Here is a 107,992-nt window from a genome sequence, read left to right on the forward strand (position 1 = left end):
CTTGTCGGCCTTCAGGCGGACAATCAGGGTCTCGATCTGGGCCGGCAGCTGGTTGGCGTAGCGGACCGGCCGCCTGGAGCGGTCGCTCAGCGCTTCGAGGCCATGCTCTTTGTAGCGGTCGAAAATCTTGTAGCCGGTCTTGCGGGAGATGCCGAACTCCCGGCACACATCCGTCATGGCCTCCCCATCCAGCAGGCGGGCGACAAAGCGCAGGCGTTCTTCCATCACCGAACTCGCTCTCCACGGCATCCACACCTCCCGCCCCAAAAAAGCGAAAAGTGTAACCCATGTGTCCGGTACGACCTGTCACCTATGTCTCGGGCCGCTCAAGCGCCAGTTTCATTCCGATCCGAAGATCAATGGCGAACCACGACGCAACTGCCTCGTCGGTTCCGTTCCTTCATCCGGAGGAAGGCCGCAACTAGAATTTTACTCCAAGAATCATCGCAGGAAGCGCCTAAAATAGAAAAACATACTGACTTGAAACCTAGCGCATTGTTCGCTCGTTTCGTTTATTGCGTTTAACCGCGAGCAGGATTACATCCCCACCTTAGGGGAGTAGGCACGATGAGCACGCAGATTTTAGAGAGGTCAACCACGCTTCCTTCAAAGGAAGATTCCGCGCTTGCGCAGGAAGCTTCGCGAGCCATTGCGACGAAACAGCCGACGGAACTCAAAGTGAGGCTGGATGATGGTCAGGAATTGGTTTTGCCAAAGTCGGCAACGCGACTGATTGCCCATCTCCTCACCGAGATGGCTCAGGGCAATGCGGTCACGATCATTCCTATCCACGCGATCCTTTCTACTCAGGAGGCCGCCGACTACCTGAACGTTTCCAGACCGCATCTCGTCGGTCTTCTGGAAGATGAGAAGATACCCTTCCATAAGGTCGGGACACATCGACGTATCCGATTCCAGGATTTGGCTGACTACAAGGCTTCATCTGAGAAACGGCGACGCGAGATCATGGAAGAGCTAGCGGCCCAGGCCGAAGAAGAGGATATGGGCTATTAGCCATCACTCTCGCTACACCGTCATTCTCGATGCCTGCACACTATACCCAGCCCCCTTGCGCGATCTTCTATTAGAGACCGCATCCATGGGGCTTTTTCGTGCCAAGTGGACAGACAAAATCCACGATGAGTGGATTTCAAATCTGCTCCAAAATCGCCCTGATCTTGACCCGGAAAAGCTTGCGCTAACGCGATCCCTTATGGACAGCGCTGTTCCTGACTGCTTGGTGTCCGGATACGAAGCCATTATTGCGGCGGTCGATCTCCCCGACGAGGGAGATCGTCACGTTCTGGCAGCCGGGATTCATTGCAACGCCGACGCAATCATAACCTTCAATCTGAAAGACTTCCCGGCCGAAAAGCTCGCGGCGCATCACATAGAGCCGCAGCATCCCGATGACTTTGTGGTGCACCAATTTGGTCTCAACGAAGCCGCCGTTCTGAACGCAGCGCGCCGCTGTAGGCTGAGGCTCAAGAAAAACCCCAGAACCGCCGACCAGTATCTCTTGGCTCTTGAGAGATGCGGACTGCCGCAGGCGGTGGCCCACCTTCGAGATTACGCAGAGATCATCTAAGCCCTTCGGATCGGCGCTTTGGGCTTTTCTTCTTGCGGTGCGCGGCGGTCTATGCGGCTTCGGCTTCCTCCTGAGCATGCGCTTCGAGACAACGCGGCGCGCACACGCTCCGTGGGACCAAAGTTCGCGGCGAAGACGGTGTCACCCACTAAGACCGAAAAGCTGCGGCGCCAAACGCTACTGGACCGAACAACGCATCAGCCAGTTGCACCGGCACGGAATCTATTGGTGATGTCGCAAAACGAAACGCGCCCCCGGGAGTCATCCGGGGGCGCGTTTCGTTTCAAGAGAGGCAGGCAGCATTACTGCTGCGAAACGGTCTGTACCACGCTCGATAGCGGTCGCGCGCTCACCGCCGGGACCTTCATGTCCTTGACCATGAGGGCGTCGTATTCGGGCAGGGTTTCCAGCGGCTCCTTGGCCTTCATCTGGACCACCTTGTAGCCGCCGGCCTTGAGGCGACGCAGCAGCGTCGGCAGGGCCTGCGCGGTGTGCTTCTGCAGGTCGTGCATCAGGATGATGCCCTTGCCCTGCTTGTCCAGCTTGGTCATGACGGTCTGGATCACCTGGTCAGGCGAGCTGGACTTGAAGTCCAGGGAGTCGATGTCGACGGAGAACCTCGCAATGTTCCGGCTCTCCAGATGGGCGAGGGTCGCCTGGGTGTGGGCGAGCGCCGGGAAGCGGAAGAACGGCGAGGGTGCGGTGCCGAGCGCCATCTTCACGGCGCTGAATCCCTTCTCGATCTCGTCCTTGGCCTGCTGCTCCGTCAGCTTCTTGCTGTCGAGATGCGCGTGCGACCAGGTGTGGGCGCCGATCGTGTGGCCGGCGGCGGCGACCTGCTTCAGGATCTCGGGATGATAGGTGGTGTGCAGGCCGATCGGGAAGAACACCGCTTTGGTGCATTCGTCGGCCAGCGCCTTCAGCACCGCCGGCGTGGTCGGCCACGGACCGTCGTCGAAGGTCAGCACGACCTCCTTGTCGGTCAGGAAGTCGAACTGCTTGTACTGCAGGAAGCCGAAGCCCGGTCCGCCCGTGGTGTCGATGACGACGGTGCGGCTGACGCCGAGCGCATCGGGATTGGCACAGGTCGATTTCGCCTGCATCGGTGCGGGAGCAGGCGCCAGCGCCGGAGCGGCAGCCACCGGCTGCGACACCGCGGCGGTGGTCTCCACATCGTCCTTTGCGGCCGATTTCGCGGCGGCCGGCGGCAGAGAGTCCGCTGACCGGGCGGCGATGGTTTGCGGCGGGGCAGCATCGGCCCGCGGCGCAGCAGTCCAGAACCACACTCCGGCGATCACGACCGCCGCAACAACAACGGCCAGCATCAGGCCTATCGGATTACGCATCGCTACTCTCTTGGGAAACTCGGGGCTCGCTCGTAACGAGCCATTAGTGCCAACGAGGTCTTAACGCGATCCCAACGCGCGTCACTTTGACGAAGAAAATTAAGCCCTTGTTCTGCGTGATGGCCATCACAGTCGGTCCGCCCGCCCATGCGGATGATCGGAACATCAACGCGCCCGCCGTCGCGGCGCCAATGGGAGCCGACAATGACCGTTTCGATCACCAATGCCGTTCGCAAGGTCAGTTTGGTGCTGGCCCTTGCCGTCTCGATCTCCGCCCTGTCCTCCTCGGCAAGTCTTGCCTTCAGCTCCGAGGCGCAGCAGATGTGCACGGGCGATGCCTTCCGCCTGTGCAGCGCGGAAATCCCTGATGTCCCGAAGATCACCGCCTGCATGTACAGGCACCGCTCCGAGCTCTCCGGCGGTTGCCGTGCGGTGATGGATCGCGATCTTGCCAAGGGCGGCGGGAAGGTCGCTGTGCAGTAATTCGCACACGCGAGCCAGCTCGCGAGATGCTTGCGGCGGTGCAGCGCAGACGTTTCCGTTCGCTGCGACGTTAGGCCGGAACCGAGCTGTGGGTGCCGTCGTTTGAACCTTCTTCAGTGTGCGGTAACAATTATAGAACGCCGTTGTCCCCCCGCCTGTTGCCAATACGAAGGCTTTGAGAAATGACCAGATTGCTGTTCGTCATTCCGCTGCTTGTGGCGGCGTCCGCGGCGTCGGCGCAGCAACAGGGGCGGGAAGCGTGTACGCGCGACGCGTCGCGGTTCTGCCGGAAATATCTCGACCAGGGCGATCAGGCGGTGCTGGCCTGCCTGAAGGAGCACCGCGGCCGGCTCACCAGGACGTGCCAGCAGACGCTGACCACGCACGGGCAGTAGCAGAGCCGAAAGTTCGTAGCCCGGGTGGAGCGGAACGCGTAACCCGGGACAGGCGTATCAACGTCCGCCTGCGGGTCCCGGGTTACGCTTCCGCTTCACCCGGGCTACGACGGACCAGGGGACGGACTCAGGTGCTGCTCCCGGCCGCCGTCGCGACGACGGGCAATACTTCGGTGGCTCCGGGGTCGGGCGTCTCGTCCTTCCAGCGCACCGAGCCGAACGGGCGCTCCAGCATGCGGCGCACGCGGATCGGTTCGGGGCCGAGATGGAAGGCGATCGCCTTCAGATGCAGTTCGCGCTCGGATTGGGTGGCGCGGTTGCGCTGGCGCAGGTAATCGAGCCAGGTCGGGCAGTGATAGCGCTCGGTCCACAATTCGGGATCGGCGATGTCGCGCGCGATCGACCAGCCATAGGCGCCGTTGCGCTGCCGGCTGAGCTGCACGTCCTGCATCACATTGTGGAAGGCGCGCGCGTTGTCCTGCGCGACGCGGTATTCGATCTCGACCACCAGCGGCCCGCTGCGCGGAGTGAGCGACAGGCGAACCTCGGGATCGGCAAGCGCCTCGGTGGCGTCCTCGTTGCGGGCGCCGACCGGGGGCATCCTCAGCCATAGTCCGAGCAATGGAGATAGCAGCATCAGGGCGGCGGAGACCAGCAGCGCGACTTCGACGCCGGCGCTATCGGTGAGGCGGCCCCAGCCCCAGCTTCCGATCGCGATCCCACCCGCGATCGCGGCCTGGAACGCTGCCAGCGAGCGGCCGGCGACCCAGCGCGGCGCCGAGAGCTGTACGCCGATATTGAACAGCGCGATCGCCAGCATCCAGACCGCGCCGGCCAGCACCAGCGCTGCCGCCGTCACCACCGGCTGCTTGCTGATCGCGACCGCGGCGATTGCGCCCGCCATCGAGATCGCGCAGACGCGCACCGCGGCCTCGCCGCTCATCCGCTTGCGTACCTCGCCGATATTGAGGGCGCCGAGCACCGCGCCCATGCCGAAGGCGCCGAGCATGATGCCGTAGGTCTGCGCGCCGCCATGCAGGAGGTCGCGCGCCACCAGCGGCATCAGCGCGGAGACCGAGCCGCCGATGATGCCGGTGACCAGCGTCCGCGTCAGCACGATCTTGATCGACGGCGAATGGTTGATGTAGCGCACGCCCGAGACGATGGCGCGGTTGAGCCGCTCGCGCGGCAGCCGCGACGGCTCACTGACGCGGTCCCAGAGGAACAGCACGATCAGCAGCGGCAGATAGAACAGGGCATTGAGCGCGAAGGCGGCCACCGCGCCCGCGATCGCGACCACGATGCCGCCGATCGCCGGCCCGAAGCTGCGGGCGATGTTGTAGCTGATGCCGTTGAGCGCCACCGCGGCCGGCAGCGTTTCGGGCGGCACCTGCTCGCTGACCGAGGACTGCCAGGCCGGGCCGAACAGCGCCATGCCGCTGCCAACGACAAAACAGAGCGCAAGCAGAATATTGGGTGTCACCAGGTCGAACCACGCCAGCGCGGTCAGGACGGTGGCGCCGACCAGCGCGATCAGAAGCGACACCATGGCCACGACCCGGCGGTCGTGCATGTCGGCAATGGCGCCGGCCGGCATCGAGATCAGCATCACCGGCAGCATCAGGGCAGTCTGCACCAGCGCCACCTTGTCGGCCGCAGATGTCATCTGCGTCATCGCCCAGGCGGCACCGACCCCCTGGATCAGGATCCCGAGGTTGGAGAGCAGGCTCGCCAGCCAGATTCGCCGGAACACCGGATGCCTCAGCGGCGCCAAGATGCCGTCGGCGGCAGGGCTCGAGCGTCGCGGCGATGTTGTCATGGTGGTTCCGTGGTCCTCTGCCTGATTCCGGTAGCGGAGTGATGCCCGTCAAACGCCTGCATTGTCCAGCCGTCATGCTGTCATTTCCGTTCCGCAAAAACACGGTTTGGGAGCTTGAGGAGCGGGGCGGGGTAACAAATGCGCGCGTTCGGACGAACCTCTTCCAAACGGCGCTTTTTCGCCTTCATCACCCCCGGATGGAAAGCGTAGACTGGCCGGATCGAGACTGGAGCAAGCACCATGAGCATAGCCGAAGTCTACGACCTGCCGGTGGCTCGGAAGCGGCTGGTTCCGCCATGTCCGCCGCGCGCGCCCGACGACCTGTCCGCCTTCAGGCGCATGACGCTGATCAGCCGCAGTCCGATCGCAAGCTGGAGCCAGCGCGCCTATGAGGAGGAGATCGTCCGCGGCCGCTTTTTCGGCCGCAGCAGCTTCATCCTCAACACGCCCGATGCCATCAGGCATGTGCTGGTCGACAATTACGAGAATTATACGCGCACGCCGGCCGCCTTCCGGGTGTTGCGCCCAATGCTCGGCGAAGGCCTTCTGATCGCCGAGGGCCGTGCCTGGAAACATCAGCGCCGCACGCTCGCGCCGGCCTTCACGCCGCGTGCGATCACGACATTGGTGCCGCACATGATCGCGGTGACCGACGAGACCATTGGAAAGCTCAAGGCCGCGAGCCATGGTCCGGTGGACCTTCGCGAGACGATGCAGCGGATGACGCTCGAGATCGCCGGCCGCACCATGTTCTCGTTCGGCATGGATCGCCATGGCGGCACCTTGCGCGATTTCGTCATGGAATATGGCGCGCGGCTGGCGCGGCCGCGCTTCCTCGACATGCTGCTGCCGTTGAGCTGGCCGAGCCCGCAGGATCTGGCACGCGCCCGCTTCCGCAAGCGCTGGACCGCGTTCGTCAACATGCTGATGGCGGAGCGCCGCGCCGCCGGCAAGACGAGCGATGCGCCGCCGCGCGATCTGTTCGACCTCATGGTCGCGGCGCGCGACCCCGAGACCGGGCAGGCCTTCACCGACGCTCAGCTCGGCGACGAGATCGCGACCATGATCCTTGCCGGCCATGAGACGACGGCGACCGCGCTGTTCTGGGCGCTCTATCTGCTTTCGCTCGATCCGGCGACGCAGGAAGATCTCGCCGCCGAGGTGAAGGCGGTGGCCGCTGGTGGCAGGCTCGAGATAGAGCGGCTGAAATTCACCCGCGCCGTCATCGACGAGACGATGCGGCTCTATCCGCCCGCTTTCCTGATCGCGCGCGCCGCGGCGGGGGCGGATACGATCGCTGATATGCCCGTGAAGAAGCATGACGTGGTGATGATCGCGCCATGGCTGCTGCACCGGCATGAGAAGCTCTGGCACGATCCGGCGGCGTTCGTGCCGTCGCGGTTCATGACCGGCACGCCGCCCGATCCCTTTGCCTATCTCCCGTTCGGCGTCGGCGCGCGGGTCTGCATCGGCGCGCATTTCGCGCTGGTCGAGGCGACGCTGGCGCTGGCGAAACTGATCGGCGCCTTCCGCGTCTCGCTGGTCGACAAGCGGCCGGTCATGCCGGTCGGGGTGGTGACAACCCAGCCCGACCACTCGCCGATGTTCAGGATCACGCCGCGGTAGTCCGGCCTTGCGTTTCGGCGCGGGTCATCTCATTTAAGGTTCCGCCATGAGCGATTCCCAGGCCCAGTTTGCAGTGTTGAAACAAACGGCCGATCCGGCCGTCGTCGACGAAATCGCGCGGCTGATTGCCGATGGCCAAGATCGCGATCTCAACCGTATCAATCCGCTGGACTTCGCCAGGCGTACCGGGCTCGACGAGGAAAGGACCATTTCCGGTTTTCTGCACGCGTCACGGCTCGGCCTGTTCGACATGAGCTGGAACGTGCTGTGTCCTGGCTGTGGCGGGGTGCTCGATGCGCACTCGACGCTGAAATCGTTGCGTCACGACGACTATAATTGTGCGCTTTGCGCTGCCGGCTATGAGGCTTCGGTCGACGAAATGGTCGAAGTCGCCTTCACCGTCAGCCCGCGAGTCCGCCGCATCGGCGCGCATGATCCCAACACGCTGCCGATCTGGGAATATGTGCGGCAGATGTTCTGGAGCTCCGGCGTCGACCTCAACGACGAATCGTTTTCACGGCTGATCAATGAAGCCACGCTGGAAGCGCTCGAAATGCCTCCTGGCGAGAAGGCGATCCTGTCGCTGAACTTGCCTAACCAGTACATCATCGTGTTCGAGCCGGTGACGCATTCGGCCCACTTCCTTGACATTCAAGGCGAGCCGACCACCGAGCGCCAGCAGCTTTCAATCGTCTACAACAAGCTGCAGGCGCCGACCGGCACGACGGTGCTGCGGCCAGGGCCATTGCGACTTTCGCTGGAAAATCAGGCCGGCGTCCGCGTACTGCCATCGGTCTGGATCGCCGGCGACGCTCTGCACGAGATGCTGGGCAGGCGCAAGCCGATCCTCACTGCGAAGCGGATGCTGAGCAACCAGACCTTCCGTGACGTCTTCAAGGCCGACAATCTCAATGTCGACCAGCGGCTGAAGATCACCTCGCTGACCTTCCTGTTCACTGATCTCAAGGGTTCGACCGCGCTCTATGAGCGGGTCGGTGATCTCGCCGCCTTCGATCTTGTGCGTGCGCATTTCCATGCGCTGCTCGAGATCATCGCTTCCGAGCACGGCGCGGTCGTGAAGACTATCGGCGATGCTGTCATGGCGACCTTCATCAAGCCTGAACATGCGCTTGCTGCCGGCCTGCGCATGCGCGCGGCGATGAAGAAGCTCAACGACGAACGCGGCAGGGAGGACCTGATCGTCAAGATCGGGATTCACGAGGGCCCGTGCCTCGCGGTGATGCTCAACGAGCGCCAGGATTATTTCGGCCAGACTGTCAATATCGCCGCGCGTGTGCAGAGCCTGTCGACCCAGCAGGAAATTCACATCACTGCGCCGGTGATCGATTCGCCGGAAGTGCTTTCCATTCTAAGGAACGCGGAGATCCGGCCGATCCAGAAGGAAGCGGCGCTGCGCGGCATCGCCGACAAGATGGTGGTGTACGAGATACCTTGAGCGGCTGGTTTAAGCGTCATTTGCGAGCGAAATCGGCCTTACCGGCGCCCAGATTGCCTAAACGTAATGCAGGCGGCAGAACCGGCGCGATTGCGCGGGTTGGGTTTACGCGCCATATACCTCCCGTACACTGTCAATCGATAGAGGCGTTGATGCTTGACGGACTTCGCCAGTTCATTGCCGATATTGTGTCGACCGACGCGCAAGCGGATCGCGCGTTCGACGACAATGATTATCGTCTTGCTGCCACCGCGCTGCTGGTCCACGTCGTCTCGATCGACGGCGAGCCGAGCGCGAACGAGACGCGCAAATTGCACAGCCTGATCGAAAGCCGCTTTGGACTCGATCGCGGCACCGCCGACAAATTGATCGCTTCCGCAACGCGGATCGAAGGCGAGGCGGTGGATCTCTATCATTTCACCAGCGTCATCATGCGGCAGGTGAACGAGGAAGGGCGTCTGCGCATCGTCGAGATGATGTGGGAACTGGTCTATGCCGATGGCCAGGTCAGCGAGTTCGAGGACAACGTGGTGTGGCGCGCGGCGGACCTGCTTGGTGTCTCCTCGCGCGATCGCATCGATCTCAAGCGCCGCGTGGCCGAGAAACAGGCGAGCCTGCCCCGCGGTCCCTGGGGCGTTGCGGACGCGGCAATCTGACGCGCGGCGTTCGCGGGCTGTTCGCTATGCCGTGCAGATGACGAAACTTTAATGTATATCGCACAACCGGCCCGGTCTGTGCGATAAGCCTCAAAATGAAGCATTCCCGTCGCGACCAAGACCGGCGCTGCATGCGGATATTCCCGCGTGTGGCTTGCGCCGGACCATAAGCCTATGCTCTCGTCCGGCCGTTCGTAACGGGCCCTGTGATTGATTAAGAGCATTCGATCGTGACCGAGTGTGTGACGCTGATTACCGGTGCATCAGCGGGTATAGGCACCGAGCTGGCGCGCGTTTTCGCATCCAACGGTCACCGCGTGGCGTTGGTGGCGCGCCGCGCCGATCGCCTCACGGCGCTCGCCAGTGAAATCACCGCCAAGGGCGGCGCGGCGCCGATCGTGATTCCCTGCGACCTCGAACAGTCAGATGCCGGCGACAAGATCGCTGCCGCGCTGGCCGAGGCCGGTGTCGAGGTCGAATATATGGTGAACAATGCCGGCTTCGGCGTGTTCGGCTATGCGAACAAGCGCGACCGCGTCGACCAGCTCAACATCATCAACGTCAACATCCGCGCGCTGACCGACCTGTCGCTGCGATTTACCGATTCGGTGATCCGAAATCGTGGCGGCATCCTCAATGTCGGCTCGATCGCCGGCTTCCTGCCGGGGCCGGGCATGGCGGTCTATTACGCCTCCAAGGCCTATGTGCTGTCGTTCACGGAGGCGCTGCGTAAGGAGCTCGAGCCGCACGGCGTCCGTGTCACCCTGCTCTGTCCGGGGCCGGTGCTGACGGAATTCCAGGCCCGCGCCGGGTTCGCGCCGGGATTTGATTCCGCCATCCTCAACGTTTCGGCGGCAGAGGTCGCGCGGCAGGCCTATCGCGGCTTGATGGCGAACAAGCGCGCGGTGCTGCCCGGCTTGATCAAGGCGGTGCCGCTCCTGCTCAGGTTCTTCCCGCGCTCGTTCATCCTGACGGCGGTCGGCGGCTTCCAGCTGCGTCGGCGCTGACGCGGATCGAGGGCGCTGGATTCTCGTCTTGACGCGTTTTCTTCATGCGAACCGGTGTCCACCCTCGGATCAAGTCCGAGGGCATGCTTCGCTCGAAAGCGCTCTCATCTGGCCCGCGATTTGCTTACAAATTTTCGATGAGTTGGCGTGAGCTCACCCGAAATTAAGAACCACTTAGGCATGCTGCCCGTTTGCTGCATGCCGCCTGAGGTCGATGTCGTCACGGTCTGAAAAAACCAATGTCGTGCTGCCTTTCCGCGGCGGCGGGCGCGCGGACGTCACCCCAACCGGGCCTGCCTCCCTGCTGCCGGTCCTGATCGTCCTGCACCAGGAGACGTCCAAGCCTGGCCGTGTCGGCAACGCCTTGCGTGCGCTGGGCCATCCCCTGGATATCCGCCGCCCGCGGTTTGGCGATGCGCTTCCCGAGACATTGGACGAACATGCCGGCGCCATCGTCTTCGGCGGCCCGATGAGCGCCAATGATGGCGATGATTTTGTGCGGCGGGAGATCGACTGGATCGAGATTCCGCTGCGCGAGCAACGGCCGTTTCTCGGCATCTGCTTAGGGGCCCAGATGCTCGCCAAGCAACTCGGCGCAACGGTCGCGCCGCACCCGGAAGGTCGCGCCGAGATCGGCTATTATCCGATCCGCCCGACCGAAGCAGGCCGCGCGCTTTGCCCCTATTGGCCGCGGCAAGTGTATCACTGGCACGGCGAGGGATTCGAACTGCCTGACGGCGCCGAGCTTCTGGCCGAGGGCGACGATTTTCCGGTGCAGGCGTTCAGATACGGACACGCCTTCGGTCTGCAGTTCCACCCTGACGTCACCTACGCGATGATGCATTGCTGGACCACGCGCGGCTGCGACCGCCTGGATTCGCCCGGCGCACGCCCACGCCATCAGCATTTTGCCGACCGCGCCGTCTACGACGCGATCGAGCGGGCGTGGCTGAAGCATTTCATGGATGACTGGCTCGCGCGCGTGCCGATGGCGGTGATGTCGGAGGCGGCGGAGTAGGGGGGTGGTTCGCGCGAATGCTGCACCGCTAGGCGATATGATTTGTGGAGATTAGCCCGTCGTCGCCCTTCGGGCTATGCCGGGCACCACGCTTCGCCCCTCGGGCTCTGCGCGGCTGCGCCACGCGTAGCCCGAAGGGCGAAGCGTGGTGGAGCCAGGCGGGATCGAACCGCCGACCTCATCATTGCGAACGATGCGCTCTCCCAGCTGAGCTATGGCCCCGTCCAGACCGGTCCGTGCTGAGCAGTTCGGCCGGCAATCGGCGCCATTTACCGTCCCGTCCGAGCCCAAGTCAAGAACAGTAAACGCGGGGTTTTTGGCGCGATCGGCCCGGAAGTTCCCTTGTTTGTGCAGGGGCGAACCGATATTTAGCTCGTTGTCCCACCCGCGAGCCCCCTCCACATGCGCGCCGTCCTCGACATCGTTATCATTGTTCTTGACCTCTATGTCTGGCTCCTGATCGCCGCTGCCATCCTGTCGTGGCTGGTCGCGTTCAACGTCGTCAACACGCGCAACCAGTTCGTGTCAGCGGTGGCTGAGTTCCTGTACCGGATCACGGAACCGGTGCTGGCGCCGATCCGGAACATCATGCCGAACCTGGGCGGGCTCGATATCTCGCCGATCATCGTGATCCTGCTGATCATGTTCATCGAGCGGGTGATCATGTACTACGTCTACCCGAACGTGATCTGAGCGCCCTTCGGCCAGTGACCGATCCTTGACACAGCTTCCCTGGCGCTATTCCACCGCTGGCATCAGCGTCGCACTGCGCGTGACGCCCCGGGGCGGCCGCGACGACATCGATGGCATCGAGACGCTGTCAGACGGCCGCAGCGTGGTGAAGGTCCGGGTCCGCGCCATCGCCGACGGCGGCGAGGCCAATCGGGCGGTGACGGAACTGCTTGCCAAGGCGCTGGGCGTGCCGAAGGGGCGCGTGAAGATCCTCTCGGGCGCCACGTCGCGGCTCAAACAGGTGGCGATCGATGGTGATCCGCGACAGCTCGGCGACACCTTGCGCCAGCTGACCGCGACCAAAGCGAAGGATTGAGATGACGGCTCACATCATCGACGGAAAAGCCATTGCAGCCGACCTCCGCGCCCGCGTGGCGGGAGAAGTTGCCCGCGTCAAGCGCGAGCACGGGCTCGTGCCGGGGCTGGCAGTGGTCCTGGTCGGCAATGATCCCGCAAGCGAAGTCTATGTTCGCAGCAAGCACACGCAGACGCAGGCCGCCGGCATGGCCTCGTTCGAGCACAAGCTGCCGGCCGATGTCGCAGAGGCCGATCTGCTGGCGCTGATCGGCAAGCTCAACCGCGACCCGGCGGTGCACGGCATCCTGGTGCAACTGCCGCTGCCGAAATCCATTCACACCGAAACCATCATCAATGCCATCGATCCGGCCAAGGATGTCGATGGCCTGCATCCGAACAATGCCGGGCGGCTCGCCGGCGGCTTTGCCGCACTGGCGCCCTGCACGCCGCTCGGCTGCATCATCCTGACCAAGAGCGTGCATGCCTCGCTCGAAGGCATGAATGCGCTGGTGATCGGACGGTCCAATCTGGTCGGCCGTCCGCTGGTGCAGTTGCTGTTGAACGAGAACGCGACGGTGACGATCGCGCATTCGCGCTCGCGCGACCTGCCGAAGCTCGCCGCCGGCGCCGACCTGCTCTATGCGGCGGTCGGCAGGCCGGAGATGGTGCGCGGCGACTGGATCAAGCCGGGCGCGACCGTGATCGATGTCGGCATCAACCGCATTCCGGTAGAAGGCGGCAAGCCGCGGCTGGTCGGCGACGTCGCCTATCAGGAGGCGCTCAACGTCGCCGGCGCGATCACGCCGGTGCCTGGTGGCGTCGGGCAGATGACGGTGGCCTGCCTCCTGGTGAACACGCTGCGCGCCGCCTGCGCGATCGCCGGCCTGCCTGCGCCGGGGGTTTGAGGCCGTAGCCCGGGTGGAGCGCCAGCGTAACCCGGGGGCCGATCCCAACGTTGATACAGATGTCCCGGGTTGCGCTACGCTTCACCCGGGCTACGGGGGTTTCGCGTCACCCCGCGCTGTTCTCGATGAACCGCCGATAGAATCGGATCATGTCGGCATAGCCCTCGATGCTGAGGCGTTCGTTGGTGCCATGGAAGCGCTTCAGGTCCTCGCTGTTGGCGCGCACCGGGGAGAAGCGGAAGATGTTGTCGGTGATCCCGGCATAGTGCCGCGAGTCGGTCGCGGCGATCATCAGGCCGGGCGCGACGATGACGTCCGGATAGATCTCGCGGATGGTGCGGTTCAGCGTCTGGTAGGACGCGCCGGCCGTGGCAGTCGCCAGCGGCGGATCGGTATTGCCGGGAAACGGCTTGATCGAGATGCGATCATTGCCGACGGTGGTGCGGACATGATCGGTCACGCTCGCCTTGGTGTCGCCGGGAAGCAGGCGGAAATTGACGGTCGCCTCGGCGCGGCCGGGCAGCACATTGTCCTTGTCACCGGCGTTGAAGATGGTGAGCGCGGTGGTGGTACGGACCATCGCTTCCGTCGGTCCGGTCTTCGCGAATTCGCGCAAGAGCAGCGGCTTGAACAGCCAGATATTCGACAGGATCACGCGGTTGACGCCGCTCATCTCGGGCGCCAGCGTGTCGAACATCTCCGACACCGTGGCGCGGATCTGCATCGGCAGGCGGTGATCCTCGAGCCTTGTGAGCGCCGCGCTCATCATGCCGATCGCGGTCTCGCGCGGCGGCATCGAGGAGTGACCGGGCGTCGCCTGCGCCGATAGCACCAGCGTGGCATAGCCTTTTTCTGCGACGCCGATCAGGGCAGCCGGCTTGGCAAGCCCCTTCATGATGCCGTCGGTGATCAACAGGCCTTCGTCGAGCACGAAGTCGAGCTTGATCCCGCGCGAGCCGAGTGTCGCGGCGATCGCCTTGGCGCCGCGCGTGCCCGCGACCTCCTCATCATGGCCGAAGGCCAAATAGATCGTCCGCTTCGGGTGAAAACCAGCTTTCGCCAGCGCCTCCGCGGCCTCCAGCATCGAATAGAGGTTGCCCTTGTCGTCCCAGGAGCCGCGACCCCAGATGAATCCGTCGGCAATCACGCCGTCATAGGGCGGTTGCTGCCAGTCCTTGTCGGTGCCTGGCGCGACCGGCACCACGTCCTGATGCGCGAGCAGGGCGATCGGCCGTGCCCGCGGATCGCTGCCTTCCCAGGTGTAGAGCAGGCTCAGGCCGGCGATGACCTCGCGCTTAGCCGCGGCATGAAACGCCGGGAAGCTCTTCTCGATATGCGCCTGCATGCCGCGCAGCGCCACGGCATGCTGCTCTGGCTTTTCGAAGCTCGAGATCGTCTTGAAGCGGATCGCCTCGGCCAGTCGGGCGGCGGCGGCTTCCGCATCAACGGCCGCGCGCGGGATGGCCGCGACCTGGAGCTGCCGCGAGCCGCGGCTGAAGACGTTGAAGGCGACCACACCGGCAATGACGACTGCCGCTGCAAGCAGGAGCAGCAGGGCCTTGCCGATGATCTTGATCAGCCTGCGCAATCGTTCCCCCTTGACACTCCCGTGTCCCGGAGGCGCCGCACTGCGCGTTCGGGACGCGCTAGAGCCTATTTGGTCCTGATTGAATCAGAACCGAAGCTCTAGATTCTTGTTCTTGACGCGTTTTCTGCGCAGATAAGTCTACGCAATCTGCGTAAACTTGATTGCTGTGCGAACCGGTATCCGCTTCGCTCGAAAACGCTCCAGCTATTTCTTCGCGCGTGCGATCGCTTCGGTGATCAGCCTGCGCGCTTCATCGGCATCGCCCCAGCGCAGCACTTTCACCCATTTGTTCTTCTCGAGATCCTTGTAGTGCTCGAAGAAGTGCTGGATCTGGTCCAGCGTGATCTGGGGAAGGTCGCTATAGGTCTTCACCTTGTCGTAGCGCTGGGTGAGCTTCGACGAGGGCACTGCGAGGATCTTCTCGTCGCCGCCCGCCTCGTCCTCCATCAGCAGCACGCCGACCGGGCGCACGCTCATCACCGCACCTGGCACGATGGCGCGGGTGTTGACGATCAGGACGTCGCAGGGGTCGCCGTCGTCGGACAGCGTGTGCGGGATGAAGCCGTAATTGCCGGGATAGCGCATCGGCGTATAGAGGAAGCGGTCGACCACCAGTGTGCCGGCTTCCTTGTCCATTTCATATTTGATCGGCTCGCCGCCGACCGGCACTTCGATGATGACGTTGACGTCATGCGGCGGATTCACTCCGATCGATACCGCATCAATACGCATAGAGAACTCCGTGATTGCCAGCGCAGGTGCGCCGGGCAGGGACCGTGATTGCTGCTGTCATACGCGGGCCGGGCCCGCCCATCCATCTAACTTTCGAGGAGGAATGATGGATTTTTGGGCTATTGGTTGACGCACGCACGCCATGCCGACCTAGGGCCGCCCCCAGCCTCAGTTGGTCCAGGCAAAAGCGACCTTGTCGAGCGATTTCGGCCCGAACCTTTCCGAAGAGCGCGCCACCATGCGGCCGCCGAGCGCACGATAAAACTCCGTGGCCGGGTCGTTATCGGACAGCGCCCAGACCACCATGCTCTTCAGCCCGCTCTGCACGAGATCGCGGCGGGCGGCATTGAACAGGCGGCGGCCGAAGCCGAGGCCCTGGAATTCCGGCCGGAGATAGAGTTCGTAAATCTCGCCTTCGAAGTGCAGGCTGCGGGCGCGGTTACGGCCGTAATTGGCGTAGCCGGCGATCTTGTCGCCGAACACCAGCACGCTGACGCGGCTGCCCTTGCGGATTGCACTATCCCACCAGTGCGGGCCGCGCCGGTTGATCAGCTTTTCCAGTTCGGCGCCGGGAATGATGCCCTGATAGGCTGAACGCCAGGCTTCGTCATGCGTAGCCGCTACCGCGGCTGCATCCGCAACCTTGGCCGGCCGGACCTCTATCAGGGTTGTGCTCATGGTCCAATCAAAGCAAGTCGGCGCGCCGCCTTCAAGCTCTATCGTTAATTATCGGTTAACCTGTGGACTTTCTGCATCAGTTTTCGAACGACTTGTACCGAAAGAGGACAGCGCGAGCTTCAATCGGCCGGTTCGTGATGCTGGAAGCGGGCTGGCGTCACGCTGATGACATATGGTCAGCAAGTGTGTCGTGAAATAGCTGCTCCGGGGGCTGATTCGCGAGACAGTCTTTCGGCGAATTCTGTTTCGCCCAGCATGATCGCGTCAGGCCGAGGATGCATTCACTAAAGTGATTCTCGCTCTGCTTGTTGTCGCGGCGCTCGGCTCTGGGCCAGTCCTGGCGCAATCCGTCCTGGGGGCGCAGGACGAGGAGGGCGAGCCGAACCGGCGGCGGCAATGGCTGGTGCCGTCGCCTGACCCCGCGCGGCCGGCGCGCGCCTTGCTGTTTCGCCCGCCGGGCGCCGGGCCGCGGCGGCTTGCCGATGCCTTTCGCGAGGCCGGCGGGTGGGCGGACTTTCATGTCTTGCCAGCCTATGGCGGCGAGGGCCACGGCTGCCGGAAAGCCAGAATGGCATTAATCTCGCCATAGCAGAACTCGATCGCGCGCTGAGAGCGCCGCGTCCTGCCGGGGCTAAACCATGACGCTCGCTCGCTTCACCGCCGCGAAAGAATGCGTGGAAACAGAATGACACCTTGGCCCGACGATGACGTGATCCTCTACGACGGCGTCTGCATCTTCTGCTCGCGCTGGGTCCGCTTCGTCGTCGCGCGCGACACGGATCGCCGCTTCCGCTTCACGCCGGTCCAATCGGGCTACGGCACGCGGCTGGCGCGGGCATTCGGCATCGATCCCACCGATCCCGACACTAACGCCGTCGTGCACGGTGGCGTGGCATATTTCAAATCCGACGCTGCGCTGACAGTGCTGAGCCACTTGCCCGGCTGGCGCTGGACCAAAGCACTGTTCGCAGTGCCAAAGTCGCTCCGGGATGCCGTCTACAATCTCGTCGCCCGCAACCGCTATCGCATCTTCGGCAAATACGAGACCTGCTTTGTGCCGGATGCGGAGATGCGGACGCGGGTGATGGAGTGATCATGGGTCGGAGCCGTAGGAAGGGTAGAGCGAAGCGAAACCCATCAGCTCACCTAGCAAGCCGTGCGAAATGATGGGTTTCGCTGCGCTCTACCCATCCTACGACTCCGTCCTCCCCGCGAAAGCCTCGTAGCCCGGGTGGAGCGCCAGCGTAACCCGGGGCCGCTCGCAAGGCGGATACAGACGTCCCGGGTTGCGCTTCGCTCCACCCGGGCTACGGTGCTCGCGATGATGGGGAAGCGGTTAGCGCTTCGGCTTTGACGCCAGCACTTCCCTCGCCGCGCGCTCGCCTGAGTCCCGCGCGCCATGTGCGGTGGAGAAGAAGTTCGGCGAGGTCGCTTCACCCGCAAAGAACAGCCGTCCGTCGACGGGCGCGGCGAGCACGGCGCGTTTGCCCGCATGGCCGGGGAGTGCGTGCGAATAGGCGCCGCGGGCGAATGGATCGTGCGCCCAGCGGGATTCCCTCAGCGGCGTCAGCTTGCGGCGGATGTCGTTGCCGAGGAAGCCCGCGATTTCGTTGATGCTGTGCGCGGCAAAGGCGCCGTCGCCGGCATCTTCCAGCTCTCTTGCAAAGCGGCCGCCGAAAAAGCCTTCGATGCAGGGTTGGCCGAACGGGCGGATATGATAGGTGCCCATTTCGGTGCGCATGGTGGCGCCGCGCAGATTGCCTTCCTTCGGAAAGCGTTCCGCGTCCGCGAGTGCCAGCACCACCTTGTCGTCGACACCAAGCGGCAGTCCCCGCGCGGCATCGACCTTTGCCGGCAGCGCCGGCGAAAAGCGGATCGCTTCATCCGCGATCAGATTGGTCGGCACGGTCACGATCACGTGGTCGGCCGCAAGCGTGCCCAGCGACGTTTCGAGACGCAGGCGTTTTCCGGAATGGTCGATCAGCGTGACATTGCAATCGAGCGCGACGGGACATGAAGCGGCATACGCGGCGATCAGCGCGCCATAGCCACGCCGGACGCGCCAATTGATGTTGGTGTCCTCGTAAGCCTCCATGTCCAGGATCGAGACCCGGTCGAGCTCGCAGCCGTTCACATAGGTGGAGATCGCATCGATCATCGGATTCCAGCGATTGCCCGGCTCGAGATAGCGGCTGGCGGGCGCGTCCTCGCCGGTTTGCGCGGCTTCCCAGGCGCGTTCATAGAATTCGTCGAGCGAGCGGATGAAATCGTCGCGATCGGCCTGCGGGAATGCCTTGCCGTACGCGCGCTCGCGCCAGGGCGGCAACGCCTTGTCGATTTCGAAACTCAGGTCTCTGGCGATGGCGACGAAACTGTTCTTGTCCGCCGAATGCAACCAGCCGCAGCCGACGTCGAACACCACATCCGGCGCGGCCTGCACCGTATGCGCCCTCCCGCCGACGCGGTCGCGTGCTTCCAGCACGATCGTGGAAAGGCCGGACTCCTTCAGTGCATTGGCTGCGCCAAGGCCGGCTGCGCCTGCACCGATGATGGCGACGTCGACAGAGGAGGGAAGGGACATTTAGTCAGCGAATAGTGAGTGGCGAATGGCGAATAGGGTATAGGAAACGTTGCCAGAGGCCAAACGTCGCTATTCGCTACTCCCCATTCGCTATTCGCGTGATTACGCCACCGCTTCCTTGGCCTTTTCGGCGCGCTTGCGATCGTTCGGATCGAGGTGCTTCTTGCGCAGCCGGATCGACTTCGGCGTCACTTCGACGAGCTCGTCGTCCTCGATATAGGCGAGCGCCTTTTCAAGGGTCATGCGGATCGGCGGCGTCAGGCGCACCGCTTCATCCTTTGCGGTGGTGCGGATGTTGGTGAGCTGCTTGCCCTTCAGCACGTTGATCTCGAGATCGTTGTCGCGGGTGTGCTCGCCGACGATCATGCCCTTGTAGACCTTCCAGCCCGGCTCGATCATCATCGGGCCGCGGTCTTCAAGCTTGAACATGGCATAGGCGACGGCTTCGCCCTGGTCGTTGGAGATCAGGACGCCATTGCGGCGGCCCTGGATCTCGCCCTTGTAGGGTGCATAGCCGTGGAACAGGCGGTTCATGATCGCGGTGCCGCGGGTATCGGTCAGCAGTTCGCCCTGATAGCCAATGAGCCCGCGGGTCGGCGCATAGAACACCAGCCGCAACCGGTTGCCGCCGGACGGGCGCATCTCGATCATCTCGGCCTTGCGCTCGCTCATCTTCTGCACGACGACGCCGGAATGCTCCTCGTCGACATCGATCACGACTTCCTCGATCGGTTCCAGGGCCTGGCCGGTGGCCTCGTCCTTCTTGAACACGACACGGGGACGCGACACCGAGAGCTCAAAACCTTCGCGGCGCATGGTCTCGATCAGGATCGCGAGCTGCAACTCGCCGCGACCGGAGACCTCCATGGAATCCTTGTCGGCGGCTTCGGTGACGCGCAGCGCCACGTTGCCCTCGGCCTCGCGCATCAGGCGATCGCGGATCATGCGGCTCGTCACCTTGTCGCCCTCGGTGCCCGCGAGCGGGGAGTTGTTGACGATGAAGGACATCGATACCGTCGGCGGATCGATCGGCTGCGCCGGCAGCGGCGTCTCGACGGTGGGATCGCAGAAGGTATCGGCGACGGTACCCTTGGTGAGGCCGGCAATGGCGACGATATCGCCGGCTTCGGCCTCATCGAGCGGCACGCGCTCGAGTCCGCGGAACGCCAATATCTTTGTCACGCGTCCCTGTTCGACCAGCTTGCCTTCCGCGTTCAACACCTTCACGGCCTGGTTCGGCTTGAGGATGCCGGAAGAGATGCGGCCGGTGATGATACGGCCGAGATAGGGATTGGCCTCGAGGATGGTGCCGATCATCCGGAACGGGCCCTCTTCGACCTGGGGCGGCGCGACATGCCGCACGATCAGGTCGAACAGCGGCTGCATGCCGGCTTCCTTCGGGCCCTCGGGGCTCTCGGCCATCCAGCCCTGCTTGGCTGAACCGTAAAGGATCGGGAAATCGAGCTGCTCCTCGCTGGCGTCAAGCGCCGCGAACAGATCGAACACCTCGTTGATGACTTCGGTTGGCCGTGCGTCGGGGCGGTCGACCTTGTTGATAACGACGATCGGCTTCAAGCCGACCTTGAGCGCCTTGGAGACCACGAACTTGGTCTGCGGCAGCGGGCCTTCGGCAGCGTCCACCAGCACCAGCGCGCCGTCCACCATGTTGAGGATGCGCTCGACCTCGCCGCCGAAATCGGCGTGGCCGGGCGTATCGACGATGTTGATGCGCATGTCCTTCCACTGCACCGAGGCGGCCTTGGCGAGGATGGTGATGCCGCGCTCGCGCTCGAGGTCGTTGGAGTCCATGGCGCGTTCGGCGACCTTCTGGTTCTCGCGGAACGTGCCGGATTGTTGCAGCAGGCGGTCCACCAGGGTGGTCTTGCCGTGGTCGACGTGGGCGATGATGGCGACGTTACGAAGATTCATGGCTCTGCTTTTCAGTCGTGCACAGGTCTTGAGCGATCTCGCCGGGAAGCCGGGATCGATCTTTGGAACTACGGCCCCTCCGGGTCCGGATCACACTCAAGCCTTTGAAATCTCGCGGGGCGCGGTTCGCCTCAAAAAGCAAGCCCGGCCAAAAGGGACCGGGCAAAGCTTGCGCGTTTGCGGCGCAATATAGTCAGAAACCGCCAAAAAACAATGCGTTGTTTGCCGGTTGCGGGCCGTTTTTCGGACCCCGCCGGACCCTCCTTTCACCTCTCCCGCTTGCGGGGGAGGTCGGCGCGCAAGCGCCGGGTGGGGTTCTCTCCACATATTCGGACAGCGCGAATCGCGGAAACACCCCCACCCCAGCCCTCCCCCGCAAGCGGGAGAGGGGGCGCACCGTCGCCGGGGATGCATTCAGCCTGATTCATGATCTCGCTATCCGGCTTCCTCTTCCTCGCTCGGATAGACCCCGCGGAGCACCTCCTCAAAGTGGTCCTTGACCGCCTCGTTGCACAGGCAGGAGCGGAGGCGCAGGCCGTCGAGGTTGCGCACCAGGATTGACCCGCGGCGCGTCTCCAGCACGCCTTCGGCCTTGAAGGACTGGATCACGCGGCTGGCATAGCTGCGGCCTACCCCCAGCAAAGTGGAGAGCTGCTCGTGCGTGAGTGGCACGGCGCCGTCGCCATTGGTGCGTTCCATCGCCGAAATGATCCATTTGGCCGTGCGCTGCTCGATCGAGTGGATCGCGTTACAGGCCGTTGACTGGAACACCTGCGCCAGCATGCAATCGGCATAGCGTGCGAAGATGTTGCGGATCGAGGACGATTTCAGCTTGGCCGCTTCCAGCTTGCTGACCGGCATCCGCACGAACGGTCCGCCGAACTTGACGATGATGCGGGTATAGGCGGGAAGGAATCCCTGGCTGACGATGCCGCCTACAGCACCCTCGCGGCCGACCAGGATGGTCTCGACGTCGCGGCCGTCCTCGTTGGTGACAAGGTAGGAGGCGAGGGTGGCCCCGCAGGGAAAATACACCGTCTCGACGTCGTCGCCAGGGCTGTAGAGCAGGTCGTTGGCGTTGGCCTCGGCGCGCGCGAGGTGCGGTGCGATCAGCACATAGTCGGCGTCGCTCAGATGACGCAACAGATTGTTAAAGGGCCGCTCGGGCCTGGCCGGTTGGTTGCGTTGTTGAAGCATCGGGTCTCCCCCTTACCAACCGCAACGATAGTCAACCCGTTCCTCTTGTTGTGTTCACAAGTGAACAGACGCCGGAACCCCGGTATGGTCGTTTCGACGTGGGAACCGGCGGCGTGCTCGGGCGAGGCGCCGGCAGCGTGCCGAAGGCCGGCTCATCACCAGCAATCAGATCAATCCTTCAAGGCAGGACGCGGCATGCACATGAAACCCGCCCTCTTCGACAGCATGCCCTCCGACGTGTTGATCGTCGAGGATGACCCGATCATCGCCATCGATTTCGAGGACACCATCCTCGGCTTCGGAGTCAAGACAGTGCGGACAGCAACCAGCGTGGCGAGAGCACTTCAGATCATCGCCTATCGCCGGCCCGATTTCGCATTGCTCGATGTCGTGCTGGCCCGCGAGAACACGTTTGCGCTCGCGGAGAAGCTGGACGCGCTGCAGATCCCCTATGTCTTCGTCACCGGCTACGGTGCTGATGTCCAGCTTCCCGCCGCGCTGGCCGACAAGCCGCGCCTGGTCAAGCCGTGCTCAAGCGAGACGCTGGAAGGGGCGCTGCGGCGCCGGGTATTAGATCCGTAGCCTGGATTTCGCGGCGCTCCATCCGGGCCACGGTCGTTCGGCTCGGCGCCCGCGGCTACACCGGCTTCGGGTCGAGCGTGGTGGACCACAGCGCGACGTCGGCGCGGTCGCGCAAGGTCACCGTCATCTGTCCGGTCGCGCCGTCGATCTTGACGTGGCCGAAGAACTGCATGCCCGCGGAGGGCGGCAGGTTCTGCTTGTCGGCGCCCGGCGCCTTGATGAACTTCACCTCGGGTCCAAACGTGTTGTCGAGCTCGTTGGGGCCGAAAGTGCCGGCATGCAACGGGCCCGAGACGAATTCCCAGAACGGGTCGAAGTCCTGGAACTGCGCCTTGTTCGGATTGTAGTAGTGCGCGGCGGCGTAATGCACATCCGCTGTGAGCCACACAGTGTTGACGATCCCGGCGGTCTTGATGAAGCGCAGGATCTCGGCGATCTCGAGCTCGCGGCCGCGCGCCGGGCCGTCGCCTTGCGCGAACGCTTCGGAGCCTTTGCTGTTGGCCGCATCGTCATAGACGATGAGGCTGAGCGGCATGTCGGAGGCGATCACCTTCCAGGTGGCACGCGAATTGAGCAGTCCGCGCTTCAGCCAGGCGAGCTGGTCCGGGCCGAGGAAATAGGCATCAGGGCCGTAGCTGGTCTGCTGGTTCGGACCGTTGGGTCCGCGATAGCTGCGCTCATCCAGCATGAATACGTCCAGATGCGGCCCGTAGCTGAGCGTGCGATAGACGCGTCCCGGCTCGACGATGCTTTCGCGCATCGGATACATCTCGTGGAAGGCGCGCGCCGCGCGCGCCGCCAGCACGTTGATGTCGCGCTCCTTGTAGGCGGCGGGAAGCTGCTTCGACAGCGACCAGTTGTTGGTGACCTCGTGGTCGTCCCACTGCACGAAGATCGGCACTTCCGCATTGAAGCCGCGCACATGCTCGTCGAGCAGGTTGTACTTGTGCGCCGCGCGGTACTCGTCGAGCGTCTCGGCGACCTTGGCCTTCTCCGGGATGGTGAGGTTCTTCCACAGCTTGCCGTCGGCGAGCTTCACCTCGGAGGGAATGACACCGTCGGCATAGATGGTGTCGCCCGAGTGCAGGAAGAAATCCGGCTTGTATTTGGCCATCGTGGCGAAGGTGAACATGCCGCCATCGTCGGGATTGATGCCCCAGCCCTGGCCGGCGACGTCGCCGCCCCAGACAAAAGTGACATCGCGCCGGTCGGCGGGCGCGGTGCGGAAGCGGCCGACCACGGGCTCGCCGATGACGTTGACATGGGCGAGGTCGCGGAAGCGGACGCGGTAGAAGATATCCTGGCCCGAGGGCAGGTTTTCCAAGAGCATCTTGGCGGTGAAATCGCTTTCCGGCAGTGCCGCGATCGGCGGCAGCGAGCGCGCGTCCTTGAACGATTCGGCGGTCGCGACCTCGACCATCATCTGCGACGGCCGATCGGCGCGCGCCCAGACCACCCCGCCGTCAACCCCGACGTCGCCGGATTGCACGCCATGCGTGACGGCCGGCCGATCCGCGGCGCGGGAGAGATAGGGCATCGCGATGACGCCGGCGCCAGCCGCGGCTGAAGAGAGGAATTTTCGGCGGGAAATCCTGAACGTCATTGCATGCCTCCGTCGGTTCGGCACCGGATGCGCCGAAATGTCGCAACAGACCTAGAAGGATTCTATGACGAAGCGATTACGGCTTTGGCCGCGACGTTGGGTATCCCGCCTCGGCTACGCAGTGCCGGCGGCGCGGAATTGCGCGCCGGCGCGCTGCAGGTTTTGCGGCATACTGATCAACAGCAGCTTACGGTCGGTGACCGCGTTGTGGAATTGCTCGAGCGCGATGTTGAAGGCGGTCAGCGTGCCGTGCTCGATCGCGCCGTGCTCGAAACAGGTCAGCGCCTCGCGCAGAATGCTGTCGGCTTCCGCCTGCATCTGGTCGAGCTCTTCCATCGAATCGCTGTGGCGCGCGGCGGCGAGCATGTCGAGCAGCCGATCGCGCTGCGAGGTGTTGACGCTGCGTTCGTCCTTCTTCAGGTAACCGGCAAACCAGGCGCCGGCCGAACCCATCGCGGACACCAGCATCAGCCCCCACCAGATGTAATCGCTGTAGCGGTCGAGGAAGGTCTTCTCGTCGCCATCGACGAAAGCCGCAGCGCCAGGATGCGCGGGAATCGTGGCGTCCTTGTCGGTGTCCGGCGTCTCGATCCTTGCAGCCAGCGGGAAATCGTTTTTCAGCGACTGCCGGATCGAGAATAGCTGCCGGGTGAAGAGAGCGATGGTGGATTCGGAAGTACCCTTGCGTGCCACGATGTGGTGCGAGAAGCTGATGGTCTTGACCTCGTCCTCCGGACGGTCGGCGCCGCCGAGCGAGCCGGCGGGGATTTGCGAGGCCTCATAGGCGGGATGGTTCTGCGCGATCGCTTCCGCCGCGTCGATGGCGAGGAAGGTCGGCGCGCCGCCGTCGCGGGTCGAGGCCGCAATCGCATCGATCGTGATCTTGCTGCTGATGGGACCGGCGGCGAGATAGGCGTCCGCCTTCTGGCCCTTGATTGCCTCGGCGGTCTCGTTGGCAGGAAACTGGACGATCTCGACCTTGGCGGGGTCGACGCCATATTGCTGCAGGATCACTTTCAGCAGGTTGACGTTGGCGGGCGTGCGACCGACGACACCGACGCGATGGCCGGCGAGCTGCGCGATCTTGGTGATTTTTGGCGCGGCCTTCTTGCCCCTGCCTTTACCCTGCAAGGGCACCCAGATGGCCACGACATTCTTGCGCAGTGTCGCCACCGCCTGCGCATTCTTAGGGACATCCAGATCGCCGCGGATAATGGCGAGGTCGGCCTTGCCGTCGGCCAATGCCTCGGCGCTGGCGACCGCGCCATCGGTCTGCATCAGACGCAGGCGAATCTGGCCGTTGCTCTGGTTGAAGGCTTGGGCCAGCGCCTGGACCACCTTGAGATCGTCGCTGTTGGCCGGGCCGGCCGCGATCCTGAGGTTCACCGGCCGCATGGCGAAGTAATAGCCGGCGACCAGTGCGCCGATGATGGCAAGCACACCGGCGATCATCACGAAACCCAGCCGTCGCCGCGCCGAACGCGGCGGGGGCGAAGCTGGAGCGGCGACGAAGTCGGGCTCGGTCATCGATCGCGCAAACAGCCGTTTGAGGTTCTGGGTCATCCTGCCGACGCGTTTACCCTTTGGATTGTAACAAAATTCCGGCGGCGGCGAGGTTACAATCCCGTCATGGTTACCAGCGGCGATAGGACGCGCCTTCCGGCCGTATTGCCAACCTGGATCCCGTTGGTGGCCGCCCGTGTTAGGATATGGGCCTACAGCGTTTTCGAGCGAAGTGGACACCGGTTCGCGTGAAGAAAACGCGTCAAGAACAAGAATTTATAGCTTCGGTTCTGATTGAATCAGAACCGAAGCTATAGTGAGACGGAGGTTTGCCATGGCAGGACGGTTGTCGGCGGAGGCGCGTAAATCGGCGCTGAAGGAACTATCCGGCTGGTCCGAGGTGCCGGGGCGCGAGGCGATCGCCAAGACCTTCACGTTCAGGGACTTCAACGAGGCCTTCGGCTTCATGACGCGCGTCGCGCTGGTCGCGGAGAAGCGCGACCATCACCCGGAATGGAGGAACGTCTACAAGACGGTCGATGTGGTGCTTGCAACCCATGATGCCGGCGGCGTCACGGCGCGCGACATCGAATTGGCCAAGGCGATGGAGGCGATCGCCAAGCAGGCTGGCTGAGCGCGTCTTGGACGATCTTGCAGGCCGGGATTCGGGTCCCCAACTCTTGCACAAAGGGATCGCGGGCCGCTCAGCGGCCGCGGTCTGACGGAGCTTCTTGCGATGGCATCATTCGAACACACTGTCGGTTTCGAGCCGGCCGACCGGCTGGCGCAGGACCGCGAAAGCGTGCGACGGCGCTTCTGGACCAAGCTGAAGCGGGTGATGGCGAAACTGCCTTTCGCCGAAGACCTGCTGGCGGCTTACTATTGCGCGTTCGACAAGGAGACGCCGCGCCATGTGCAGGCGTCGCTGCTCGGCGCCATCGCCTATTTCATCCTGCCGTTCGACTTCATGCCGGACGTGATGCCGATTCTCGGCTTCACCGATGATGCCGCGATCCTGGCGACTGCTATCCGCATGGTCGCAAGCCACATCACGCCAGAGCACCGCGAAGCCGCCCGCGCCGCGCTGAAGCGCGGCATCGAGCCGGCTGAAGAGGTGCAGAGCTAGAGCGTGATGCGTTTTGGTTGAACCGGCCCGTCCACGCGTTCACCTCTCCCGCTTGCTTGCGGGAGAGGCGTAGGCCGCCTATGGCGGCCGTTCTTAAGAACGCCGAAGCGAAGCTTCGGCTATGGCGTAAGCGCCGGGTGAGGGCTCTCTCCCCACGCTCGAACAGCGTGAATCGCGGAGAGATCCCCACCCCAGCCCTCCCCGCAAGCGGGAGAGGGAGCCCAGCAGCGATCGCGGATGCAGTTCAACCTGATCTCATCGCGCTCTCTAGCGCTTTTCGCCCGTGCGTACCTGCGCGCGGGCGTTGTTCTCCGCTTCCCAGGCCTGGAACTGCTTGAACAGCGCTTCCTTGTCGGAGTCCGACTGCAGCTTGGCTGCGGCCGGCGATTGCTTCAGGAACTCATCGAAGCGGCTGCGTGTCACGGCTTCCACGCTGTGCTTCTCGAGCCATAGCTTGGCCGAGGGCAGCCGGTTCCAGTCGGGCAGCGGCGCAGCCAGCGAGACCTCCTTCCACTTCGGATGGAACGGCGGATTCTGGAAGGTCGGGAATTTCGTGAAGAAGGCGTCCACGAACAGCGCCAGCTTGCGCGAGCGTTCCGTGTTCGGCGCCCAGTTATAGGCGGCGAGCACGGCAGGAACGGCGATGGTGTCGACACGCTCCTGGTCCGAAATCAGGTTCGGATAATCTTTCGAGGTGAGCGTCGCCGGCAGATAGTCGTTCTGCAGCGGCTTGGCATAGTCGACATTGACGAGGTGGAAACGGCCGTCATTGCTGAATGTGCTGACCGATTTGTAGGGCTTGCCGCCTGTCACGATGACGGCGTCGATTTCGCCGGCCTTCAATTTCTCCATCGCGATGCGCTGCTCGATATAGACGAACTTCGCCTTCATCCCGAGCCGCTCGAACACCGTCAGTGCGGTGACGAAGGTGCCGCCATTGGGCAGGTCGACGCTGATGATCCTGCCGTCGAGATCCTTCAGGCTCTTGATCGTCTTCGGCGCGACGACATGCATCTCTTCGTTGTACAGCTTGGTCACATAGCTGAACTGCCTCTTGATGTCCTTCGCAAAACCCTTCCGCTCGAGATAGTCGAGCGTATCGGCGCGAACGATGCCGAGATCGACGCCGTTCAGGAACAGGATGTCGGCGACACTCTGCACCGAACCGCGCCCGACGATCGGCAGTACGCGCAACTTGTTGCCGTCGTCGAGCACGGAAGCAAGGTCGGCGCCGAACTGGACGTAGGTGCCGCCGATCGTGCCCGTGATCAGCGTCACCGTGTTGGCGTTCAGGCTCTGCTTGGTGGCGACCGAGCCGAACTGGAAAATGGCCCTCAGGCTGTCGCTGACCTTGGCCGGGTCATATTCTGTTTCCTCGGCCCGTACCGTCGGGCCGCAAATCATCGTCAGGGCGAATAACGCCACTCCAAACAAGCGTCGCATGAGCTACCCCAAAAAGGTTCAGTCTTGCATTTGTGTGAGACGTTGCTGGGCGTGCTGTGAGCCAAGCTCCGCCGCCCGGCGGTACCAGATCCGCGCCTGCGCCGGATCGGGCGTGATCGCGCGCGCATCCTTCGTTCCCAGCACCAGGGGATCGTAGGTCCGCGCGAGCAGCAGCGCCGCATCGGCTTCCTGCGCATCGGCGGCGCGCTCGAGCAGCAGCCGTGCGGCGGCGATGTCGCCGATCGCAAGCAGACCGTTGGCCCGCTTCATCAGCCCACCGAGCTCGTCGGGACTGAGCCGTCTTGCCTGCGGCGCAGCGGGTGGTGGTGCCGCTGGTGGTGCTGCGGCTGACGGCGCGGGTGGGGCGGCAGATGGTGCTGGTGCAGCGGCAGCTGGTGCTGGTGGAGCAGTGGTAGATGGCGCTGTTGCCGACCGGATCACAGCCAGGCCGCCCTTGATCGCCTCCTGATAGGCCGCCGTGATTTGCTCGCGCGATGGCGGCCCCGACTTGGCCGGCGGCGGCGCAGGCTCGCTCGCGGGTTGCGGGAGGCCCGCCATGACTGTTCGAGCCTGCACTTGCGACGTGCCGAACAGCCACGTCCTGCCAGTGGCCACGATGTCGCGGGTGACATCAAGGGAAACCAGCAGGACAGCCACCGCTGCCGCGGCAGCGATGAGAAGACCGCTCGTAAGCAGGGAGCGGCCGAGGGAACGTTCAAGGGAACTTCGTCGGTATTTCGCACCGCTGTCCTCGTCGAGAGGATAGGAAAGGAACAGCGGGGCGGGTTCGTCTCTGTCGATGTCGGTATCTGCTCGATATGACCGCTGGTAGCGATACTCTGCTAGTTCAGGATCATCGAAATCTTCGTCATGCGCCTGCCTCGGCGTGACCCGCGCTGAAATATCCACCATGATTGACGCTTCCCGTTACACAATACGCAACGCTTGGGCATCTCTGGTTGTCTGTTGTCTTCTGTTCCCCGAGTGCCCGCTATCGGGAACTTACGCACTGTGATTGAGCCTAAAAAACGGCCCTGAGCGGCACGAATTGGGACTTATTTTGGTTCGATTAAGGCAAAAATGCCCAATTCACTGAATTAAAATTGTCAATTTTGGGAATAAGTTCCGCACCCGGAACTGACTCGATTAACTGATTCACATAGGTAAGCGAATTCGAGTCACCTATGTAAGCGCGGATGAATCCTTAGGCAAACGTGGTGCCTGCGCGATGCCACAATTCAAGCGTGTGCCGTCTTTTTTGCGGTACGTGCCTATTTTTACGGGTGCAGGATCACCTTGCCCATCGCTTTGCGGCCGGCGAGCACCTTCAGCGCTTCCGCCGTTTGCGACAGTGGGAAGGTGCGGTCGACATGCGAGGAGATCTTTCCCTCTGCGGTCCATTGCACGAGCTTCTGCAGGTTCCTGCGGTTCTTGTCGGGATTAAGCCGCGTCCATGCGCCCCAGAACACGCCGCGGATGTCGCAGCCTTTGAGCAGCGCGAGGTTGAGCGGCATCTTCGGAATATCGCCGGCGGCAAAGCCAATCACCAGGAACCGTCCTTCCCACGCGATGGCGCGGAGCGCGGCTTCCGCATAGGTGCCACCGACGGGATCGAAGATGATGTCGACACCCTTGCCGCCCGTCAGCGCCTTGAGGCCGTCTTTCAGATCCTCCTTGGCGTAATTGAGCGTCAGCTCTGCGCCGTGCTGCTTGGCGAATTCAAGCTTCTCGTCCGATGAAGCACAGGCGATCACCTTCAGGCCCATCAGCTTGCCGAGCTCGCAGGCCGCAAGCCCTGTGCCGCCGGCGGCGCCGAGCACGGCCAGCGTCTCGCCCGGCTTCGGGCTCGCACGATCTTCCAGCGCGTGCAGCGCGGTGCCGTAGATGATGATGATCCCGGCGGCGCGATCGAAATCGAGATTGTCGGGAATCTTCACGATCGAATTCGCCGGCAGCGCGATCTTCTCGCGTGCGCCGTTGTGGCCGCAGGAGGCGACCACGCGATCGCCGACCTTGAGGTCGGTCACGCCTGCGCCGACGCTCTCGATCACGCCGGCGACTTCCGCAGCCGGCGAGAACGGGAACGGCGGCTTGATCTGGTACTTGCCCTGGATCATCAGGATGTCGAAGAAATTCAAAGCCGCGGCCTTGATCGCGATCACCGCTTCGCCGGGTCCGGCCACGGGATCGGGCACATCCGCGAGCACGAGATCTTCGGGCTGGCAATATTCCGTGCAGAGAATGGCTTTCATGGACACACCTGATTTTCGGACACAGAAGGATTGCTCGCTTCATGCCGGATTTGAAGCCGGGCGACAATACAATGCGGAGGGATCAAACAATGTTTGAAAAAGGCCTGCTGGCACACAAGCGCATCCTCGTCACCGGCGGCGGCTCCGGGCTTGGCGCAGCGATGGGACGGCGCTTTGCCGAGCTCGGCGCCGAACTTGTGATCTGTGGCCGCAGGACGGAATTACTGGAGCAGACCGCAACGAGCTTGCGCAACGATCTCGGCGCCAAGGTCACTACAATCACATGCGACCTCCGCGACGGCGCGGCGGTGGATGCGATGATGGACACGATCTGGCGCGAGGCGCCGATCGACGTGCTCGTCAACAACGCGGCGGCGACCTTCATCGCACAGACCGAGCATCTCTCATTCCGTGCCGCGGACGCGATTCTGGCGCCGACGCTGCATGGCACGATGTATTGCACGCTCGCCGCCGGCAAGCGCTGGATCGAGGGCAGGCACCAAGGCGTCATCCTTTCGATCCTCTCGACCTCGACCATCACCGGGCGCGCCTTCACCGTGCCATCGGCGATGGCAAAGTCGGCGGTGCTCGCGATGACCAAGAGCCTGGCGGTAGAATGGGGGCCAAAGGGCATCCGCACCGTCGCGATCGCGCCGGGGCCATTCCCGACTCCGGGCGCAACCGGCCAGCTCCGTCCCGAGGGGCGAGAGGAGAATTGGGCGCATCGTAACCCGATGGGCCGTCCGGGCGAGCACGGCGAGCTTGCCAACCTCGCGAGTTTCCTGATCTCCGACCAGGCCGGTTACATCAATGGCGAGATGGTGGTGCAGGACGGCGGCGGGCATTTGCGCAGTTCCGGGGCCGAGGACCTGCTGCAGTGGACGGACGCCCAGTGGGACCAGCAGCGCGCCTCGCGTACCAAAAGTTAATGCGGCGGAACCGCGCGCCGCTCCCCTAACTGCCTTCCCAAAAAGGCTTTTTCCGGCTATTTCATCGCGCCGGGGCGACGCCGGTCGGGCCATCTTCCAGTCACAATGATAGGGGAACCAGTTGTCCGTGCGGCAAATACTGACGTTTCTGGTTGCAAGCGCCCTGCTTTGCGGGACGACCTCCCTTGCCTTCGCGCAGGGTGGTTCCCCCAAGACCACCAAGGGCGCGGCGAAGCCGGCGGCGCCGGGCAAGTCGGAGGCCGCTGCTGCAGCGGCTGCCGGCGGCGGCGCCGAACCGACGCTAATCGGCCAGTTTGGCACCTGGGGCGCCTACACGGCGAGCCCTAACGGCAAGAAGGTGTGTTTCGCGCTGGCCAAACCGTCGTCGTCGAAGACCAATCCGCCGAATCGTCCGCGCGATCCGGCCTATGCCTTCGTCTCGACCCGTCCGGCGGAAAAGGTCGTCAACGAGGTCTCGATCATGATCGGCTACACGCTGAAGCCGGGCTCTGAATCGACGCTTCAGGTCGGCGGCGCGTCGTTTGCGATGTACACCCAGGGCGACGGGCTCTGGATCAAGAATGCCGCCGAAGAAGAGCGAATGGTCGAGGCCATGCGCAAGGCCGCGGACCTGACCGTGAAAGGCGTTTCCGCCAAAGGCACCGAGACCACGGACACGTTTTCGCTCAAGGGATTGTCGCAGGCGCTCGACCGGCTGTCGCAGGACTGCAGGCGCTAGAGCATTTTTGGTTCTGATGGAATCAGAACCGAAGCTCCAAATTCTTGTTTTGACGCGTTTTCTGCGCAGATAAGTCTACGCAATCTGCGTAAACTCGATTGCTATGCGAACCGGCGTCCACTTCGCTCGAAAACGCTCGAGTTCAACTTGAAATCCGAGCATTTCCCGCCTTTCCAGCGCGTGCTGGAAGGCCTATTTGATGTTCCATGACTGACATCCTCCCCAGCCCGAGCGATCGCGCCAGCACCGCGCTCGTGGAGCAAGTTCCGCTCGAAACCTACGTGCCGCCGGCCAGGCCGTCGCTGATCGGGCTGTCGCGCACCGAGATCGCCGAGCGGCTCGGCGAGATCGGCGTCCCCACCTCGCAGCGCAAGATGCGCACCCAGCAGCTCTGGCACTGGATCTATTTCCGCGGCGCCAAGAGCTTTGCCGAGATGACCAATGTCTCGAAGGAGATGCGCAGCGAGCTCGAGAAGCATTTTACCGTCGACCGGCCCGAAGTCGTCGCCGAGCAGATTTCCAGCGACGGTACCCGCAAATGGCTATTGCGGCTGCCGAGCGGCGATCGGCTCGAGAAGCCGCATGAGGTCGAATGCGTCTATATCCCCGAGACCGATCGCGGCACGCTCTGCGTCTCCTCGCAGGTCGGCTGCACGCTGAATTGCGCCTTCTGCCACACCGGCACGCAGCGCTTGGTGCGTAACCTCACTGCCGGCGAGATCGTCGGTCAGGTGATGGTCGCGCGCGATCGCCTGAACGACTGGGCCGACCGCGAGAACGGCAGCCGCCTCGTCACCAACGTCGTGATGATGGGCATGGGCGAGCCGCTCTACAATTTCGACGCGGTGCGCGATGCACTGCTCATCGTTGCAGATAATGAAGGCATCGGCATCTCCCGCCGCCGCATCACGCTGTCGACCTCGGGCGTGGTGCCGAACATCATCCGCACCGGTGAAGAGATCGGCGTGATGCTGGCGATCTCGTTGCATGCGGTGCGCGACGACTTGCGCAACGAATTGGTGCCGCTCAACCGCAAATATCCGATCGCCGAATTGCTGCAGGCCTGCCGCGACTATCCCGGCGCTTCCAACGCGCGGCGCATCACCTTCGAATATGTGATGCTCAAGGGCGTCAACGATTCGCTCGATGACGCCAAGTTGCTCGTGAAGCTGCTCAAGGGCATTCCGGCGAAGATCAACCTGATCCCGTTCAATCCCTGGCCGGGGACGCGTTACGAGTGCTCCGACTGGGACCAGATCGAGAAATTCTCCGAATACATCTTCAACGCCGGCTATTCCTCGCCGGTGCGGACCCCGCGCGGCCGCGACATTCTTGCTGCCTGCGGCCAGTTGAAATCGGAGACGGAAAAGCTCTCCGCCCGCGAGCGCCAGACGCTGCGCGCGATGGCGATGACGGATTGATGACTTTGTGGGCATGTAGTCCGTCATTGCGAGCGAAGCGACTTGTCCGCCGAAGCTCAAGGAGCGAAGGCGGAAGCAATCCATTTCTCCGCTTGCCGAGACATGGATTGCTTCGTCGCTTCGCTCCTCGCAATGACGGTGCAATAGCATGGCGCTGATCGGCCGCGTCTTTCTGATCCTGTTCGCGTTCCTCGCTTCCTGCCTGGTGGCGGGAATGATCATCATCGTGGCAGTGCTTTATCCGGAGCTCAGCGATATCGGCACCGGTCAGATCGACCAGAACGCGATCAACATCGTGCTCGGCTTCGGCTTCATCTTCATTTCGGGATTCGCGCTGCTGCCGGCGCTGATCGTGGTGCTGATCACGGAAGCTTTCAATGTCCGGAGCGCGCTCACCTATGCGATCGGCGGCGCGATCGTCGGCGCCGCCTGCTATCTCGGCCTGGTGCCGTTCGACCCCGATACGTTCCAGTTCCAGGGCATCGTGCATCGGCATCTCGAGATCATGACCGGCGCCGGCATCGTCGCGGGTCTCGTCTACTGGCTGATCGCCGGCCGCACCGCCGGTGCCTGGCGCGAGCCGCCGCGCAAATTGCCGCCGCCCCCGCCGCTGCCGTCACAATCCCGGCCGCAGCCGTGAGAACTTCCAATGCGCCGCCGGCTCGGCTAAACCGCGCGCCATGAACCGGACCGGACTATTCATCGCGCTGGGGCTTGCGGTCGTGATCGGGCTGTTGTTCGGGCTGTTTCCCGAGCTCGACCTGAAGCTCGGCGCACTGTTCTACGACGCTGCGCAAAAAACCTTTCCGCTGAAGCTGAACGCCATCGCGTCGTTCGCGCGCGACGCGGCGATGTGGATCGCATGGGGATTTGCGTTGCCCGCGATCGCTGCGTTCGTCGTCAAAATGATCCGCCCCGACCGGCCGATGCTGATTTCGGGCCGCGCCGCGACATTTCTGCTGGTGACGCTGCTGCTGTCCGCGGGCATCCTCACCAACTTCACCTTCAAGACCTATTGGGGCCGGCCGCGACCGGTGGCGGTGACCGAGTTCGCCGGCGGCCAGCAGTTCGTGCCGTGGTGGGATCCGCGCGGCACCTGCGGCCGCAACTGCTCGTTTTTCTCCGGCGAGGGTGCGACCGCATTCTGGACTTACGCGCCTGCGGCGCTGGCGCCGCCGCAGTGGCGCGCCGTGGCATTGGGGGCGGCGACCGTGTTCGGCATCGCCACCAGCGCCCTGCGGATGGCCTTTGGCGGCCACTTCTTCACCGACGTCGCGATTGCCGGCATCGTGACCTACCTGGTGATCTGGCTCGCCTACGCCCTGATCTACCGCTGGCCGTCGACGCGGCTGACGGATGCCCAGGTCGACGCCGCACTGACCCGGTTCGCCCAGCCCGGCTACCGGCTCATGCAGCGCTGGCGTCAGTCGGGATAATCCAATCCCCGCCGGCTGCCAGCTTTGCACGGGAACGGCAGTCCGCCATTAAACGCGTGCCCATCCGCACGAAATTTGATATTCGCGCAACTTGACAGCAAACGACGTTACGACCGATTGGACGCTCCATGAGTACGATCTTGAAAAGCCTGCCCAAGGGGGAAAAAGTCGGCATCGCGTTCTCGGGCGGTCTCGACACCAGCGCGGCGCTGCTGTGGATGAAGCAGAAAGGCGCCCGGGTCTTTGCCTACACCGCGAACCTGGGCCAGCCCGACGAGGCCGACTACAACGAGATTCCGCGCAAGGCCCTGGAGTTCGGCGCAGAGAAAGCCCGGCTCGTGGATTGCCGCACGCAATTGGTCCACGAAGGCATCGCCGCCATCCAATCCGGCGCCTTCCACATCTCCACCGGCGGAACCACCTATTTTAACACCACGCCGCTCGGTCGCGCCGTGACCGGCACCATGCTGGTCTCGGCCATGAAGGAGGACGGCGTCAACATCTGGGGTGATGGCTCCACCTTCAAGGGCAACGATATCGAGCGGTTCTATCGTTACGGCCTGCTGACCAATTCGAACCTGAAGATCTACAAGCCCTGGCTCGACCAGCAGTTCATCGACGAGCTCGGCGGCCGCGCGGAAATGTCGGCGTTCATGACCGCGCAAGGGTTCGCCTACAAGATGAGCGCTGAAAAGGCGTATTCGACCGACAGCAATCTCCTCGGTGCCACCCACGAGGCCAAGGATCTCGAGAGCCTGCAAAGCGGCATCAAGATCGTCAATCCGATCATGGGCGTGCCGTTCTGGCGTGACGACTGTGTTGTCAGGTCCGAAGAAGTCACCGTGCGTTTTGAGGAGGGTCAGCCCGTCGCGCTGAACGGCCAGACCTTCGCCGATGCGGTCGCGCTGTTCCTCGAGGCCAACGCCATCGGCGGCAGGCACGGTCTTGGCATGAGCGACCAGATCGAGAACCGGATCATCGAGGCAAAGAGCCGCGGCATCTATGAGGGTCCCGGCATGGCGCTGCTGCACATCGCCTACGAGCGCCTGATGACCGGCATCCACAACGAAGACACCATCGAGCAATACCGGATCAACGGCCTGCGCCTTGGCCGGTTGCTCTATCAGGGGCGGTGGTTCGATTCCCAAGCCCTGATGCTGCGGGAAACCGCTCAGCGTTGGGTGGCTCGCGCGATCACCGGGGAAGTGACGCTCGAGCTGCGCCGTGGCAATGACTACTCGATCCTGAATACCGAGAGCCCCAACCTGACCTATCAGCCGGAACGGCTGAGCATGGAAAAGGTGGAGGATGCGGCGTTCACGCCGGCGGACCGTATCGGTCAACTGACGATGCGCAACCTCGACATCACCGATACCCGCACCAAGCTGGATATCTACGCAGAGACAGGCTTGCTGTCGCTCGGCGAAGGCTCCAACATCCTCAGGCTCGATAGCGACAAGAGCTGAGGCGCTGCGGACTGCGGCGATCCATCGCTGGCATTCAGGCTCGACGTGTAACGGAGGCGTCATTCTGCGCGGCTAGGCTTGTTGCCCACGCGCCCGGGTCCTCGGAAATTGCAGCCGTCCGGCGGGTGCGAACAATCGTGGGGCGCAGATCATGATCAAGCCATTTGCCGGTGCCGCTCTCCTCGTCCTGCTGTCCGGATCGCCGACGCTCGCGCAGACGATCTATCCGATCGACCGCGCCGACATCCTCGCCGGCGCCCATTTCGACTTCAAGGTCGAGTTTCCCGATCGCGTCGATCCAGCGAACGTGAAAGTCACGGTGAACGGCGCGGATTATTCCGCGGCGTTCGGTCAGGTGGGCACCTTCGTGGAGCGCGAAGACGGCAAGGAGCAGTCGGCCCTGATCGTTCGCGACGTCTCGCTGACCAAGCCTGGAAGCGTGAAGGTGGACGTCAGCGACGGCGCGCGCAGCCGCAGTGTGGTGTGGTCGGTTTACGATACCGGGCCGCGCAAGGCCAAGAACGTGATCCTGTTCATCGGCGACGGAATGTCGCCGGCGCACCGGGTTGCGGCGCGGATGCTCTCCAAGGGAATTGCGGAAGGCAAAAGCCTCGGCAAGCTTGCCATCGACGACATGCCGCATATGGCGCTGGTGGCGACCGCAGGCTCGGATTCGATCATCACCGATTCGGCGAACGCGGCCAGCGCCTACGCCACGGGTCACAAGACCGCCGTCAACGCGATGGGCGTCTACGCCGATCGCACCGCAAGCCCGTTCGATGATCCGAAGGTCGAAACCATCACCAGCCTCGCAAAGCGGCGGCTTGGCCTGGGCATCGGGATCGTCACCAATACCGAGATCGAGGATGCCACGCCGGCGGCAATGGTCGCGCACACCCGCCGCCGCACCGCCTATGATGAGATCGTCGCGCAGTTCTTCGCCGCCAAGCCCGACATCCTGATGGGAGGTGGCAGCGCGAATTTCCTGCCGCAAGCAGCGACCGGGAAGCGCAAGGACGACATCGACTACATCGCGCGGTTTCGTGATGCCGGCTATGGGGTGGTCGCGACAAAGTCCGAGCTCGAAGCGGCAGCGGCGAAACCCGACACGGGCAAGCTGCTGGGACTGTTTGCCTCCGGCAACATGGACGGTGTCCTGGACCGCAAGTTCCTCAAAGGCGGGAGCGTGAGCAAGTTTCCCGAACAGCCCGACCTGACCGAGCAGGTCCAGGCCGCTCTGAAAGTGCTCTCGAAGAACGATGCCGGCTTCTTCCTGATGGTGGAATCCGGGCTGATCGACAAATACGCGCACCTCCTGGACATGGAACGCGCGGTCTACGACACGATCATGCTCGACAATGCCGTTCGCCTGGCGCGCGACTGGGCGCGGGCCCGCGGCGATGACACTTTGATTTTAGTGCTCGCGGACCACAATCATCCCAACAGTCTTGTCGGCACCATCAATGACGACATGACCAAGACGCCCAACGTCCCGTTCCGCGAACGCGTCGGCGTTTACGACAAAGCCGGATTCCCCAACTATCCGGCTGCGGATGCCGAAGGCTATCCCTCGCGGGTTGATGTCAGCCGGCGGCTCGCGATTTTCTCGGCCAGCCTGCCGGACCATTACGAAACCTTCCGCCCCAAGCTCGACAACCCGAATGATCCGACGGTGAAGGGCGATGAGCCAGGGACTTTCAAAGCCAACGACAAATACAAGGATGTTCCGGGCGCCGTGCTGCGTCCTGGAAATCTGCCGGCGATGATCGGCGCCAGCGTGCATTCGGGAGAGGATGTCATCCTGACCGCAACCGGTCCGGGCAGCGAACGGGTTCATGGTTCGATGGACAACACGGAGGTCTTCCGTGTGATCGCCGATGCGCTGGGTCTTGCGGCACCAGCGCCGTAGCGTCGCGAGCTCTTGGAGGGCGGGCAAAGCGCAGGCTGCCCACCGTCAACACTCCGCTCGGAATGGTGGGCACGCTGCGTTTTGCCGGCCCTGCCATTCTGCGCTCACGCTTCTGTGCACACGAGGCGTCCTGGGAGTCGCGACAATATGAGGCACCAACCCTACCCGACCAAAGCTAGCATTGGCCGACCCACCGGTGACAGCCCATTTGATCACGGAGGCATTAATGGCCAAGTATCGACACGACCTGCCGCAGCGGCGGGGCGGCGTCTTCCTGACTGACGGCGGCATGGAAACGACGCTGATCTTCCACCACGGCGTCGAGCTGCCGCACTTTGCCGCTTTCGTTGTGCTCGACAGCGAAGAAGGCCGTGAGCATCTCAAGCGCTATTACGAATCCTATCTTGCGGTCGCGCGCGAGAATGGCACCGGTTTCGTGCTCGATAGCCCGACCTGGCGCGCCAATCCGGATTGGGGCGCCAAGCTCGGCTACGACGCGGCCGCGCTGAAATCGATCAACGTCCGTTCGATTGAGTTTCTGGACCAATTGCGGAGCAGTTGGGAGCGGCCAAACATGCCCTGCGTCATCGATGGCGCGATCGGTCCGCGCGGTGACGGATACAAGGCCGGCAACATGGATGCATCAGAGGCGGAAGCCTATCATGCGCCACAGATCGCCGCCTTCGCGGAAGCCGGCGCCGACATGGTGACGGCGTTCACTCTGAACGGGATCAATGAAGCGATCGGCATCGTTCGCGCCGCCAAGGCGCAGAAAATTCCCGTGGCGATCTCCTTCACCGTCGAAACCGACGGCCGTCTGGTGAAGGGCGAAACCCTGCGGCAGGCGATCGAGACCGTCGATCGCGCCACGCAAAATGGGTCGGAATATTTCCTGATCAACTGCGCCCATCCGACCCATTTCGAGAGCGCATTGAATGCGGGCGAGACATGGGTCGGGCGCATCCATGGCGTCAGGGCCAATGCATCGGCCAAGAGCCATCAGGAGCTCGACGAATCCGAGACCCTCGATGCCGGCGATCCCACCGATCTCAGCCGCCGTTATGTCGACCTCCGCCGCTCGTTTCCCGCCATGCGGATTCTCGGCGGCTGCTGCGGCACCGACCATCGCCACGTCGCCGCGATCTGCGAAGCCTGCATCTAGCTGAATGCTGGGCGATCACCGAACCTGTCGTTGCGAGGAGCGAAGCGACGAAGCAATCCATCCTCCGCAAGCGGTGAGATGGATTGCGTCGCTTCGCTCGCAATGACGATCAGTTGTTAACCGACCTCAGCGCGGTGTGGTGGGCGGTGGCAGCGAGGCGGTGCCGCCGTTGAGCAGCGGGGTGATGCGGCGGATGGTGACGCGCCGGTTGATGCGGCTCGGCCCGTCCGTCTGCTCCTTCAGGTTCTGCTCGCCGTAACCTTGCGAGGTCAGGTTTTCGGCGGGGACGTGGAATTGCTGCGTTAGCAGCTCCGCCGTCGATTCGGCGCGGCGGTCGGAGAGCGAGAGATTGTCCACCTCGTTGCCAACAGCGTCGGTGTGGCCCTCGATCAGGAACACCTCCTGCGGATTGCGCTGGAGCGCGCGGCTCAAGCCATCGGCGATCACCTGCAGCTTCGCCGCTTGATCCGGAGAAATCTCCCACGATCCCGTGTCGAAGTTGATGGTGTTGACGTCGATGCTCGGCATCAGCATGCGTACGTTCGGGCTGTAGCGGATCTCATCCAGCGAATAGCGGCGATCGATCCGGTCGACCGGCGGCGCCACCATGGTGTCGTAAATCACATCCGGCGACGCATCTTCGGCGTCGACGATGTAGCGGTCATAGGGGATGCGGACCACCGGCGGCGGTATGTCGACATAGAAGCCGCCGACCGCGCGCGGGTCGCGATAGCTGTTGTCGATGATGACCATCTCGCGGCCGCCCTGGTCACGCCTGATCCGGCGCAGCAACTGGCCATCGCGTCCCACGACCGTGACGATCTGCGAGCCGTCCGGACGGACTACGACCGTGCGGGTCTCGGCGCCGATCGTCTGAGTCTGGACGTCGCGGGCGCCGTAGCGGAAGCGATCGATCTCGCTATGGCGGACATAGGCCTGCCCGCTCGGGTCGCGGATGATCATCCGGCCCGGCTCGGTGATGACGGTGCGGCCGCCCTGCTGGACCTCGCGCCGCTCGGCGCGGAAGTCCTCGATGCGGCGCGGCCCAATCGCCACGCCCTCGCGAGAAAACTTGGTGCCGAAGTCGGCCGGAGGCGGCGGCAATGGCGCGGTGACGGTCGGTGCGCGTCGGAACGCGGGAGCAACCGTCGGGGGTGCATTCTGCGCGCGGCCGGCCGGCGGCGCGGCATTCGGCGTACCGGGAACGGCAGCGGGGGCCGCGGGCGCGGCGTTGGGCGCCGCGGCGCCGGGCGTGCCGGGCGCAACACCGGGACGTGCCTGCGGCGCTGCGGGCGCTGCAGGTTGCGTGCCTGCCGCGGCAGGTGGGCTCGCCGGTGCGCCGGCAGCGGGAGGCGTCGTGGTCGCTGCCCCAGGCCGTGCCGGCGAAGGAGTCGGAGATGGGCTTCCCGCGGCCGGCGGCGTTGCCGGTGCCGGTGTCGGCGCTGCCGCGGGCGCACGCTGATTCTGCGTCGGTGCGGCGTTGGGTGCAGCCGCGGGCTGCTTGGCGCCGGCGGGCGGCACTTCCTTTCGCGCGCCGGGTGGCGGCGTCGGAGTGGCCGGTGTGGCAGGAGTCGTTGGCGCAGCGGGTGGCGTCGCCCCGGATGGAGCCGCGGGTGGCTGCGTACGTGCCGGCGGCGCTGCGGTTGGTGGCGTCGGCGCGCGCGGCGCTGCTGCTGGAGGCGGCGTTGGACGCGCTGGAGCAGCGGGTGGCGGTGTTGGCCGTTCCGGCGCAGCGGCCGGAGGCGGTGTCGGCCGTGTCGGAGCGGCAGGCGGCGGTGTCGGCCGCTCCGGCGCGGCAGCCGGAGGCTGCGGTGTTGGCCGTGCCGGTGCAGCGGCCGGAGGCGTCGGCGTTGGTGTCGGTCGCGCCGGAGCGGCGGCCGGTGGCGGCGCGGAGGGATGTGCAGGCGGAGCGGCACCAGGCGCTGGCGCTCCCGGGTGCTGAGGCGGTGTAGGCTGTTTCGGCGCACCGGCCGGCGGTGCCGCCTTCGGTGGCTGCTTCGGCTTTCCGTCGGGGCCGAGTTCTTCCTTCGGCGCCGCTTGTGCCACGACGAGCGGCGAGGTTTGCGCATGCGATGCGGAGCTCATTAGCTGCGTCACCGTCAATGCGGTCGTGGCAAGCAGCACGAGGCGAAGGTTTGTCATGATAGCAGGTCCCGGGAAAGTTCTCGGCAAGGGAGAGGATGGGCGGGGGCCGAATAGCTCGGCGGTCGGAATCAACGGCTATTCGTTAGGCCGCAATGTGGCGGGCGACAAAGAGGAAGGGCTTTTTATTTCAGCGTTGCAATGACTTGCAAGCAAACTTGTTCATTGCTCATTCAGATGACACTTGCAAATCACGACCTCACCATTGTTCCTTGCGCGGTTCCGCGGCATCGATCGGATTCGGCGGATGCGGTCCGTCGGGTCCGCGAATCGGCAATTCGTCCGGCAGCTTGCCGGGCAGTTCGTCAGGCACTGGCGGTTCGCCGGGCTCACGCGCTGGCGGCGGCACCTCCGGGCGCGGACTGCCAGGAGGGATCCCGGGCGGTGGTTCGCTCGGCGTGCCGGGCGTCGTCGGCGGAATCTCGGGCGGTTCGATCGGCATCTAGCGCGAAACCGTGCCGTTGTTTCCGATCGCAGCGCGCGCATCACTACGCGACATGGTTGGCTCCGTTCCCGTTGCAGAACAATGATAACGGGACGCGCGTCGCGATGTTCCGGTGGTCAGAATTTGGAATTCATTCCGGCGCGTGGCAGACAGCTTCGATGTTGTGGCCGTCGGGATCGAGCACGAACGCACCGTAGTAGTTGGGATGGTAGTGCGCGCGGATGCCGGGCGTACCGTTGTCGCGTCCGCCTGCTTCGAGCGCGGCCTTGTAGAAGGCATCCACGGTTGCGCGATCCTTTGCCACGATCGCGACATGCAGCGGCTTCTCGAGCCCGCCTTCGCCGCCGATCCAGAAATCCGGCTTGCCATTGGCGCCGAAGCCGGCCGCCGCATCACTGCCGTTCTCCTGCGTGACTTCCATGATCAGCGCGTAGTCGAGGGGCGCGAGCGCCCGCTGATAGAACGCCAGGGAACGCTGATAGTCGGAAACCGGAAAACCGATGTGATCGATCATCAAGAAACTCCTTCGGCCTATCTGCCGTGATCAAACACCAGAAATCCGGCGCGCGGGAAGTGCACCACCACCTCGCCGGCGCGGGGGTCGTGCCTGCGGATCGCGATATGCTGCGAGGACAGCGAAACGATCTCGCCGCTCACTTTGATCCTGCCGTAGTCATCGGGCATCACCTCGACTTGGTCGCCCGGCTTGCGGCGGTTGGGATCATAAGGGTCGGGCAGCACGGCGGTGCGCGGCGTTGCGCTCGCGGCGATTTCGAGCGCGGCGGTGGGCGAGATTTCCTTGCATGGCTTGTGCTCCATGGCGCGAATGCGCGCCTCCCATGATCGCGTGGCGGGGAATTCGAAGAGCATCTTGTCGAGATCGGGAAGGTTAGTGCGCACGTACCAGATATTCATGTAGGCGTTGACGTCGCACAGGCTGGCGTGGTCGCCGCACATCCAGCTATGGCCGTTGCGAAGCTGGGCCTCGATCCATTGCAGGTGGGCACGGAACTGGTCGCGCATCTGCGGGATCGCCTCCCGCATGGCGGCAACGTCGAACTTGGCGCCGCGCAGTTTTTCCCGGTCGTCGATGAACTCCTGCGGCACATTGTCGGCCACCGAGCCGAAGATCAGATTGACGGTGTTCTGGAAGAACGGCCGATCGGTCCACATCGCCGTCGCGGCGGCAAGCCCGTAATACCCGCTCGGGAACAGCGTCGGTTGCGGATAGCGCCGCTCCAGTTCGCGGACGATGCATTGGGTGTCGCAGTAGATGTCGGCGCCGATCTGCAGCACCGGGGTGCGCCGGTAGCCTCCGGTCAGCGGCATCAGGTCAGGGCGGGGCATGATCCGGGAAATCAGGACCGAGGTCCACGTCACGTTCTTCAGCGCCAGGATCAGCCGTATCTTCTCCGAGAACGGCGATTGAGGAAAATGATGGAGGATGACGGGATACTCCGGACTCATCGTTCCCTCCCGGATCGTGATCCGGCCGGCCGGATCACGGTCTATCTTTTTGTTTGAACAGGATCTTTCGGAAGACCGCTCTCGGCTTTTCCGGATCATGCTTCAGATTGACGCCTCCGGGAAGCTAACCCCGGCCCGGGCCGGTTACAATGGATCGGCGCGCGTCAGGACGACGCCGCCGTCGGCGTTCGAGTTGTCTTCGGCCGGGAGACTTTGTGCAGCACGTGCGAGAGCTGCTCGATCGAATAGGGCTTTTGCAGGAAGTCGAACCCGTAGCTGCCCCGCTGCGCCAGCACCTGGCTGTAGCCGCTGGTCAGCACCACCGGCAGGTCGGGGTAGCGGCGGCGGATTTCCTGGGCGAGCTCGACGCCGCTCATGCCGGGCATCGCGACGTCGGTGAACACCACGTCGAAGCTGATGTCGCCAGCGAGCGCGTCCAGCGCGCGCGTGGCGTTCTCGACAAGGGTCGCGGCGTAGCCGAGTTCGGCGAGCGCGTCGGCCGTAAACCTGCCGACCTCGATATTGTCCTCGACCACCAGCACCGACATGCCGCTGCCGTCGACCGGCGGCGCATCCGCGGCCGCGAATTGCAATGTCGGACCTGTGGCTACGGTGCGAGGCAGATAGAGCGTGAAGGTAGAGCCCCTGCCGACCTCGCTGACGACAACGATCTCGCCGCCGGACTGCTTGGCGAATCCGAATACCTGCGACAGCCCGAGCCCGGTGCCGTGACCGACCTGCTTGGTGGTGAAGAACGGCTCGAAGATGCGCCCGAGCTGATCCTGCGGAATGCCGATGCCGGTGTCCCCAACGGCTACCGCGACATAGCCTTGCGGCGCCGGTGGATGGCTGTCGACAACGGGCAGCTCGGCGGCGCGACGCACCGCGATCGTCAGCCGGCCGGCGCCGTCCATGGCGTCGCGCGCATTGACGGCCATGTTGATGATCGCCGTCTCGAACTGGCCCGCGTCGGCGTTGATGAAGCAGGCTTCATCCGGAAGCCTGGTGACGATCTCGATCCGTGGCCCGACCAGCGTTCCGATCATCTCGCTCAGCACCTGCACGCTCTGGCCGACGTCGAACAGCTCGGGCTTCAGCGTCTGCCGTCGCGCAAAGGCGAGCAGTTGGCCGGTCAGTTTCGAGGCCCGGTTGACCGTCTCTGAAATCGCATCGATGTAGCGCAGCCGCCGCTGCTCCGGCAGGTTCGGCCGCCGCAGCATGTCGATGGAGGCGCGGATCACGGTGAGCAAGTTGTTGAAGTCGTGCGCGACGCCGCCGGTGAGCTGGCCCAGCGCCTCTAGACGCTGCCCATGCTTCAGCGCTTCCTCGGCCTCCCGCCGTCTTTCGGCCTCCTCTTGCAGGCGTCGCGTCCGCCGCAGCGCCAGAGCGAGCAGGAGGAACAACAGCGCGGTGGCCGGCACGCCGAAGATCAGGTGCTGGCCCATGGTCGCGAGCCAGCGCGCGCGGATCGCCGAAGTCTCGAGCCCCGCACTGACATAGATCGGATATTCGGCAAGCTGCCGATAGCCGAGCCGGCGTTCGATGCCATCGGCCGGTGATGTGACGGTGATCAGACCGCCATCGGAAATCGCGGCAAGCTTCTGTGCGACCGGACCATCAGGGTCGAGGCGGAATTCGCGGTCGGCCTTCGGATAGCCGGCCAGCATCGCGCCGTCGGTGCGGCCGAGCGCGAAGAAGCTGCCGGGCTCGCGGCCGATCCGCGCGTAGAAATTCTCGAAATACTCGGGCAGAACCGATGCCTGGATCACGCCGGCAAAGTCGCCTTCCTCGGTCGTCCGACGGCGGCTGACGCCGAAGAATGGTGCTCCCCGATAGGGCGGCCGCGGCGTCAGCACTTCGCCGATATAGGTGCCGACGTCGCCGGCGGCATGTGCCTTGAAGTACGATCGGTCGGAGAAATCGATGTCGGGTGCCGGGGCCACCAGGCTGTTGACCAGAGCGTGGCCCCTGGTGTCGAAGACCCAGGCCGATTTCACCTGAGGCAGCGATGCCGTGAGCTGTTTCAGCCGCTGGTGCAGGTTGTCTTCGCGCGAACGGATATCGTCATCGGGAAGGCTGCGGATGATTTCGGCGATCTCCGACAGGCTGCGGTCGATGGTCTCGAATACTTTCAGCGCGTGCTCATGCGCGACATCGAGCGTGCGCTCGATTTCGCGGTCGGCAGCCTGGTTGATTGAATTCCAGGAGATCACCGAAGCAAAAACGAAGAGCGCCAGCGGAAGGGCCAGGGAAGCGGCCATCATCCATTGCAGCAACTTCAGCGAATGGCGTTGTGCGGTCTGCACGGGCACTCCGGTTCGGTCGCAACTTTAACGCAAAATTCGGCTCGGGAGAAAGGGGAGCGCGCCCCGGTTTCCGGGCCGCCGTCGCCGGCCAGTTCCGCCCCTCGCACCGTAAGGTATCGTGCATTATGGAAAGCGGCAGCGTGCTTCGGAAAGATAAGGATCAGCCGGCCGGGCACACTGGCGTGCGACGCGCCGGACCCGGGCCGAGCTAGAAATGGAGATCGTACATGGCTGAGAGCCGTCCCCCCTTTCCACCTTTCACCCATGAGACCGCCGTGCAGAAAGTGCGAGGCGCGGAAGACGGCTGGAATTCCTGTAATCCGGAAAAGGTGTCACTCGCCTACAGCCCGGACAGCTACTGGCGAAACCGGTCTGAATTCATCAACGGCCGCGCCGAGATCGTCGCCTTTCTCACGCGGAAATGGGTAAAGGAGCTGGACTACCGCCTGATCAAGGAGCTTTGGGCGTTCACCGACAATCGGATCGCCGTACGCTTCGCCTATGAGTGGCACGACGATTCCGGAAACTGGTTTCGCTCCTACGGCAACGAGAACTGGGAATTTGCCCCGAACGGGCTGATGCAAAAACGGTTCGCCTGCATCAACGATCTTCCCATCAAGGAATCCGAACGGAAATACCATTGGGACCGTTCAGGACCTCGTCCCGCCGATCACAAGGGGCTTTCCGACCTCGGGCTTTGACGGTCCCTGTTCGGAGAGGAACTGCGGTCAAGTGGCGGCTTTCACCCTGGAGAAGCGATCACGATCATGGACGACGTGACGACCAAGGATGGTGTCGAGATATCTTCTACACGGACCGGGAGTGGCAACACACGATCCATGGCGCGCGTCGATGATCTGTCGGCGCGCCAGAGTGCCTATTGGTTAGGCATTGCAAGAGCGGATCCTCGGGAGTTTGTCCGTGGTTCGTTACGGCCGTCGGTCGGTTGCTTACAACCGCAACTGTTCTCCCGAACGATTGAAATCACGCTGTAGCAAGCCGAGCCGATTCTGGCCGCTCCATATCGGAAGGAGGTCAGCCGATGACACCAATGGCAATCCAAGCTCGGGAGTGCAATCATGCGTGAGATAATCGGAGCAGTGATCCTGGCGGCTTTGTTCGCTGGTCGCGCGGCCACGGCCGAAACGGTGGGAATGGCGAAACCATCGTCCGCCGCCGTCTCGTCGGGCTTGTCCGATACCTCATCACGGACAGGTCTGCCGTGGCCTGCGCCGGTCGGCCATCGTCAGCCCCACGCGAAGGACCTGCCGTCGCAGAATACGAACGAGCTCGAGCAGATCAGCGAAGAGGATCGTGCTGTCGACCGCAGGCTCACGATCTGCCACGGCTGTTGAGTTTCGTGTATCGCATTCGTGGTCCCGTGCGTCGTGGCCGGCGTGACGCACGGGACAACGTTTCGAATGTAACTCATCTCCGATTCGCTGAAACGATCCTGTAGCTCTGCAACGTCATTGAAGCTGGCAACCACAACAATCCCATCCCGCCACAATGTCCTTCCGTCTGCCCGCAGATCGCGGATAAATCATATGACATGCGTCATTTCGGCTCGGCCGACGCGACAAGATCCGAATTTGGTGTGATTAAGAGGCGCGCCGAATGGATCTCAACTCCCTTCAAACCTTTGTCTCTGTGGTTCGGGCTGGCGGATTTGCCGCAGCAGCACGTCAGACCAATACACCGCGCTCGTCCGTCAGTCTGCGCATCCGAACCTTGGAGAGGACGCTCGGCGTCCGTCTCTTCAAGCGCTCGACCCGCGCTTTTTCGCTCACCACAGAAGGCGCCGAACTGTACGGCCGCTCGGCGGACGCACTGGCCTCCCTCACCGGCGCGCTCGCCGGCCTGGGCAAGGCAGGCACCTCCTATGTCGGTGGAATCCGTCTGACGGCGCCGGCGGACTTTCCGCCCGGTAATCATCGCCGGCGCTGTTTCCGAATTCCGCGAAGCGCACCCCGGTGTGCGGTTCGAGGTGCTGCTCACGAACGACGTGCTCGACCTCATCTCGGAAAACATCGATGTTGCCCTTCGCATTGGCGCTTCCAACCCGCAGGAAGCACTTGTCAGGGGTGTTCTCGACATGGAGTTCGGCCTCTATGCCAGCGCCGAATATCTGCGCAGGAACGGCGAGCCAGCCAGCATACACGCGGTGAGCACGCTGATCGGGCCCGATCGGCCCGAGCTTCGCCGCCTGCTGTGCCGCGCTCTCAAGAACGGGATTGAGTTCCCACAGTTTCAGGTCGCGGTGGACAGCTTCGCGTTGGCGCGCGAATTCGTCTTGCTGCACCAGGGCGTCGGGCTGTTGCCGCAATCGCTGTGCCGAGCTGAACTTGCGTCGCAAGCCGTCGTGCCCGTGCTGCCGAACCTGTTCTCGGGATCGATCCGGCTGCACCTCACCTTTCCCTCGCGCGCCGACCTCAATCCCAAGGTCAACGCGTTTGCGCAAATACTGGCGCGCCATCTGGAGGCTGCGGCGGCCGGACAGTGACGCGCTCGATCGGCCAGTATCCTGGCCGCTCTGTCCGGATAGGTGAGGCTACTTAAGGAGAAACGCGGCCGCCATATGCATTTTCGTAGACAGCAACCTTACTCTGGAGCGAACATGCAAGCCGACATCACCACAGAATTCGAAACGACCGAATTTGCCGGGATCCGCGCCAGGATCATCAATCCCTATCCGAGCCCCTTCACGATCCTCGACATGACGATCAAGCCCGGCGCAGGCGCGCCCGCGCACATCTCCGCCACCGAAGACAAGCTCTTCATCGTGATCGAGGGTCAATTGAAGTACCTCATCGGCGACCGCACCGCCGTGGCGGGCCCGGGCGCGCGGGTCCAGGTCCCGAGGGGGACGGTGCACGGCTTCACCAATGTCGGAGATGCCGACGCTCGACATATCCTGGTGTCCACGCCGCGCCGCCATGAAGAGTTCTTCCGCGACCTGCAAGACATTCCCGATCCCCGGGAGGAGCATATGGACCGCTTGCCCGGCATTGCTGCGCGTCACGACCAGGCGATCGTCGGGCCTCTTCCTTAAGTTCTGTACAGCTGGCGTGCGCCCGATGCCGCGGGTGCACGCCGGCGACGACTGAAGGTGAACCGCTTCACAGGAATGTCGGGCGGAGGATGGTATTCATTGGGGGTTGCAGGACAATGAACGTCAGCGACGCTTACGCGTCGTTGCGATCGTTGCGGCTGCGACGCCGCTAGATCACGATCCGATTGGATAGAATCGGATCACGATCTCATTTCGTCGTTTGAGCATGATCTTCCTGCGCAAACGCTGCACGTTTGTCGCGAGGGAAAACCGGTTTCCACTTTTCCGGATCATGCTCCAGCAGATTTCCAGTGCCCGTCTCGTGTTGCCGTGTCGTACGGCGGTTTTTTGAAGGAGCACGCCATGAAATCTTCCTCGGTCATTTCCCAAATGCTGTTGGCAACTGCCATGATTGCAGGCCTCGCCGAAGCGGCGCGAGCCGATGTGATCATGGACTGGAATGCAAAGGCTGATGCGATCGCGGTGGAAAAGCAAATCCTGCCGGCCGGTCAAAGCCGCGCGCTGTCGATGATGCATGTCGCGATGTTCGAGGCGGTGAACGCCATTGACCACAGATATGCGCCGTACAAATTCACGCTCAGCGCCGATCGCTCGACTTCGAAGGAAGCTGCCGCCGCGACAGCCGCGCATGATGTACTGGTCTCGATTTATGTCGATCGGAAATCCGATCTCGATTCCGCATTGTCGGCGTCGCTCTCGGCTGTTGCCGATACCGATGCGAAGTCGGCGGGCATCGATCTCGGGAGGAAGGCGGCCGCCGCCATCATTGCGCTCCGTGCAAATGATGGAAGCGCGGCACAGGAGAGCTATCGCCCCTATACCAGGCCCGGTGTCTACGTTCCGACTTCGGTGCCTGTGTTCAGCACCACGGGCGCGACCACCCCGTGGGTCATGACGACGGGCTCGCAATTCCGGCCCGATCCGCCGCCCGCGCTCGATTCCGAGACCTGGACGCGGGATCTCAATGAAATTCGCGAAGTCGGCGCACGCAACAGCACCACGCGCACGGCAGAGCAAACGACGATGGGCCGCTTCTGGTTCGTGGTTGGCGCTCGTACCTACAATCCCATCGTCAAGCAGGCCGCGATCGCGAAGGGCATGGACATTGTCGACTGCGCCCGGCTCTTCGCGCTTACTTCGATGGCGGGCAATGACGCGATCGTCGCGGTCTTCGATGCCAAGTATCGCTACAATTTTTGGCGGCCTGTCACGGCGATACGCAACGCCGACATCACCGGAAATTCGGCAACGCCACGCGATGCGTCATGGTTGCCGTTGGGCGAAACCCCGATGCATCCGGAATATCCGTGTGCGCACTGCATTACGTCCGCTGCGGTCGGGGCCGTTCTGCAAAGCGTCGTCGGAGACGAGTTTGGGGAGTTCTCGCTCACCAGCCCGACCGCCCCCGGCGTGACGCGCAAATGGACGCGGATCCAGGATTACAGTGACGAGGTGGCCAACGCACGCATCTACGCCGGTTTTCACTATCGATTTTCTACCGAAGTTGGAAAACAGATGGGCAGGAAGATCGGCGAGTTGACCATGGCGACCCAGCTTCGCGGTGTGGAAGCCAGGGCAGATCCAAAGCCTTGACGCCTTGGCGTTCGGCGGCGGCCGGCTCTCACGGTCGACCGCCGAATGCTTACACCATTTCCGGTGATGCTAGTCCGGCTTGCCATCGCAAAGTTATACAACTAAGGTACTAACATACGGGGCAGCAGAGAGGCGCCGCTGTATTTAAGCATTTGACGGAGGCTTCGCTATGGGCGGTATCTTCCGAGACTCTAATCTTCAAGACAAAGTTGCTGATTTTTCATACCAGAACGACGCTCTCGCGGAGATGATCGTCGAAGCGTGGATCGACCCTACTTTCGAAACGCAAGTGACAACGAGACTGGCAAACGGTACCTCGCCGAATGCCAAGGCTGAGCTTGAGGCGCGCGGCTTTTATTTTTCAAATCCCGTCGTGGTCACGGAAACCGAATACAATGATGGTTTTCACTTGACGGATCCCCAAACCGGAATCGTTTTTGTGATCCCGGACCGATCACGTATTGGGACGCCTCCGAAGCACCAGTCCCTCTTGGACACGGCCCGCTTGCTGATGGCCATTACGCCGAACGGAATCTAGCGCGGTCGAGACTGGGCCTGAGTTGTGTTTTTAGCGGGGTTCGCGCGGATCGTGCGAGGTGCGATCGCGTGCGGCCGCTCGGATATGGAGGTGTGGAATGGCGCCCCTGGTCACGGAGTGGGTCAACGTTAACGACAAGACTTCGATCATCGCCCGCGAGTCGGGAGAGGTGTGGTTTCATTCCCCGCGCGGCGCAAAGGAATACACAGATCCATTTGCGATTCCGATGACGGGCGTAGGTGCCAGGGGCAGCACGATCGGGCTGCTCGACGGCGCCATCAATCTCGGATTTGCCAGAATTGAGGGGCGCCTCGCCAGCCCGGCGCCGACGCTCGTCGGCTACATCGTCGCCATCGTGGGCGCCTACCACACATCTGTCCATACGCCGCGGAATCTCCAGCGCGCCGCAAGGCGATTCAACGAATTGGGGAGGCCGGAAGTTGCGGCTTATCTTGAAGAGCGCGCGCGCGAGGAGACCGGTCACGACCGGCTTGCGCTCAAGGATCTTCACGCGCTGGGCCTGCCTGCCGAGCGATTGGTCGCCAACTTCATCCCCGAGGGCATCAAGCCGCTCTGCGAGCGCTTCGATGAGCTTTGCGTCCAGGATTACCCGATCGGCTGCATCGGCTATTCCTATTGTCTGGAGCGCATCGCCGCGCTCAAGCAGAAGGCCGATATCGAGAGGGTGCAGGCACTATGCCCTGATGGCGTCGATGCGACTCGCTTTCTCCGAAGTCACAGTTGCCTTGGGAGCGAGGTCGCTCATGTGGAAGAGACGATCGAGTTTGTCGCCTCGCTTCCCCCGAGCGACCGCATCAGCGTCGTCCAGGAGACGTATGAATCGGCTTTGATCATGGCCGAGGGATATAATCACGAGCTGCTAAAATCCGAGGCGGAGATGCTCGACGAGCTGCAGCAGGCGGTCGGAGAGGCACTTCCGTATCGTCTCAGTTAGGGCCTTCGTAAAGTATGAGGCGCGTTGCTCGGCCCTCGGCGTGATCGGAACGGCGTGACAGTCGTCGCAGTCTGGCGCGCGTCGAGGTACAAGGAACGAGGGCCTCTGCAATGGCGAGGACAAGCACCGAGCTGACCGACTGGCTGTGTGGACACGGCCTGGGTCAGTACGCCCAGGCCTTCGCCGACAACAACATCGAATACTCGGTCCTTCCTGATTTGACGGACAATGATCTCAGGAAGCTTGGCATCAATTCCCTGGGTCACCGCAAGAAGCTGCTGAAGGCCATCGAAGCCTTGACGGCAGCGAAGTTCGGCGTGGCGTCCGCCTCGGTCCTGCCGCAGCGCGAAGCGGAATTCCGCCAGATCACGGTGATGTTCAGCGATCTGGTCGGCTCTACGCAGCTTTCAGAGGCGCTGGACCCGGAGGATCTGCAGAAACTCATTGACGCGTATCGGGGGGAATGCAGCACCGCGATCCGGCGCTACGGAGGCGAGGTCGCGCGCTACTTCGGCGATGGCGCGATGGCGTTCTTCGGTTGGCCCTATGCGCATGAGGACGACGCCGTTCGTGCCACTCATGCGGCACTGGAGATCGTTTCCAGAGTTGCGAAGATTCCAGGGCCGGTCACCCTGACGTGCCGGGTGGGCGTCTGCTCCGGTCCCGTCGTGGTCGGCGAAACCGGGGACAGCGGCACGTGGTCGATGGACGCGGTAGGGGAGACGCCGAACATCGCCGCGCGTCTGCAGACACTTGCCGCCGCCAACACGGTGGTCGTTTCGGAATCGACCAGGCGACTCGTATCGGCGGCCTTCGATTTTCAGGACCTCGGTCTCCAGGAGCTCAAAGGTGTAAGCGAATCCGTTCACGTCTATCGCGTGCTCTCGGCAAAGCACACCGCCAACCGCTTCGAGGCGGCGCATACGGGCTCCCTTACGCCGCTGATCGGGCGCTCCAGCGAGCTTTCGCTGCTGCTCGACCGATGGCAGAAGGCCAAGGAGGGCGACGGCCAGGTCGTATTCCTTTCGGGCATTCCCGGAGTCGGAAAATCGAGGCTTCTCCACGAACTGAAATCGCGTGTCGAGGATGAGCCGCACGTCCTGCTTCACCATCAGTGCTCGCCCTATCACAGTCAGAGCGCGTTCTTCCCTGTCATTGAGCAGATCGAGCAGGCGGCACAACTGACGGCGCGCGAGCCCGATGCGGATAAGCTTGCGAAGCTCAAGGCCTATCTTCCGCACCCGATCGATGGCGCGATGGAGCCGGTCGCGTTGATCGCGAAGCTGCTGTCGATCCCCTCGGAAAACGACGAACTGTCAGGGCTTACGCCGAGGCAAGTGAAGAACAGGACGATCTCTACCCTGGTCGACATCCTGTTGGCATTTTCCGCTCAACGCCCGACGCTCTGCATCTTCGAGGATGCGCATTGGCTCGATGCGTCGACCCTCGAGCTGCTCGAACTGGTCACCAGCCGCATCGATCGCGCCCGCGTGCTGCTGATCGTATCCTGCCGGCCTGAATTTCGTCCCGGGTGGATCACTCACGCGAACACCACCTTGCACTCGCTCACCCGGCTGTCGCACAGCGAAGTGAGGGCGATGATCCGGGAGCTCTCGAGCGGCGCGAGCATGCCCCAGCCGTTGCTCGAGCAGATCATCGAAAAGGCCGACGGCGTCCCGCTATTCATCGAGGAGCTGACAAACAGCACGTTGAGCGCGCCCTTGCGGGGTCGAGGCGCTGTCGAGCGCAAGATGCAAACGGCATTGCTCAGGGTTCCGGACACGCTAAGCGACGCCTTGATGGAGCGGCTCGACCGGGTCGCGCCGAGCCGCAGACTTGCACAGATCGCGGCCGTGATCGGACGGGAGTTCTCCTATGATCTCCTGTCGGCTGCATCGCAGGTTGCCGAGGGGGATATGCTGTCGGCGCTTACACTGCTCGAACGCGCCGATATCATTTACCGGGTCGATGTTTCGCCGTTCGTGCGTTACGCCTTCAAGCACGTGCTGCTGCGCGATGCGATCTACGACTCCCTGCTCAAGAGCAAGCGGCTGCAGTTCCACGCCGATATCGCCACCATCCTTGAGCATGACTTTCCGGAGCTTGCCGAAAATCAGCCCGAGGTTCTCGCCTATCACTATCAGGAGGCCGGCAATCATCCACTTGCGATTCGCTGCTGGTTCAAGTCCGGGCAACGCGCGCTTGCGAATTCCGCCAACGTCGAGGCCATCGGCAATTTTCGAAAGGCGCTTCAGCTTCTGAACGCCATGCCGGACACGCTCGAGCGGACCAGGCAGGAGATCGACATTCAGTTGGCGTTGGGCATACCCCTCATTGCTGTGCAGGGCTATGCCTCTGCGGAAACGCGCGAAGCCTTTTCGCAGGCGCGTGCGCTCTGCCTGCGGCTCGGCAACATTCCCGAATATCTCCAGGCGCTGTTCGGGCTGTGGGGGAATTTGTGGATGTCGGGCAAGAATGATGAAGCGCTCGGCATGGCCGAAGAATTCCTCTCGCGGGCTCAGGCATTGTCCGACGCCGTGCCGCCAATGGTCGCTCATAGAATGATGGGCAGCTCGTTATTGACGATCGGTGACTTTCGATCCTCGGCTGACCATTTCGAGCAGTCGATCAAGCTTTCGATGAACAAGGAAAGGCCGCCGCTATACCATCTCTATATGGTCGAGCCGCAGGCGGCGTCGCTGCTGCTCCTGTCCTGGGATTTGTGGTTCCTCGGCTATCCCGACCAAGCGCTCGCGCGGGTCTCGGAAGCGCTTGCCTTGGCGCGAGATCTTCGCCACCCCTATACCGTAGCTTTCGCGCATTACATGACCTCGGTCGTGCACCTCCTGCGCGGCGAGGCCGATCTCGCCTTCGAGAACGCCGAAAAGAGCCTCGGAGTGTCGCGAGAGCAGCGGTTCTCGCTCTACGCGATCCTGTCGCGAATTTCGCGCGGCCGGGCACTCGGCGACCTCGGCCGGATCGAAGAGGCCCGCGCCGAGATCGCTCGCGGGCTCGACGAGGCCCGGCAGAACAACGTCGGTTTCATGCTGCCGATGATGGAGAGCTGGCTCGCGGAGATGCACGCCAGGGCAGGAGAAAATGAGTACGCGCTATGGATCGTCGGGCAGACCCTGACAAATCTCGATGACGTGACAGGCAGGTCATGGGAATCGGAATTGCATCGGCAAAGAGCGCAGCTTGTACTGGCGCCCGATCCATCGAACGTTTCGGAAGCCGAATCCTGCCTGAAGAAGTCCATCGAAGTGGCACGTGGCAAAAGCGCCAAATCCCTGGAGTTGCGCGCCTCGATAGACCTTGCCGAACTCTGGCGCGGGCAAGGAAGGCTTGACGCGGCCCGCGCGCTATTGGAGCCAATCTGCGGCTGGTTCGACGAGGGGGCCGAGACGGGCGACCTCAGGCGAGCGCGCGCGGCTCAGGCCGCGGCGCTCTGATCCTCGTCGCCGGCGGTCCACGGCTCCGCCGGCGCGAGGTCCGCGTGCTGCCTGCCGCTTCGACACCAACTGAAACTTATGAAATCACTACATGGACCTTATATCAGCGGCCCAAAACCTTATGCTGTCTTGATATCGGCCCTGCTAGCGTTGGCTGACGCTGCTATTTGGAACCGATTCGAGAGGAATGTGGCGCTCAGCCGCGCGCCAGGACGGCCATGGAGGCATTCCTACCCAACATCCTGCTGATCGACCCGGATCGCGCCATGCATACGTTGCTGCGCCGCGACCTGTGTGGCCACGGATATAGCCTGATGACGGCAAGCAACACGCGGCAGGCGCTCGCGTTGCTGCGCATGGAGCCCAATCTCGCCCTTCTCGAGCTCGAGCTGCCTGATACGAGCGGTCTTGAACTGCTGAGCCGTCTTCGGGAAAAAGGAGAGGACCTTCCAATCATCGCCTTCTCGGAAAACGGCGATATCCGCACCAAGATCCAGGCGCTCGACCTTGGCGCCTGCGACTTCCTCCAAAAACCCTTTGACGTCGAGGAGCTTGCGGCGCGAATACGGGTCGCTCTCAGGGGGCGCTTTGCGTACCGCGTCGAGCAACCCGTTTATCGTCTCGCCCAGCTTGAGGTGGACCTGCGTCGTCGCATGGTCAGGCTCGCAGAGGAGGAGATCCATCTATCACCGAAAGAATATGATCTCTTGCGCCTTTTCGTCGTGCACGCCGGCAAGGTGCTCACCCACCAATTCCTCATGAGCGAACTATGGGAGGAAAAGGTGGATACGCAGTTCTTGCGGGTCTATGTGCGCCAGCTCAGAAGCAAGATCGAGGAAGATCCGACGCATCCCAGATATCTGCTCACCCAAATGGGCGTTGGCTACCGCCTCTGCCCTCCCGACGCGGCGAGCAATCCCCACTAAAGCGTTTTCTTCACGCGAACCGCTCGAAAACGCTCTGGCATCTTTATGCCATCCTTACGCGTGGGCATAAAAACTCAGCACCAATCTTGCATGCGACGCACTAAATGCGTGCCGGCAATCCGAGCAAAAAAAGGAGCCGGCACGCATGTCGTGCAATCACCCATCACCTGGATCAAAGCCGCAACCAACGCGGCTTGTCGCCGACGCGCACACCCCGATCATTTCGCCGCGGTCCCCGACTTCCCCAGATCTCGAGCGAGGTCAGCAATGTCCGCTGCCTTAATGACCTGGCTGGCCGGCGTCTGTGCCATCGGCCTTTTCGTCTACCTGTTCTATGCCCTCGTGAAGCCAGAGCGCTTCTGAGAGCAGGGCAGGGATCGCAACAACAAACCTGGCAGCAACTATGGGCGACCTCATATTCGTGGCGGTGACGCTCCTCTTCTTCGTACTCTCGGCAGGGTTCATCGTGGCCCTGGACCGGATTTGAGGGCGTTCACATGGTCCAAGACATCACTCAATTCGTTCTCATCCTTGCGATCATGACCGGCCTGGTCGTGGTCGTCGGCAAATGGATGACGCATTTATTCACCAGTCCCGCCGACAACATGATCGAGCGTGGCACGTACCGGATTCTCGGCATCAATCCTTCGGAAAAAATGTCCTGGAACCGCTACGGCATGGTGCTGCTGCTCAGCAACGCCGCAATGATGCTGCTCGGCTATCTGATCCTGCGCTTGCAAGAATATCTGCCCGGCGATTCGCTTGCGCGCGCGTCCCAGACGCCGGATCTGGCCTTCAACACCGCCGCGTCGTTCATCACCAACACCAACTGGCAGTCCTATTCGGGCGAATCGAGCCTGTCGAATTTCTCGCAGATGGCTGTCATCACGTTTCTCATGACGGTGAGCGCCGCGACCGGCGTTGCGGCGGCAGGAGCCTTCATCCGGGGGCTCAGCCGGAAGAGCGCGGCAGACATCGGCAACTATTGGGTCGACTTCACCCGCGTCACGTACCGCCTGCTTCTGCCAATCTGCTTCGTCATGGCGCTCGTCTACGTCTGGCAGGGCATGCCGCAGACACTGAGTGCCGATGCAATGGCGACCACGCTCGAAGGCGCCAAGCAGCAGCTCATTGTCGGGCCGGTTGCAAGCCTGGAGTCGATCAAGCACATCGGCACCAATGGCGGTGGCTTCTTTGCCATGAACGCCGCGCACCCGTTCGAGAATCCGACCCCTTTCACCAACACGCTGCATATCCTCAGCATGCTGCTGATTCCGTCGGCGCTGACCTATGTCTTCGGCTCCATGATCTTGCGCCGCCGACAGGGCTGGGCGTTCTTCGCCGCCTTCCTTGTGATGTTCCTCGGTTTCCTTGCGCTGGTCTACGGTTCCGAGCAGTCAGGCAATCCGCTGCTGTCTCCGATGGGCGTCGACCAGGCGCAGACGGCGCTGCAGGCCGGAGGCAATATGGAAGGCAAGGAGCTGCGCTTCGGTATCGCCCAGACCAGCCTGTTCGTAACGACCACAACGGCGGCAACGACCGGCTCGGTCGACTCCATGCACTCGTCGCTTACGCCGCTCGGCGGTCTGGTGCCGATCGCACAGATGATGCTGAACAACGTGTTTGGCGGCGACGGCGTGGGCCTCATCAATCTCGTCACCTATGCGATCCTGACGGTGTTCCTGGTCGGCATGATGATCGGGCGGACGCCTGAGTTTCTTGGCAAGAAGGTCGAGGCGCGTGAGATGAAATACGTGATGCTCGCGGTGCTGGCCCATCCGTTCAGCATCCTGGGCTTCACCGCACTCGCGTGTCTGATGCCTTCCACGCTGGCAAGCCTTGCCAACCAGGGACCGCACGGCTTCAGCGAGGTGCTCTACGCCTACACCTCGGGCACCGCCAACAATGGCTCGGCCTTTGCCGGCCTCAACGCCAACACGCCGTTCTTCAACACGACGATCGGCCTGGCGATGCTGGTCGGGCGCTATCTGACCCTGCTGCCAATGTTGGCGGTCGCGGGCGCGCTCGCGGCCAAGAAGACCATCCCGGAAGGTCCGGGAACGTTGTCGGCAGCGACGCCTCTGTTCACCGGACTGCTTGTCTTCGTGATCCTCGTCGTCGGCGGCCTGACGTTCCTGCCGGCTCTGGCTCTCGGCCCGATTGTCGAGCACCTGATGATGCTCGCCGGCACGACATTCTGAGGAAAGATCCTATGCGTAACGAACGAACCATCATCCCTGCTTCCGCGTCGGTCTCGCAGTCGTCCTTCAAGGGCGTCGCCCGGCCGGTTCTGGTCTCCGCCGTGTTCTTCATGGTGGTGACCGGAATAGCCTATCCGCTGCTGACCACCGGCGTCGCCAACATCCTCTTCCCTGATCAGGCCCAAGGAAGCCTGATCGTGGCGAATGGCCAGGCCGTCGGCTCCCGGGTCATCGGGCAGTATTTCACCAAGCCGAGATACTTCCACGGCCGGCCGAGCGCGACCTCGGGTACGGATCCGGAAGATTCGTCCAAGACCGTCGACCAGCCTTACAATGCTGCGGCCAGTGGCGCGAGCAACCAGGGCGTCATCAGCAAGAAGCTGCTCGACGCGGTCGCCGAACGGACCAAGGCTTACCGCGAAGAGAATGGGCTTGCTGCGGATGCCCTCGTCCCAGTCGACGCCGTCACCGCGTCCGGCTCGGGCCTCGATCCGCACATCTCTGTCGCGAATGCCACGCTGCAAGCGGCGCGGATCGCGAGCGCGCGCGGATTGCCGGCGGAGAAAGTGCTGGAATTCGTGGATCGGAGCACGAGCGGTCCCCAACTCGGTGTCCTCGGCGATAGCAGGGTCAACGTCCTCGAACTCAATCTCGCACTGGATGCGGCCACTCTGGCTCATCGTGCCGCGGGGAAAGAAAGCGGATTATCATGGCACAAGTAGATACAACGGTCGCATACGGCGCAGCCGTCGGCGGCAGCCGCAAGCCCGTTGATTGGTCCTCGGTCATCAGCGAGGCCTTCAAGAAGCTGTCGCCGCGGGTTCAGGTGAAGAACCCCGTGATGTTCGTCGTTTATCTCGGCAGCATCATCGCCACGCTTCTCTGGCTCCAGGCGCTTCGAGGGAATGGCGAAGCTCCGGCGGGCTTCATCTTCGCGGTCGCTGCGTGGCTTTGGTTCACGGTTCTCTTCGCCAATGCCGCGGAAGCATTGGCTGAGGGGCGGGGCAAAGCGCAGGCCGATGCGCTCCGCGCGACGCGCCAGCGGGTGATCGCGCGCGTCCTCAAGGAGCCGAACCGCGTGAGCGAGTCCTGGCCGATGCCAAGCGACGAACTCTCCATTGGAACCTACATCCTGGTCGAGGCCGGCGGAATCATCCCTGCGGATGGCGAAGTGATTCAGGGCGCGGCTTCGGTCGACGAATCCGCGATCACCGGTGAATCGGCGCCGGTGATCCGCGAAGCCGGCGGAGACTTCTGCTCCGTCACGGGCGGCACCCGCGTCCTGTCCGACTGGATCATCGCACGCGTCACGGCCAATCCCGGCGAGGCCTTCCTCGACCGCATGATCGCCATGGTGGAAGGGGCCAAGCGCGGCAAGACGCCGAACGAGATCGCCCTGACGATCCTGCTCGTCGCACTCACGCTGATCTTCCTCCTGGTCTGCGTGACGCTCCAGCCGTTCTCGAGCTTTGGTACGACCGTCAACGGCTCAGGTTCGGTGGTGACGATCACGGTGCTGATCGCGCTGCTCGTCTGCCTGATCCCGACAACCATCGGCGCATTGCTCTCGGCGGTTGGCATCGCGGGCATGAGCCGGATGATGCGGGCCAACGTGCTCGCGACATCGGGGCGCGCCATCGAGGCGGCCGGCGACGTCGATGTCCTGCTTCTCGACAAGACCGGAACGATCACGCTCGGCAATCGCGAGGCCACCAAGTTCCACCCGGCCCCCCGCGTCGACGAGCGCACGCTCGCCGACGCGGCCCAGCTTGCGTCGCTTGCCGACGAGACGCCGGAGGGCCGCTCGATCGTGGTGCTTGCCAAGAACTCGTTCAACATCCGCGGCCGCGAGCTTCACAGCGCGGAAGCGATCGCCTTCAGCGCCCACACGCGTATGAGCGGCATCAACATCGACGGCCGGCAGATCCGCAAGGGTGCGGCAAGCGCAATCCGCGCCCATGTCGAGGCGATTGGAGGGATATTCCCGCAGGAAGTGAGCCAGATCGTTAGTGATGTCTCCCGGCGCGGCAGCACGCCGCTGGTCGTCAGCGACGACGTCAACATCCTCGGCGTCATCGAGCTGAAGGACATCATCAAGGGCGGAATCAAGGAACGCTTTGCCGAGCTGCGCGGCATGGGCATCAAGACCGTGATGATCACGGGCGACAACAAGCTCACCGCCGCTGCGATTGCGGCCGAAGCCGGCGTCGACGACTATCTCGCGGAGGCTACTCCCGAGGACAAGCTGCGGCTCATCCGCGAATATCAGGCGGAGGGACGGCTTGTCGCCATGACCGGCGACGGAACCAACGACGCTCCTGCGCTGGCGCAGGCCGATGTCGCTGTCGCGATGAACAGCGGCACGCAGGCCGCCAAGGAGGCCGGCAACATGGTCGACCTCGACAGCAATCCGACGAAGCTGCTGCGCGTTGTCGAGGTCGGCAAGCAGATGATCATGACGCGCGGCGCGCTCACGACCTTCAGCGTCGCCAACGACTTGGCGAAATACTTCGCCATCATCCCGGCCGCGTTCGTCGCAACCTATCCGCCGCTCGCAACCCTCAACATCATGCATCTCCACAGCCCGGCGTCGGCGATTCTGTCCGCGGTGATCTTCAATGCGCTGATCATTGTGATCCTGATCCCGCTCGCCCTGCGCGGGGTCAAATATCGGGCCGAGCCGGCGGCGCGCCTGCTGAGCCGGAACCTGCTGATCTACGGGGTGGGTGGGATCATCGTACCATTTGTTGGTATAAAGGCGATCGACATCCTGCTGGCGCCGTTCTTCTGAGGTGCTTCTCGCGGAGGCAGAAGGCGGGATCGAGGTTAGACAGTACACGATGACGGATCCGCGACCTGATCCTGACGATCTTCTCGAGGTCGTAAAGGATGAAGACCATCGCTCAAAGCGCGGGCAACTGAAGATATTCTTCGGCGCCTGCGCGGGCGTGGGGAAGACCTTCGCGATGCTTCAGGCGGCGCGCCAGCGCCAGGCCGAGGGTGTCGCAGTCGGGATCGGGATCGTCGAAACCCATGGGCGCAAGGATACCCAAGAGCTGATGGAGGGGCTTTCCGTACTGCCGCGCAAGATGATGAGCGGCAACGGAAGGCCTACTGCCGAGTTTGATCTCGATGGCGCGCTTGCGTCGGGATGCAGGCTCCTGGTTGTCGACGAGTTGGCGCACACCAACGTCGCCGGCAGCCGCCACGCCAAACGCTGGCAGGATGTCGAGGAATTGCTCGGTGCGGGCATCGACGTCTATTCAGCGCTGAACGTCCAGCATCTCGACAGCCTCAACGATATCGTCGGCGGCATCATCGGGGTCCGGGTCAGGGAAACCGTTCCGGATCGCATCTTCGACGCCGCAACCGATGTCATCCTCGTTGATCTGCCGCCCGATGACCTGCTGGCGCGCATGAACGCGGGCAAGGTCTATCTGCCGGTTTCGATCGAGCGCGCGCGGCAGAACTTTTTTCGCCGCGGCAATCTGATCGCCCTGCGCGAGCTGGCGCTTCGGCGCGTCGCCGACCGGGTCAATTCCGATGTGCGGACTTATCGCGTTTCCCATGCCATCAAGACGGTCTGGCCGACCCGGGAACTGCTCATGGTCTGCGTCAGCGCCGACCGCTCGCAGGAGAAACTGGTCCGCGAAGGCGCGCGGCTTGCTCAGCGGCTGCACGCCAAGTGGATCGTGGTTCATGTCGACCAGCCGTACCATGGCGACGATACGAGGGCCCGAGAAACGCTGCTTAGTATTGCTGCTTCCGCCCAGGCTGCGGGGGCGGAGTTTGCCAATGTCCCCGGACAGGACGTGGCCGAAACCCTTCTGGACTACGCCCGCAAGCGCAACGTCACCAAGCTCATCGTCGGTAATCCGGCCGGTCGGAGCTTCATGCCTTTCAGGCTGCGGCTTCAAGAGCGTATCGCGCGCGCCGCGCCGGAGATGGGCGTGATCTTGCTCAGCGTGAATGACGCCGGGCTCGCGATCAAGCGCAGGGTCGCGGATGAACCTCAGGGCTATGCCCGGGCTCTCGTGATCGCGACGCTTGCCTGCGGCGCGACGACCGCGGCTGCCGCCTGGCTGCTCCGCGTCTTCGATCTCTCCAACGTTGTCATGCTGTTCCTGATGACGGTGGTCTTCGTCGCCATGCGTCTCGGCCGGGTCGCCGGCGCCTGGGCGGCTTTGTTGTCTGTCGCCTGTTTCGACTTCTTCTTCGTCGAGCCGCGGCTGTCGTTCGCCGTCACCGACACACAGTATATTTTCACCTTTGCACTGATGCTGGTCGTGGCGCTCGTCATCAGTCAGCTCGCCGCTCGCATGCGCTCCGAGGCTCGGGTCGCTCGCGCCGGCGAACGTCGCGCGTCCGCGCTTGCCCGCATTGCGCGCGATCTGTCGAGCGCCATAAAAGTCGAACAGGTCATCTCGGTCTGTCGCGACGCGATCACGCCCTTGTTCGGCGCAAGGGTGATTCTCCTCGTTCCTGACAAGAAAGAGCGCCTCGTTTCGACAGAGGATGCTGGTCTCGTCGATCTGTCGGTGGCCCAGTGGACCTTGGACCATGCCCAGGAAGCCGGTCTCGGTACGCAAACATTGAACGCGGCCGACGCCCTGTATCTTCCGCTGAAGGCGTCGATGGCCACGAGGGGCGTGCTTGCCATCCTGCCGACTGATGCCTCTCTGTCAAACGATCCGGACGATCGACGGCTGCTGGATGCCTGCTGCTCATCGATCGGGCTTGCCCTCGAACGCATCCACTTTGTCGAGGTTGCTCAGGACACGCTGGTCCGCATGGAAGGCGAGAAGCTGCGCAATGCGCTCTTGTCGGCGGTATCTCACGATCTTAAGACGCCGCTCACCGCGATACGCGGCCTCGCCGAAACCCTCGAGCACACAAGGGAGCTTCCCGAGGACGACCGGAGCGACCTCGCACGTTCCATCCGCGTCCAGGCCGACGAGCTCAAGCGGCTCGTGAGCAATCTCCTCGACCTCGCACGGATGCAGAGTGAAGGTGTGCGTCTCAACAAGGAATGGCATTCACTTAGCGAGATCGTCGGCAGCGCACTGGCGCAATCGGCCGCGCTTCTCAAGCCAAGGACAATTCGAACCAACCTGCCGGCCGATCTGCCTCTCGTGGAGGTAGACGCGCCGCTGATCGAACGCGTGCTGATCAACCTGTTCGACAACGCCGCAAAATACACGCCGCCGACGAGCACCATCACGGTGCGGGGCGGCGCTTCGGGCGATTCCATGTATCTCGTCGTCGAGGATGACGGGCCCGGCTTGCCGACGACCGATCCCGACGCGCTGTTCGAGCCTTTCACCAGGGGCCAGAAGGAGTCGTCGATCACTGGTGTCGGCCTCGGTCTGGCCCTGTGTCGCAGTATCGTCGCGGCCCATGGAGGGAACATCCGGGCGGAAGCGCGCAAGCCGCATGGTGCGGCCTTTGAAATTCGGCTGCCGCTCGGCGCCCCTCCCGAAATCGAAAGTGAGGCTGTAAATGATCAAGCCACGCATTCTGATCGTTGAAGATGAAGCCGACATTCGCCGCTTTGTCCGCATGGCGCTCGAAAAGGAGGGCATGAGCGTTTTCGAGACCGCCACGAGCGAGGAAGCGCGTCTCAATGCGGGCACCCGGAAGCCGGATCTGATGATCATTGATCTTGGCCTGCCGGACGGGGACGGCAAGGCGCTGATCCGGGAAGTCAGGAACTGGGTTTCGGCACCCATCGTCGTGCTTTCGGCCCGCGAGCAGGAGACCGAAAAGGTCGAGGCGCTGGATGCCGGCGCTGACGACTATCTCGTGAAGCCTTTCGGCGTGCCCGAGCTGCTCGCGCGTGTGCGCGCACAACTGCGCCGCGCAAGCGCGGTGTCAAGCGGTGCGACAGCCTCGCCGGTGGTGAGATTTGGAGAGGTGACGATCAATCTGGCGACCCACGAAATCACGCGGGCAGGCGTATCCGTGCATCTGACGCCGAATGAATTCCGCCTGCTGGCCGCGCTCATCCGCGGTCACGGCAAGGTGCTCACGCATCGGCAATTGCTGCTGGACATCTGGGGGCCAGGCTATGCCGAGCGTGCCCACTACATCCGCATCTACATGGCCCAGCTTCGCCAGAAGCTCGAGGACGATCCCTCGCAACCGGTCCATCTAATCACGGAGTTGCAGGTCGGCTATCGCCTGTCCGGGCTGGAGATCCGAGAGGACGGCTAAAGCATGATCCGGAAAAGTGGAAGCCGGTTTTCCCTCGCGACAAACGCGAAGCGTTTGCGCGGAGATCATGCTCAAACAAAGAACTAAACCGGGATGACGACCCGAAGAGAAGTCGTCACGCTCTAGTGAAAATCGCCGCGCTCGATCCAGACAGTCATACCCGGCTCGAGGCCTGCCACCTCTCCCTGCGGGTCAAGGCGCAAGCGCAGCGTATTACGGTCATGATCGCCAATCACGCGCTCGGCCTGCCAGGTTGCAAAGACGCCGAGCGGCCGCAGTTCGGTGATGGCGCTTTTGATCGCGCCATCGGCGCCGCTCCGCATCACGTTCGCCGTTTCGCCCATCGCGAGACGACTGAGATGGTCTTCGCGCACATTGAATGAGAACCATTGCTTGCCTGCCGCCTCGACCATCAGGATCGGTTGGCCCGCGCGAACGTTCTCGCCCACTTCTGCGGCGATGACGCTGACCACACCGTCGGCCGGAGCACGCAAGACCATCTTGTCGAGGCGGCGCTCGAGCACCGCGACGGCGGCCGCTGCGGCCTGCACCTGCGCGTCGGCGATCGCGCGTTCCTCCCGGGTCGGACCCGCCACGGCGGCTTCGTAGTTCGCCTGGGCCTCGGCGACGTCGGCGCGTGCGCTCGCAGCGTCGTTTTCGGCCTGGTCAAGCGCCTGCTGGGACTCGAAGTTCTGGCGTGCCAGCGTGCTGGTCCTCGTGAGCTGGGCCTGCACATAGTCGAGGCGGGCGCTTGCCTTGGCGATTGCGGCTTTCAAAGAGTCGACCTGTTCACGACGAACTCCGGCGTCGACGTTGTTGCGATTCGCGGTTGCCGAGGCGAGGGCGGCACGCGCCTGGTCCAGCTGTGCCGTCAACTCCACCGCGGAGAGTTGCGCCAGGATGTCGCCGGCGCGCACGTGTGCGCCCTTCTTGACCGCAATCGACGTGAGTTGGCCGTTGACCTCCGGTTCCACCCTGACTTCGGTCGCCCGCACGACGCCAACGATTGCGGACGGCGATCCGGAACGACGGACGGAATAGATCAGAACGCCCGCGACGAGAACGAGCGCGATCGCAGCGATGGCGACAAGCCTAGCTTTGCGCATGTCCATGGCCTCTCTTGACGGCAAGCGCCGAGATCACGGCGAGCAGGAAATAGGCCAGCGCCAGGCACCACAGTCCGAGCCAGTCATGCGCGACTTCCCAGATGCCAGCACCGAGCTGGTTGATGCGCACGAGGCCGTCAATCGCTGAGTCGGCGGGGAACAGTCGACCCAGCGCGATGGCCGCCTCAGGGAGTGCCTCGCGCGGCCACGCGAAGCCGGCGGTGAAAAATTGAGGCAGGCTGGTTGCAAGGAGCAGGATGGTTGCGTTTTCCGGCCGCGTGAACCAGGCGCCGACGGCCTGTCCCATGAAGCTCGTCGCAAGCAAGAACACGGCAGCAAGCGCGAGGAGTTGTGGAAGATGCCCGAGCGTCGAAAAGCCGTAGATGCGCGGCAGCACAACGAGATAAAGCGCGAGCGCCGGAAGGTAAATCGTCAGATGGGCGACGCCGCGGCCGAGCACGCCCGCGAATACTCCGCCGCCGGTCGCCAGCGCAGTACGGGTCAACATCGCCGCACCAATCAGGAGCGTCTGCTGCAGGATCAGCACAAATGCGGCCGGGACGATGTAGCTCGCATAGCCGCCCACGGGGTTGAAGATCGGCTGCAGCAGAACGTCGGCTGGACTCGAGCTCGCCAGCTTCGCCTTGACAAGGCTTCCGTCCGAGCGTGCGCCTCGCGAAACGAGCTCGGATGTCAATGTTCCGACGGCCGTGGCGACCCCGCTTGCGGTCGATCTGAATATGAACAGGTAGGTGGCATCCGCGTAGATCGGAATGTGAGCGGTGATGCCCTTGAGCACGTCGCGCTCGGTGTCTGGCGGGATTTCGACGGCGGCAAAAGCCTTCCCGCGATCGATCGCGGTGCGCGCCTCGGCGAGTGTGTGGGCGCGAACCACGACGCTCAATGCCCCGCTCGCATCCAGCGTCTCGACGATCTGGCGGCTGAGATCGCTCAGATCGTTGTCGACGACCGCGATAGGAAGCTTGCGCAGGATCTGGTTCAGATAGGGTTGCGGATAATAAATGCCGTAAACCAGGGGAGCCAGGAACAGCAAGCTGAAGGCACTCCGTGTTCCGAGCACGCGCCGCCATTCCGCCATGAAGGCGCCGCCGACGCCTCGCGGCGGGCGGTCGATCTCTGATTGCTCGGCAGGTCGCGCCGCCTCAAACCAGCCCTTGCGCTTGAGGCTCGCCATGCGCAGCAATGCGAGGCCGGCAAAAAGTATTGTCAGGCCCGCGAGCGCCGCGAAGGGAAGCGCGGAGTCCGAGACCGGCAATCCCCGTGCCGCTTGCCCCAGCAACACGGCCATGTACCAGCGCAGCGGCAGGATCGCGCTCCAGGTTTGCGCAAACGCATTCATGCCGACCGTGGGGAAGCCGACGCCGGCGTAGCCGAATGCAGGTGAGGCAACGAGGCCCGCAAGTCCGAGCCCCGTCGCCAAGTCGCGGGCCAGGAGCTGCAGCAGGGCGCCCAGCGACAAATAGGCCACAATCAGGAGGCAGCCGGCGGCGATCATCAGCGGCAGGTCTCCCCTGAAGGGGATTTGCAGCACGCCCTCCAGGAAGAGCGGCACGGCCAGCATGATGATGAGGAAGATGCCGAAGAGGGGCGCGAGCTTGCCGACCAGCGCGACAACCGGATCGCCTCCGGCACTTTCGAGCCAGGCCCGCGCGTCGCGACGGCGGAATTCGGAGCCGACGGAATAGCCCGCGGCGAGCGTGATCACCACGTGGATGATCGTCGGCAGCAGCGCCCGCAGCAGGAACTGCGCATAGTTCTTTTGCGGATTGACAAGCGCGATGGTCTCCCCGGCCATCGTTCCGATCGACGCGGGCGCGGGCGCGGCGCGCTTGGCAGGGGCGGCCACCGCTGCCGCGGCTGAAAGCGCGTCGTTGAGGCCCGAGGACGCAATGCCAGCCGCCGTCAGGAACTGCTGGTTATAGAACCCGACAACCTGCGGGCGGCGTTGGGCCTTCAAGTCGCGCTCGAAATCCGGCGGGATATAGATCGCCGAGATCGCCTTGCCGGACCGTATGTCCTGCACGGCCGTGGACAAGGTGCCGGAGCGGTCGACGATATTGAGACTCGGAGATGCCGCGACATATTCCACCAGCGCACGCGAAGCGTCCGACTTGTCCTCGTCGACGACAGTCACTCCGAGGCCCCGGATGACCGGATGGCTGAAGACGGTCGTGAGGACCACGAACGCAAAGAGCGGCACGCCAAAGATCAAAAGCAGCGCCACACGATCATGAAACAGCCAGCTGCACTCGCGCTGTGCAACCAGCAGAAATCCCGGTCTCGCCGCCAGCCTCATTGCCGTGACTGCCAGTCAAGATAGGCGCTCATTCCCGGCCGCAGCTCGGGCACCGGCTGGACCGGATAGGCGCGGATCGAGAACGTCCGCAAGTCGAAATCGCCGGAAGCACGCGTGGCCCGCCAGCTCGCATATTCGCCCTTGGTTGCAACCAGCTTGACCTCGACGGTGACGCGGCGGTCAGCGAGAGCCGGAATACGGACATCAAATCGATCGCCGACCTTCAAGCCCTTGACGAGATCCTCGCGAAGATCGAAGTGCACCCAGACGTCCGCCAAATCGATCAAGGTCACGAGCGGCACGCCCGGCGATACATATTCGCCAGGCTCGATATTGCGCTGATAGACCTGCGAGGCGACGGGAGCATAGACCACGAGCTGATCGATGATCGATTGAACGCTCTGGATATCGGCATTGGCCTTTTCGACGTTGGCCCTGGAGATCGCCCGCTCCTCCTTTGTGTAGCCATTGACAGCCTGGTCGTAGCCCGATTTGGCCTGATCGACCGCGCGTTCGCTTTCGTGCAGCGCGTCGGTCACCTGGTCGAGACGGGCTTGCGGCGCATTGCCTTGCTGGGTCAATGTGTAAGTACGGTCAAAGGTCTTCTGGGCAAGCACCTGAGCAGCCTGCGCCCGTTCCATTTCCGCCTTCCGCGCCGCTATGGTCTCCACACGCGTTCCGACGAGGACGTTGGCGAGCTGGGCCTCCGCAACAGCCTTTGCCGTCCTCATTTGCTCGTGCTTGGCGAGTGTTTCGGGGTTGTCGATCCGTACGAGCACTGCGCCGGCCGGAACGTTCTGGCCACGTTCGACGGGTATTTCCTTGACCCGCCCGTCGACACGCGCGGCGATGTCAAGCCGTGTCGCATCGACCTCGCCCTGCACGAGAAGTGGCTCCGGTCGCAAGAGGTAGAACACGGAAAGCGCGACGATGACAGCTGCGACCACAGCGACGATGATGGAAGGAGTGCGTGTCGCGCTGCGTGCATTCTTCTCCGGTTGGGCACTTGCCGCCTCGGACGGACCTTGAGTTTCGTTACCAGAGGTCGGCGCGTCCATGGCTCACTCCACTCGGCTCATGACCAGGATACCACTTACCATGTCTTGATTGTTAAGCCATGTCCAATCGCGATGCGCTAGGGGCTGCGGTACGCAACATCACGCGAGGCGGTGGTTTCACCGACATCATGCAGGCATCAATGGACGCGAAGTAGGTGCGCAGTCGACGCTCGTATCCTGTCAGGCGGGGCGAGCACCGAGCAGTGTCTTCGGCTCCAAGTAAGCGTCTAGCCCGAAGGCGCCGTTCTCGCGGCCGAGGCCCGACTGTTTCATCCCGCCGAATGGCGCCAGCGGTTCGTGAGCGGCGCCGTTGATCACGACTCGACCGCTTTCGAGACGGGCGGCGATCCGCTCCGCACGGACCTGATCGCCGAAGACATAGGCCGAGAGGCCGTAGGTGGTGTCGTTGGCGATCGCTACGGCGTCGTCCTCGTCGCGATAGGCAAGGATCGCAAGCACCGGACCGAAGATCTCCTCGCGCGCGATCCGCATGTCGTTCCGGACATCCGTGAAGACCGTCGGGCGCACGAAATAGCCGCCAAGACCCTCAGGCTGGCCTTCGCTGCCCGTCAGCAGGCGCGCGCCTTCTTCGAGACCCAAGCGGATGTAGCGCTGGACCCGCTCCCATTGTGGCCGGCTCACCATGGGCCCGATGGTGGTCGAGGGATCGCGCGGATCGCCCACCTTCACCCGCGTCTCGATTGCCGCCTTGAGCCGCGCCTCGAACCCCGCGCGGCGGGTCTCGGACACGAGCACACGCGTCCCGGCGACGCAGGCCTGGCCCGAGTTCATGAAACCAGCCTCGATGATCCCCGGGATCACCGCGTCCGGATCGGCGTCGTCCAGGATGATGGTCGGCGACTTGCCGCCGAGCTCGAGCGTCACCCGTTTCAGGCTCTCCGCGCTGGCACGCACGATCGCCTTGCCCACGGCCGTCGAGCCGGTGAAGGAGATCTTGGCGACGTCCGTGTGGACGGTAATCGCGGCGCCGACGTCGGCGCCGCGCCCGTTGACCACGTTGTAGACGCCGGCGGGCAAGCCGGCTTCATGCAGGGCGCGCAGCACCACCTCGGTCTGGGTCGCGCTCATCTCGCTGGGCTTGATCACCGCCGTGCAGCCCGCGGCTATGGCATAAGCGAGCTTGTTGCAGATGAAGCCGGCGTTGGAGTTCCAGGGCGTGATCAACCCCACGACCCCGACCGGCTCCATCACGACGCGGGCCGTGCCGATCTCGCGCTCGAGCGGATAGTCGGTCAGCGTGCGCGCTGCAGCCAGGAAGGCATCGGCAGCGTAGTCCGCCATCCAGGTCGATCGTGAGACGGGCGCGCCGTATTCCTCGAGCACGGCCTCGCGCAGTTCTTCGACATGTGCACGCATCGCCCCGTGCAAGGCCTGCAGCATCTCGAGCCGTTCGTGCTTGCTGGTGCGCGCCATCCTGGGCAGCGCGCGCTTCGCCGCCGCGACCGCGGCGTTGACGTCTTCGACGTCGCCGAGCCGCACCTGGCCGATCACTTCGCCCGTTGCCGGATTGTGCAGGTCGAACAGTTCGCGGCCGTGAGGAGCGACGAGCCGGCCGTCGATATAGATGTGCTCGATGATGCGCATGTGATCTCTCCGCGTCTGATGCGGCTGAGATGGGTCTGGCGATTAATCGGGATTAGTGGCATTAAGCCGGATGAATTGATCCGGAAATCGGGACAATGAGCCGCGGACGACTGATCGAGCTGGAGGCGGCGGTAGCGGTCGCACGGCGCCGGAGTTTTCGCGCCGCAGCCACCGAACTCGGGCTTTCCACCACAGCCTTGAGCCAGGCGATCGCCGAACTCGAAACGCGGCTCGGCGTGCGCCTGTTCAACCGAACCACTCGCAGCGTCTCGCCGACGCCGGCCGGCGAACAGTTCGTGGCCGAGGTCGCGCCGGCGCTGACCGCGATCCGCGACGCGTCCGAAGCCGTCAACCAGCACCGCGCGACGCCGACTGGTGTGCTGCGGCTCAACACCTCGAGGGGCGCGGCGCGACGAATTCTGCGGCCGATCGTCTTCGAATATCTCAACCGCTATCCCGAGATGTCGGTCGACATCGTCACCGAGGGCAAGCTGATCGACATTGTGCGCGAGGGCTTTGACGCAGGCTTTCGCCTCGCCGAACAGGTGCCCGCCGATATGATCTCGGTGCCGCTCGGGCGGAGCGAGCGTCTCGTCATCGTAGGCTCACCAGCGTATCTCGCAGAACGCACACGGCCGCGCGTGCCGACCGATCTCGCCGGGCACAATTGTATCCGCATGCGCCTGCCTGCGGGCGCGGTCTACCGATGGGAGTTCGAGAAGGGCGGTGAGCGGCTGTTGGTGGATGTTTCCGGTCGGCTCACGCTCGACGATTCTAACTTGATCCGCCAGGCGGTGCTTGCGGGATACGGACTCGCCTACATGTCCGAGTGGGACGTTGCCGACGATTTGCACGAAGGGCGTTTGGTTCAGCTCCTTGCGAATTGGACTCCGCCGTTTCCGGGGGTTTGCCTCTACTACCCTGGCCGCCGCCACGTGCCGGCAGGCCTACGCGCCTTCATCGACCTTATAAAGGAGCGGCGTCGGCGCGCCGGCGGCTGAATGTCAGCCTCGGACCCGCACCGGCTTTGGTGATGTTTTTCAATATGCCGAATTTTCCCGGAGCGGTGTGGAACTTTTCGCTTGTGCGCACTTTGTAGCTTATTGGCCAGTGTCCGCGGGCGGTTGACGTAGATGCTATGCCCTTCGTTGGTCGGACACCAGACTGGGGTATGAGGCAGGCAGGCATCGATACTCCTTTTGAAGACGAAGCGATCATTCGGAGGATGCTTGTCCAAATGGCTTTCATGTTGAAGCTCAGCTCGAAGTTCACCGCATGCGCTGTCGTGCTGGCTTGCGCGATGGTTCTGTCGGTCGCGGCATATGCCCGAGGCGGCGGTGGCCATGGTGGGGGCGGCGGCCATGGTGGAGGTGGTGGCCATGGTGGCGGCGGCTTTCACGGCGGCGGTGGCTTTCACGGCGGCGGCTTCCATGGGGGAGGCTTTCGTGGTGGCGGCCCCCACTTCGGCGGAAGACACTTCGGTGGCGGCCGTGCAATCGCCGCGAGACCTCATTTTGGCCCGCGGATGGGCCGTTCGTTTGCGCGGCCGAGCTTCCATGGCGGCCGTTCGTTCAGCCAGCGATCGTTCGCGCCACACAACAGAGCCGCGGCGGTCGGCGCCTCCGCGCTTGCGGCGAGGCACGTCAACGTGGCGCGGAACGCCAACGCCGTGCGGCGCTCACTGAACGCACGCCCGATCAGCCGGGCGCTGAACAACACCGGAGCGCTGCGCGATCCGCGCACCCGCGCGTTCATCGCCGCGAGCGTGGCCACGGCGGCGTGGCATGGTGGCAACTGGTCGTGGTGGCGCCATAGCAATGGCGGCTTTGGGTGGGTCGGCCCCCTGTTCTGGCCGTTCGCTTCCTATGACATTTATGACTACACCTTCTGGGGCTATCCCTATGATGACGCGTTCTGGGGTTACGGCTACCCGGACCTCTACGCCGGCATCTTCGGCCTTTATGGCTATGACGACCTGATGGGCTATGCGGGCTACCTGCCGGGCTATGCCGGTAGGGGCGGAGGCAACCGCGACTCCTATGCCTATGCGCCGTCGAACGGCCGGACCAATCTCGCACAAATGTGTGGTGACGATAGCCGCGCGATCGCTGGGCTGCCGATCGAGGCATTCCAGAATGCTATCCAGCCGAACGAGACACAGCGCGCAGCGCTCGAAGAACTCGCCAACGCTTCGGAAAAGGCAGCTGCAGCCCTCAAGGCCTCCTGCCCCACCGACGTTGCGCTCACGGCGCCGGGCCGGCTTGCAGCGATGCAGCAGCGCATCGAAGCGATGATCGTCGCGGTGCAGACGGTGCAAGCGCCGCTCGAGAAATTCTACGGCCTCCTGAGCGATGAGCAGAAGGCGCAGATCAATGCACTTTCCACCACGCGCCGGCGTCCGGGCCGGACCGCGGCGAGAGCCGGCCCGGCCGGCCCAGCCTGCGATGTGACGCAACCGGCGCTGAGCGAGTGGCCGACCGCCACAATCGAGCAATCGGTCAGGCCGACCGACCAGCAGCGCCGATATCTTGACGCGCTTCAGGGCGCCGCTGCCCAGGCCGCGGACACGCTGAAGGCATCATGTCAGACCCGGCCGGAGGACGCGCTGACGCCGCCAGCCCGCCTTGCAGCCGTCGGCCAGCGGCTCGACACGATGCTGCAGGCGGTGAAGACCGTGCGCAGGGCCATGGATGACTTCTATGGATCGCTGACCGACGAGCAGAAAGCGGCCTTCGACGCGATCGGTCCGCAGCAGGCTGGCGGCCGTCGATACACCCGCGGGCGCGCGTGATCTGGCGGATAATGTTGTCCGCGTAGTGAACGCAGAGTGGGTAAAAAATGCGGTTCATCACGCCGAAAGCTTCCGGCGCCTTCACGCAGGCGGGAGCTAAGATCTCGTGGCTGAGGCCGCTGGGAGCGCGTTTTCGAGCGCGCCAGCGGCTTACATCTGCCGCTCGACCAGCTTCAGCTTGAGCTCGGCGATTGCTTCCGACGGGTTGAGGCCCTTGGGGCAGGCCTTGGCGCAGTTCATGATGGTGTGGCAGCGATAGAGACGGAACGGGTCCTCGAGATTGTCGAGCCGTTCGCCGGTGGCTTCATCGCGGCTGTCGCTGACCCAGCGCGTAGCCTGCAGCAGCGCGGCGGGGCCGAGGAAGCGGTCGCTGTTCCACCAGTAGCTCGGGCATGAGGTCGAGCAGCAGGCGCAGAGGATGCATTCATAGAGGCCGTCGAGCTTCTCGCGGTCCTCGTGGCTCTGCTTCCATTCCTTCTGCGGCGTCGGCGTCGTGGTCTTCAGCCACGGCTCGATGGAAGCGTACTGTGCATAGAAATTGGTGAGGTCGGGGACGAGATCTTTCACCACAGGCTGGTGCGGCAGCGGGTTGACCTTCACCGCGCCGTCCTTCACGTCATGCATCGACTTGGTGCAGGCCAGCGTGTTCTGGCCGTCGATGTTCATCGCGCAGGAGCCGCACACGCCTTCGCGGCAGGAGCGGCGGAAGGTCAGCGTCGGGTCGATGTGGTTCTTGATCCAGATCAGGCCGTCCAGTACCATCGGCCCGCAATCGTGGACGTCGACATAATAGGTGTCGACGCTCGGATTCTTGCCGTCGTCCGGATTCCAGCGATAGATCTTGAACTCGCGCGTCTCGGTCGCGCCGGCCGGCTTCGGCCAGGTCTTGCCGCCTGAGATCTTGGAGTTCTTCGGAAGCGCGAATTCAACCATGCTTGCAAGCCTTCGCTGTCGTCATCAATACCCGCGCGATCAATACACCCGCGCCTTGGGCGGGATGTACTGCACGTCGTTGGTCATCGTGTAATTGTGCACCGGGCGGAACTCGATCGTGGTGTCGCCCTTCTGATCGAGCCAGGCCAGCGTGTGCTTCATCCAGTTCTTGTCGTCGCGGTCAGGGAAATCCTCGCGCGCATGCGCGCCGCGGCTCTCGGTGCGGTTGGCCGCCGAATCCATGGTGACGACGGCCTGCACGATCAGATTGTCGAATTCCAGCGTCTCGATCAGGTCGGAATTCCACACCAGCGAACGGTCGGAGACAGAGATGTCGCCGATGCCGCCGTGCACCTTGTGGATCAGGTTCTTGCCTTCCTGCAGCACTTCGCCGGTGCGGAACACCGCGCAATTGTTCTGCATCACATGCTGCATGCTGTCGCGCAGCTTGGCGGTCGGCGTGCCGCCGGAGGCATTGCGGAAATGGTCGAGCCGGCCGAGCGCCTTGTCGGCGGAATCCTTCGGCAGTTCCGGCTGCTTGCCGTTCGCGGTCAGTTTCTCGGCCAGGCGCAGCGCAGCGGCACGGCCGAACACCACGAGGTCGATCAGCGAGTTGGAGCCGAGACGGTTGGCGCCGTGCACGGAGACGCAGGCCGCTTCCCCGATCGCCATCAGGCCGGGGACCACCGAATTGTCGTCGCCGTCCCGCTTCGTCAGGACTTCGGCGTGGAAGTTGGTGGGGATGCCGCCCATGTTGTAGTGCACCGTCGGCACGATCGGGATCGGCTCGCGGGTGACGTCGACATTGGCGAAGATGCGCGCCGACTCGGAAATGCCAGGCAGCCGCTCCTGCAGCACCTTCGGATCGAGATGATCGAGGTGCAGGTAGATGTGGTCCTTCTTCTTGCCGACGCCGCGGCCCTCGCGGATCTCGATGGTCATCGCGCGCGAGACCACGTCGCGCGAGGCGAGGTCCTTGGCGGAGGGCGCATAGCGCTCCATGAAGCGCTCGCCTTCGGAATTGACGAGATAACCGCCTTCGCCGCGCGCGCCCTCGGTGACGAGGCAGCCGGCGCCGTAGATGCCGGTCGGGTGGAATTGCACGAATTCCATGTCCTGCAGCGGCAGGCCGGCGCGCAGCACCATGCCGCCGCCGTCGCCGGTGCAGGTGTGCGCCGAGGTGCAGGAGGCGTAGGCGCGGCCATAGCCGCCGGTCGCCAGGATGGTGGTCTGGGCGCGGAAGCGGTGCAGCGTGCCGTCGTCGAGCTTGATCGCGATCACGCCGCGGCAGACGCCCTGGTCGTCCATGATCAGGTCGATGGCGAAGAACTCGATGAAGAACTCGGCGGCGTGCCGCAGCGACTGGCCGTACATCGTGTGCAGCATCGCGTGGCCGGTGCGGTCGGCGGCGGCGCAGGTGCGTTGCGCCTGACCCTTGCCGTAGTCGATCGTCATGCCGCCGAACGGGCGCTGGTAGATCTTGCCGTCCTCGGTGCGCGAGAACGGCACGCCCCAATGCTCGAGCTCGTAGACTGCCTCCGGCGCATTGCGCACCATGTATTCGATCGCGTCCTGGTCGCCGAGCCAGTCCGACCCCTTGACGGTGTCGTACATGTGCCATCGCCAGTCGTCCGGATGCATGTTGCCGAGCGAAGCCGAGATGCCGCCCTGTGCTGCGACCGTGTGCGAGCGGGTCGGAAACACCTTGGTGATGCAGGCGGTGCGCAGGCCCGCTTCCGAGCAGCCGACCACGGCGCGCAGGCCAGCGCCGCCGGCGCCGACCACGACGACGTCGTAGGTGTGGTCTTCGATCGGATAGGCCTTGCCGTTCGTCGCCGGGCCACTGCCATTGGTGGCCTTGCCGTTACCTTCAGCGGCCATGGTCATACTCCAGAAGACAATTTGAGCAGCGCGTAGATCGAGGCCAGCGCCACCACGAAACAGAAGAAATTGTTGGCCATGATGCTGGCGAGCTTCAGCTTCTCGTTATGCACATAGTCCTCGATCACGACCTGCATGCCGATCTTCATGTGCCAGGCGCTGGCGACGATGAAGAGCAGAAGAATGATCGCGATCGGCAGCGAGCCGAGGATCTGTGCGGCGCCAGCGTGGTTGCGGCCCACCAGAGTCAGGATCACGAACAGCACCGGGACGATCAGCAGCGTCATCGCCATTGCGGTGAGGCGCTGGCGCCAGAAATCGGTGGTGCCGGAATGCGAGGCGCCGAGATTGCGGACGCGGCCGAGCGGCGTGCGCATCGAGGAACGAAAGCCGCTCATCGTCCGCCTCCGATCGCGTAAGCGATGATCCAGATCAGCACGGTGAGCACGATGCCGCCGATCAGCGCGGCCCAGGTCAGGGCTTCCCGTTCATTGGCCTTGAAGCCATAGCCGAGGTCCCAGACGAAGTGCCGGATGCCGCTGAGCAGATGGTGCATCAGCGCCCACGTGTAGCCGAACACGATCAGCTTACCGATGAAGCTGCCGGTGAAAGCCTGCAGACTGGCGTAGGCGCTGGGGCCGGAGGCCGCCGCGATCAGCCACCAGGCGAGCAGCAGCGTGCCGAGATAAAGCGCTATTCCCGTGGCGCGATGGACGATGGAAAGCGCCATCGTCAGGGTCCAGCGATAGGTTTGTATATGGGGCGAGAGCGGTCGTTCGATCCTGGCGGTCATCAGCGGCTTTGAAGTTGGTGGGACCGCGGCCGGTCCATCGGGGGAACGCGGTAGATGAATTCTATTTACGGAGTCGAACCTAACAGCGCAACGGCCAATTGCCTGCAAAACGAACGGGTATTCATTGCTACATCATTGATGAAGCAAGCCGATCAGAGGCTTGGTATACCAGAGCGGCCAATCGAGCCCAAGAAGCGAATTAAGATTCCACTACGATGCTACGGCGGGATCCGCGCGGAACGGATCGGTGGCTCGCCATCGTTCAACCAGATAATCGACAAATGCCCGCGTCTTTGGCGACGCAAGCCGCGATGGCTGAAACACCAGGTGCAGTGGCGTTGGCGCTGGCTCATAGGCGACGAGGATGCGCTGCAAGTTGCCGGCCCTGATATCGGCGTCGATCTGCCATGACGGCACGCGCACAGTGCCTGCGCCGCCCTTCGCTGCAGTGGCTAGCGCGTCGAGGCTATTCATCCAGAGCCGACCGGATATGCGGATTTTGCGGTCCGCCTTCGCGCTCTCCGCGAAGCGCCATTCGGCGCTGCCGGGCGCATCGGAAAATACCAGACAGTCGTGACCGGCGAGATCGCGCGGCGTCTGCGGTACGCCGCGGCGCGCGAGATACGCAGGTGAGGCGCATACGATCATCCTGAGGTCGGCGAGCTTGCGTGCGACCAGCTGCGAGTCCCGCAAGCGGCCGACGCGGATCGCCAGATGGATGTCCTCCTCGACCATGTCGACGGCGCGGTCGACGAGCAGCAGATCCACTGACAGCAACGGATAGCGGCGCAGGAATTCGCCGAGCAGCGGCGCGATCACGAGCCGCCCCATCAGGCTGGGACAACTGACGCGAATCCGGCCCGAGGGCTGGTGACGGTCACGCGACAATGCGGCTTCGATTTCCCTGACCTCGCCGAGGATCGATTTCGCGCGCTCATAGAAAATCCGGCCATCATCGGTCAGCGCGAGCTGCCGCGTGGTGCGGAGCAGCAGCCGGGTACCGAAATGCTTCTCCAGCGCGGAGATCTGGCGGCTGACCGAGGTCAGCGAGCTCGGGAGCGAGCGCGCCGCCGCCGAGAGGCTGCCCGTCTCGACCGCGCGGACAAAGGTCGCCATAGCCGAAAGCTGGTCCATCCGATCCTTCCGAAATTCGGAAAGGTACCCACCGAGCAGGCTAGATACTCCCGCGTTCGACAAGGGTCTAGCCTTCCGAGGCGGCAGGCATTAAACGCCGCTCTGCAGAGACATCATGGCTGGCCTCGATCTCACCGAACTCGTTGAACTCGCATTGCTGCTGATCGCGGTTGGCGCCTTGTCCGGCTTTCTCGCCGGCCTGTTTGGCATCGGCGGTGGCGCGATCCTGGTGCCGGTGTTCTACGAATGCTTCCGCCTGGCCGGCGTGCCGGTGGAGGTACGGATGCCGCTCTGCATCGGCACCTCGCTCGCCGTCATCATCCCGACCTCGATCAGCTCGTTTCGCGCCCATTACCGGCGCGGCGCTGTCGACATGGAGGTGTTGAGGCGCTGGTGGATTCCGATCGTGCTCGGTGTCCTCGCCGGCAGCGTCATCGCGCGCTTTGCGCCGGAGCGGCTGTTCAAGATCGTGTTCGTGATGGTGGCCTGGTCAGCGGCGGCGCGGCTGCTATTGGCGCGCGAGGGCTGGAAGTTCGGCGACGAATTGCCCAAGGGCTTCCTGATGCGCGTCTACGGCTTCTTTGTCGGCCTGCTCTCGACCTTGATGGGCATCGGCGGGGGCCTGTTCGCCAATCTGCTGATGACCTTCTACGGCCGGCCGATCCACCAGGCGGTTGCGACCTCGTCGGCGCTGGCGGTGCTGATCTCGATCCCCGGCGCGCTCGGCTATGTCTATGCCGGCTGGCCGGCCGCGGCGCGCTTTCCCGACATTCTCGCGCTGCAGATACCGTTCGCGCTCGGCTATGTCTCCCTGATCGGCGCCGTCCTGGTGATGCCGACGACGCTGGTCACGGCCCCGCTCGGCGTGAAGGTCGCGCATGCGCTGTCGAAGCGCGCGCTGGAGATGGCGTTCGGCGCGTATCTCTTCATCGTCGGTGGCCGGTTTGTGATCAGCCTGCTGAGCGGGAAGTAGCTGCACCCAGCCTCGTAGCCCGGGTGGAGCGCAGCGCAACCCGGGACGGCTGTATCCATCCCGCCGAACGGTCCCGGGTTACGCTGGCGCTCCACCCGGGCTACGGCCCACCTTCAACTCGACTTCTTCCTGACCTCGCTATGACGCCATCTGCGCAGATCGCCTTGGCTCTCGAGGTGCCCGGCGTCGACCAGGGCTTGAATACGGGCCGCAAACATTTCGTCGGTAACCCCGAGAGCGAGCTCTTCGCTTCGCTTCACGGCGACCCAGATGACGGCGGCCATTTTCTGCCATTGCGGGGTTATGACGGAGAGAATGACGTCGTCGACTTGGGATTCGGATGCAGACGGCGGAAGTCTGACCTGGTCCCACCGGAGCGAGCTGTTGATCTCGGGAAACTCGTTAAACGTGAGCAAGTCAGGAAATCGATCGAAAATCGCCTGCAGCAGCTCGGAGTTGAGCTTTATGGCGAGCGCCCTGATAAAGGCGGCATCCTCACTTTGATCTTCGAAAACAGCAGCGGCGGCTTTCGCCTCGTCGAGCTCGTACGCGGCCGCAAGTAAGTAATCAAGAATGTCTTCCGCCTGCTCTCGGTCCATGACCTCTGTCCTCCGGAGGGGACTGCAGACTCCTACTTCTTGGTATAGATATCCTTATACGTATCCCGCAAAATGTTCTTCTGCACCTTGCCCATGGTGTTGCGCGGCAATTCGTCGACGATAAACACCCGCTTCGGCATCTTGAACTTTGCCAATCGTCCCTCGAGGCCGTTCAGCACCGCGGCTTCATCGATCGCGCCGCCGGGCTGGCGCACCACGACGGCGGTGACGCCTTCGCCGAAGTCGGCATGAGCTACGCCGATCACGGCGGATTCGACCACGCCCGGCATGGCGTCGATCTCGCTCTCGATTTCCTTCGGATAGACGTTGAAGCCGCCCGAGATCACCAGATCCTTGCCGCGACCGAGGATGTGCACATAGCCCTTGGCGTCGATCTTGCCGAGATCGCCGGTGATGAAGAAGCCGTCGTCGCGGAATTCGGTCTTGGTCTTTTCCGGCATCCGCCAATAGCCCTTGAACACGTTCGGCCCCTTGACCTCGATCACGCCGATGGTCTCTGGCGGCAGCACCTTGCCCGTTTCAGGGTCGGTGACGCGTGCGGAGACGCCGGGCAAGGGAAAGCCGACCGCTCCGGGCACCCGTTCGCCTTCATAGGGGTTGGACGTGTTCATGTTGGTCTCGGTCATGCCGTAGCGCTCGAGCACGGCGTGGCCGGTGCGGGCGGACCATTCGCGATGGGTGTCGGCGAGCAGCGGCGCCGAGCCCGAAACGAACAGCCGCATGTGCCTGGTCGTCTCTCTGTTCAGCGCGCGGTTCTGCAGGAGACGCGTATAGAAGGTCGGCACGCCCATCAGCACGGTGGCGCGCGCCATCAGCTTGATGATGAGATCCGGATCGAACTTCGGCAGGAAGATCATCGAGGCACGCGCGAACAGCGTGACGTTGCTGGCCACGAACAGGCCGTGGGTGTGATAGATCGGCAGCGCGTGGATCAGCACGTCGTCCTTGGTGAAGCGCCAGTAGTCGACCAGCGACAGCGAGTTCGAGGCGAGATTGTCGTGGCTCAGCATCGCTCCCTTGGAGCGGCCGGTGGTGCCTGACGTGTAGAGGATAGCGGCGAGATCATCATTGCCGCGGGCCACCGTCTTGAACTCCGGGCTTGCCTTGTCGGCCGCGTCCGTCAGCGAACCCTTGCCGTCGGGGCCGAGCGTCTCGACCCTGGCGCCGACTTTCGCGGCGATCGCGCCGACGCCTTCAGCCTTGGAGGGATCGCACACCACCAGCGACGGCTCGGCGTCGGTGATGAAGTAGTCGAGCTCGTTCAGCGTATAGGCGGTGTTGAGCGGCAAATAGATCGCGCCGGCGCGCACGGTCGCAAGATAAAGCACGAGGCCCTGCACCGATTTTTCGGTCTGTGCTGCAACGCGATCGCCGACCTTGACGCCGCGCGAAACCAGCACGTTCGCCATCTGCCCGGTGCGCGCGATCAGGTCTGCATAGCTGATCTTGGTGCCGTCAAGCTGCTCGATCGCAATCCTGCCCGGATCGTCGAGACCATCGAACAGGCGGGAAAACAGGTTGGCGTTGGCGGCGGTGTTCATGCAACATCCCCTGAAGGGCAAGAAGGCCCGGGTGGCTTAGCAAAAACGCCCTTTGGAAAGCAACGGAGACAGTTTGCATGACAAATAATGGGAAACGCGTGGCCTGGGTGACGGGCGGCGGCACCGGCATCGGCGAGTCCGGGGCGGAATTCCTGGCGGCAGACGGCTGGACGGTGGTGGTCTCGGGCCGCCGCAAGGAGGAGCTGGACCGGGTGGTCGCCAACATCGCCAAGAAGGGCGGCAAGCCCGAGGCCATCCCGCTCGACGTCAGCAACAAGGAGAGCGTCAACAAGGCCGCCGAGCAGATATTGGCGAAGCACGGCCGCATCGATCTGCTGGTCAACAGCGCCGGCATCAACGTGCCGAAGCGGAGCTGGGCCCAGATGGAGCTCGAGGGCTGGGACAGGCTGGTCGAGATCAACCTCAACGGTGTGCTCTATTGCATGCATGCGGTGCTGCCGGCGATGCGCAAGCAGCAGGACGGCTGCATCATCAATGTCGCCTCGTGGGCGGGACGCCATGTCTCGAAGATGCCGGGGCCGGCCTACACCACGACCAAGCACGCGGTGCTCGCGCTGACCCATTCCTTCAACATGGACGAATGCGTCAACGGCCTGCGCGCCTGCTGCCTGTCGCCCGGCGAGGTCGCGACGCCGATCCTGAAACTGCGACCGGTGGTGCCAAGCGAAGCCGAGCAGGCCAGGATGCTGCAGCCCGAGGACGTCGGCCGCACCATCGCCTTCGTCGCCAGCATGCCGCCGCGGGTCTGCATGAACGAGATCCTGATCAGCCCGACCCACAACCGCGGCTTCATCCAGACGCCGGCAAGCCGGGATTAATCTTCGGTCCGTGTAGCCCGGATGGAGCGAAGCGTAATCCGGGATAGGTGCATCCGCCGATCCAGTCGCCCCGGATTGCGCTGCGCTCCATCCGGGCTACGGGCGCCAGTTTCGTAGGGTGGGCAAAGCGCAGCGTGCCCACCACCACGAGCGGAGTAGTTGATGGCGGGCACGCTGCGCTTTGCACACCCTACGGCCCCTATGGCCGCGCACCCCACGGCCACGCCCGCAGATAGTTTCAGCCATCACGATAAATTATCCCGCGAAACCGCGTCCCAAACCCTCCCGTAGCTGCGGCCAACGACGGCGCAATCGCATAGCCGCACCGTCGTTGCCTTTCATCCCCGGCGGCAGCTCCGCCGGTCATTGTTAGCCAAACGGGAGATTGTCCATGTTGAAACGTACAGCACTTCTCGCCGCCGCAGCATTCAGCGCGCTGGCGCTCACTGCGACCGTGATGGCGCCCGTCCGCGCCGAGGAAAAGACCGTGATGGTCGGCGGCGCCGCGATGTTCCCATCCAGGAACATCATCCAGAACGCGGTCAATTCCAAGGACCACACCACACTCGTCGCCGCGGTGAAGGCCGCCGGCCTCGTAGGCACTCTGGAAGGCAAGGGCCCGTTCACGGTGTTCGCGCCGACCAACGTGGCCTTCGGCAAATTGCCGGCCGGCACCGTCGAAACCCTGGTCAAGCCGGAGAACAAGGCGACTCTGACCAAGATCCTGACCTATCACGTCGTGCCCGGGAAGTATGAGGCGTCCAGCCTTGCCGACGGCAAGAAGCTCAGGACCGTCGAAGGCGAGGAACTGACCGTGAAGAAGCAGGATGGGAAGGTCTGGATCGGCGACGCCAAGGGCAATTGGTCGACGGTGACGATCTCCAACGTCAACCAGTCGAACGGCGTGATCCATGTGATCGACACCGTGTTGATGCCCGCCTCGTAGACTCTTGTTTTGACGCGTTTTCTTCACGCGAACCGGTGTCCACTTCGCTCGAAAACGCGCTTTACACCACACGCGCCTGTTTCATCCCCAGACAGGAAGCGTAAAGACCAGCGAGCCGGGGAAATCCGGCTCGCTTTTTTGTGACCGCGAGGCGCCGTTCGTCTCGCATTGGTACCAGGTGTCGCGGTAACAAGGCCCCGATCCGGGCGTATAAATACGTAACGAATTCCGAGCAGGAACAGCCATGTCGAGCCTTGCAGTCAGCGACGAGCACGCAGCCCCGGCCAGCAGCACGACCAGGGTGATCCAGCCGGCCTGGGTGCGGATCGTGCACTGGGTCAACGCGGTGGCGATGATCCTGATGATCATGTCGGGCTGGCAGATCTACAACGCCTCGCCGCTGTTCAACTTCACGTTCTCCCGCAGCATCACACTTGGCGGCTGGCTCGGCGGCGCGCTGCTCTGGCACTTTGCCGCGATGTGGCTGTTGATGGTCAATGGCCTGGTCTATCTCGTGCTTGGCTTCGTCACCGGCCGCTTCCGCAGGAAGCTGCTGCCGATCACGCCGGCGGGCGTGATCTCGGACACCAAGGCGGCGCTCACCTTCAAGCTCTCGCACAAGGATCTCGCCAAGTACAATTACGTGCAGAAGCTGCTGTATGCCGGCATCATCGTCGTCGGTGTGCTCATCGTGCTGTCGGGCCTGTCGATCTGGAAGCCGGTGCAGTTGCAGTGGCTGACCGCGCTGTTCGGCGGCTATGACGTCGCACGCTACGTCCACTTCATCTGCATGGCGCTGATCGTCGCCTTCCTCGTCGTTCACGTCGCGCTCGCGATCCTGGTGCCGAGAAGCCTGCGCGCCATGATCATCGGCCGCTAGGCATGATCCCGAAAAGTGGAAACCGGTTTTCGGAAAAGATCATGCCGAAAAAGAGTAGTTCAGGGAGAGAGACATGGGCCGTATGCGCAAGCTCCTGATCCCCGGTGTCGACAAGAAGCTCCTGGTCAAGGACGCTGTGAAGCTGATGCCCGACCTGACACGCCGGCGTTTCATCACCGGCGGCGCCAGCCTGGGGGCGCTGGCGCTGCTCACCGGCTGCGATGTTGTCGACAGCTCCTCGGCGGAAACGATGCTGGCGGAGGTCTCGAAGTTCAACGATGCGGTGCAGGCCTGGATGTTCAATCCGAACGCGCTGGCGCCGACCTTTCCGGAAAGCGCCGTTACAAAGCCGTTTCCGTTCAACGCCTATTACGATTTTGACGACGCGCCCGAGATCAACGGCAACGACTGGAAGCTGGAGGTGCGCGGCCTGGTCGAGAACAAGAAGCCATGGACGCTTGAGGAGCTCTACAAGCTGCCGCAGGTCAAGCAGGTCACGCGCCACATCTGCGTCGAGGGTTGGAGCGCGATCGGCAGCTGGACCGGCACGCCCTTACGCGATTTCCTGAAGCTCGTCGGCGCCGACACGCGCGCGAAGTATGTCTGGTTTCAGTGTGCCGACAAGGACGGCTACAACTCGCCGCTGGACATGCCGACCGCGCTGCATCCGCAGACCCAGATGACCTTCAAATTCGCCGACGAGATCCTGCCGCGCGCCTACGGCTATCCGATGAAGATCCGGGTGCCGACTAAGCTCGGCTTCAAGAACCCGAAATACGTGATCTCGATGGAAGTCACCAACGAGTACAAAGGCGGCTACTGGGAAGACCAGGGCTACAATTCGTTCAGTGGGAGCTGAACTCTCTCCCTCCGTCATTGCGAGCGGAGCGAAGCACTCCACCCACGGGCAAATCAGAATCGTAGGATGGGTGGAGCGCAGCGAAACCCATCATTCGCGCGGCTTGCTCTGAGGCTGATGGGTTTCGCTGCGCTCTACCCATCCTACGGGCTTGCGGCTCCTACGCTTTCACCGGGAGCCTCCGCTGGAACGCCGAGAGGATTGCGCCGACCGCCAGCATCGCGGCCGATATGTTCAGCGCGAACGACAGGCTGCCGACCGCATCGGTGATCGCGCCGACGACAATCGGTCCGATGGTCTGGCCGATCCCGAACGAGATCGTGAGCGCGGCGATTGCGGTCGGCCAGCACGATGGCGGATAGTTGAAGCGCACGAAGGCGGTGGTCGATCCCACCACCGCGAAGAAGGCCACGCCGAACACCAGGGCTGAGACCGCAAGCAACAGCGGCGAGTGTCCGAAGATCGGCAGTCCGGCACCGATCGCGTTGACGCCGAGGATGATCGTCGTGGCGAGCCCGCCGCGGTTGAGCCCAAGCACGCCTCGCCACACCCACGGCGTCACGAAAGCGCTCAGCCCGATCAGGCTCCAGAATGCGCTTTGCGCCAGCGCACCGCCGCCGGCGTCGCGCACATAGGCGATCATGAAGGTCATGTAGGCGATATAGCCGGCGCCGAACAGGAAATAGCCGCCGAGATAGATCACAACCGGCGCAATCGCGAACTTCGCCGAGGCTTCCTGCTTGGTCATGGCGTCGGCAGGGAAGGATGCGAGCCACAGCGGAATGGTCATGATGGCCGCAAGCAGCGTCATCGCCCACCATACGATCCACCACGAGCCCGGGCCGAACCATTGCAGCACGAACGGCGCCACCAGCCCCGACAACAGGATGCCGCTGCCGGGTCCGGCGTAGAACAGGCTGAGCAGGAAATTGGCACGTTCGGGCCGCGTCTGCGCGATCATCGCCGCGAGCGCGCCGCCGCCGACGAAGCCGGCCGCGGCGCCGAGGCCGGCGAGCAGCCGCGCAAAGCTCAGCACCACGAAGTTCCCGGTGACGGCGCAAAGCGCGAGCGAGACCACGCAAGCCAGCGTTCCCCAGCGCACCGACGCCACCAGCCCTAAGCGCCGGATCAGCCGCGCGGCGAGCAACGCGCCGATCAGGTATCCGGCAGCGTTGATGGTGTTCATGAAGCCCGCCGCCGAATAGGACCACACAAGCTGCTCGCGCATATCAGGCAGCACCAGCGAATAGGCGAAGCGGCCGATGCCGAGCCCGGCCGTCGGCGCCAGCGACAGGATCAGAATCAGCCGCGCGGGGTGCGCGGAAGACGAGGGAAGGTTGGGGGCTTTCACTGAGAACTCCGGCAGTGCCACATTTTGGCAGGCCTGGCCGTGCTTGCACAGGCCGCGCGCCGGGAATGGTGTCTTGCCAACCGCGCAACAGCGCTTTAGCACTCCGCGCGGATTTCCTTAGATCTCAAGGCAAAACACCCATGGCGACCCACAAGCTCCTGCTCCTGCCCGGCGACGGGATCGGCCCCGAAGTGATGGCGGAGGTGAAGCGCCTGATCGGTTGGCTCAAGGCGGAAGGAATCGCTGTTTTCGAGACTGAAGAAGGGCTGGTCGGTGGCGCCGCCTATGACGCGCACAAGGTCTCGATCTCGGAAGCGGACATGGCCAAGGCGAAAGCCGCCGATGCCGTGATCTTCGGCGCGGTCGGCGGGCCGAAATGGGACAGCGTTCCCTATGAGGCGCGGCCCGAAGCCGGCCTGTTGCGGCTGCGCAAGGATCTCGCCCTGTTCGCCAATCTGCGGCCAGCGGTGTGCTATCCAGCGCTCGCCGATGCCTCCAGCCTGAAGCGCGAGGCGGTCGAAGGGCTGGACATCATGATCGTGCGCGAGCTCACCGGTGGCGTCTATTTCGGCGAGCCGAAGACCATCACCGATCTCGGCAACGGCCAGAAGCGCGCCATCGATACCCAGGTCTACGACACCTACGAGATCGAGCGCATCGCCCGCGTCGCCTTCGACCTTGCGAAGAAGCGCCGCAACAAGGTGACCTCGATGGAAAAGCGCAACGTCATGAAGTCGGGCGTGCTCTGGAACGAGGTCGTCACCCAGGTGCACAAGCGCGAATATCCTGACGTGACGCTGGAGCATCAGCTCGCCGATTCCGGCGGCATGATGCTGGTGAAATGGCCGAAGCAGTTCGACGTCATCGTCACCGACAATCTGTTCGGCGACATGCTGTCCGATATCGCAGCGATGCTCACCGGCTCGCTCGGCATGCTGCCGTCGGCGTCGCTCGGCGAGACCGATGCCAAGAGCGGCAAGCGCAAGGCGCTGTACGAGCCGGTGCACGGCTCGGCGCCGGATATTGCCGGGAAAGGCCTTGCCAACCCGATCGCGATGATCGCCTCGTTCGGGATGGCGCTGCGCTATTCCTTCGACATGGGCGCGCTCGCCGACAAGCTCGATGCCGCGATCGCTGCCGTGCTCGCAAGCGGCCTGCGCACCGCTGATATCAAGTCGGAGGGGACGACGTCAGCCTCGACGACGCAGATGGGCGAAGCAATCCTGAAGGAATTGCAGAAGTTGCACGCCTAACACTCCGGCCGCAGCACCGGTGTCGTCCCGGCCTTGAGCCGGCATAATCGTTGGTGGAAAAGTTCGTAGCCCGGATGAAGCGCAGCGCAATCCGGGGCTGCTTTATCCGCGGAGAGACTTGTCCCGGATTGCGCTGCGCTCCATCCGGGCTACAGGCTCAGTACAGCGGGAACCGGGTCGGCTCGCCGCCCAAATCCGACGGCGGGTTGAGTGGCTGGCGGTCGATCGGCCGATTGAGGTTTTCCCGCGCGAAGTCCGGGTAGCCGAACGGCGACGGAAACGCGTAATCCTGGAACTTGCGGTCGCCCGGCAGCACCTCGGTGCCTGCATCGAGCCAGGAACGGGTGGTCACGAAGACCCGGGTGCGCGGCCCCTGCTGATAGGAACGGTTGGGGCCTTGGGCGCCGTAAGTGACCCGGCCGTCGCGGTCATACTGCAGCCGCTGCTGCTCGCGCTTGGTCTGGGCATCAGCCGGGCTGGTGAGGAGACCGACCACCGCCGCGGCGGTAGCAAGAAATACCGCGAGCCTGGTCGCAGCAAAGAATTTGGCAGTCATTTCATCCTCGTCACTGTGCCCCGAGCGGGACCGGCAGATCGCCCCCTCTGATTTGGTCACATTGTAGCCTTGGCGCAACGGCCGCCACTAGGTCAAAAGCGCCACACCCGCGTGCAATAATGCCGCGGCAAGCGCAAAAGTTTCATGAAAACCAGTGCCTTGCCGCGATGTCGCCATCATCGAAGGGGCACCGCAGCCGGTAGCGCGCGGCGCCAGCGTGATTACATCATGTCACCTGAACAGGCGGCCGGACCGGCAGTGCGCTACGACTAACGTTGTCTTAACGGCGTTTCTCGCATAGAAGCGCTGCGCTTCCCGATCCGCCGGATGCGGCAGGCGAGCATTTTTCCTCGGAGAGTGAACGATGGGTTACAAAGTCGCGGTGGTGGGTGCGACCGGTAATGTCGGGCGCGAAATGCTCGGCATTCTGGACGAGCGCAAATTCCCGGCTGACGAGGTGGTGGCGCTGGCCTCGCGCCGCAGCGTTGGCATCGACGTCTCCTATGGCGACCGGACCTTGAAGGTCAAGGCGCTCGAGCATTACGACTTCTCCGACGTCGACATCTGCCTGATGTCGGCGGGTGGCGCGGTGTCGAAGGAATGGTCGCCGAAGATCGGCGCAGCCGGTGCCGTCGTGATCGACAATTCGTCGGCCTGGCGCATGGACCCGGACGTGCCGCTGATTGTGCCGGAGGTGAATGCGGACGCGGCTGCGGGCTTCACCAAGAAGAACATCATCGCCAACCCGAACTGCTCGACCGCGCAGCTCGTGGTCGCGCTGAAGCCCTTGCACGACAAGGCGACGATCAAGCGCGTCGTGGTCTCGACCTATCAGTCGGTCTCAGGCGCCGGCAAGGATGCGATGGACGAACTGTTCTCGCAGACCAAGGCCGTCTACACCAATGACGAGCTGATCAATAAGAAATTCCCGAAGCGCATCGCCTTCAACGTCATCCCCCACATCGACGTCTTCATGGAGGACGGCTACACCAAGGAAGAGTGGAAGATGATGGCGGAGACCAAGAAGATTCTTGATCCCAAGATCAAGCTTTCCGCGACCTGCGTGCGCGTGCCGGTCTTCGTCGGCCATTCGGAAGCGGTCAATATCGAGTTCGAGAACCCGATCACGGCGGACGAGGCGCGCAACATCCTGCGCAATGCGCCAGGCTGTCTCGTGATCGACAAGCAGGAGCCCGGCGGCTACGTCACGCCCTATGAGGCCGCGGGCGAGGACGCCACCTATATCAGCCGCATCCGCGAGGACGCGACGGTGGAGAACGGGCTCGTGCTGTGGTGCGTGTCGGACAATCTGCGCAAGGGCGCCGCGCTGAATGCGGTGCAGATCGCCGAATGCCTGATCAACCGCAAGCTGCTCACCGCCAAGAAGAAGGCGGCTTGAGGGACGCGCCGATTGGTGAATGACTGGGGAGCCGGAATCGATGACCGACGAGCCGGCGACCTATCGGCCTGATCCCAGGCTGAAACGCATCGAGACCGTCTTCGAAAGCCTGATCTTCAACAGCCGCTGGCTGATGGCGCCGTTCTACTTCGGCCTCGTCGTCAGCCTCGCCGTGCTGCTCTACAAGTTCGTCGCGCTGTTGTGGGAGTTCATCCTGCACGTGCCGTATGCCAAGGAATCCGACATCATCCTCGGCGTGCTCAGCCTCATCGATGTGTCGCTGACCGGCAATCTGATCCTGATCGTGGTGTTCTCGGGCTATGAGAACTTCGTCTCCAAGATCGATCCCGCCGGCCATCCGGACTGGCCGGATTGGATGACCAAGGTCGATTTCGGCGGCCTGAAACAGAAGCTGCTTGCCTCGATCGTGGCGATCTCGGCGATCCAGGTGCTGAAAGCCTTCATGAATATCGACGTGATCTTCGACGCGCAGAAGATGGGATGGCTGGTCGGCGTCCACCTGGTGTTCGTGATCTCGACCCTGATCCTGGCCCTGTCGGACCGCTGGGGCGCTGGTCACGGGGCGGATTGATTGGCGAATACGGAGTAGCGAATAGCGAGTGGAGTTACCCTATTCGCTACTCGCCATTCGCGCACTTACGAATTCCTTCGTCGTCCTGTCGAGCACGAATAGCGAGCCTTCGGCGACGCCGAAATAGGCGCCATGCAGGTTCGTCTCGCCGTTCTGCACCCGCTCGCGCACGAACGGGAATGTCATCAGGTTCTCGATCGAGCGGAACACCGCGGCTTTCTCGATCCGGATGGTGAAATCCTGCATCGTCTCGTGCTCGCGCTGCTCGACCACCTCGCCGGGCTTGATGAACATCTGCATCCATTTGCCGATGAAGTCGCCGGGCGACAGCGGCTGGATTTTATCGATAAAGGCGCGGATGCCGCCGCATTGGGCGTGGCCGAGCACTACGATGTGCTTCACCTTGAGAACGTTGACGGCATATTCCAGCGCTGCCGAGACGCCGTGGGCGCCGCTGTCGGGCTGGTAGACCGGAACCAGGTTGGCGACGTTGCGCACCACGAACAGTTCGCCCGGCCCGGCATCGAAGATCACTTCCGGCGAGACGCGGGAATCGCAGCAGCCGATCACCATCACCTCCGGCGACTGGCCGCGCTCGGACAAATCGCGGTAGCGCGATTGTTCCGTGGGCAGCCGTTGCGTGGCGAAAGCCCGGTAGCCGTCGAGCAGATGTCTCGGAAAGCGCTCCATGCCCTTGCCTAACCACAAGCCGATGACCGGAACAAGGCTTTCGGACCGAGGGCCGAAATGATAGGCGGGATGGAAACGATCGAAAGGAAACGACCATGACCCGCCCGCGCCGCAGCCTGTTGTTCATGCCCGGATCCAACGCGCGGGCGCTGGAGAAAGGGCGCAACCTGCCGGCCGACGGCATCATCCTCGACCTCGAGGATTCGGTGGCGCCGGATGCCAAGGGCCTGGCGCGGGACCAGATCGCGGCTGCCGTGGCGGCCAAGGGTTTTGGCAAGCGCGAGGTGCTGATCCGGATCAACGGCCTCGATACGCCATGGTGGGTCGACGACGTCGGCATGGCCGGCAAGGCACAGCCCGACGGCATCCTGGTTCCCAAGGTCTCTACCGTTGACGACCTCAACGCGATCGCCGACCGCCTGAGCGACATCAACGCCCCTGCCTCGATCCGGGTCTGGGCCATGATCGAGACCGCGCGTGCGGTGCTGCATGCAGAGGAACTCGCTGCGGCCTCGAAGGATTCCGAAACCCGCCTTGCCGGTTTCGTGTTCGGCCCGAACGACATTTCGCGAGAAACGCGGATCAAGATGCAGCCCGGCCGTGCAACCATGATCCCGATGATCACCCATTGCATCCTGGCGACTCGTGCGCACGGCCTGGAGATCCTCGACGGCCCCTATAGTGACTTCGCCAATGTCGATGGCTTTGCCGCCGAATGCGCACAAGCGCGTGATCTCGGCTTCGACGGCAAGACACTGATCCATCCGGGCCAGATCGAAGCCTGCAACGCGATCTTCACCCCGCCGGCGGAAGAAGTCGCGGAAGCGCGCAAGATCATCGCCGCATTCGAGAAGCCGGAGAATGCCTCGCGCGGCGCGATCCAGATCGACGGCCGCATGGTGGAGCGGCTCCACGCCGAGATGGCGCGGCGCACGATCGCGATTGCGGATGCGATCGCAGCGATGAGGCATTGACACGATCCGCTGTCGTCCCGGCTTTCGCCGGGACGACAGATCAGCCAAATCTCTCGGCGGCCCAGGCGTAGAGACTGCCGGGGATCGGCGCTTCACCGCCGCGTCCCTTCGGCGAGATGTGCAGGCCGATGACGTCGGGGTTGCCCAGCAATTTCGAGACGTCGCGCGGCTCGAAGAACAATTTCGGTTCCGCATGCACGGCATAGAACGACTGCTTCGGCAGGGCGTATTGCAACTCCCCCGCGCGGCGGGCGAGTGCGGTGAGTGCCGGCGGGCCATAGAGCGAGATCCGGATGTCGGAGAGGCGCTGGGAAACGCCGCGCAGACGCCGCAACGCGAAGACGATGCGGTGGCGAAGCGCGAGCCATTCCGGCGTCAGCTCCTCCTGCTTCATCAACCCTTCGAAGGCGCGCACGATCGGATCGTCCGGCGGCAGATAAAGCACGGAGTTGCCGAGCTGGCGCGGCCGCTCCCAGGCGAAATAAGGCTTATCTGGATCGATCTCGATGGGCTTCAACAGCAGCACGTCGGCATCGAGCCAAAGGCCGGTACGCTCGGCCATCAGACGCATGCGGAAAAAATCGCTGAACTGCAGGATGGTCCAGCCGCGCCAGCTCCCGTCTGGCTCCGGCGGGCGCAGTTTCTCGGAGAACGCATGCGGCAGCATCGCTTCGGCCTCAGCGTTGCCGACGCCGTCGGGTAAGCCGGGCAGCGGATCGAAACTGTAGACAGTGACCTTGTGGCCGGCGGCGACCTGCGAACGCAGGCAGGTCTGCCGCAGCCGGTCGAGCGGACCATGCCAGAAGGTGACGACGTCCGGGCGCATGCGTCGTCCCTCTAGAGCATGATCCGGAAAAGTGGAAGATCAGGCCCAGGCGCGCTCGCGGCTGGCCTTGGTCTCGTAGTCGTCGATCGACGACTTCTTCTCCATCGTCAGCCCGATATCGTCGAGGCCGTTGATCAGGCAGTGCTTGCGGAACGGGTCGATCTCGAACTTCACGACGCCGCCGTCGGGTCCGCGGATTTCCTGGTTCGCCAGATCGATCGTCAGCGTGGCATTGGCGCCGCGCTCGGCGTCGTCGAACAGCTTGTCGAGGTCTTCCTGGGCAACGCGGATCGGCAGAATGCCGTTCTTGAAGCAGTTATTGTAGAAGATGTCGCCGAACGAGGTCGAGATCACGCAGCGGATGCCGAAGTCGAGCAGCGCCCAGGGCGCGTGCTCGCGGCTCGAGCCGCAGCCGAAATTGTCGCCGGCGACCAGGACCTTGGCGTTGCGATAGGCAGGCTTGTTGAGCACGAAATCGGGATTTTCGCTGCCGTCGTCCTTGTAGCGCTGCTCCGAGAAAAGCCCCTTGCCAAGGCCGGTGCGCTTGATGGTCTTCAGATACTGCTTGGGGATGATCATGTCGGTGTCGACATTGATGATCTTCAGCGGCGCCGCGACGCCCTCCAGCTTCGTGAATTTTTCCATCGATCGCACTTCCCGGTTCAAGGTGGGACGAGGTTATCTATCCCGAAAAACCCCCTGTAAAAAGGTTAATTTGCGCATGGGGCCTTTGTCTGACGCGTTTTCTTCACGTGAACCGGGGCCACTTCGCGCGAAAACGCTTTAGCCTGCGGCGGCCTCGATCGCCTCCATATCGGCGTCCGAAAGGCCGAAATGGTGGCCGATTTCGTGGACCAGGACGTGGCGGACGATATGGCCGAGCGTCTCCTCGTGCTCGGCCCAATAATCGAGGATCGGCCGCCGGTAGAGCCAGATCATGTTGGGCAGGCGCGGGATGTCGCTGTGGCCCTGGTGCGGGAGGCCTACGCCCTGGAACAGGCCGAGCAGGTCGAACTCGCTTTCGCAGCCCATCTCGTCCATGACCTCGTCGGTCGGAAAATCGTCGACGCGGATGATCACGCCTTCGCAAAGACTGCGAAAACGTTCGGGCAGGCGCTCGAAAACGTCGTGCGCCATGGCCTCCATTTCGGCGAGCGATGGCGCTTTGGCTGTGGTCCACATGGCGCCTGTTTAGCGCGAGTTTCGCACAGGGCGCCAGCGCTGTTGACCTTGTCGCGGCAATCGGAGACCGTACGCCGCGCGAACTGGATTTTGGGTGGGCGTGATGCGACGGATCGTGATGGGAGCGTCACTGGCAGCTTTGGCGGGAGCCTCGTTGCCGGTTGCTGGCGCGCAGGCGCAAACGGCGCCATCGACCGGGGCTGCCGTGCAGGCGGCTGCGCCCACCATCTCCGAGGCCTCCGCGCAACGTCGGCGGCCGCTGCGGCGCATTCCGATCTACCGCCAAGATCACTGGGAACCGGACGTCATCCCGCGCTACAACCCGGGCCCCAATGCCGTGCGCGATTGCACCGCCACCTATGTGCAGGAATATCGGCCAAGCGGAACCGTGATCACGCCGCGCATGCACTGCTTCTGGCGCCCCGGCTAGCTTCCCGCTACGAGCATCGCCACTCTGCAGACAGGCAAGGAACTGAAACGCGCAGTTTCGCGTTCACTTTCGCGGCGCAGGTTTATTCCCTCCACATTCACGTCGTCCGCTTCTGCCTGCGATCTGCGTCGCGGCAGCCTGACCTGATTCGATTCGAATCGATGGCTGCGGACGTGACATCCGAGGACGTTCGGGAGAACAAAAAAATGAAAGTGACAAAACTTCTGGGGCTGGTTGCCGCCGGCTCACTGCTTGCTCTTGCCGTGCCGGGCGAGCGCGCTCATGCGGTCTCGCTGAACAGCCCCGGCGCAGCTGCGGCGGTTCAGGATGCTCCGAAGCAGATGTCGGGGACGACCGAGGTGCGCTGGCACCCCCGCCGCTATCACCGTTGGCACCGCTGGCATCGCCGGGGCTGGCGCCGCTGACAGGCGCGTTGCATTCTGAGCGCACAGGCCCGTGAATAGCGGGCCTGTTTTCATTTTCAGCCGGGAAAGTTTCCATTTCAGCCAAGAAACAGGCATGATCGCTCCCGTTATCGCCCGCTCGATTGCTGGAGGAGTCTTCTCATGAAGGGTTGGATCGGCGCCGCGCTGGTCGCAGGTGGCATGGTATTGGCAGCGCCGGCGTCAGTGACGTCAGCCGCGGCAGCGCCGCAGCGAATCGTCACGCCAAAGGCTAATGCAGGAGCCACTGATCTCAGTGCGCGCCGCTATCACCGGCGCTATGACCGCCACTACGGTTACGGGTCATACGCCGGGTTCTACTATCGGCCCTATTCCTCCTACTACGGGTACCGCGGGCGGCCTGCCTATTACGAGCCATATCCATACTACGCGCCATACGCTTACGGCTTTCGATTCGGTCCGTTGGTGTGGTGAGGCGCTAAGCGCCTCCACACAAACGCTTGATTGCCGATCCTCCGTTCGCGCGCGTCGCATTCACGGCATGTTCAGTGCGCTGTCACTAGCGTCGTGACGGCAGCGACCGCACATGCATGCGACGATGACCCACGCCGTCGATGCGGCGTGATTTCGGTTGCGCGCTTCGTGGAGGTTTTTTGGAATGAGGAGGCGACAATTCGCTCGCGGCATGATCGGCCGCCTCGGTCTTATGGCGGCTGCGGTCATCGTGCTGGCGACAGCGACGCAGCCTGCCGAGGCGCTGTCAGTGGCAAGCCCGCTCACCGTGCCGGCGACGAAGGCTGCGACTGACGGACACGCCACCGAGGTGCGATTTGGCGGCCATGGCGGCGGCGGATTCCGCGGTGGTGGTTTCCGTGGTGGCGGCTTCCGTGGCGGTGGCGCCGCATTCCATCGTGGCGGTGGTTTTCGCGGCGGCGGTTTTGGCTTTCATCGCGGTTACCGCTACGGCGGCTTCCACCGCTACTACGGCTTCCACCGGCGTCATTTTCACCGTGGGTTCTACTACGGGTCGTCGTACTACCATCCACGCCGTTGCCGGGTCGTCTGGACCCATTACGGCCCGCGCCGAATCTGCCGCCCCTGGTGGCATAGGCGTGCGTACTGGTGAGGCTTCGCAGCCAGGGTAGAGCGCAAGCGTAACCCGGGATCGGTCGCAACAGAGGGCAGATATGTCCCGGGTTGCGCGGTCCGCTCCACCCGGGCTGGAGCGTTTTCGAGCGAAGTGGATACCGGTTCGCGTGAAGAACACGCGTCAAAACAAGAATCTGGAGCTTCGGTTCTGCTTCAATCAGAACCGAAAATGCTCTAGTCCCAGTCCCTGAACTTCCAGGATTTCAGCTTCCAGGGCGTGAGATTCTCGACCCGCCATTGAGCCCAGCGGTCCGGCGGCCAGTGGCTGAGGCGCGAGGTCTCCTTGGCGACGGGTGCAGGGTCAATCACGCGCGGCATGGTGCGGCGCCGGTTCTGGCGCGTCGCCTCGCTGATCATATCGATATATTCGCGCTTGTCGGCCATGGCTGGCTCCTTGCGAAACGATGCATCCGCAAGGAGCAAGTCTGCGCCTCGTCGCTTAACGAGGCGTTTCCGAGATTGATCGAGGTTGAGAGATAGGCGGTTAACGCCACTCCCTCACGTCGACGAAATGCCCGGCGATTGCCGCGGCGGCCGCCATTGCCGGCGACACTAGGTGGGTGCGGCCCTTGAAGCCCTGTCGTCCCTCGAAGTTGCGGTTCGAGGTAGAGGCGCAGCGCTCTTCCGGCTTCAGCTTGTCCGGGTTCATGGCGAGGCACATCGAGCAGCCCGGCTCGCGCCACTCAAAGCCGGCCTTGATGAAGATCTTGTCGAGACCTTCGGCCTCCGCCTGCTCCTTCACGATGCCGGAGCCCGGCACGATCATCGCGTTGACGTTTGCATTCACCGTCTTGCCCTCGGCGATCTTGGCGGCGGCGCGCAGATCCTCGATGCGGCCGTTGGTGCAGGAGCCGATGAAGACGCGGTCGAGCTTGATGTCGGTGATCTTCGTGCCCGCTGTCAGGCCCATATATTTCAGCGCGCGATGCTTGGAGAGGCGCTTGGCCTCGTCTGCGATCTTGTCGGGATCCGGCACGAAGCCGGTGACAGAGATAACGTCCTCGGGCGAGGTGCCCCAGGTCACGATCGGCGGCAGCTTTGCTGCGTCCAGCCGGAGTTCGTGGTCGAAATGCGCGCCGTCGTCGGAACGTAGCGTCTCCCAGTAGCGCATCGCGGCATCCCAGGCCTCGGCCTTCGGCGCCTTGGGGCGGCCGCGCAGGAAGTCGAACGCCTTCTCGTCGGGCGCGACCAGGCCGGCGCGCGCGCCGCCCTCGATCGACATGTTGCAGACGGTCATGCGGCCTTCCATCGACAGCGCGCGGATCGCCTCGCCGGCATATTCCAGCACGTAGCCGGTGCCGCCGGCGGTGCCGATCTCGCCGATGATGGCGAGGATGATGTCCTTGCCGGTCACGCCTTCGGGCAATTTGCCGTCGACGGTGACGCGCATGTTCTTCGCCTTCTTCTGGATCAGCGTCTGCGTCGCCAGAACATGCTCGACCTCTGATGTGCCGATGCCGTGCGCGAGCGCGCCGAACGCGCCATGCGTCGAGGTGTGGCTGTCACCGCAGACGATGGTGGTGCCGGGCAGGGTGAAACCCTGCTCGGGGCCGATGACGTGGACGATGCCCTGGCGCTTGTCGAACTCGTTGTAATATTCGATGCCGAATTCCTTGGCGTTCTCGGCGAGCGCCTTGATCTGTTCGATGCTCTCAGGATCGGGGTTCGGTTTGGTGCGGTCGGTGGTCGGCACGTTGTGGTCGACGACGGCCAGCGTCTTTTGCGGCGCGCGCACCTGGCGGCCGGTGGCGCGCAAGCCTTCGAACGCCTGAGGCGAAGTGACTTCGTGCACCAGATGCCGGTCGATATAGATCAGGCAGGTGCCGTCTTCGGCTTCGTGCACCAGATGATCGTTCCAGATCTTGTCATACAGAGTGGTCGGTTTGGACATGAGCGTCAGCTCCAGCAATGTTGTGGTAGCGGATCGGCGCGGCAGCGCGCCGGGGCAAACGAAAGGTCGGCGCAGCGTCAAGCCGCGCGCCTAAGCTCCGACGTCGCCGAGGTCGCAAAGCGCCCGAAGAACCGGCCAGGCAGCCGCGAGCGATCGTCGATCACGACGCGCTGGATGGGCTCGATGCTGGTCTGATCTGGAACCATTCTACAAATATATAGCAGGCCAATCCGGAATCGCGAGTGCTTTCAATGCGCGTCAGGATGCGCCATATGCGCGATTGCGTGACCCTCATGCGTGCCCTCACCCTTCGAGACGCGCGTTCCGCGCTCATCAGGATGAGGGATGGGCAATTGGGTCCGCTGTAACAGCGACAACAAAAAAGCGCGGGGCTGGCCCCGCGCTTTTCATCACATCCGCGGTTTGGCGGAGGAAACCTACTCGTTGACCGCGGCGGCGCGATCCTGCTTGTCCTGCTTCTCGACGATGCGGGCCGACTTGCCGCGGAGATTGCGCAGGTAATAGAGCTTGGCGCGACGGACCTTGCCGCGGCGCACCACCTTGATCGAGTCGATCATCGGAGACATCACCGGGAAGACGCGTTCCACGCCCTCGCCATAGGAGATTTTGCGCACCGTGAAGCTCTCGTTGAGGCCGGAGCCGGAACGGCCGATGCAGACGCCTTCATAGGCCTGCACGCGGGTGCGGTCGCCTTCGACCACCTTGACGTTGACGATCACGGTGTCGCCGGGCGCGAATTCCGGGATCTGCTTGGTCGCGGCGAGCTTGTCGTATTGCTCTTTTTCAAGCTGCTGGATGAGGTTCATTGAAATCTCCATCGGCGGCGCGCCCAGCACCGGCGCGGGCTGCGCAAGAAATTCGGTCTATCCTGATTGCGGATTTGGGCGCTCCTATAAGGCAAAGCGGAGGCTTTGTCACCCGTCTGTCGTGTTTTTTGTGCCGCGCCGTGCGGCCCACAAATCCGGCCGCCTGGCCCGGGTCAGGGCCTCGGATTGGGCCCGCCGCCAGGCTGCAACCTTGGCGTGATCGCCCGAAGTGAGGATTTCCGGGATCTGGCGGCCCTCGAACTCCTGCGGGCGGGTATATTGAGGGTACTCCAGTAGTCCTTCGGAGAAGCTTTCGTCCACCCCCGAGGCCTGTTTGCCCATGACCCCCGGCAATAGCCGCACACAGGCGTCGATCAGGGCCATGGCGGCGATTTCCCCGCCCGAGAGCACATAGTCCCCGATCGAGACCTCCTGGAGCCCGCGGGCCTCGATCACCCGCTCATCGATTCCCTCGAAACGGCCGCAGATGACGAGGGGGCCCGGGCCGGACGCGAGTTCCGCGACCAGGGCCTGGGTCAGTGGCCGACCCCGCGGGCTCATCAGCAGCCGTGGCCGGTCCGGCGCGATGTCGGCCGCATCGATGGCAGCGGCGAGGATATCGGCACGGAGCACCATGCCGGGCCCGCCGCCGGCCGGGGTGTCGTCGACGCTACGGTGCCTGTCGGTCGCGGAATCCCTGATGTCCCGCGTTTCCAGCGCCCACAGGCCGGAGGCAAGCGCTCGGCCCGCCAGGCTAACGCCAAGCGGCCCGGGGAACATCTCCGGGAACAGGGTGAGAATGGTGGCGCGCCAGATCATGCTCGAATTATCGCCAAGGATTCGGGATCGTCATACGCGGGCCTGACCCGCGTATCCATCCTCTTCGAAGGATCACAGCTCCGGGCTGGTCCCGTCCTCGCCCTCGATTTCGCTGGGCAGTTCGACGATCACCCGTCCGCCTGCGATGTCGATGGTCGGCACGACAGCATTGGTGAACGGCAGCAGCATCGTCACACCTTGCGCCGGCGCGATCTCGATGATGTCGCCGGCGCCGAAATTATGGATCGCGATGACCTTGCCAAGCGGCTGGTCGGCGGTCGTGACAGCGGCAAGGCCGACCAGGTCGGCGTGGTAGTATTCGTCGTCGTCGGTTTCGGGCAATCGTTCGCGCGGAACGTACAGCTCGAGGCCGTTCAGCCGCTCGGCCTCGTCGCGCGTGGACACGCCCTTGAACGTTGCGACCAGATGGTCCTTGGCCTCGCGGACATGCGTCACCTCGAACTGGCGCGCGCCGTCCTTGGTCAAGAGCGGGCCGTAATGCTTCACGGCCAGCGGGTCTTCGGTGAAGGTCCAAAGCTTAACGGCGCCGCGCACGCCATGCGCAGCGCCGATCCGAGCAACGCAAACCGGTGCGGGCACCGTCGTGCGCCGAAAGGATTAAGCCGACTTCGCGGCGGCTTCGGCCTGAGCCTTGCGCTCCTTGCGCGGCACAGCCTTTTCCGGGTTGTTGCGCGCGGCGCGCTTGACGATGCCGGCGGCGTCGAGGAAGCGGGTGACGCGGTCCGACGGCTGCGCGCCCTTGGCGAGCCAGGCCTTCACCTTGTCCATGTCGAGCTTCAACCGCGCCTCGCTGTCCTTGGGCAGCAGCGGATTGAAGTGGCCGAGCCGCTCGATGAAGCGGCCGTCACGCGGGAAGCGCGAGTCGGCGACGACGACGTGATAGACCGGACGCTTCTTGGTGCCGGCGCGCGCAAGACGGATAACGACAGACATTTGGTTCTCCTGATGACTGATTTAATTGCAGTGATTGGTGAATTGATCGCGATTATTTCTTCTTCCCCGGAAGACCGCCGAGGCCCGGCAGTGTCGGCTTGCCGCTGAGGCCGGTGAGCCCCGGCAGATTCGGCAGGCCCTGGCGCAGGCCGACGGGAAGGTCTTTCGGCAGGTTCGGCAGGCCGCCACCGGGCGCGCCCTGCATCTTCTCGGCCAGCGCCTTCATCTCTTCCGGCGAGGGCGGCTTCATGCCGCCGCCAAAGCCCATCGCCTGCGCGATGCCGGCGAGCGGGCCGCGCTTGCCCGAACCCATGGCCTTCATCATGTCGGACATGTTCCGGTGCATCTTAAGGAGCTTGTTCACCTGCTCGACATTCTGGCCGGCGCCGGCAGCGATGCGCTTCTTGCGGCTGGCCTTGAGGATATCCGGGTTCTTGCGCTCCTGCCGCGTCATCGAATCGATGATCGCGACCTGGCGCTTTAATATCTTGTCGTCGATCCCGGCGGCGGCGATCTGGTTCTTCATTTTCGCAACGCCGGGCATCATGCCCATCAGGCCGCTGATGCCGCCCATGTTCGCCATCTGCGTAAGCTGCTCGCGCATGTCGTTGAGGTCGAACTGACCCTTGCGCATCCGCTCGGCGGTGCGCGCGGCCTTTTCGGCATCGATATTGGCCGCGGCACGCTCGACCAGCGACACCACGTCGCCCATGCCGAGGATGCGGCCGGCGATACGGCTCGGATGGAAGTCCTCGAGCGCGTCGGTCTTTTCGCCGGTGCCGATCAGCTTGATCGGCTTGCCGGTGACCGCGCGCATCGAGAGTGCGGCGCCGCCGCGGCCGTCGCCGTCGATGCGGGTCAGCACGATGCCGGTCAGCCCGACGCGCTGGTCGAACGAGCGCGCGAGATTGACCGCGTCCTGGCCGGTCAGGGAGTCCGCGACCAGCAGCACTTCATGCGGGTTGGCGACGGCTTTGATCTCGGCCGCTTCCGTCATCATCTCTTCGTCGAGCGTGGTGCGGCCGGCGGTGTCGAGCAGCACGACGTCGTAGCCGCCGAGCTTGCCGGCCTCGATCGCGCGGCGCGCGATCTGCGGCGGCTTCTGGCCGGCGACGATCGGCAGCGTCGGGATCTCGAGGTCGCGGCCGAGCACGGCCAATTGTTCCATCGCCGCCGGACGATAGACGTCGAGGGACGCCATCAGCACCTTGCGCTTGTCGCGCTGGACCATGCGGCGGGCGAGTTTGGCGGTGGTGGTCGTTTTACCGGAACCCTGCAGGCCGACCATCATGATCGGAACCGGCGGCACCGTATTGAGGTCGATGGTCTGGCCGTCGGAGCCGAGGGTGGCCACCAGTTCGTCATGGACGATCTTGACCACCATCTGGCCGGGGGTGACCGACTTGACGACGGTGGCGCCGACCGCCTGCTCGCGCACGCGGTCGATGAAACTCCTGACAACCTCGAGGGCGACGTCGGCCTCGAGCAGCGCGCGGCGCACTTCGCGCATCGCGGCATCGACATCCTTTTCGGTGAGCGCACCGCGCCCCGTCAGCCGATCAAGGATGCCACCAAGCTTTTCCGACAGATTGTCGAACAATGCCGTTGTCCTTTGTTGCGCCCGCAGGCACCTCAGTCACTTGCCGTCATACCCCGCGAAGGCGGGGTAGCCAGTACGCGGCGGCGTCTCGATTCCGGCCGAGCCGCTCCGGGTTACTGGATCACCCGCCTTCGCGGGTGATGACAACCTGGGTGTCCCGACGCAGAACGCCAAGACGATGTTCCAAACACTTTCGCGCCCGAGGGCGCACAGCGCTGTCGGGCGTTGACCTCCAGTCTCACGGACCGGGCGGCGGGTCGAAAAGAGCGAGCTTTCCGAGAAAGTGGCGGCGTTAAACCCCCGCTGGCGCCGAAAGTCAAGGAAAAGTCGGGTGACGTAATCCAAATTGAACCCGTAACGACATGAAAATACTTATGTTTCGATTATCCGTTCCGATTTATGTATTCCGCCATATAGATTTCAACGCCATTATCGCGTGATCAGGCCCGTGCCCATCACCCGTCGCCGCATCTTTGGACTGTTCGCCGGCGCTGCCGCCGTGATCGGCGTGCCGTCGGTTTGGATTACCCGCATGAAGACCTATGACGGCCCCATCTCAGATCATTTCGATGGCTTGCGCTTCTTCGATCCCAATGGCACGGCGCCGAAATCGCTCGGTGAGGTGCTGCGCTGGCAGTTCGGCGGCGAACGGAAGCGCGTGGACTGGCCCGACTGGGTGCCAAGTCTCTACGCCGATACGCCGCCGCCGCGGGTTGAGGGCGACAAGGTGCGGTTGTCCTTTGTCGGCCATGTGAGCTGGCTGATCCAGACCGCGGGCCTCAACATCCTGGTCGATCCGGTGTGGTCGATGCGCGCCTCGCCCTTCTCCTGGGCGGGACCGAAGCGGCACAACGATCCCGGCATCGCCTTCGAGGCGTTGCCTGACATCGATGTCGTGCTGGTGTCGCACGGCCACTATGATCATCTCGACCTCGCGACGCTGTCGAAGCTTGCGGCCAAATTCTCACCGCGCGTGCTCACGCCGCTCGGCAACGACGTCGCCATGCGCGAGGCGGACGGCGCGATCAAAGCCGAAGCGTTCGACTGGCAGGATCGTGTCGAACTCGGCAATAGCGTTGCCGTGACGCTGGTGCCGACCCGGCACTGGACGGCGCGCGGGCTGTTCGACCGCAACAAGGCGCTGTGGGCGAGTTTCGTGTTGGAGACGCCGGTCGGCAAACTCTACATCGTCTGCGATTCCGGCTATGGCGACGGTGGGCATTTTCGCCGTGTCGCTGACGCCCACGGCCCGCTGCGGCTCGCGATCCTGCCGATCGGCGCCTATGAGCCACGCTGGTTCATGCGCGACCAGCACATGAATCCCGCTGATGCGGTGAAGGCATTTGCCGATTGCGGCGCCGCGCAGGCGCTGGCGCATCACCACGGCACGTTCCAGCTCACCGATGAAGGCATCGATGCACCGACAATCGCGCTCGGCGAGGCGCTGGACCAGGCGGAAGTCCCGCGGGACAAATTCGCGGTGCTGAAGCCAGGGCAGGTGTTTGAGATTTAAGTGGTCGTCGATATGTGGGTCGTCGTCCCGGCCAAGCGAAGCGCGGAGCCCGGACCCACAACCACCGATCTTGATTATCGAGAAAACTGTCGCCCCAGCTTCGCCCAGCCACGCAATCCCGTGGTTACGGGTCCCGGGTCAAGCCCGGGACGACATCATCACCCATTCGGCTCGCCTATTGCTTCGGCTTGATCGCCCAGGACACGTTGACCGAAACCGACAGCGTCTCCTCGCCCGGTGCAACGGGAGCTGCCGTTGCCATGGGCGCTGTCATCTTGCCGCGGAAGAGGGGCGTCGGCGGTCCGCCTTCCGAAATGCTGAGGGCGTCGCCGAGCGTGACGCCGGCCGCCCTGGCGTAGATTTCCGCCTTGCGACGTGCGTCGGCGACGGCCTTTTCGCGTGCGTCGTCGAGCAGTTTGGAGGCCTGCGAAACCATGAAGCCGATACCACCGATCTCATTGGCGCCGGCGCCGACCAGGACATCGATCAGGTTCGCGATCTTGGTGATGTCGCGCACCCTGATGATCACACGATTGGTGGCGCGATAGCCGGAAATCGTTGCCGGCCCGGGTCGGCTTTGCGCCGATGGATATTGCGGCTGCAGCGACAATCGCGAGGTCTGGTAGTCCTTCTCCTCGATGCCGGCGCCCTTCAGCGCCGCCAGCACCTTGGCCATTGCGGCGTTGTTGATGTCGGACGCCTCGCGCGCAGTCTTGGCTTCCGACGTCACGCCGGCGTCGATCTCGGCCTGGTCGGGCACAGCCGAGATCGTGGCTTCGCCGTTCACGGAGATCGCAGGCGGCGGAACGGTCTGCGCGAGGGCAGGCGAAGCCGCCAGCGCCAGCGCCGCGAAGGCAACGAGCTGTTTCATTCGTTTCACTTCAGCGGCACGTAGACGTTGATCACCAGCTTGTCTTCCGCGGTCTTCAGCGGATCGGTGGTGTATTCCTCGATAAAGGTGTCCTTTGCCTCGAGTTTCTTGTCGTCGAGGTGGTTGGTGATCGCCTCGTAGGTGTTGTCCATGTTGTCGTAGGAGCCGCGGTGGACGAACTTCAGGGCCTTGCCGTCAGGCGAATTGCCCATGCTCATGTTCTTGCCGAGGTTTTTCACCTCCTGATCGACCGGGATTTCCGCGATGAAGGTGAAGCCGCTGTCGTCGGTCGAGGTGTAGACGATCATCGCATTGCCCGTCGCCTTGATGTTCTGCTTGTCAAGCACCGCCGTCAGCGCCTTCAGCGATTCGATCAGGGCGTCGAAGGCCGAGTCCCAGTTGGCGTTGCCCTTCATCATGACAACCTTCTTCGGCTCCAGCGTGAACTCCTCGCCGAAGGGATCGGCGGTCTGCACCGGCGCAGAGGCGGGCGGCGTCGGGCTCTGGGCGGCTGAAGGGGTGTCGGCCGGCGATTTGGTCTCGGCCGGCGGCGGGGCGGGAGAAGCGGCAGGTGCGGGCGGCACCGGCGAGGCCGCGGGTGCCGGCGAAGGCGAGGCCGTGGGAGCCGGCGCTTGCGCCAGCGCCGCGCTGCCCCAGGCGATGGCGATTGCCGGGACCAGTGCCACCACGGCGCCGCGGAAACCATTGAATCGAATCATCTTGATATTCTCCATCCCCATCCCGAGCGGCCGTCTTTTGTCCCGGCTGACGTCCGCAAGGCGCGATAGTCCTAACACGCAAGTTCCGCTTTCGTCCCATGACACTTGCGCCATGGGCGGCCGCGGGCGCGGAATGAATAGCGTCGTTTCGCGACATCATTCCGCTGCATCTTTCTGTCTGAGCGGGATCTTTTTCGGAAATCGCCGTCGCTCTGCGCGTGCCGCCTTCCGGGTCCGGACCATGCTCTGGCCAATTCGGCTTTATTCGCCATATAAGGCAGGCATAAATTGGGAAATTCCATGAGCGCGCTCGCCAACCACGCATTCGCCAAGATGAACGGCATCGGCAACGAGATCGTCGTGGTCGACATGCGCGATTCGAAGGCGGCGGTGACGCCGGACGACGCGCGCGCGGTGGCCACCCCGGCCGGCGTGCCCTACGACCAGCTCATGGTGCTGCAGCCGCCGCGGCTGCAGGGCACGGAAGCCTTTATCAAGATCTACAACAATGACGGCTCGGAAGCTGGCGCCTGCGGCAACGGCATGCGCTGCGTGGTCCGCCGTGTGTTCGAGAAGACCGGACAGACCACGGCCACCTTCGAGACCCGGGCCGGGCTGCTCAATTGCTGGCAGGGCCCGGCGCCCGATCTCTACACCGTCGACATGGGCGCGCCGAAGTTCGGCTGGCAGGACATTCCGCTCGCCGAGGAGTTTCGCGACACCCGCTATATCGAATTGCAGATCGGGCCGATCGATGCGCCGATCCTGCATTCGCCCTCGGTCGTCAGCATGGGCAATCCGCACGCGATCTTCTGGGTCGAAGACGTCAACGCCTATGACCTTTCCCGCTTCGGGCCGCTTCTGGAAAACCATCCGATCTTCCCGGAGCGCGCCAACATCACGCTCGCCCATATCGTTGATCCCGATCACATCACGATCCGGACCTGGGAGCGCGGGGCGGGCCTGACCAGGGCTTGCGGCTCGGCGGCCTGCGCGACCGCGGTGGCGGCGGCGCGGCTGAAGCGCGCGGGTCGCACCGTCGAGATCACGCTGCCCGGCGGCAAGCTCATGATCGAATGGCGCGAGCGCGACGACCACGTGCTGATGACGGGGACGGCGACCTTCGAATATGAAGACCACTTCGATCCGGCGCTGTTCGCCAGCGCCAGCGTCACCTGAGATGACCATCGACGTCGTCACCTTTGGCTGCCGCCTGAATGCGTTCGAATCCGAGCTGATCCGGCACGAGGCGGAGAACGCCGGCCTTGCCGATACCATCGTCATCAATAGCTGCGCGGTCACCAACGAGGCGGTGGCGCAGGCGCGTCAGTCGATCCGCCGGTTGAAGCGTGAGCGCCCCGAAGCGCGCATCGTCGTCACCGGCTGCGCGGCGCAGACACAGGCGCAGATGTTCGCCGAGATGGCCGAGGTCGATCGCGTCATCGGCAATGATGAGAAGACGCGCAGCGCAGCCTGGCGCGATGCGCGCGCCGCGTTCGATGCGGGCCTTGGTGTCGCGGCAAGCGAGAAGATCGCGGTCGCCGACATTATGGCGGTCAGGGAGATGGCGCCGCATCTGCTCGAAGGTTTTCAGAAGGGCCTGCCGCGGGTGTTCGTGCAGGTGCAGAACGGCTGCGATCATCGCTGCACCTTTTGCATCATCCCGTTCGGCCGCGGCAATTCGCGTTCGGTGCCGATGGGAGCGGTGGTCGACCAGGTCCGCGCGCTGGTCGAACGCGGCCATGTCGAGATCGTGCTGACCGGTGTTGACCTCACGAGCTATGGCGCCGACCTGCCGGGTACGCCCAGGCTCGGCACATTGACCCGGCAGATCCTGAAGCACGTGCCGGAGTTGATGCGGCTGCGCATCTCCTCGATCGATTCCATCGAGGCGGACCGCGACCTGCTCGATGTCATCGCCGATGATGACAGGCTGATGCCGCATCTGCATCTGTCATTGCAGTCCGGCGACGATCTGATCCTGAAGCGGATGAAGCGGCGGCACTCGCGGCAGGACGCGATCGAGTTCTGCGCGCAGGTGCGGCGGCTGCGGCCGGACATGGCGTTCGGCGCCGACATCATCGCGGGCTTCCCGACTGAGACGGAGGAGATGTTTGCGCAGTCGCTGGCCCTGGTCGAGGAATGCGATCTGACATTTTTGCACGTGTTTCCGTACTCCAAGCGTCCGGGCACGCCGGCGGCGCGGATGCCACAAGTGGCCAGCGGCGAGATCAAGCAGCGCGCGAAACGATTGCGCGAAGTGGGGGAGATGGCGTTGTGCAAGCGGTTCGCCGCCGAGATAGGTTCAACGCGTCACGTCTTGATCGAGAGCGACAGGCAGGGCCGCACGGAGCACTTTCTGCCGGTTGCGATCAGCGGCGAGGCACCGGGCGTGGTGCAGGCGCTTGCGATTGGCGGCCATGATGGGACGCGTCTTCTTCCTTCTCCCCTTGTGGGAGAAGGTGGCGCGGACGAAGTCCGCGACGGATGAGCGACTATCTGGATTGTCAAGTTGCATTGGCGTATTGGATGCGCGCATCGCGTGCTTTTGCGTTGAGGATGACGAGCAGTTTGCGGGCGAGGGCGATGCGGACCACCATTTTTTCCTTGCCGGCCTTGAGCAGCCTATCGCGGAAGGCTTGCAGCTTCCGATCGTAGCGGGCGGCAATAGCGGCGACCAGGAAGAGGATCGAGCGGACGCCGGCGCGGCCTCCGCGGGTGGGTCGCTTGCCCTTTCGCTTGCCACTGTCATTGGCGGTCGGAGCGAGGCCGACGAGCTTGGCAATGGCTTTGTTGGAGAT

At 63.5% G+C, this 107,992-nt stretch carries 106 protein-coding genes and 1 tRNA gene; 60 read left to right on the forward strand and 47 right to left on the reverse strand.

Annotated elements, in window-relative coordinates; translation table 11 throughout:
* Positions 1-225: helix-turn-helix domain-containing protein (locus K288_RS45780; protein ID WP_043160095.1), on the reverse strand; the 225-nt coding region annotated here is incomplete at its 3' end.
* A 342-nt stretch (positions 226-567) separates the two neighbouring features.
* On the opposite strand from K288_RS45780, the gene K288_RS0117245 reads away from it, so the two are divergent.
* Both K288_RS0117245 and K288_RS0117250 read left to right on the forward strand, forming a co-directional pair.
* A complete protein-coding gene (locus K288_RS0117245) occupies positions 568-1,014 on the forward strand; it encodes a helix-turn-helix domain-containing protein (protein WP_027580674.1) in 447 nt (148 codons plus the stop codon).
* A gap of 22 nt (positions 1,015-1,036) precedes the next feature.
* A complete protein-coding gene (locus tag K288_RS0117250) occupies positions 1,037-1,588 on the forward strand; it encodes a PIN domain-containing protein (RefSeq protein WP_256378832.1) in 552 nt (183 codons plus the stop codon).
* A 302-nt stretch (positions 1,589-1,890) separates the two neighbouring features.
* On the opposite strand, the gene K288_RS0117255 is transcribed toward K288_RS0117250, so the two are convergent.
* Entirely contained in the window at positions 1,891-2,934 is a 1,044-nt protein-coding gene (locus tag K288_RS0117255) for a polysaccharide deacetylase family protein (protein ID WP_027580676.1), read from the reverse strand.
* 204 nt (positions 2,935-3,138) lie between these two features.
* Here K288_RS0117255 and K288_RS0117260 point away from each other — a divergent pair, with 204 nt between their 5' ends.
* Complete coding sequence (locus K288_RS0117260; protein ID WP_027580677.1) at positions 3,139-3,417, forward strand: hypothetical protein; 279 nt, start codon at positions 3,139-3,141, stop codon at positions 3,415-3,417.
* A 182-nt stretch (positions 3,418-3,599) separates the two neighbouring features.
* A complete protein-coding gene (locus K288_RS0117265) occupies positions 3,600-3,812 on the forward strand; it encodes a hypothetical protein (protein WP_027580678.1) in 213 nt (70 codons plus the stop codon).
* A gap of 127 nt (positions 3,813-3,939) precedes the next feature.
* Here K288_RS0117265 and K288_RS0117270 read toward each other — a convergent pair whose 3' ends face one another.
* Positions 3,940-5,631, reverse strand: a complete 1,692-nt coding sequence (locus K288_RS0117270; RefSeq protein WP_027580679.1) for an MFS transporter — start codon at positions 5,629-5,631, stop codon at positions 3,940-3,942.
* Positions 5,632-5,871: 240 nt separating this feature from the next.
* Here K288_RS0117270 and K288_RS0117275 point away from each other — a divergent pair, with 240 nt between their 5' ends.
* The 5 genes from K288_RS0117275 to K288_RS0117295 all read left to right on the forward strand — a co-directional run bounded on the left by K288_RS0117275 (position 5,872) and on the right by K288_RS0117295 (position 11,394).
* The gene (locus K288_RS0117275) at positions 5,872-7,257 is read left to right on the forward strand and encodes a cytochrome P450 (protein ID WP_027580680.1); all 1,386 of its coding nucleotides are present in this window, start codon (positions 5,872-5,874) and stop codon (positions 7,255-7,257) included.
* 46 nt (positions 7,258-7,303) lie between these two features.
* Complete coding sequence (locus K288_RS0117280; RefSeq protein ID WP_027580681.1) at positions 7,304-8,713, forward strand: adenylate/guanylate cyclase domain-containing protein; 1,410 nt, start codon at positions 7,304-7,306, stop codon at positions 8,711-8,713.
* A gap of 152 nt (positions 8,714-8,865) precedes the next feature.
* Positions 8,866-9,369, forward strand: a complete 504-nt coding sequence (locus K288_RS0117285; protein ID WP_027580682.1) for a TerB family tellurite resistance protein — start codon at positions 8,866-8,868, stop codon at positions 9,367-9,369.
* A 230-nt stretch (positions 9,370-9,599) separates the two neighbouring features.
* Positions 9,600-10,376 carry an SDR family oxidoreductase gene (locus K288_RS0117290; protein ID WP_027580683.1) on the forward strand — a complete coding sequence of 259 codons (777 nt, stop codon included), beginning with the start codon at positions 9,600-9,602 and terminating at the stop codon, positions 10,374-10,376.
* A 304-nt stretch (positions 10,377-10,680) separates the two neighbouring features.
* On the forward strand, positions 10,681-11,394 hold the full coding sequence (locus tag K288_RS0117295) for a glutamine amidotransferase (RefSeq protein WP_244443169.1): 714 nt from the start codon (positions 10,681-10,683) through the stop codon (positions 11,392-11,394).
* 146 nt (positions 11,395-11,540) lie between these two features.
* On the opposite strand, the gene K288_RS0117300 is transcribed toward K288_RS0117295, so the two are convergent.
* Positions 11,541-11,616: transfer RNA gene (locus K288_RS0117300), tRNA-Ala, on the reverse strand.
* A 180-nt stretch (positions 11,617-11,796) separates the two neighbouring features.
* On the opposite strand from K288_RS0117300, the gene K288_RS0117305 reads away from it, so the two are divergent.
* The 3 genes from K288_RS0117305 to K288_RS0117315 are packed head-to-tail and all read left to right on the forward strand — an operon-like array spanning position 11,797 to position 13,328.
* Entirely contained in the window at positions 11,797-12,087 is a 291-nt protein-coding gene (locus K288_RS0117305; RefSeq protein WP_027580685.1) for a YggT family protein, read from the forward strand.
* 25 nt (positions 12,088-12,112) lie between these two features.
* A complete protein-coding gene (locus tag K288_RS0117310; protein WP_027580686.1) occupies positions 12,113-12,442 on the forward strand; it encodes a DUF167 domain-containing protein in 330 nt (109 codons plus the stop codon).
* Between the two features lies 1 nt (position 12,443).
* The gene (locus tag K288_RS0117315) at positions 12,444-13,328 is read left to right on the forward strand and encodes a bifunctional methylenetetrahydrofolate dehydrogenase/methenyltetrahydrofolate cyclohydrolase (protein ID WP_027580687.1); all 885 of its coding nucleotides are present in this window, start codon (positions 12,444-12,446) and stop codon (positions 13,326-13,328) included.
* A 106-nt stretch (positions 13,329-13,434) separates the two neighbouring features.
* On the opposite strand, the gene K288_RS0117320 is transcribed toward K288_RS0117315, so the two are convergent.
* From K288_RS0117320 to K288_RS0117330, 3 genes are all read right to left on the reverse strand, one after another.
* The gene (locus K288_RS0117320; protein ID WP_027580688.1) at positions 13,435-14,916 is read right to left on the reverse strand and encodes a M20 family peptidase; all 1,482 of its coding nucleotides are present in this window, start codon (positions 14,914-14,916) and stop codon (positions 13,435-13,437) included.
* 204 nt (positions 14,917-15,120) lie between these two features.
* Positions 15,121-15,648, reverse strand: coding sequence for an inorganic diphosphatase (gene ppa / locus K288_RS0117325; RefSeq protein WP_027580689.1), 528 nt, complete (start codon positions 15,646-15,648; stop codon positions 15,121-15,123).
* 168 nt (positions 15,649-15,816) lie between these two features.
* Positions 15,817-16,326 carry a GNAT family N-acetyltransferase gene (locus K288_RS0117330; RefSeq protein ID WP_027580690.1) on the reverse strand — a complete coding sequence of 170 codons (510 nt, stop codon included), beginning with the start codon at positions 16,324-16,326 and terminating at the stop codon, positions 15,817-15,819.
* Between the two features lie 289 nt (positions 16,327-16,615).
* Between K288_RS0117330 and K288_RS0117335 the strand changes: the two genes are divergently transcribed.
* Both K288_RS0117335 and K288_RS0117340 read left to right on the forward strand, forming a co-directional pair.
* Positions 16,616-16,915 (forward strand): hypothetical protein, encoded by a 300-nt coding sequence (locus K288_RS0117335; RefSeq protein ID WP_027580691.1) that lies wholly within the window; start codon positions 16,616-16,618, stop codon positions 16,913-16,915.
* 96 nt (positions 16,916-17,011) lie between these two features.
* Positions 17,012-17,419 carry a thiol-disulfide oxidoreductase DCC family protein gene (locus K288_RS0117340; protein ID WP_027580692.1) on the forward strand — a complete coding sequence of 136 codons (408 nt, stop codon included), beginning with the start codon at positions 17,012-17,014 and terminating at the stop codon, positions 17,417-17,419.
* A gap of 243 nt (positions 17,420-17,662) precedes the next feature.
* Here the strand turns inward: K288_RS0117340 and K288_RS0117345 are convergent, their stop codons facing one another.
* The 3 genes from K288_RS0117345 to K288_RS0117355 all read right to left on the reverse strand — a co-directional run bounded on the left by K288_RS0117345 (position 17,663) and on the right by K288_RS0117355 (position 22,033).
* Positions 17,663-18,907, reverse strand: a complete 1,245-nt coding sequence (locus K288_RS0117345) for an NAD(P)/FAD-dependent oxidoreductase (protein ID WP_027580693.1) — start codon at positions 18,905-18,907, stop codon at positions 17,663-17,665.
* A gap of 102 nt (positions 18,908-19,009) precedes the next feature.
* The gene (gene typA / locus K288_RS0117350) at positions 19,010-20,836 is read right to left on the reverse strand and encodes a translational GTPase TypA (RefSeq protein ID WP_027580694.1); all 1,827 of its coding nucleotides are present in this window, start codon (positions 20,834-20,836) and stop codon (positions 19,010-19,012) included.
* A 435-nt stretch (positions 20,837-21,271) separates the two neighbouring features.
* Positions 21,272-22,033, reverse strand: coding sequence for a Crp/Fnr family transcriptional regulator (locus K288_RS0117355; RefSeq protein ID WP_027580695.1), 762 nt, complete (start codon positions 22,031-22,033; stop codon positions 21,272-21,274).
* Positions 22,034-22,228: 195 nt separating this feature from the next.
* On the opposite strand from K288_RS0117355, the gene K288_RS0117360 reads away from it, so the two are divergent.
* The gene (locus K288_RS0117360) at positions 22,229-22,615 is read left to right on the forward strand and encodes a response regulator (RefSeq protein WP_051334587.1); all 387 of its coding nucleotides are present in this window, start codon (positions 22,229-22,231) and stop codon (positions 22,613-22,615) included.
* A 55-nt stretch (positions 22,616-22,670) separates the two neighbouring features.
* Here the strand turns inward: K288_RS0117360 and K288_RS0117365 are convergent, their stop codons facing one another.
* Both K288_RS0117365 and K288_RS0117370 read right to left on the reverse strand, forming a co-directional pair.
* Complete coding sequence (locus tag K288_RS0117365; RefSeq protein ID WP_027580697.1) at positions 22,671-24,218, reverse strand: alkaline phosphatase D family protein; 1,548 nt, start codon at positions 24,216-24,218, stop codon at positions 22,671-22,673.
* Between the two features lie 114 nt (positions 24,219-24,332).
* The gene (locus K288_RS0117370) at positions 24,333-25,781 is read right to left on the reverse strand and encodes a TAXI family TRAP transporter solute-binding subunit (protein WP_027580698.1); all 1,449 of its coding nucleotides are present in this window, start codon (positions 25,779-25,781) and stop codon (positions 24,333-24,335) included.
* Between the two features lie 256 nt (positions 25,782-26,037).
* On the opposite strand from K288_RS0117370, the gene K288_RS0117375 reads away from it, so the two are divergent.
* Positions 26,038-26,355: a 4a-hydroxytetrahydrobiopterin dehydratase gene (locus K288_RS0117375; protein ID WP_256378831.1), complete on the forward strand. Its 318-nt coding sequence runs from the start codon at positions 26,038-26,040 to the stop codon at positions 26,353-26,355.
* A 102-nt stretch (positions 26,356-26,457) separates the two neighbouring features.
* A complete protein-coding gene (locus tag K288_RS0117380) occupies positions 26,458-26,847 on the forward strand; it encodes a YkvA family protein (RefSeq protein ID WP_027580700.1) in 390 nt (129 codons plus the stop codon).
* A gap of 267 nt (positions 26,848-27,114) precedes the next feature.
* On the opposite strand, the gene K288_RS0117385 is transcribed toward K288_RS0117380, so the two are convergent.
* From K288_RS0117385 to K288_RS0117400, 3 genes are all read right to left on the reverse strand, one after another.
* Positions 27,115-28,290, reverse strand: a complete 1,176-nt coding sequence (locus tag K288_RS0117385; protein WP_027580701.1) for a TAXI family TRAP transporter solute-binding subunit — start codon at positions 28,288-28,290, stop codon at positions 27,115-27,117.
* An 18-nt stretch (positions 28,291-28,308) separates the two neighbouring features.
* Positions 28,309-29,202, reverse strand: coding sequence for a hypothetical protein (locus K288_RS50665; RefSeq protein WP_244443166.1), 894 nt, complete (start codon positions 29,200-29,202; stop codon positions 28,309-28,311).
* Positions 29,203-29,567: 365 nt separating this feature from the next.
* Complete coding sequence (locus K288_RS0117400; protein WP_027580703.1) at positions 29,568-30,542, reverse strand: NADPH:quinone oxidoreductase family protein; 975 nt, start codon at positions 30,540-30,542, stop codon at positions 29,568-29,570.
* Between the two features lie 89 nt (positions 30,543-30,631).
* On the opposite strand from K288_RS0117400, the gene K288_RS0117405 reads away from it, so the two are divergent.
* The 8 genes from K288_RS0117405 (at position 30,632) to K288_RS0117440 (ending at position 39,604) form a co-directional block, all read left to right on the forward strand.
* Complete coding sequence (locus tag K288_RS0117405; RefSeq protein WP_027580704.1) at positions 30,632-31,471, forward strand: SDR family oxidoreductase; 840 nt, start codon at positions 30,632-30,634, stop codon at positions 31,469-31,471.
* Between the two features lie 121 nt (positions 31,472-31,592).
* Entirely contained in the window at positions 31,593-32,210 is a 618-nt protein-coding gene (locus tag K288_RS0117410) for an invasion associated locus B family protein (protein WP_027580705.1), read from the forward strand.
* A gap of 206 nt (positions 32,211-32,416) precedes the next feature.
* Positions 32,417-33,631, forward strand: coding sequence for a 23S rRNA (adenine(2503)-C(2))-methyltransferase RlmN (gene rlmN / locus K288_RS0117415; protein WP_043160099.1), 1,215 nt, complete (start codon positions 32,417-32,419; stop codon positions 33,629-33,631).
* Between the two features lie 148 nt (positions 33,632-33,779).
* Positions 33,780-34,271, forward strand: a complete 492-nt coding sequence (locus K288_RS0117420) for a hypothetical protein (protein WP_027580707.1) — start codon at positions 33,780-33,782, stop codon at positions 34,269-34,271.
* Positions 34,272-34,311: 40 nt separating this feature from the next.
* Positions 34,312-35,067: a phosphatase PAP2 family protein gene (locus K288_RS0117425; RefSeq protein WP_027580708.1), complete on the forward strand. Its 756-nt coding sequence runs from the start codon at positions 34,312-34,314 to the stop codon at positions 35,065-35,067.
* A 128-nt stretch (positions 35,068-35,195) separates the two neighbouring features.
* Positions 35,196-36,533, forward strand: coding sequence for an argininosuccinate synthase (gene argG / locus K288_RS0117430; protein ID WP_027580709.1), 1,338 nt, complete (start codon positions 35,196-35,198; stop codon positions 36,531-36,533).
* Positions 36,534-36,684: 151 nt separating this feature from the next.
* Complete coding sequence (locus K288_RS0117435) at positions 36,685-38,442, forward strand: alkaline phosphatase (RefSeq protein ID WP_027580710.1); 1,758 nt, start codon at positions 36,685-36,687, stop codon at positions 38,440-38,442.
* Positions 38,443-38,668: 226 nt separating this feature from the next.
* On the forward strand, positions 38,669-39,604 hold the full coding sequence (locus K288_RS0117440; protein ID WP_027580711.1) for a homocysteine S-methyltransferase family protein: 936 nt from the start codon (positions 38,669-38,671) through the stop codon (positions 39,602-39,604).
* A 126-nt stretch (positions 39,605-39,730) separates the two neighbouring features.
* Here the strand turns inward: K288_RS0117440 and K288_RS55665 are convergent, their stop codons facing one another.
* Positions 39,731-40,660, reverse strand: a complete 930-nt coding sequence (locus K288_RS55665) for an OmpA family protein (RefSeq protein WP_343207806.1) — start codon at positions 40,658-40,660, stop codon at positions 39,731-39,733.
* A gap of 19 nt (positions 40,661-40,679) precedes the next feature.
* On the opposite strand from K288_RS55665, the gene K288_RS55670 reads away from it, so the two are divergent.
* Together K288_RS55670 and K288_RS55675 are read left to right on the forward strand one after the other, a co-directional pair.
* Positions 40,680-41,066, forward strand: coding sequence for a hypothetical protein (locus tag K288_RS55670; protein WP_343207807.1), 387 nt, complete (start codon positions 40,680-40,682; stop codon positions 41,064-41,066).
* 151 nt (positions 41,067-41,217) lie between these two features.
* Positions 41,218-41,556: a hypothetical protein gene (locus tag K288_RS55675; protein ID WP_343207808.1), complete on the forward strand. Its 339-nt coding sequence runs from the start codon at positions 41,218-41,220 to the stop codon at positions 41,554-41,556.
* A gap of 389 nt (positions 41,557-41,945) precedes the next feature.
* Here K288_RS55675 and K288_RS0117450 read toward each other — a convergent pair whose 3' ends face one another.
* From K288_RS0117450 to K288_RS0117465, 4 genes are all read right to left on the reverse strand, one after another.
* Positions 41,946-42,188, reverse strand: a complete 243-nt coding sequence (locus K288_RS0117450) for a hypothetical protein (RefSeq protein WP_027580713.1) — start codon at positions 42,186-42,188, stop codon at positions 41,946-41,948.
* 133 nt (positions 42,189-42,321) lie between these two features.
* Entirely contained in the window at positions 42,322-42,705 is a 384-nt protein-coding gene (locus K288_RS0117455; protein ID WP_027580714.1) for a VOC family protein, read from the reverse strand.
* A gap of 17 nt (positions 42,706-42,722) precedes the next feature.
* Complete coding sequence (locus K288_RS0117460; RefSeq protein ID WP_027580715.1) at positions 42,723-43,658, reverse strand: glutathione S-transferase family protein; 936 nt, start codon at positions 43,656-43,658, stop codon at positions 42,723-42,725.
* Positions 43,659-43,822: 164 nt separating this feature from the next.
* On the reverse strand, positions 43,823-45,964 hold the full coding sequence (locus tag K288_RS0117465; protein ID WP_027580716.1) for a hybrid sensor histidine kinase/response regulator: 2,142 nt from the start codon (positions 45,962-45,964) through the stop codon (positions 43,823-43,825).
* Between the two features lie 227 nt (positions 45,965-46,191).
* On the opposite strand from K288_RS0117465, the gene K288_RS0117470 reads away from it, so the two are divergent.
* The 15 genes from K288_RS0117470 (at position 46,192) to K288_RS0117545 (ending at position 64,915) form a co-directional block, all read left to right on the forward strand.
* On the forward strand, positions 46,192-46,665 hold the full coding sequence (locus tag K288_RS0117470; RefSeq protein ID WP_027580717.1) for a nuclear transport factor 2 family protein: 474 nt from the start codon (positions 46,192-46,194) through the stop codon (positions 46,663-46,665).
* A 378-nt stretch (positions 46,666-47,043) separates the two neighbouring features.
* On the forward strand, positions 47,044-47,319 hold the full coding sequence (locus K288_RS0117475) for a hypothetical protein (protein ID WP_027580718.1): 276 nt from the start codon (positions 47,044-47,046) through the stop codon (positions 47,317-47,319).
* A gap of 575 nt (positions 47,320-47,894) precedes the next feature.
* Positions 47,895-48,467 carry a LysR substrate-binding domain-containing protein gene (locus tag K288_RS54740; protein WP_084799634.1) on the forward strand — a complete coding sequence of 191 codons (573 nt, stop codon included), beginning with the start codon at positions 47,895-47,897 and terminating at the stop codon, positions 48,465-48,467.
* 114 nt (positions 48,468-48,581) lie between these two features.
* Positions 48,582-49,016, forward strand: a complete 435-nt coding sequence (locus K288_RS0117485) for a cupin domain-containing protein (RefSeq protein WP_027580720.1) — start codon at positions 48,582-48,584, stop codon at positions 49,014-49,016.
* 363 nt (positions 49,017-49,379) lie between these two features.
* The gene (locus K288_RS0117490) at positions 49,380-50,630 is read left to right on the forward strand and encodes a vanadium-dependent haloperoxidase (RefSeq protein WP_043160120.1); all 1,251 of its coding nucleotides are present in this window, start codon (positions 49,380-49,382) and stop codon (positions 50,628-50,630) included.
* A gap of 169 nt (positions 50,631-50,799) precedes the next feature.
* Positions 50,800-51,168, forward strand: a complete 369-nt coding sequence (locus tag K288_RS0117495; protein WP_027580722.1) for a hypothetical protein — start codon at positions 50,800-50,802, stop codon at positions 51,166-51,168.
* Positions 51,169-51,265: 97 nt separating this feature from the next.
* Positions 51,266-52,123, forward strand: a complete 858-nt coding sequence (locus K288_RS45790) for a hypothetical protein (RefSeq protein WP_051334590.1) — start codon at positions 51,266-51,268, stop codon at positions 52,121-52,123.
* Positions 52,124-52,233: 110 nt separating this feature from the next.
* Complete coding sequence (locus K288_RS45795) at positions 52,234-55,575, forward strand: adenylate/guanylate cyclase domain-containing protein (RefSeq protein ID WP_043160102.1); 3,342 nt, start codon at positions 52,234-52,236, stop codon at positions 55,573-55,575.
* Positions 55,576-55,793: 218 nt separating this feature from the next.
* Positions 55,794-56,501 (forward strand): response regulator transcription factor, encoded by a 708-nt coding sequence (locus K288_RS0117510; RefSeq protein WP_027580723.1) that lies wholly within the window; start codon positions 55,794-55,796, stop codon positions 56,499-56,501.
* 267 nt (positions 56,502-56,768) lie between these two features.
* Entirely contained in the window at positions 56,769-56,864 is a 96-nt protein-coding gene (kdpF, locus tag K288_RS52435) for a K(+)-transporting ATPase subunit F (protein WP_152535570.1), read from the forward strand.
* A 134-nt stretch (positions 56,865-56,998) separates the two neighbouring features.
* Positions 56,999-58,702, forward strand: coding sequence for a potassium-transporting ATPase subunit KdpA (gene kdpA / locus K288_RS0117525; protein ID WP_027580724.1), 1,704 nt, complete (start codon positions 56,999-57,001; stop codon positions 58,700-58,702).
* 11 nt (positions 58,703-58,713) lie between these two features.
* A complete protein-coding gene (gene kdpC, locus K288_RS45800) occupies positions 58,714-59,424 on the forward strand; it encodes a potassium-transporting ATPase subunit KdpC (protein WP_043160103.1) in 711 nt (236 codons plus the stop codon).
* Positions 59,412-61,493, forward strand: a complete 2,082-nt coding sequence (gene kdpB / locus K288_RS0117535; protein ID WP_027580725.1) for a potassium-transporting ATPase subunit KdpB — start codon at positions 59,412-59,414, stop codon at positions 61,491-61,493. The genes kdpC and kdpB overlap by 13 nt, the downstream gene beginning before the upstream one ends.
* Positions 61,494-61,542: 49 nt before the next feature.
* The gene (locus tag K288_RS0117540; RefSeq protein WP_027580726.1) at positions 61,543-64,230 is read left to right on the forward strand and encodes a sensor histidine kinase KdpD; all 2,688 of its coding nucleotides are present in this window, start codon (positions 61,543-61,545) and stop codon (positions 64,228-64,230) included.
* A complete protein-coding gene (locus K288_RS0117545; protein WP_027580727.1) occupies positions 64,202-64,915 on the forward strand; it encodes a response regulator in 714 nt (237 codons plus the stop codon). The genes K288_RS0117540 and K288_RS0117545 overlap by 29 nt, the downstream gene beginning before the upstream one ends.
* A 122-nt stretch (positions 64,916-65,037) precedes the next feature.
* Here the strand turns inward: K288_RS0117545 and K288_RS0117550 are convergent, their stop codons facing one another.
* The 4 genes from K288_RS0117550 to K288_RS0117565 all read right to left on the reverse strand — a co-directional run bounded on the left by K288_RS0117550 (position 65,038) and on the right by K288_RS0117565 (position 71,001).
* A complete protein-coding gene (locus K288_RS0117550) occupies positions 65,038-65,889 on the reverse strand; it encodes a biotin/lipoyl-binding protein (RefSeq protein WP_244443167.1) in 852 nt (283 codons plus the stop codon).
* A gap of 118 nt (positions 65,890-66,007) precedes the next feature.
* Positions 66,008-68,338 (reverse strand): ABC transporter permease, encoded by a 2,331-nt coding sequence (locus tag K288_RS0117555; protein WP_027580729.1) that lies wholly within the window; start codon positions 68,336-68,338, stop codon positions 66,008-66,010.
* Positions 68,335-69,396, reverse strand: coding sequence for an efflux RND transporter periplasmic adaptor subunit (locus K288_RS0117560; protein ID WP_027580730.1), 1,062 nt, complete (start codon positions 69,394-69,396; stop codon positions 68,335-68,337). The genes K288_RS0117555 and K288_RS0117560 overlap by 4 nt, the downstream gene beginning before the upstream one ends.
* Before the next feature lie 180 nt (positions 69,397-69,576).
* Positions 69,577-71,001 carry an aldehyde dehydrogenase family protein gene (locus K288_RS0117565; RefSeq protein WP_027580731.1) on the reverse strand — a complete coding sequence of 475 codons (1,425 nt, stop codon included), beginning with the start codon at positions 70,999-71,001 and terminating at the stop codon, positions 69,577-69,579.
* A gap of 95 nt (positions 71,002-71,096) precedes the next feature.
* On the opposite strand from K288_RS0117565, the gene K288_RS0117570 reads away from it, so the two are divergent.
* Together K288_RS0117570 and K288_RS0117575 are read left to right on the forward strand one after the other, a co-directional pair.
* The gene (locus tag K288_RS0117570; RefSeq protein WP_027580732.1) at positions 71,097-72,002 is read left to right on the forward strand and encodes a LysR family transcriptional regulator; all 906 of its coding nucleotides are present in this window, start codon (positions 71,097-71,099) and stop codon (positions 72,000-72,002) included.
* Between the two features lie 236 nt (positions 72,003-72,238).
* Entirely contained in the window at positions 72,239-73,792 is a 1,554-nt protein-coding gene (locus K288_RS0117575; protein WP_244443168.1) for a Spy/CpxP family protein refolding chaperone, read from the forward strand.
* Between the two features lie 150 nt (positions 73,793-73,942).
* Here the strand turns inward: K288_RS0117575 and K288_RS0117580 are convergent, their stop codons facing one another.
* From K288_RS0117580 to K288_RS0117600, 5 genes are all read right to left on the reverse strand, one after another.
* The gene (locus K288_RS0117580) at positions 73,943-74,725 is read right to left on the reverse strand and encodes a succinate dehydrogenase iron-sulfur subunit (RefSeq protein WP_027580734.1); all 783 of its coding nucleotides are present in this window, start codon (positions 74,723-74,725) and stop codon (positions 73,943-73,945) included.
* A 39-nt stretch (positions 74,726-74,764) separates the two neighbouring features.
* Positions 74,765-76,606, reverse strand: coding sequence for a succinate dehydrogenase flavoprotein subunit (gene sdhA / locus K288_RS0117585; RefSeq protein WP_027580735.1), 1,842 nt, complete (start codon positions 76,604-76,606; stop codon positions 74,765-74,767).
* Between the two features lie 2 nt (positions 76,607-76,608).
* Positions 76,609-76,983 carry a succinate dehydrogenase, hydrophobic membrane anchor protein gene (gene sdhD, locus K288_RS0117590; protein WP_084799638.1) on the reverse strand — a complete coding sequence of 125 codons (375 nt, stop codon included), beginning with the start codon at positions 76,981-76,983 and terminating at the stop codon, positions 76,609-76,611.
* A 17-nt stretch (positions 76,984-77,000) separates the two neighbouring features.
* Positions 77,001-77,399 carry a succinate dehydrogenase, cytochrome b556 subunit gene (gene sdhC / locus K288_RS0117595; protein ID WP_027580737.1) on the reverse strand — a complete coding sequence of 133 codons (399 nt, stop codon included), beginning with the start codon at positions 77,397-77,399 and terminating at the stop codon, positions 77,001-77,003.
* Between the two features lie 210 nt (positions 77,400-77,609).
* Complete coding sequence (locus K288_RS0117600) at positions 77,610-78,533, reverse strand: LysR family transcriptional regulator (RefSeq protein WP_027580738.1); 924 nt, start codon at positions 78,531-78,533, stop codon at positions 77,610-77,612.
* A 112-nt stretch (positions 78,534-78,645) separates the two neighbouring features.
* Here K288_RS0117600 and K288_RS0117605 point away from each other — a divergent pair, with 112 nt between their 5' ends.
* Positions 78,646-79,506 (forward strand): sulfite exporter TauE/SafE family protein, encoded by an 861-nt coding sequence (locus tag K288_RS0117605; RefSeq protein WP_027580739.1) that lies wholly within the window; start codon positions 78,646-78,648, stop codon positions 79,504-79,506.
* Positions 79,507-79,619: 113 nt separating this feature from the next.
* Here K288_RS0117605 and K288_RS50685 read toward each other — a convergent pair whose 3' ends face one another.
* Together K288_RS50685 and K288_RS0117615 are read right to left on the reverse strand one after the other, a co-directional pair.
* On the reverse strand, positions 79,620-80,105 hold the full coding sequence (locus tag K288_RS50685; RefSeq protein WP_043160106.1) for a DUF3658 domain-containing protein: 486 nt from the start codon (positions 80,103-80,105) through the stop codon (positions 79,620-79,622).
* A 32-nt stretch (positions 80,106-80,137) separates the two neighbouring features.
* Complete coding sequence (locus tag K288_RS0117615) at positions 80,138-81,667, reverse strand: malonyl-CoA synthase (RefSeq protein WP_027580740.1); 1,530 nt, start codon at positions 81,665-81,667, stop codon at positions 80,138-80,140.
* A gap of 77 nt (positions 81,668-81,744) precedes the next feature.
* On the opposite strand from K288_RS0117615, the gene K288_RS0117620 reads away from it, so the two are divergent.
* The 4 genes from K288_RS0117620 to K288_RS0117635 all read left to right on the forward strand — a co-directional run bounded on the left by K288_RS0117620 (position 81,745) and on the right by K288_RS0117635 (position 85,191).
* Complete coding sequence (locus K288_RS0117620) at positions 81,745-82,506, forward strand: SDR family oxidoreductase (RefSeq protein WP_027580741.1); 762 nt, start codon at positions 81,745-81,747, stop codon at positions 82,504-82,506.
* A 391-nt stretch (positions 82,507-82,897) separates the two neighbouring features.
* Positions 82,898-83,452 carry a fasciclin domain-containing protein gene (locus K288_RS0117625; RefSeq protein WP_027580742.1) on the forward strand — a complete coding sequence of 185 codons (555 nt, stop codon included), beginning with the start codon at positions 82,898-82,900 and terminating at the stop codon, positions 83,450-83,452.
* A 244-nt stretch (positions 83,453-83,696) separates the two neighbouring features.
* Positions 83,697-84,332 carry a cytochrome b/b6 domain-containing protein gene (locus K288_RS0117630; RefSeq protein ID WP_027580743.1) on the forward strand — a complete coding sequence of 212 codons (636 nt, stop codon included), beginning with the start codon at positions 83,697-83,699 and terminating at the stop codon, positions 84,330-84,332.
* 73 nt (positions 84,333-84,405) lie between these two features.
* Complete coding sequence (locus K288_RS0117635) at positions 84,406-85,191, forward strand: molybdopterin-binding protein (RefSeq protein WP_027580744.1); 786 nt, start codon at positions 84,406-84,408, stop codon at positions 85,189-85,191.
* A 160-nt stretch (positions 85,192-85,351) separates the two neighbouring features.
* On the opposite strand, the gene K288_RS0117640 is transcribed toward K288_RS0117635, so the two are convergent.
* Positions 85,352-86,542 carry a YbfB/YjiJ family MFS transporter gene (locus K288_RS0117640; protein ID WP_027580745.1) on the reverse strand — a complete coding sequence of 397 codons (1,191 nt, stop codon included), beginning with the start codon at positions 86,540-86,542 and terminating at the stop codon, positions 85,352-85,354.
* A 140-nt stretch (positions 86,543-86,682) separates the two neighbouring features.
* On the opposite strand from K288_RS0117640, the gene leuB reads away from it, so the two are divergent.
* Positions 86,683-87,795, forward strand: coding sequence for a 3-isopropylmalate dehydrogenase (gene leuB, locus K288_RS0117645; RefSeq protein ID WP_027580746.1), 1,113 nt, complete (start codon positions 86,683-86,685; stop codon positions 87,793-87,795).
* Between the two features lie 157 nt (positions 87,796-87,952).
* Here the strand turns inward: leuB and K288_RS0117650 are convergent, their stop codons facing one another.
* Positions 87,953-88,351, reverse strand: a complete 399-nt coding sequence (locus K288_RS0117650) for a hypothetical protein (protein ID WP_027580747.1) — start codon at positions 88,349-88,351, stop codon at positions 87,953-87,955.
* Positions 88,352-88,715: 364 nt separating this feature from the next.
* Here K288_RS0117650 and K288_RS0117655 point away from each other — a divergent pair, with 364 nt between their 5' ends.
* Together K288_RS0117655 and K288_RS0117660 are read left to right on the forward strand one after the other, a co-directional pair.
* Positions 88,716-89,750 carry an aspartate-semialdehyde dehydrogenase gene (locus K288_RS0117655; protein WP_027580748.1) on the forward strand — a complete coding sequence of 345 codons (1,035 nt, stop codon included), beginning with the start codon at positions 88,716-88,718 and terminating at the stop codon, positions 89,748-89,750.
* A 40-nt stretch (positions 89,751-89,790) separates the two neighbouring features.
* Positions 89,791-90,342: a TIGR00645 family protein gene (locus K288_RS0117660; protein WP_027580749.1), complete on the forward strand. Its 552-nt coding sequence runs from the start codon at positions 89,791-89,793 to the stop codon at positions 90,340-90,342.
* Between the two features lie 39 nt (positions 90,343-90,381).
* Here the strand turns inward: K288_RS0117660 and K288_RS0117665 are convergent, their stop codons facing one another.
* Positions 90,382-91,032, reverse strand: coding sequence for a carbonic anhydrase (locus K288_RS0117665; RefSeq protein ID WP_027580750.1), 651 nt, complete (start codon positions 91,030-91,032; stop codon positions 90,382-90,384).
* 95 nt (positions 91,033-91,127) lie between these two features.
* Between K288_RS0117665 and K288_RS0117670 the strand changes: the two genes are divergently transcribed.
* On the forward strand, positions 91,128-92,006 hold the full coding sequence (locus K288_RS0117670) for a CoA ester lyase (protein ID WP_027580751.1): 879 nt from the start codon (positions 91,128-91,130) through the stop codon (positions 92,004-92,006).
* A gap of 40 nt (positions 92,007-92,046) precedes the next feature.
* On the opposite strand, the gene K288_RS0117675 is transcribed toward K288_RS0117670, so the two are convergent.
* From K288_RS0117675 to K288_RS0117685, 3 genes are all read right to left on the reverse strand, one after another.
* A complete protein-coding gene (locus K288_RS0117675) occupies positions 92,047-92,832 on the reverse strand; it encodes a hypothetical protein (RefSeq protein WP_027580752.1) in 786 nt (261 codons plus the stop codon).
* A 39-nt stretch (positions 92,833-92,871) separates the two neighbouring features.
* A complete protein-coding gene (gene leuD / locus K288_RS0117680; RefSeq protein WP_027580753.1) occupies positions 92,872-93,477 on the reverse strand; it encodes a 3-isopropylmalate dehydratase small subunit in 606 nt (201 codons plus the stop codon).
* 138 nt (positions 93,478-93,615) lie between these two features.
* Positions 93,616-94,014, reverse strand: a complete 399-nt coding sequence (locus K288_RS0117685; RefSeq protein WP_027580754.1) for a metallopeptidase family protein — start codon at positions 94,012-94,014, stop codon at positions 93,616-93,618.
* Between the two features lie 103 nt (positions 94,015-94,117).
* Here K288_RS0117685 and K288_RS0117690 point away from each other — a divergent pair, with 103 nt between their 5' ends.
* From K288_RS0117690 to K288_RS0117705, 4 genes are all read left to right on the forward strand, one after another.
* Positions 94,118-94,444, forward strand: coding sequence for a hypothetical protein (locus tag K288_RS0117690; RefSeq protein WP_027580755.1), 327 nt, complete (start codon positions 94,118-94,120; stop codon positions 94,442-94,444).
* A 206-nt stretch (positions 94,445-94,650) separates the two neighbouring features.
* Positions 94,651-94,869 (forward strand): hypothetical protein, encoded by a 219-nt coding sequence (locus K288_RS0117695; RefSeq protein WP_027580756.1) that lies wholly within the window; start codon positions 94,651-94,653, stop codon positions 94,867-94,869.
* A 141-nt stretch (positions 94,870-95,010) separates the two neighbouring features.
* Positions 95,011-95,322: a hypothetical protein gene (locus tag K288_RS45810; protein WP_051334591.1), complete on the forward strand. Its 312-nt coding sequence runs from the start codon at positions 95,011-95,013 to the stop codon at positions 95,320-95,322.
* Positions 95,323-95,506: 184 nt separating this feature from the next.
* Positions 95,507-95,974 (forward strand): hypothetical protein, encoded by a 468-nt coding sequence (locus K288_RS0117705; protein WP_027580757.1) that lies wholly within the window; start codon positions 95,507-95,509, stop codon positions 95,972-95,974.
* A 197-nt stretch (positions 95,975-96,171) separates the two neighbouring features.
* Here the strand turns inward: K288_RS0117705 and K288_RS0117710 are convergent, their stop codons facing one another.
* From K288_RS0117710 to ffh, 7 genes are all read right to left on the reverse strand, one after another.
* Positions 96,172-96,381: a hypothetical protein gene (locus K288_RS0117710; RefSeq protein WP_027580758.1), complete on the reverse strand. Its 210-nt coding sequence runs from the start codon at positions 96,379-96,381 to the stop codon at positions 96,172-96,174.
* A gap of 100 nt (positions 96,382-96,481) precedes the next feature.
* Complete coding sequence (gene leuC / locus K288_RS0117715) at positions 96,482-97,888, reverse strand: 3-isopropylmalate dehydratase large subunit (RefSeq protein WP_027580759.1); 1,407 nt, start codon at positions 97,886-97,888, stop codon at positions 96,482-96,484.
* A 437-nt stretch (positions 97,889-98,325) separates the two neighbouring features.
* Complete coding sequence (rplS, locus tag K288_RS0117725) at positions 98,326-98,715, reverse strand: 50S ribosomal protein L19 (RefSeq protein WP_027580760.1); 390 nt, start codon at positions 98,713-98,715, stop codon at positions 98,326-98,328.
* Between the two features lie 108 nt (positions 98,716-98,823).
* On the reverse strand, positions 98,824-99,534 hold the full coding sequence (trmD, locus tag K288_RS0117730) for a tRNA (guanosine(37)-N1)-methyltransferase TrmD (protein WP_027580761.1): 711 nt from the start codon (positions 99,532-99,534) through the stop codon (positions 98,824-98,826).
* 72 nt (positions 99,535-99,606) lie between these two features.
* Positions 99,607-100,134, reverse strand: coding sequence for a ribosome maturation factor RimM (rimM, locus tag K288_RS0117735; RefSeq protein ID WP_027580762.1), 528 nt, complete (start codon positions 100,132-100,134; stop codon positions 99,607-99,609).
* An 18-nt stretch (positions 100,135-100,152) separates the two neighbouring features.
* Entirely contained in the window at positions 100,153-100,488 is a 336-nt protein-coding gene (gene rpsP, locus K288_RS0117740; protein WP_027580763.1) for a 30S ribosomal protein S16, read from the reverse strand.
* Positions 100,489-100,540: 52 nt separating this feature from the next.
* On the reverse strand, positions 100,541-102,088 hold the full coding sequence (ffh, locus tag K288_RS0117745) for a signal recognition particle protein (protein WP_027580764.1): 1,548 nt from the start codon (positions 102,086-102,088) through the stop codon (positions 100,541-100,543).
* Between the two features lie 448 nt (positions 102,089-102,536).
* Here ffh and K288_RS0117750 point away from each other — a divergent pair, with 448 nt between their 5' ends.
* Positions 102,537-103,601 (forward strand): MBL fold metallo-hydrolase, encoded by a 1,065-nt coding sequence (locus tag K288_RS0117750; protein WP_027580765.1) that lies wholly within the window; start codon positions 102,537-102,539, stop codon positions 103,599-103,601.
* A gap of 175 nt (positions 103,602-103,776) precedes the next feature.
* On the opposite strand, the gene K288_RS0117755 is transcribed toward K288_RS0117750, so the two are convergent.
* Together K288_RS0117755 and K288_RS0117760 are read right to left on the reverse strand one after the other, a co-directional pair.
* Positions 103,777-104,472 (reverse strand): SIMPL domain-containing protein, encoded by a 696-nt coding sequence (locus K288_RS0117755; protein WP_027580766.1) that lies wholly within the window; start codon positions 104,470-104,472, stop codon positions 103,777-103,779.
* A 5-nt stretch (positions 104,473-104,477) separates the two neighbouring features.
* Entirely contained in the window at positions 104,478-105,191 is a 714-nt protein-coding gene (locus K288_RS0117760) for a GyrI-like domain-containing protein (protein WP_027580767.1), read from the reverse strand.
* 300 nt (positions 105,192-105,491) lie between these two features.
* Here K288_RS0117760 and dapF point away from each other — a divergent pair, with 300 nt between their 5' ends.
* Both dapF and mtaB read left to right on the forward strand, forming a co-directional pair.
* A complete protein-coding gene (gene dapF / locus K288_RS0117765; protein WP_027580768.1) occupies positions 105,492-106,370 on the forward strand; it encodes a diaminopimelate epimerase in 879 nt (292 codons plus the stop codon).
* Between the two features lies 1 nt (position 106,371).
* Positions 106,372-107,682 (forward strand): tRNA (N(6)-L-threonylcarbamoyladenosine(37)-C(2))-methylthiotransferase MtaB, encoded by a 1,311-nt coding sequence (gene mtaB, locus K288_RS45815; RefSeq protein WP_051334592.1) that lies wholly within the window; start codon positions 106,372-106,374, stop codon positions 107,680-107,682.
* 16 nt (positions 107,683-107,698) lie between these two features.
* Here mtaB and K288_RS0117775 read toward each other — a convergent pair.
* Positions 107,699-107,992: transposase (locus K288_RS0117775; protein WP_027580769.1), on the reverse strand; the 294-nt coding region annotated here is incomplete at its 5' end.

Source organism: Bradyrhizobium sp. Ai1a-2 (assembly GCF_000426245.1).
Lineage (GTDB): Bacteria > Pseudomonadota > Alphaproteobacteria > Rhizobiales > Xanthobacteraceae > Bradyrhizobium.

Coding starts and splice junctions, on each gene's coding strand:
- K288_RS0117245 (WP_027580674.1), top strand. CDS start 568: ATGAGCACGCAGATTTTAGAGAGGTCAACCACGCTTCCTTCAAAGGAA.
- K288_RS0117255 (WP_027580676.1), bottom strand. CDS start 2,934: ATGCGTAATCCGATAGGCCTGATGCTGGCCGTTGTTGTTGCGGCGGTC.
- K288_RS0117260 (WP_027580677.1), top strand. CDS start 3,139: ATGACCGTTTCGATCACCAATGCCGTTCGCAAGGTCAGTTTGGTGCTG.
- K288_RS0117265 (WP_027580678.1), top strand. CDS start 3,600: ATGACCAGATTGCTGTTCGTCATTCCGCTGCTTGTGGCGGCGTCCGCG.
- K288_RS0117270 (WP_027580679.1), bottom strand. CDS start 5,631: ATGACAACATCGCCGCGACGCTCGAGCCCTGCCGCCGACGGCATCTTG.
- K288_RS0117275 (WP_027580680.1), top strand. CDS start 5,872: ATGAGCATAGCCGAAGTCTACGACCTGCCGGTGGCTCGGAAGCGGCTG.
- K288_RS0117280 (WP_027580681.1), top strand. CDS start 7,304: ATGAGCGATTCCCAGGCCCAGTTTGCAGTGTTGAAACAAACGGCCGAT.
- K288_RS0117285 (WP_027580682.1), top strand. CDS start 8,866: ATGCTTGACGGACTTCGCCAGTTCATTGCCGATATTGTGTCGACCGAC.
- K288_RS0117305 (WP_027580685.1), top strand. CDS start 11,797: ATGCGCGCCGTCCTCGACATCGTTATCATTGTTCTTGACCTCTATGTC.
- K288_RS0117315 (WP_027580687.1), top strand. CDS start 12,444: ATGACGGCTCACATCATCGACGGAAAAGCCATTGCAGCCGACCTCCGC.
- ppa (WP_027580689.1), bottom strand. CDS start 15,648: ATGCGTATTGATGCGGTATCGATCGGAGTGAATCCGCCGCATGACGTC.
- K288_RS0117330 (WP_027580690.1), bottom strand. CDS start 16,326: ATGAGCACAACCCTGATAGAGGTCCGGCCGGCCAAGGTTGCGGATGCA.
- K288_RS0117340 (WP_027580692.1), top strand. CDS start 17,012: ATGACACCTTGGCCCGACGATGACGTGATCCTCTACGACGGCGTCTGC.
- K288_RS0117345 (WP_027580693.1), bottom strand. CDS start 18,907: ATGTCCCTTCCCTCCTCTGTCGACGTCGCCATCATCGGTGCAGGCGCA.
- typA (WP_027580694.1), bottom strand. CDS start 20,836: ATGAATCTTCGTAACGTCGCCATCATCGCCCACGTCGACCACGGCAAG.
- K288_RS0117355 (WP_027580695.1), bottom strand. CDS start 22,033: ATGCTTCAACAACGCAACCAACCGGCCAGGCCCGAGCGGCCCTTTAAC.
- K288_RS0117360 (WP_051334587.1), top strand. CDS start 22,229: ATGCACATGAAACCCGCCCTCTTCGACAGCATGCCCTCCGACGTGTTG.
- K288_RS0117365 (WP_027580697.1), bottom strand. CDS start 24,218: ATGACGTTCAGGATTTCCCGCCGAAAATTCCTCTCTTCAGCCGCGGCT.
- K288_RS0117370 (WP_027580698.1), bottom strand. CDS start 25,781: ATGACCCAGAACCTCAAACGGCTGTTTGCGCGATCGATGACCGAGCCC.
- K288_RS0117380 (WP_027580700.1), top strand. CDS start 26,458: ATGGCATCATTCGAACACACTGTCGGTTTCGAGCCGGCCGACCGGCTG.
- K288_RS0117385 (WP_027580701.1), bottom strand. CDS start 28,290: ATGCGACGCTTGTTTGGAGTGGCGTTATTCGCCCTGACGATGATTTGC.
- K288_RS50665 (WP_244443166.1), bottom strand. CDS start 29,202: ATGGTGGATATTTCAGCGCGGGTCACGCCGAGGCAGGCGCATGACGAA.
- K288_RS0117400 (WP_027580703.1), bottom strand. CDS start 30,542: ATGAAAGCCATTCTCTGCACGGAATATTGCCAGCCCGAAGATCTCGTG.
- K288_RS0117405 (WP_027580704.1), top strand. CDS start 30,632: ATGTTTGAAAAAGGCCTGCTGGCACACAAGCGCATCCTCGTCACCGGC.
- rlmN (WP_043160099.1), top strand. CDS start 32,417: ATGACTGACATCCTCCCCAGCCCGAGCGATCGCGCCAGCACCGCGCTC.
- K288_RS0117420 (WP_027580707.1), top strand. CDS start 33,780: ATGGCGCTGATCGGCCGCGTCTTTCTGATCCTGTTCGCGTTCCTCGCT.
- K288_RS0117425 (WP_027580708.1), top strand. CDS start 34,312: ATGAACCGGACCGGACTATTCATCGCGCTGGGGCTTGCGGTCGTGATC.
- argG (WP_027580709.1), top strand. CDS start 35,196: ATGAGTACGATCTTGAAAAGCCTGCCCAAGGGGGAAAAAGTCGGCATC.
- K288_RS0117435 (WP_027580710.1), top strand. CDS start 36,685: ATGATCAAGCCATTTGCCGGTGCCGCTCTCCTCGTCCTGCTGTCCGGA.
- K288_RS0117440 (WP_027580711.1), top strand. CDS start 38,669: ATGGCCAAGTATCGACACGACCTGCCGCAGCGGCGGGGCGGCGTCTTC.
- K288_RS0117450 (WP_027580713.1), bottom strand. CDS start 42,188: ATGCCGATCGAACCGCCCGAGATTCCGCCGACGACGCCCGGCACGCCG.
- K288_RS0117455 (WP_027580714.1), bottom strand. CDS start 42,705: ATGATCGATCACATCGGTTTTCCGGTTTCCGACTATCAGCGTTCCCTG.
- K288_RS0117460 (WP_027580715.1), bottom strand. CDS start 43,658: ATGAGTCCGGAGTATCCCGTCATCCTCCATCATTTTCCTCAATCGCCG.
- K288_RS0117470 (WP_027580717.1), top strand. CDS start 46,192: ATGGCTGAGAGCCGTCCCCCCTTTCCACCTTTCACCCATGAGACCGCC.
- K288_RS0117475 (WP_027580718.1), top strand. CDS start 47,044: ATGCGTGAGATAATCGGAGCAGTGATCCTGGCGGCTTTGTTCGCTGGT.
- K288_RS0117485 (WP_027580720.1), top strand. CDS start 48,582: ATGCAAGCCGACATCACCACAGAATTCGAAACGACCGAATTTGCCGGG.
- K288_RS0117490 (WP_043160120.1), top strand. CDS start 49,380: ATGAAATCTTCCTCGGTCATTTCCCAAATGCTGTTGGCAACTGCCATG.
- K288_RS0117495 (WP_027580722.1), top strand. CDS start 50,800: ATGGGCGGTATCTTCCGAGACTCTAATCTTCAAGACAAAGTTGCTGAT.
- K288_RS45790 (WP_051334590.1), top strand. CDS start 51,266: ATGGCGCCCCTGGTCACGGAGTGGGTCAACGTTAACGACAAGACTTCG.
- K288_RS45795 (WP_043160102.1), top strand. CDS start 52,234: ATGGCGAGGACAAGCACCGAGCTGACCGACTGGCTGTGTGGACACGGC.
- K288_RS0117510 (WP_027580723.1), top strand. CDS start 55,794: ATGGAGGCATTCCTACCCAACATCCTGCTGATCGACCCGGATCGCGCC.
- kdpF (WP_152535570.1), top strand. CDS start 56,769: ATGTCCGCTGCCTTAATGACCTGGCTGGCCGGCGTCTGTGCCATCGGC.
- kdpA (WP_027580724.1), top strand. CDS start 56,999: ATGGTCCAAGACATCACTCAATTCGTTCTCATCCTTGCGATCATGACC.
- kdpC (WP_043160103.1), top strand. CDS start 58,714: ATGCGTAACGAACGAACCATCATCCCTGCTTCCGCGTCGGTCTCGCAG.
- kdpB (WP_027580725.1), top strand. CDS start 59,412: ATGGCACAAGTAGATACAACGGTCGCATACGGCGCAGCCGTCGGCGGC.
- K288_RS0117540 (WP_027580726.1), top strand. CDS start 61,543: ATGACGGATCCGCGACCTGATCCTGACGATCTTCTCGAGGTCGTAAAG.
- K288_RS0117545 (WP_027580727.1), top strand. CDS start 64,202: ATGATCAAGCCACGCATTCTGATCGTTGAAGATGAAGCCGACATTCGC.
- K288_RS0117555 (WP_027580729.1), bottom strand. CDS start 68,338: ATGAGGCTGGCGGCGAGACCGGGATTTCTGCTGGTTGCACAGCGCGAG.
- K288_RS0117560 (WP_027580730.1), bottom strand. CDS start 69,396: ATGGACGCGCCGACCTCTGGTAACGAAACTCAAGGTCCGTCCGAGGCG.
- K288_RS0117565 (WP_027580731.1), bottom strand. CDS start 71,001: ATGCGCATCATCGAGCACATCTATATCGACGGCCGGCTCGTCGCTCCT.
- K288_RS0117570 (WP_027580732.1), top strand. CDS start 71,097: ATGAGCCGCGGACGACTGATCGAGCTGGAGGCGGCGGTAGCGGTCGCA.
- K288_RS0117575 (WP_244443168.1), top strand. CDS start 72,239: ATGGCTTTCATGTTGAAGCTCAGCTCGAAGTTCACCGCATGCGCTGTC.
- K288_RS0117580 (WP_027580734.1), bottom strand. CDS start 74,725: ATGGTTGAATTCGCGCTTCCGAAGAACTCCAAGATCTCAGGCGGCAAG.
- sdhA (WP_027580735.1), bottom strand. CDS start 76,606: ATGGCCGCTGAAGGTAACGGCAAGGCCACCAATGGCAGTGGCCCGGCG.
- sdhD (WP_084799638.1), bottom strand. CDS start 76,983: ATGCGCACGCCGCTCGGCCGCGTCCGCAATCTCGGCGCCTCGCATTCC.
- sdhC (WP_027580737.1), bottom strand. CDS start 77,399: ATGACCGCCAGGATCGAACGACCGCTCTCGCCCCATATACAAACCTAT.
- K288_RS0117600 (WP_027580738.1), bottom strand. CDS start 78,533: ATGGACCAGCTTTCGGCTATGGCGACCTTTGTCCGCGCGGTCGAGACG.
- K288_RS50685 (WP_043160106.1), bottom strand. CDS start 80,105: ATGGACCGAGAGCAGGCGGAAGACATTCTTGATTACTTACTTGCGGCC.
- K288_RS0117615 (WP_027580740.1), bottom strand. CDS start 81,667: ATGAACACCGCCGCCAACGCCAACCTGTTTTCCCGCCTGTTCGATGGT.
- K288_RS0117620 (WP_027580741.1), top strand. CDS start 81,745: ATGACAAATAATGGGAAACGCGTGGCCTGGGTGACGGGCGGCGGCACC.
- K288_RS0117625 (WP_027580742.1), top strand. CDS start 82,898: ATGTTGAAACGTACAGCACTTCTCGCCGCCGCAGCATTCAGCGCGCTG.
- K288_RS0117630 (WP_027580743.1), top strand. CDS start 83,697: ATGTCGAGCCTTGCAGTCAGCGACGAGCACGCAGCCCCGGCCAGCAGC.
- K288_RS0117635 (WP_027580744.1), top strand. CDS start 84,406: ATGGGCCGTATGCGCAAGCTCCTGATCCCCGGTGTCGACAAGAAGCTC.
- leuB (WP_027580746.1), top strand. CDS start 86,683: ATGGCGACCCACAAGCTCCTGCTCCTGCCCGGCGACGGGATCGGCCCC.
- K288_RS0117650 (WP_027580747.1), bottom strand. CDS start 88,351: ATGACTGCCAAATTCTTTGCTGCGACCAGGCTCGCGGTATTTCTTGCT.
- K288_RS0117655 (WP_027580748.1), top strand. CDS start 88,716: ATGGGTTACAAAGTCGCGGTGGTGGGTGCGACCGGTAATGTCGGGCGC.
- K288_RS0117660 (WP_027580749.1), top strand. CDS start 89,791: ATGACCGACGAGCCGGCGACCTATCGGCCTGATCCCAGGCTGAAACGC.
- K288_RS0117665 (WP_027580750.1), bottom strand. CDS start 91,032: ATGGAGCGCTTTCCGAGACATCTGCTCGACGGCTACCGGGCTTTCGCC.
- K288_RS0117670 (WP_027580751.1), top strand. CDS start 91,128: ATGACCCGCCCGCGCCGCAGCCTGTTGTTCATGCCCGGATCCAACGCG.
- K288_RS0117675 (WP_027580752.1), bottom strand. CDS start 92,832: ATGCGCCCGGACGTCGTCACCTTCTGGCATGGTCCGCTCGACCGGCTG.
- leuD (WP_027580753.1), bottom strand. CDS start 93,477: ATGGAAAAATTCACGAAGCTGGAGGGCGTCGCGGCGCCGCTGAAGATC.
- K288_RS0117685 (WP_027580754.1), bottom strand. CDS start 94,014: ATGTGGACCACAGCCAAAGCGCCATCGCTCGCCGAAATGGAGGCCATG.
- K288_RS0117690 (WP_027580755.1), top strand. CDS start 94,118: ATGCGACGGATCGTGATGGGAGCGTCACTGGCAGCTTTGGCGGGAGCC.
- K288_RS0117695 (WP_027580756.1), top strand. CDS start 94,651: ATGAAAGTGACAAAACTTCTGGGGCTGGTTGCCGCCGGCTCACTGCTT.
- K288_RS45810 (WP_051334591.1), top strand. CDS start 95,011: ATGAAGGGTTGGATCGGCGCCGCGCTGGTCGCAGGTGGCATGGTATTG.
- K288_RS0117705 (WP_027580757.1), top strand. CDS start 95,507: ATGAGGAGGCGACAATTCGCTCGCGGCATGATCGGCCGCCTCGGTCTT.
- K288_RS0117710 (WP_027580758.1), bottom strand. CDS start 96,381: ATGGCCGACAAGCGCGAATATATCGATATGATCAGCGAGGCGACGCGC.
- leuC (WP_027580759.1), bottom strand. CDS start 97,888: ATGTCCAAACCGACCACTCTGTATGACAAGATCTGGAACGATCATCTG.
- rplS (WP_027580760.1), bottom strand. CDS start 98,715: ATGAACCTCATCCAGCAGCTTGAAAAAGAGCAATACGACAAGCTCGCC.
- trmD (WP_027580761.1), bottom strand. CDS start 99,534: ATGATCTGGCGCGCCACCATTCTCACCCTGTTCCCGGAGATGTTCCCC.
- rpsP (WP_027580763.1), bottom strand. CDS start 100,488: ATGTCTGTCGTTATCCGTCTTGCGCGCGCCGGCACCAAGAAGCGTCCG.
- K288_RS0117755 (WP_027580766.1), bottom strand. CDS start 104,472: ATGAAACAGCTCGTTGCCTTCGCGGCGCTGGCGCTGGCGGCTTCGCCT.
- K288_RS0117760 (WP_027580767.1), bottom strand. CDS start 105,191: ATGATTCGATTCAATGGTTTCCGCGGCGCCGTGGTGGCACTGGTCCCG.
- dapF (WP_027580768.1), top strand. CDS start 105,492: ATGAGCGCGCTCGCCAACCACGCATTCGCCAAGATGAACGGCATCGGC.
- mtaB (WP_051334592.1), top strand. CDS start 106,372: ATGACCATCGACGTCGTCACCTTTGGCTGCCGCCTGAATGCGTTCGAA.